This window comes from Ferrovum myxofaciens, from assembly GCF_013181415.1.
GTDB lineage: Bacteria > Pseudomonadota > Gammaproteobacteria > Burkholderiales > Ferrovaceae > Ferrovum > Ferrovum myxofaciens.
This window is the reverse complement of record NZ_CP053676.1, coordinates 687,269-802,611: the sequence shown is the minus strand read 5'-3', so window position 1 is coordinate 802,611 and position 115,343 is coordinate 687,269. Positions and strand designations below refer to the sequence as shown.

The window sequence follows — 115,343 nt, the reverse complement described above, 5'->3', positions numbered from 1 at the left end:
CTGGCGATTCTGGTGGGGGGGGGCGTCCCTTTGTTGTCTGCCTTGCAGGGCGCGGCCCAGGCTGTTCATAACCGAGCCCTGCGCCAGGCGCTGCTGGAGGCTCTGGAACGGGTTCGGGAAGGCAGTGGACTGGCCCGCGCCCTGGAGGTGAGCATGCTCTTTCCGCGCACGCTGATGCAACTGATTCAGGCGGGAGAACGGACGGGACGCCTGGATGATCTGCTGACCCAGGCTGCCCGTCACGAGGGACAGCAATTGGAACGTCGCCTGATGCTGCTGACGACGTTGCTGGAACCCGCCCTGATTCTGGTCATGGGGGGGTTGGTGGGCCTGATTGTGCTGGCTATTCTGATGCCCATCATGGATCTAAACCAAATGGTTCAGTAATTGCCGCGGTTTCTTTGATGAGCTTCTACTTGACCGGAGCGTAAGATCTCGCTAACCTACAAGGTTTCGGTTTTGAGTGAACAGGTCATGCAACTTAGTGGGGCAGAAATCACCATCCGTTGTCTGGAGGAAGAGGGCGTCGAGTATATTTTCGGATATCCCGGCGGAGCCGTATTATTTATCTACGATGCCTTGTTTCAGCAAGACAAGGTCAAGCACATTTTAGTACGGCATGAGCAGGCGGCGTTGCATGCCGCGGACGCCTATGCCCGGGCCACGGGTCGGCCGGGGGTGGCGCTGGTCACCAGTGGACCCGGGGTAACCAATGCGGTGACGGGCATCGCCACGGCGTACATGGATTCCATTCCCATGGTGGTCATTTCGGGTCAGGTCCCCACGGCAGCCATCGGTCTGGATGCCTTCCAGGAAGTGGATACGGTGGGAATTACACGTCCCTGCGTGAAACATAACTTTCTGGTGAAGCGGGTCGAGGACCTGGCAGAAACCATGAAGAAAGCCTTCTACGTGGCAACCACGGGACGTCCGGGGCCCGTCCTGGTGGATATTCCCAAGGATGTTTCGCAACAGGTGACCGAGTTCCTGTATCCGGCACAGGTCGAGATGCGTTCCTATAATCCGGGGGTCAAGGGGCATCCGGGGTTGATTCGTCAGGCCGTCCAGATGTTGCTCGAGGCCCGCCGTCCCATGGTATATGCGGGCGGGGGCGTGGTGTTGGGGGAAGCCAGTGAGTTTTTGACTCAATTGGTGCGCGAATTGGGGGTGCCCTGTACCAATACCTTGATGGGTCTGGGGTCTTATCCGGCCACCGATCCCCAGTTCGTGGGCATGCTGGGCATGCACGGGACCTATGAAGCCAATCTGGCCATGCATCATTGCGATGTGTTGCTGGCCGTGGGGGCCCGCTTTGACGACCGGGTTATCGGAAATACCCGCCACTTCTTCGTGGAGGGGCGACGCATCATTCATATCGATATCGATCCTTCTTCCATTTCCAAGCGGGTGCGGGTGGATGTCCCCATTGTGGGCGATGTGCGGGAAGTTCTGCAGGAGATGCTGAAACGGGTGGCAGAGACTCCGCAACGTCTCGATCCCGTCGCCCTGAAACAATGGTGGCATCAGATTGGAGAATGGCGTGCACGGGATTGTATGCATTATGAGCGCAGTGATACGCTCATCAAACCCCAGTTCGTGGTGGAAACCCTGTATCAGGTGACTCAGGGGGATGCCATCATCACTTCGGACGTGGGGCAGCATCAGATGTGGGCGGCCCAGTACTACAAGTTCGACAAGCCTCGCCGCTGGCTCAATTCCGGGGGGTTGGGAACCATGGGTTTTGGCTTGCCTGCAGCCATGGGCGCCCAACTGGCCTTTCCGGATCAGGTGGTGGCCTGCATTACCGGGGAAGCCAGCATCCAGATGTGTATTCAGGAATTATCCACCTGCAAGCAGTACCATTTGCCCGTTAAAATCATCAATTTGAATAATCGTTACCTGGGCATGGTACGACAATGGCAACAAATTTTACACGGCAATCGTTATTCCGAGTCCTACATGGATGCCTTGCCGGACTTTGTGAAATTGGCTGAAAGTTACGGGCATGTGGGTATTCGCATCGAGAACCCTGCCGACGTGGAAGGGGCTCTTCGTGAAGCCTTTGCGCTCAAAGACCGGGTGGTGTTTCTTGATTTCATGACCGATCCCACCGAAAATGTTTTTCCCATGGTCAAAGCCGGGCAGGGTCTCACCGAGATGCTGCTGGGTGCCGAAGACCTGTAACCGCTGAAAGGTTCCTCCATGCGCCATATCCTCTCACTTCTCCTGGAAAACGAAGCCGGTGCCCTGTCTCGGGTGGCTGGATTGTTTTCCGCGCGCGGCTATAACATCGAATCTCTGACGGTGGCCCCCACCGAAGATCCCACTCTTTCACGAATGACCATCGTGACCAATGGTTCGGCTGAAGTGATGGAACAAATCACAAAGCAACTCAACAAGTTGGTGGATGTGGTCAAGGTCTTTGATCTGAATGAGGGACGCCACATCGAACGGGAACTCATGCTGGTCAAGATGCGGGCCGAAGCTGGCGCGCGCGAGGAGATCAAACGCACAGCTGATATTTTTCGCGGACGTATCGTTGATGTGACCGACCAAACTTATACCATTGAGTTGACGGGGCCCCGTGATAAACTGGATGCCTTTCTCGAAGCCCTAGATCCCCTCATGATTCTGGAAACCGTGCGCACCGGAGCCTCCGGGATCGGGCGTGGGGACTGGATCATGCGGGTTTGAATTTGACAATTTTATACAGGAGAATTTGCCATGAATGTGTATTACGACAAGGATGCCGATCTTTCTCTAATCCAGAAGAGCAAAGTGACCATTATCGGTTACGGTTCCCAGGGACATGCCCATGCCAACAATCTCAAGGAGTCCGGGGTGGATGTGACCGTGGGGTTGCGCGCTGGCGGGGCCTCCTGGAAGAAGGCGGAAACTGCGGGTCTGAAGGTCAAGGAAGTGGCAGAGGCCGTGGCTGGAGCAGACCTGGTCATGATTCTGTTGCCCGATGAAAGCCAACCGGAAGTCTATCGTGACGCCATTGCGCCCAACCTGAAGGCGGGAGCTGCCTTGGCCTTTGCCCATGGCTTCAATATCCATTTCGGTCAGATCATGCCCCGTGCCGATGTGGACGTCGTCATGATCGCACCCAAGGGCCCCGGTCATTTGGTGCGTTCCACCTATATGCAGGGCGGGGGTGTGCCCAGTCTGATCGCCGTGCACCAGAATGCCAGCGGACGTGCCCGTGATCTGGCTCTGTCCTATGCCTCTGCCAATGGGGGCGGTCGTGCCGGGGTGATTGAAACCTCTTTCCGGGAAGAAACCGAAACCGATCTTTTCGGCGAACAGGCCGTATTGTGTGGTGGCGCAACGGCGCTGGTGCAGGCCGGCTTCGATACGCTGGTGGAAGCGGGTTATGCCCCTGAAATGGCGTATTTTGAATGTCTGCATGAACTCAAGTTGATCGTTGACCTGATGTATGAAGGCGGGATTTCCAACATGCGGTATTCCATCTCGAATACTGCAGAATATGGGGATTTGACCCGGGGGCCGCGCATCATCACGGAGGAAACCCGAGCCGAAATGAGACGTATTCTGAAGGAAATCCAGAACGGTCAGTTTGCCAAGGAATTTATTCTGGAAAATCGCGCCGGAGCTGCTTCCATGCACGCCATGCGTCGTCTCGGAGAAGAGCATCCCATTGAAAAAGTGGGCGCCAAACTGCGTGAAATGATGCCGTGGATTCGCAAGAACAAGTTGGTCGATCAAAGCAAGAACTAACTTGAATCCCAACTACCCGCATCCTTTGATTGCCCGCGAGGGGTGGCCGTACCTCGCGGGGATCGCCTTGGTGTCCCTGAGTGTGGAATGGGGACTGGGGTTTTTATGGGCCCTCCCATTCTGGGTCCTGACCCTCTTCGTCTTGCAGTTTTTTCGTGATCCCCCCCGTGGGGTACCGGTGGGAGAACGGTTGATTCTGGCCCCCGCTGACGGACGTATCGTAGCCATCGTGCCTGTATTGGATCCCTGGTTGCAATGCCCTGCGGTCAAGGTCAGTGTGTTCATGAATGTATTCAATGTGCATTCCAACCGCAGTCCGGTCCATGGCAAAGTGCGTCAGATCGAGTATCGTCCGGGACTATTCGTGAACGCGGATCTGGATAAGGCTTCCGAGGCCAATGAGCGCAATGCCGTGATTCTGGATACGCCCTACGGTGCCTTGACCTGCGTACAGGTGGCGGGCCTGATCGCTCGCCGTATCCTGTGCTATGTCAGCCCCGGCACTGAAGTGAGTGCTGGAGAACGGTATGGATTCATTCGGTTTGGTTCGCGGGTCGATGTCTATCTCCCCCCCGAGGTTCACATCCGGGTTGCCCTGGGGGATGTGGTCAAGGCCACGACCACGATCATGGCAGAATGGCCGGACCCAGAGGACAAGCCGTCATGAATGTCCCTCCGCCCGAAGAGCCCTCCGGGGTGACGGGGCCTGGCGCAACTCACCAGCGTCGGGGAATTTACCTGCTCCCCAACCTGTTTACCACGGCCTCGCTGTTTTCCGGTTTTTTTGCCATTGTTCAGGGGATGAACGGACATTTTGAATTGGCTGCCCAGGCCATTTTCATCGCCATGGTCCTGGATGGCCTGGATGGACGAGTGGCTCGCCTCACTCATACGCAGAGCGCTTTTGGAGCGGAATACGACAGTCTTTCGGATATGGTCTCCTTCGGTGCCGCCCCTTCTCTGGTCATGTACGACTGGGCGTTGCGCGGTATGGGTAAATTGGGCTGGCTGGCGGCTTTTGTCTACTGTGCCGGGGCTGCTCTACGGCTGGCCCGTTTCAATACCCAACTGGGGGTGGCAGACAAACGCTGGTTTACCGGCCTTCCCAGCCCTTCGGCGGCAGCTTTGCTGGCGGGTATGGTGTGGGTATTGCACTCCGACTACCAGTTGGAAGGGTCCCAGGTGGCCTGGGTAGCCTGGGTGATCACCTTGTTCGCCGGGTTGTCCATGGTTTCCAATATTCGTTTTTACAGTTTCAAGGATCTCAATTTGCGCCGCAGTGTTCCCTTTTGGGCCGCTTTGCTGATTTTGTTGCTGTTTGTCGTATTGAGTCTGGACCAGTCCCGCGTCCTCTGGGGGTTTTTCCTGATCTACGCCGTTTCCGGCTATGTCCTGTGGGCCACCCGTCAATGGCAAAAACGCCATTCCCGGCGGGGAGTCCCGGCAGAGACCACCAAAGATATCTCGTCCTCATGAAACCGGGTTGGCCACTCCTCAGAAAATGGTTGGGGCTGGGGATGCTGGGAATGTTTGTCGCGCAAAACATTTGGGCTGCCGGGGAAGCGGTCATTGCTGCCTCTCAACCCTTGGCTGCCGAGGCGGGTGCCTGGGCCCTGGAACGTGGCGGGGATGCCGTGGATGCCGCGGCGGCCATCCAGTTTGCCTTGAATGTGGTGGAACCCCAATCCTCAGGAATTGGTGGTGGGGCGTTTTTTTTGGTTTATCGGGCAGCCACCCATCAAGTTTACGCTCTGGATGCCCGTGAGGTTGCGCCACGGGCTGATACGCCGGATCAATTTGCGCACCTGGGTTATCTTGAGGCATCCACCAGCGGCATCGCAGTGGGGGTGCCCGGAACTCTGGCGGGTGTGGAAGCGCTACGCCATCGGTGGGGGCATCTGACTCTTGCCCAATCTTTGCAGCCTGCCATTGACTATGCCCAGAAAGGCATCATCATTACCCCCTATTTGGCCCATTCCCTGCAAAGTTCCCGGGCTGCGCTGCAACCAGAAGCCCGTACCTTGACCCAGGATACCCAAGGGCAGGTGCTTACCCTGGGTCAACGCTGGGTTCAACCGGAACTGGCTCATGCCCTGCGCCTCATTGCACGGGTGGGCCCCAAAGTGTTTTATGAAGGGGAAATCGCCCGTGCCATGGTCACTGCCCAGCGTCGGACGCGGGCAGGGCTGGCAGGTCAGGGGCGCATGTCCCTGGAGGATCTGGCGCATTATCAACCGGTATGGCGAAGGCCTTTGGAAGGGGCGTATCGAGGGTACCGGATTGTGACCATGCCGCCCCCTTCTTCGGGGGGAGTGGCTGTATTGCAGGCGTTGCAAACTCTGGCCCCTTTCAAATTGGGAATGCTTCCAGGATTAGGGGCGGGAGATCCGGATGAAATACATCTGACCATCGAAGCGCTGCGCCTGGCTATGGCGGATCGGGCGCGCTGGCTGGGAGATCCCGCCGCCACGTCAATTCCTCTCGAACATTTGCTCTCACCGCTTTATCTGACGCAGCAATCCCAGCGTCTGGAACGAAACAAGCGGATGGAGGAGGTGCTCCCGGGTACCTGGCCCGAGGGGACGAATACCACCCAGTTCACTGTGGTGGATCACGAGGGAAATGTGGTGAGCGTGACCAGTACCGTGGAAGCTCCCTGGGGCAGCGGGATTCTTGTTCCGGGGTATGGATTTTTTCTGAACAGTGAATTGACGGATTTTAACTTGAAACCCCAAGCCGGGGCCGGGGACCCCGGAGCCAACGATGTGCGCCCGCAGCGCAGACCCCGGAGCAGCATGGCCCCCACCTTGGTTTTCAAAGACAATCAGTGGGTAGCGGCTTATGGATCCCCAGGTGGCGTGAGCATCATCAGTACCGTGCTCGAAATGACCCAGGATTTGCTGGATGACGTATTAACCCCGGAAGCAGCCTTACGCCTGCCACGCTATGCGGTCATGGATGCACAGGGCCATACGCTGGTAGAAAAATCCCTTGCGCCGGCTGTCATCGATCAGTTGCGCGCCCGCGGGCATGACCTGACGGTAAGCGAAATACCTCTGGGTTCGGTGCAGTGGGTGGGTGAAAGCCCACAAACCCATGAACGTCAGGGCGCCGCCGATGCACGGCGGGATGGAACCGTGATTCGCCTGTTGCCGTGAGAACGGGAATAGGGAGTGGTCAAGGGAGAAAGGTTTTCGTATAATGATCGGTTCAGGTCAATATTTTAAGGCAAGGTAACCATGGACAACCCGCACGAACATCCCCTCGAACGTCGTTTGCAATTGGCATTACCCCTGGCCATCGTACGCACGTTGGCAGAACAGCGTCTCAAAAAATTAGCACGGACGGTGCGTATGCAAGGGTTTCGTCCCGGTAAGGTGCCTTATCGTCTGGTGGTCCAGCAGTATGGTGTCCAGGTTCAGGATGAAGTGCTGAACGAGATGGCTCAGGGCCGCTTTGGTGAGGCGGTCCGTTCTCAGGAATTGAGGGTGGCGGGCCCCGCCCGATTTGAGGCGATGCCAACGGAACAGGCCGATACCTTCGAATTCTCGGCTGTTTTTGAGGTCTATCCCGAAGTGGTGGTGGGGGAGTGGACCGGATATACCATTGAGAAACCGGTTGTTGTGGTGAGCGAAGAGGACATCGAGCGTACCCTTGATGTCTTGCGGCGCCAGCGGGTTCGGTATGAAGCCGTGGAGCGGGTTGCCCAGAAGGAAGATCGAGTTTTAATCGATTTTACCGGGACTCTGGAGGGCGTGGAATTTGCCGGTGGCAAGGGGCAGAATGTACCACTGATTCTGGGAAACGGACGTTTTCTGGCGGATTTTGAACAGGCCTTGCTGGGGATGAGCGCGGGGGAAGAGAAAACCTTTCCTCTGGTATTTCCTGCCGATTACCCCTCTGCTGAACTGGCCGGCAAAACGGTTTCCTTTCATACGCAGGTGCGTGAAGTGGCTGCCCCTGTTCTCCCTGAACTGGATGAGAATTTCTTGCGTTCCGTTGGGGTCACGGAAGGCGGCGTGACGGAGTTGCGTCAGGAATTACGTTTGAATCTTGAACGGGAAGTTCGTCAGAAGATAGGTACGTTGGTCAAGGAACAGGTCATGGAAATCCTGCTTCAGGTAGCCCCCATTCCCGTTCCGCAGGTGTTGGTATACAACGAAATTCAGCGCATGCGCCAGAATACCCAGGAAGAAATGCAGGAGCAGGCCCCCAAAAGACCGGTGCCTGAAATGCCCGATACCCTGTTTGAGGCTTCCGCCCGGCGACGTGTGACTTTGGGTCTGATTGTAGCCGAATTGGTCAAACGGGCTGAAATTTCTGCCGGTGCGCAACAGGTTCAAGAACTCATCGAGGAAATGGCTTCGGCCTATGAACGCCCCGAGGAAGTGGTGCAATGGTACACCCAGAATCCGGCCCAGCGCCAGCAAGTGGAAAACCTGGCACTGGAAGATGCGGTGGTGCGTTGGGTGTGCGAACAAGTCTCGGTCAAGGATGTGGTGCGTTCTTTTGAAGACATGACACGCTCGGTTCAAGCAGGTTGAGGAATTTTTTGAACCCTGGGAAGTCAAACTCCGAAATCCCGGGTGAAAACCCGTCATAACCAATCAAATGGGGGAATACATGGATATTCAAGGGCTGGGGTTGGTCCCCACCGTAGTAGAACAAAGTGGGCGCGGCGAACGGGCCTTCGATATTTTTTCCCGCCTTATGAAGGAACGGGTGATTTTTCTGGTGGGCCCGGTAAATGATGGGGTGGCTAACATTGTCGTGGCTCAGTTGTTGTTCCTGGAGTCTGAAAATCCGGACAAGGATATTCACCTGTACATCAATTCGCCCGGTGGGTCGGTTTCTGCGGGGTTGGCCATTTATGACACGATGCAGTTCATCAAGTCTGATGTCAGCACCACCTGTATGGGCATTGCAGCCAGCATGGGCGCTTTTCTTCTGGCGGCTGGGGCTCCGGGCAAACGTTATGCTTTGCCCAATTCCCGGGTGATGATTCATCAACCCTCCGGGGGAGCGCAGGGTCAGGCTTCCGACATTGAAATTCAGGCCAAGGAAATCCTGTACCTTCGCCATCGTCTGAACGAAATTTTGGCTCATCACACCGGAAAACAGGTGTCGGACTTGGAAAAGGATACGGATCGTGATAATTTTATGAATGCACAGGAAGCACTCGACTATGGTTTGGTGGATCGGGTGTTGAGTCGACGTGGAGAAATAGCGAGTTCTTGAACGAGTTGATAGGGATTCGGAGAGTGGGTAAAGAGAAATGAGCGATAAAAACGGCGTCGAAAAATTACTTTATTGTTCCTTCTGCGGCAAGAGCCAGCATGAAGTGCGCAAGTTGATTGCAGGTCCTTCGGTATTCATTTGTGATGAATGCATCGAATTGTGCAATGACATCATTCGTGAGGAAATTCAGGATGCCGATGCGCGCCAGGTGAAGGCGGATTTGCCGACTCCTCAGGAAATCGCCGATATACTGGATCAATACGTGATTCATCAGAAACGGGCCAAGAAAATTCTGGCGGTGGCGGTGTACAACCACTACAAACGCTTGCGCCATCAGGGCAAGGACAAAGAAATCGAGTTGTCCAAGAGCAACATCCTCCTGATTGGTCCGACGGGTTCCGGCAAGACCTTGCTGGCCCAGACACTGGCTCGATTGCTCAATGTTCCTTTCGTGATTGCGGATGCCACTACCCTGACGGAAGCGGGGTATGTGGGTGAGGATGTTGAAAACATCATCCAGAAACTGTTGCAGAAATGTGACTATGATGTGGACAAGGCGCAGCGAGGGATTGTGTATATCGATGAAATCGACAAGATTTCACGCAAGTCCGATAACCCCTCCATCACCCGTGACGTTTCCGGAGAAGGGGTGCAACAGGCCCTGCTCAAACTGATCGAAGGGACCACGGCTTCCGTGCCTCCTCAAGGCGGACGCAAGCATCCCAATCAGGAGTTTGTGCAGGTGGATACCACCAATATCCTGTTTATCTGTGGTGGTGCCTTTGGTGGGCTTGACAAGGTCGTTCGAAACCGATCGGATCGATCAGGTATCGGTTTTGGCGCGGAAGTGATGGGAAAGGATGATCGAGGGTTGACCCAGGCATTGTCAGAAGTGGAGCCGGAAGATCTGATCAAGTTTGGCCTGATTCCTGAATTTGTGGGGCGCTTGCCGGTGCTGGCAACTCTTGAGGAACTGGATGAGGAGGCTTTGATCCAGATTTTGACGGAACCGAAGAATGCACTGACGCGCCAGTTTCAGAAATTGTTTTCCATGGAGAACGTGGAACTGGAATTTCGTCCCGGCGCACTCCAGGCCATTGCACGCAAGGCCCTGCAACGCAAGACCGGAGCCCGCGGCCTGCGTTCCATCATTGAACATGCGCTGCTGGATACCATGTTTGAATTGCCGAACCGTCAGAATGTCAGTAAGGTGGTGGTGGATGAAAATTGCATCCTGTCGGAGGGTGCCCCCCTGCTGATCTATGCCGATACACAAAAAGTGGTGGGGGTTTAGGCCGTCCCTCTTGAAACCTCTGAGGATTTCCCCCATCTGTTGTTAGGTTCAACTTTCAGAGGTTATCTCTTATGAGTACAGTCACTCAGGAATCCGTGCAATTACCTCTGCTCCCTCTGCGGGATGTGGTTGTTTTTCCACATATGGTCATTCCTCTTTTCGTGGGTCGCCTCAAGTCCATTCGCGCTTTGGAGTTGGCCATGGAAGCGGGCAAGAATATTCTGTTGGTGGCGCAGAAATCCGCCTCCAACGATGATCCCGGAGTGGACGAATTGTATGACGTGGGGAGTATTGCCACGATCCTTCAATTACTGAAACTGCCCGATGGTACGGTCAAGGTTCTGGTGGAGGGCGTTCAACGGGTGACGGTGAGTGAGGTTACTGAACCCAATCAATCCCATTTTCTTGGGGTGGCAACACCCATCAAGGAATCTTCCAGCGAGCATTCGGAACTGGAAGCCCTGCGTCGAACCTTGCTGGGGCAGTTTGAGCAATTTGTCAAACTGAACAAGAAAATTCCTCAGGAAGTATTGAGTTCTTTTTCCAGTATCGAAGATGCGGGACGTCTGGCAGATACGGTGGCTACCCATGTTCCTTTGAAACTGGAACAAAAACAGGAGGTCCTGGCTCTTTTTGACGTGCGTAAACGTATCGAGCAATTGCTTTCACTGCTGGAAAGCGAAATCGATATTCTTCAGGTAGAAAAGCGCATCCGAGGGCGTGTCAAACGGCAGATGGAAAAAAGCCAGCGCGAATACTACCTCAATGAACAGGTCAAGGCCATCCAGAAGGAGTTGGGAGACAACGAAGATGGTGCGGATATTGAAGATCTGGAAAAAAAGATCCGTACGGCACACATGTCCAAGGAAGCTCAGACCAAGGCCGAATCAGAACTCAAGAAATTGCGTCTGATGTCGCCCATGTCCGCAGAAGCCACGGTGGTGCGTAACTACATAGATACCTTGGTGGCGCTGCCCTGGAAAAAGAAAACCCGGGTCAGTTCGGACCTGGCAAACTGTGAAAAGGTTCTGGATCAGGATCATTTCGGCCTGGATAAGGTCAAGGAACGGATCGTCGAATATCTGGCCGTTCAGGCACGGGTGGATAAAGTCAAAGCCCCTATCCTGTGTTTGGTGGGGCCACCGGGGGTGGGGAAAACTTCTCTGGGAAAATCCATCGCCCGTGCCACCAATCGCAAGTTTGTACGCATGGCCTTGGGCGGAGTACGGGACGAAGCGGAGATTCGCGGACACCGTCGGACCTATATCGGTGCCATGCCGGGGAAAATTCTGCAAAGTCTGACCAAGGTGGCAGTGCGCAATCCTTTGTTTCTTCTGGATGAAGTGGACAAGATGGGGCAGGATTACCGGGGCGATCCTTCCTCGGCTTTGCTCGAGGTTCTGGACCCGGAACAAAATCATACCTTTACCGATCACTATGTGGAAGTGGAGTACGATCTGTCGGATGTGATGTTTGTTGCGACAGCCAATACCCTGAACATTCCCTCTCCTCTGCTGGATCGTATGGAGGTGATTCGACTGTCGGGGTATACGGAAGATGAAAAGATCAATATTGCACGTCAATACCTCTTACCCAAACAATTGAAGGCCAATGGGTTGAAGGAAGATGAGATTTCGGTGGCGGAGGGTGCTTTGCGGGATATCGTCCAATACTACACACGGGAGGCAGGTGTGCGTGCCCTCGATCGTGAAATTGCGAAGATCTGCCGGAAGGTGGTCAAGTACCTGCTTTTGTCGAAGAAAACAGGGAAGGTGGCGGTGACTTCACGCAATCTGGAAAAATATTTGGGCGTTCGTCCCTACACCTTTGGGGTGGCAGAAAAAACCAATCAGGTGGGACAGGTGACAGGCTTGGCCTGGACGGAAGTGGGCGGTGAATTGTTGACCATCGAGGCGGCCCGGGTACCCGGAAAGGGGAAAATGACCACCACCGGGAAACTGGGAGAAGTCATGCAGGAGTCCATCCAGGCCGCGCTCAGCGTGGTGCGCAGTCGCGCTACACGCTTGGGCATCCATCCCGATTTTTATGAAAAATCAGATATTCATATCCACTTGCCTGAAGGCGCGACGCCCAAGGATGGACCGAGTGCGGGGACGGCCATTACCACTGCCATGGTGTCCGTGCTGACGGGCATACCGGTGCGGGCCGATGTGGCCATGACCGGTGAGATTACCTTGCGGGGTGAGGTGTTGGCCATCGGTGGTCTCAAGGAGAAATTGCTGGCCGCGCATCGGGGGGGGATTCGGACCGTTTTGATCCCCCAGGAAAACTGTAAGGATCTGGTGGAAATACCAGACAACATCAAGGGACGCCTGGAGTTACATCCCGTCCGTTGGATTGATCAGGTTCTGGCCCTGGCATTGGAACGAGAACCGGTGCCCTTGCCGGAGGCAGGTGCAGGAGAATCGATCCCCCCCGTTCCTGCGGCAGCGACGCCCTTGACGCCCCACGGGGAAGTCGTGGTCACCCCTGCGGGCATCACGCATTAATTTGTAACAACTCGCCGGAAAATGGTTGACAGAGGACGCGTTGCCCCTTATAAAGGGCGATGCGTCCTGTAGTGAAACATCCCGTGCAGGATGATGAGGGCTGTTGTTGTTCCTAACTAACAATAAGGGGTATTCCAGGTGAACAAAAGTGAACTGATCGAACAGATGGCTGAGGCGGCAGACATTTCCAAAGCGGCTGCAGGACGGGCTCTGGAGGGAGCCATCAGCGCTATTCAGTCGACGCTCAAAAAGGGCGGACAGGTTTCTCTGGTCGGGTTTGGGACGTTTCACGTGGGGAAACGGGCAGCGCGTACGGGACGTAATCCCAGTACAGGGGAAACCATTCAGATCGAAGCCGCAAAAGTTCCCAAATTCAGGGCTGGTAAAGTGCTCAAGGATAGTGTAAACTAGCGGTCTTTGGGTGCTTAGCTCAGTTGGTAGAGCGTCGCCCTTACAAGGCGAATGTCGGGGGTTCGAGCCCCTCAGCACCCACCAAGTACCGGGTCATTCGCCGGTCAAAAGTTAAGGAGTGGTAGTTCAGTTGGTTAGAATACCGGCCTGTCACGCCGGGGGTCGCGGGTTCGAGTCCCGTCCACTCCGCCAATAAAACAAGCGGGTCAGCAGAAAAACTGCTGACCCGTTTCCATTTCATTTGAGGTGGCCTCCATAGTCATGACGTGAAAACTGGATATTCGACCACCAGCGTGGTCGGGTATCTCAGTGTGTTGTGTGCCAATCCCGAAACACATCGATATCAATTCCATCCGGGTTGTTCAGTTGTCCCGGACCGTTTCCGGGGTGATCTGTAACCCCGTACTGCCAGATAATCTGTTTGGTCTGACGGTCGATCACTATGACCCGATGGCGGTAATCATCATTCAGGATGACATCCCCGTTGGGAAGTTCCTGAGCCAGAGAGGGATGATTGAGCATGCCCTCACCCTCCTTCACAGAGTAATCCCAGGTTACCTTGTGTCGTTTCGGATCAAAGAAAATCACCCGACCTGGTTTGCTGTAATCGGCCACAATGATTTGACCGTCGTGGGCGGGCATGGCATCCGATGGATAGTGCATTCCAAAAGCCCGGGTAGCCCAGACCACTTTTCCGTCACGGGTGACTTGAGAAATCCAGGCTCCTGTAATTTCGGTAATCAGGATATCGCCGTTATCCAGTTCGGTTACTCCATTGGGTAATCCCAGAAATCTTGGGGGGTCATGACGGCAATTGGCATTTCGGCTCCAAGCCTCGCCCTTGCGGCCGGGCTTTCCCCATTGAACCTTGATTTTCGAAGTGTCCCGGTCCAGAAACAGAATGCGGCAGTTTCGAATGTCGGCAACCAGAATGGTGCCATCTTTCATGACATGGGTATCATCCGGAAAATTCATGTATCCGTCAGCAACACCGGGAACATCTGGAACGCCGTAACTCCATGCCAGTTCACGCTTGTCGTAGTTGATCAGGTGAATATCCTGATTGTCCTCTTCACTAATGGCCAGCAAATGCCCATCGGGTGAGAAAAATACATCATCGTTGTCGTGGTAGATTTTCAGATTGGGTGAACCGAATTGCCACAGGATCTCCTTGTTGGGAGCCACTTCGATAAGCCGGTTGTTACGCCGATCAGCGATGACCACTGGATAGGGTAGTGGCTTGCCCCAAGAGGGGGTCGGGGCGCTCCGGCTACCGGTCACGGGAGGTGGGGTTCCCTCGGTGGGATCGGCGGCTAGGGTGGCAAGACTCAGGCAGGCCAGAACTCCAGCAACCAGGGTACTCCACAGGAGAGAAGTCTTGATGAACCTGTCAGATTGAATCGGTATGGGTCTGCCTGAACGGAAGGATTGCATGAAATGAGATCCTTTAAGCATGAATAGGTGATTGTTTCCATCGGGTCTTAGCGGGATGGATCCAAATTTTTCTTCGAACTGCCGGGGTTCCTGAAAGGGGCAGAATCGAGGGGAGAAAGTTTGCGAATGGCCTGCACGGAAGCTTCCACAATCCGCTTTACGCCTATTTCCCCCAGTTCCTCAGTGGCGGCACGGGGGTCGCCGCGAACCCCCTCTTGTTCGGATGGTTTTTTATTCCCGCCAAGTTGGTCCACACGCACCAGTTTGGGATCAATGGCCAGTGCCAGTGAAGTATCCAGAAGACCAGCATGAACCCCGATCTGGGCCTCGTTGAACCCTCTGGCCTTCAGATCTTCTGCAAAGGTCGTCTGACCTGCCTGGTAATACTCAGACAAAGCATAAACCCGACAGGAGGGGTCTGAGGCCCACTCTTGGTTCAACTGCCGGGCGGTTTTTCCGATGATTTTTTGATAACCTCCATGATCCCCCAGAAAAATGATCCGATGGAATCCGTGTTGTTTGAAACTGCGGGCGGCACCTTCCAGCAACGATTCAAAGGCGGAGACCGGAATGGAAATTGTACCGGGAAATCGCATGTGGGAAGTCGGTGGATGAATATCTCCTTCCGGGACATAAGCCACAACCGGTGCGACAATGGCATTGCCCAGTTCCCTGGCGATCATTCCTGCCAGTGCTTTGACGCGCACATTGTGTTTCCCCAAAACCATATGTGCTCCACTCTGTTCGGTTCCCCCAATAGGGATCAGTACGGTGGTGACACCCGCCAGCACACGCTCATGCAACTCGGGGGATGTCATTTCCTCGAGGTAGACCGTGGGCAGGGGTTCCTTTGCAGCCACGACCCGTGCAGACACTCCCCCGAACATCGTCAGGAGGATGAAAGGAGCAATGGCCTGCAGGGCTTTGGAATACATCATTGGAAAAAGATGTCAGCGTGACGGTATATCAATCCATTGTACAACTTAATGAGGAAAGATCGAGTTCTGGTTGAAAGATCGGAAAAAAAAGGTATCGGCGAAGCAGGAATCCGGCATCAGACAGTTTCATGGATGATTTTTCGTAACTGACGAACTGTCATACTTGTAACCTCATGTGTCTGGTTTGTTGTTGCGCTTCCTGTGTACAATGAGCAAGCGCAAACTCTTGGGAGATCCATGATGAACAAGAAAGTCATTGCCCTGTGCGTGCTCAGCGCCCTGGTTGTCCTGTCCGGCTGCTCAAGCACCAACAGCATGAAAGAAACCGCTGCGGATGAGGCTGCTGCCGTGAAAATTCATACGCAGGCTGCTGCAGATCAGCGGGCGGCTGAGCAGAAGCGTCTTGAAACCAATATTTCCAAAATTCCGGAGTGGGCGATACAGGCTCCACCCCCTGACGATAACGGCGTTTATGCCGTGGGTATTGGCGAGTCTGACAAGATCCGCCTGGCAATTCGCAAAGCCATGCTGGATGGTGAATACGGATTGGCCAAAAACTACAACCAACTTCTCTCCGGTTCGGAGCGACAGTATTCGCAGGCTAACAGCGGTGACTATAGCCAGTCTCAATACACCCAACTGATCGACAGCTTGGTCAGTCAAGTGCCCATTGTGGGCTTCGAGGTCATCCACCAGAATGTTCGCCCGGTGGATGGGGCATATACGGCCTATGTTCTGCTGAAATTACCCTACAATCAGGTGAATCGCGTCCTTCAGGAACGCGGGGCCAGCGCATCAAGCGAAGATATCAAGCACTCCTTCGATGAATTGTCCGGGCGGCTGAATAAATTGCAGAAACAGAATGCACAACAGGTCAGCCAACCTTCTCCGGGGATTCCTCCAGGAATCCCCTTCACCACCACCACCGTGATCGAGTCGCCGGTTCCCCCGCCTGCCCCCATTGTGAGCGAGGGACCGGGTCCGAATGATGCACCGCCTCCCCCTAACCCCGATCATGCGGGTAACTAATCTATTGATCGCGCTGCTGGGAGGAACCACCTTGAGCGTACAAGCCGGGTGGGAGTCGGCAACCCATGGGGTCATGGTCTCCGGGCGCATGGCTTTTCCGGGTTGTGCCCCGGTGCATTATCCGGACTCGCGCAAGCGTGCGATCATCGATGCACGGCGTAATATGGCTCGGGCAAAGAACCTGTCGGTGGGGGGAAGCGAACAGGTCAGTGGCGAAACTTACACCCGCACCGTTCACGAAGTTGCAGAAGGGGGCGTGCCTCCCGTGGAGATACTGGAAGAAAAAACCATTACAGGTCAGGAAGGGAGCCTGTATTGCGTACTGCTGAGGAAATGAATTTTGATCACCCCTCTGAAATTCAGGTCGACGGGGGCAGCAGTCATGCTCTTCCTGTGCGTGTTCTCCGCTGAAGCGGGAACCTGGACCCGCAATTATACTGTGCAGTACAACATGGGTGAGACGGACAGTCGCAGCAGGGCCCGGCAAAATGCCATGGATGAGATTCGTGCCCGGGCGCTGCGGGAAGTGGGCGCGTACATTGAAACCCGGACCACCCTGAAGAATGACGATCTTCAGGAGGAAACCAAGGTCATTACGGCATCCATGGTCAAAATCGTCGAAACCAGTGAGCATTTCTCGTTGCTGAAAGACGGACACGAGCAACTGTCGGTGACCGCACGGGTCACCGTGGACGAAAGTGAACTCAAGGCGCGCATCCTGGCAGCGCAGCATGATCGGGCTGAAAAACAGGTACTCTTGGACCAACTCACCGCACAAGAGCGCGAAAATGCCGTGCTGGAAGCACAGTTGGGGAGATCGAAGGGATCCTCGATGAACATTCCGCCCCCTCCGCCGGGATGGTGGACCGGGGAAAGAAGTCAAAAATCGAATGTTTCATCCCCCCCGCCTCCTCCCTAGTTTTCCCTCTGGCTTCTCTGAAGGAACGAGGCGAGGAGTTTAGTTGTTTTTGGACTATGAAACGGCTATAATCGCCCGTATTCAATGAGTTTTGGTGTCGGCCTGTTACGCCGGGAATCGCGGATTCGAGTCTCACACGCTCCGCCAAAACAACAAAGGCCGTTGAGAAATCAACGGTTTTTTTGTTTCGAGAGGTTCTCATGCTGGATGGTTTTCGTTCGTTGTCTCAAACCTGGGTTGCCAAGGTGGTGCTTGTTCTGATCACCGTGCCTTTTGCCTTGTTTGGTCTGGAATACTACCTGCGCCAAGGCGGTGGGGGGGGTGCGGTGCTGAAAGTGGATGGCGTGGCCATTTCGCAGTCAGAGTTCCGCGATGCCCTGCGCAATCAACAGCAACAGATGCAGAATGCAGGGGGAGTGGATTCCGCCTCTTTGAGTTCTCCGGCGCTGCGTTATGAAGCCATGAACGCGCTGGTCAATCGCCAGTTATTGCTCAAATATGCCGACGATCACCATCTGACCATTCCGGATCAATTATTGGTGGATGAAATTTCACGGGTGGACGTGTTTCAGGAAAACGGCAAGTTTTCTCAATCCCGTTATGAGCAAGTGCTCCGCGCTCAGGGGATGACGCCCGCTCAGTTCGAGAAGCGTTTGCGCGCTGACCTGAAATTGCAACTGGAACAGGAATCCCTGACTACTACGGCATGGGTGCCTGAGCAAAGCCTTGATGCCTTTCTCAAACTGGATGGACAGATCCGCGCCGTGTCCACCGCAACCCTGGATTCGGCCCAATTTTTGGGTAAGGTCAAGCTGGCCGCCGATGCGGTCAAGAAATACTATGAAGCGCACCCGAATGAATTCCGTATTTCCGAACAGGTTTCCATTCAATACCTGACCTTGGCAGCGGATCAATTAGCGGCGGCGGTGACGGTTCTACCCGAGGAATTACGCAAGGCATATGCGGATCCCGCCAACCAAAGTCGCTGGACCGGGCAGGAAATGCGCCGGGCACGTCATATTCTGCTCACCATCCCCAATGGAGCCAGTCCAGCCCAACGACAGTCGATCAAACAGCACGCGCAACAGTTACTGGTGCGTTTGCAGGCTCATCCTGAACAGTTTGCGGCGGTGGCCAAAGTTGAGTCCCAGGACCCGGGATCGGCAAGTCAGGGAGGGGATCTAGGGTTTTTTGCCCGGGGAACCATGACGCCTCCCTTCGAGAAAGCCGTGTTTGCCTTGAACAAGGGGGAATTTTCCGGACCCGTTGAAACAGACTTTGGTTATCATGTGATTCAGGTGACGGATATCCACGAAGCGAAGCATTTAAGTCTTGAGGAAGTTACGCCCCAACTGACTGCAGAGATTCGCCGCCAGAAGGCCAGCCAGAAATTTTCCGAGGAGGCCGATGCCTTTACTACCCTGGTTTATGAGCAATCCGGCAGTTTGCAGCCGGCTGCCGACAAATTTCACTTGACGGTGCAGACAGCCAGTGGGATCAGCAAAGACCAGAAAACAGGAATCTGGTCCAATCCAAAGTTGCAACAGGCATTATTTTCTTCAGCAGTGATCAGAGATCATCGCAATACGCCTGCCATCGAGGTGGCGCCGGGTCTGCTGGTGGCCGCCCGGGTCACCCAGGATCAAGCGGCGATGCTGAAACCCTTGGAACAGGTGGCTCCTTCCATCGAGCAACGGCTGGAGGAACAGCAGGCGGCGGTTTTGGCCCGTCAGGCGGGAGAAGAAAAACTCAAGGAATTACAGGCAGGCAGGACGGACCCTGCCCTGACCTGGTCAGGAGAGCGGCTTTTGACACGCCAGCAGGCCTATGCCGGCGGTTTGCCCTCCGCAGTGGTGACCCCTGCCTTCCGGGTGGATGAACGACATTTGCCCGGTTATGCGGGGGCGTCCACCCCCGAGGGCGGGTTTGTGCTGGTGCGGGTTACTCAGATTCAACCGGGACGTACCGATGAATCTGCCACGCGCAAAGAAGCTGAAACGGGTTTGACGCGCGCCTATGGAGATGGAGCCATGGAAGAATTCATGGCCGCTTTGCGTAAAAAGGCCACCATTCAGGTCGTGGACAAGAGCGTGCTGGAAGAGTCTCCCCAGCACTGACCTTCCGGAGACCTCCGGGTTTTCCCTATGATTCAGCCACCCATGCCGGGGACGGTACTGGAAAAACCGCCGTCCACATGAAGAATCTCTCCCGTTACACCGGAAGCCAGGGAACTGCACAGAAAAGCCGCCACATTTCCCACTTCCTCGATGGTGATATTGCGGCGCAGGGGGGAGGTTTGTTCCACATAGCCAAGAATCTTGCCGAAATCACCGATGCCGGCGGCGGCCAGGGTTTTGATGGGACCCGCAGAAATACCGTTGACCCGAATGCCCTCAGGCCCCAGACTTTGTGCCAGGTAACGGACATTGGCCTCGAGACTGGCCTTGGCCAGTCCCATGACATTGTAATTTTGTACGGAACGTTCGGCGCCCAAGTAGGACAGTGTCAGCAGAGCACCTTGACGACCGGCCATGAGGGGGGCACCGGCTTTGGCCAGGGCCGCGAAACTATAGGAACTGATGTCATGGGCAATACGAAAGTTTTCCCGGGTTACCGAATTCAGAAAAGTCCCGCTGAGGGCCTCACGAGGGGCAAAGGCAATGGAATGAACGATACCATCCAGTCCGTCCCAGCGTTGTCCCAGTGAATGAAAGAGAGCCTCGATTTGATCGTCTTGCGCTACGTCACAGGGATAGAGTTCAGTAACCCCCAATTCTGTGGCCAGTTTCTCCACTCGGCCGCGCACCGCATCGCCTTGATAGGTAAGGGCCAGTTGTGCCCCTTCCCTTTGCATGGCTTGGGCGATACCCCAAGCGATGGAACGATTGCTCAACAATCCGGTGATGAGTATGTTCTTGTTTGCCAAAAATCCCATGGGTTGGTCTCCTCTTGTCAGGGCACCATGATAAACCATTCCCTTCGGAAAGGCGCAGTGGGACGCGATAGAATGGGGGATGGGGTGAATGAAACCGGGCATAGGTCGGGGGGGAATGGGTTCTGCTGTGACGAAGAAGAGGAAAGGGCATGAAAGAGGGCGATGGATGAAGGTGATAAGCGCTTGGGTGCTGGGGCTGACCTTGGCCCTGTTGTGGATGTCCCCGCTGCAGGCCCGGGAAAAGGTTCTGCATGTGGCGTTTTCTGCCTCTGAAACGGGGTTTGATCCGGTCCAGACTTCCGACCTCAATACGGCCGCCGTCGAACAGCAACTGTTCGAATCGTTGCTGACCTATGATTATCTGGCACGACCTGCCAAACTGATTCCGCGTTTGGCAGCCGCCATGCCCAGCGTGAGCGGACAGGGGAGCATCTGGACCTTTACCCTGAAAAAAGGGGTGTATTTTTCCCCCGATCCCGTTTTCCGGGGCAAGAAGCGGGAGGTGACCGCGACCGATGTGGTCTATACCCTGATGCGTTTCATGGACCCAAAAAATCGTTCTCCCTACAAGTTTTTGCTGGAAGGAAAAATCGAAGGACTGGATGAGCGTGCGGCTCAGGCCCGAGTGACAGGGCATTTTGACTATGATACCCCCGTGGCGGGGTTGAGGGTACTGGATCCCTGGCATGTGCGCGTGCACCTGAAAACCACCGACTACGACTTTGGGCATGCCATGGCCCAGCCGGTCATGGGCATTGTGGCCCGGGAGGTAATCGAGGCGTATGCCGGGGACACGGCGTCCCATCCGGTGGGTACCGGACCCTATCGCCTGGGACAGTGGTTGCGCTCAGCGCGCATTGAATTGATTCGTAATCCCAACTACCGCTCTGAAATCTGGCATTTTTCTCCCGGAAAGGATCCGGTAAACCAACGTCTGGTGGCACAAATGGAAGGAAAAACGCTGCCCCAGATCGATCGGATCGATATTCAAATCATCGAGGAAGCCCAGTCGGCCTGGCTCAGTTTTGGTAAGGGAGAGTTGGACATTCTGGGGATTCCTGCCCAGTTTTCTCCCCTGGCCCTGAGTGGGGATCAATTGCGTCCGGAATGGGTTCGGCGCGGGATTCATTTGGACCGGATCGTGGAACCCGCCATTGCCTACTATTTCATCAATCAGCAGGACCCCTTGTTGGGGGGCATGGCCCCCGCCAAAATTGCCCTGCGGCGCGCCATTTTTCTGGCGATGAATGATGGAGAAATGATGCGGGTCATCGACAAGGGCCAAGCGATTCGGATGACTTACCCGATTCCGCCAGGCGTGGCGGGTGCCGATGCCCAGTATCAGAGTTTGTTGAATTATGACCCCGAACTGGCCAATCAACTGCTCGATGCCTATGGTTATCGACGGGGCAGGGATGGTTATCGTCTTCAGCCGGATGGAAAACCCCTGGAAGTTCAGTACACCACAGGGCTTTCTTCGCAGGATCGTGAATTGGATGAGGTGATGAAAAAATCCCTGGACCGCATCGGCCTGCGGTTTTCCAGCAATAAACTCAAGTTTCCGGACATCATCCGGGCAGAACGCCAATGCCAGGTTCAGTTTCGCTTGTCGGCCTGGATTGCCGATTACCCGGATGGAGACAATTTCATGCAACTCTGGTACGGACCGCATACCCATGAGAACAATGCCAGTTGCTATCAGGATCCGGAATGGGACCGGCTGTACGAGCAAACCCTCACCCTGCCCGATTCCCCCCGGCGAGATGCCTTGTACCATCGTTTGGCGCGCCGCCTGGAACTGTATGGGGTGACCAAGGTCAGTACGGCAGCCTTGCGCAATGTCCTGTCCCAGCCTTGGGTCCTGGGTTACCGGACGCATCCGATCTTGCCTTCGGTATGGAATTACCTGGATGTGGAGGAGAGGAATGACCGAACTCCTTGACGAGAAAAAAACATGAGTGGATTACTGTTTCTGGTTCGGCGCCTGGGACAGGCTCTGCTGACTTTGCTGGGGGTGATCCTGCTGGTCTTCGTCCTGTTCAATTGGGTGGGGGGAGACCCTGCCACGATCCTGGCGGGCAAAATGGCCAGCGCGCAGGATTTGGCCAACGTGCGTCACCAACTGGGCCTCGACCGCCCACTCTGGCAACAGTTTCTGGACTTTGTCGGGCAGGTTTTGCGCGGAGATTATGGGGAAAGTTGGGCCACCCATGAACCTGTCTCCGCCATTTTCCGCTCCCGGTTGGGACCTTCTCTGACGTTGCTGATTCCCATGCTGGTTCTGGAAACGCTGGTGGCCGTTGCCGTGGCCCTGCTGGTGGCGGCGTTGCGGGGGTCCTGGCTGGATCAGGGAGTGCGCATGGTGAGTACGGTGGCCATGTCCATCAGTTTATTGGTCTACATCATCGTAGGACAATACGTATTTGCATACCTGTGGGGATGGTTTCCAGTCAAGGGGTGGAGCGATTCCGTTCTGACCAATTTACGGGTCTACGCGCTTTTGCCTGTGTTGCTGGGCCTTTTTGTGAGTGTTGCGCCTTCGATCCGGCTCTATCGCTCCTTCATACTGGAAGAGATCGATCAGGATTTTGTGCGGACAGCGCGTGCCAAGGGATTGTCGGAAATGCGCATTCTTTTTGTGCATGTTCTGCGTAACGCGGCCATTCCCATCGTGACCAATGTTCTGATGGGATTGCCCGGATTGTTGACGGGCGCTTTTCTTCTGGAGCGGTTTTTTGCCATTCCTGGCATCGGACGGGAAATCATTCTGGCCGTGGAACGTAGCGATTTTCCCTTGATCAAGGCAATCACCGTGTATGTGGCCATGGCCACCCTGGCAGTCAATTTACTGGGCGATCTGTGTTACCGTTGGCTGGACCCCCGGGTACGTTTGGAGTAGGACGGAATGACGGTGCAAATTTATTCATCGATGCGTTCGGAGAATGCCTGGAGCCTCGCCCTGCGCCGCTTATGGCGTGACCCGGTGGGACGTATTTCCCTGGGGGTGGTGGTTTTTTATCTGGTGCTGGTGGGACTGGTGCTGATGGGTTGGCTGGGAACGCACTGGAATGACCCGGTGGCAGTCAATTATGCACCGCCGACGTGGTATGCCACTGCTGCGAATCGGGTGACCTTGCCGGCTGAAGAGGCCTGGGATCGTACCCAGGTCATTCCCCTGTATGGTTGGACCGATCCGCTGGAACCGATCTGGAGTGAGGCGCGGGCAGCCGCACAGCGGATCCAGCCCGAGCCTGTATCCTATCGCTTGACCCTGCCTTTGGGTGCGGATAAATGGGGGAGGGATGTGGGGCAAAAGGTGCTCAAGGGAACCCAGACCTCGGTTTGGGTGGGGCTGGTGGCGGCTTTTGTGGCCACCTTCATTGGAACCGTCCTGGGCGCTCTGGCGGGTTATTACGGGCGGGGCGTAGATGACCTGTTGAATGGTTTTTATGGGGTATTGACCTCCATTCCTTACCTGTTGCTGGTTTTTGCGGTGGCTGCCGTATTTCAGCAGAAGGGGGTGGGTACCCTCATCCTGATTCTTGGCCTGACGGGGTGGACGGGAGTTTTTCGCCTGGTTCGCGCCGAATATCTGAAGCATCGCACCCGAGAATACGTTCTGGCTGCTGGTGCCTTGGGCGCTTCCCACGGACGACGGGTGTGGGTACATATTCTGCCTAATGTCAGTCATGTGGTTTTGGTTCAGTTTTCCCAGAATCTGGTGGGGTTTATCAAATCGGAAGTGATTCTGAGTTTTCTGGGATTTGGCGTCCCAGTCAGTTCGGTGTCCTGGGGCAGCATGTTGAACGAGGCGCAGAATGAACTGATTCTGGGTAAATGGTGGCAGTTGGTGGTCACCACGGTGGCCATGGCTATTTTTGTCACCGCCTTGAGTTTATTGACCGATGCTCTGCGGGATGCGCTCGATCCGAGGTTGAACTCGTGAGGCCCCAGCCTTTGCTGGAGGTGCGCGACCTTGAGGTGGCGTTTCGACGTACTGGAGATAGTCCCCTGGTGGTGGTGCGTGGCGTGGATTTTACCGTTCCCCCCTGTTCCACGGTTGCCCTGGTGGGTGAGTCGGGAAGTGGAAAATCGGTGACTGCGCTCTCCATCCTGCGCCTTCTCCCGGAATCCCATGCCCACATCCATGAACGCAGTCGTATTTTATGGGAGGGGCGCAATCTTCTGGAGTTTTCGTCTCAGGCCATGGGGGCTTTGCGCCGGCGTTCCCTGGGGATGATCTTTCAGGATCCCCAAGGTGCGCTCAACCCGGTTTTTACCATCGGAATGCAGTTGGGAGAATCCGTGCGCCGCGCGGAAGGGATTGGGTCCGCACGGCAGGTACGTCAACGTTCCCTTGAACTTCTGGCGCAGGTGGGCATTGCAAATCCTGCGGCACGGCTGTCCGCCTATCCCCATCAACTGTCCGGGGGGCAGCAGCAACGGGTCATGATTGCCATGGCAATCAGTACCCATCCCCAGTTGCTGATTGCCGATGAACCGACTACGGCCCTGGATGTGACCGTGCAACGTCAGATCATGACCCTGTTACGGGAACTGCAACGGGAACTGTCCATGGCCATTCTGTTCATTACCCATGATCTGGCGCTGGTGGGAGAAATTGCCGAGGAGGTGGTGGTGATGCGCCAAGGGCGAGTGGTGGAGCAGGGGCGCTGTTCCGAGGTTCTGGTGGCCCCCCGCCATGGCTATACCCGTGCGTTGCTGACCTGTCGTCCTACTCTGGGCAATTTGCCTGCCCGTTTGCCCATGATCGACGACCAGGGGGATTTGACGCCTGCCCGGGCCTCTTCCGGTCCTCGCTCGTCGGGTCCGTTGCCAGTGGTGCTGGAAGTGGAGGGGGTCAGCAAGTCCTTCGTGGTGCAAGGAGCAGGCTGGCGACGTTCCCGTTTTCAAGCCCTGGAACCCCTTGGGTTCACTTTGCAGGCCGGGCGTACCCTGGGCGTGGTGGGTGAATCCGGTTCCGGAAAATCCACTCTGGCGCGGATGGTGGCGGGTATTCTGATTCCCGACACGGGACAGATTCATTTTCCCGGGAGGGGAGCCCCCGGCAGAAGCGGAAGGGCAACCCAGGTTCAAATGGTGTTTCAGAATCCCTTTGCTTCCCTCAACCCGCGTTTTACCGTTGCCCAGTTGCTGACTGAACCCCTCATGCTTCAGGGGGTGGGGACCGGTGCGCGCGAACGGGTGGAATTGGCGGTGCGCTGGTTGGAGCGCGTGGGTCTGAACGAACGGGCACTGAACCGTTACCCCCATGAATTCTCCGGTGGACAACGCCAACGGATTGCCATTGCGCGTTGCTTGACGGTGAATCCGCGCGTGCTGATCTGTGACGAATCCGTTTCCGCTCTGGATGTGTCAGTTCAGGCTCAGGTGTTGAATCTGTTACGGGATTTGCAGGACGAACTCAATCTCAGCCTGCTGTTCATTTCCCATGATCTCGCTGTGGTCCGGTTCATGGCGGATGAAATCCTGGTTTTGTACGCCGGGCAGGTCGTGGAACGGGGGAAAGCAGAAGAGGTTTACGCACGTCCACGACATCCCTATACCCAGCAGTTGCTCAAAGCCGTTCCTCAGGGCATTCCCCTCTCCGCTCAAGGAGAAGAATGAGGGGGGGAGGAAGTTGGGTGACGATCTCGTCCATGGGTTTTGTGAAGTGCAGGATGCGTTCGGGTGGTGGAAGTTTGCGTCGTGGTTTTGGCAGAGGAACCTCGGGCCGGTTTTGAATGGCCTTTGCCACGGAGAGCATGGGCCCGACTGGTTTTTTTATGGGCCTGTGGGTTGCGCGCAGGCGGATGCTTCGTGGGCGGCGTGGAGAGCTCGGCTTCCGGGGGGCTGGCAGGAAGATCGGGGGGAGGCGCAGGAAGACCGTTTTCTGCGGTTTTTGAAAAGGGAACCAGAATGACGCCGCCGCTGGCAATTCTACGGTTGGCCGCAATGCCGTTGATGCGTTTCAGTTCTTCGCCGCTCATTCCATATTCGTGGGCCACATGATCGATGGCTTCGCCCCTTTGCAACTGGCGGGTTTGCCAGGATACCAGGATGATATCCGGGTCATCCAGGCGGGCGATGAACGAATTGGCGGCGGATACAGGAACCAGAATCGTCGTGTTTTGATGGGAATCCAGTTGAATCAGAGGGCGGTTGAAACCGGGATTCAGCATCAGAAAGTCTTCCACGCTCAGTCCCGCCAGTTGAGCGGCTACTTTGGTATCGATTCGCTTGTGGGTGGTAATGGAAGAAAAGTAAGGTTCATCAGGAATGGGAGGAAGAATGAGACCATAATGTTCTGGAGACAGAACGATGGTTTTGGCGGCCAGAAGACGGGGGACGTAATTGCGGGTTTCATCGGACAAGTTGAGGTGGGCAAAGTCGGTGGGTAACTGGCGAGCCTGATTGTAGGCAATTTCGCGGCGAATTTTTCCTTCCCCGCAATTGTAGGCTGCCAGCGCCAGGTCCCAGGAGTGGAATTCGTCATACAGGCGTTGGAGATAATCCAGGGCACTGTAAGTGCTGGCGACCACATCCTTCTGACCGTCATACCACCAATCCTTGTGCAAGCCGAAGAGACGGGCCGTGGAGGGAATGAACTGCCAGATGCCCGAGGCTTGGCTGCGTGACAGGGCGTGGGGGTTATAGGCACTTTCCACCACAGGCAGCAGCGCAATCTCTGTGGGCATGCCCCGCCGTTGTACTTCACTGGCAATGAAATACAGATACATCCGGCTACGGTTGAGGGTCCGTTCCACATAATCCGGACGGGCGACAAACCAGGCAATATGTTTGGCCACTAACTGGTTGTCCCGGTCATCCGTCAAGTCGGGCAGAGCGAATCCGCTGCGGATCCGGTCCCAGACTTCCCCCGGAGGGGCCTGATCACTGGCTTGTGGAGGTAATTCAGGATCGGTGGGCAGGTCGAGGTCATCCATGTCGGAATTCTGCGGTGTGGCTTCCTCCATGAACGCAGGGGTGGGCGAAGGTGTGGTGGAAGGAAGTGGATCCTGGGCCCAGCCGGGACCCATCCAGAAGAACAGAGCCAGAAGTCCCAGAATTCTGATCAACACTGATTCTTCCAGGCACGTAGAACCGTGAAACGGGTCAAGGGGTCGGTGCCCACGGGATGGCCCAGGTAATGATCCAGTGCCGGGGTCAAGGCGATGTCGGTACTACGCAGGAAGGGATTGGCACGTCGCTCGCGGCCGATCTGGCTGGGCAGGGTGGGTTCTCCCTGTTCCCGTTGAGCCCGAGCCTCCCTCGCCCAGTTCTGGAGTTCCTGATTGTGCGGGTCTACCTTCAGGGCAAAATCCAGGTTACGTACCGTGTACTCATGGGCACAGTAGACGGCGGTTTTGTCGGGTAGGGCAGCCAGTTGAGCCAGGGAGTGAAACATCTGGGCAGGAGTCCCTTCAAAGATTCGGCCGCAGCCAGCGGCAAACAGGGTATCCCCGCAAAAGAGGCAATCCTGCCCCACATAGGCCACATGTCCCAGGGTATGTCCGGGAACTTCCAGTACGGTCAGGGTCAAACCCAGAGAGGTCAGGGTGATTTCGTTTCCTGCGCGAAGGGGATGGGTGGTGCCCGGGATGGATTCTTCTGCAGGGCCGTAAACCGTCAGGTTGGGGAAGAGGGTACACAATTCCACCACCCCGCCGCAATGATCGGCATGGTGATGGGTGAGAAGGATGCCCTCCAGTTCCAAGTGACTACTCCGAAGGGTGGTCAGGACGGGGGCGGCGTCTCCAGGGTCGACGATCCATGCTTTGCGGTTATTGTGGATCAACCACAGATAGTTGTCGGCGAAGGCAGAGATCGGAACAATAGAAAAAGATTTAGGCATTTTCCACAAAGAAGCAGATTTGGACTACAATTTTGTCATGGAACAGAGAAACCTGCACGCTTGGCTCGAAACACCCTTGGGACAGTATGTGCTCCAGATGGAGCAGGATATGCTGGATCAGGCGGTGGCGAACCTGTTTGGCTTCAATGCGCTGCAAATCAGTTGGCCCCATCTGGATGGATTGCGCACCAACCGGATTCCGCATCATATCTCTTTGAGCACACGTCTGGGGGGAACCATTCAGGCCGAACCCTGTGCCCTGCCTCTGGCTTCTCAGAGCCTGGATCTCGTGGTCATGCCCCATGCTCTGGAGTTTGCCGAACATCCCCATGCCCTGTTGCGGGAGGTGGATCGAGTCATGCGCCCTGAGGGGCGGTTGGTGGTCGTGGGCTTCAATCCACGAAGTCTGTGGGGCGTGCGCCAGTTGTTCACTCTGAATCGACGGGTCTCTCCCTGGTCGGGACATTTCATCAGCCTCTCCCGTCTCAAGGACTGGCTGGCCCTGCTGGGCTTCGAGATGGATGGGGGGCGATTTGGCGCCTATGCCCCCCCTTTCACCAGTGCTCGCTGGTTACACCGTTTCCGCTTCATGGAACTGGCGGGTGATCGCTGGTGGGGGGTAGGCGGCGGTATTTATCTGCTGCAGGCGGTCAAGCGAGTGCATGCCATGCGCCTGATCATGCCGCGCTGGCAACCTCAGAATGTGGTGGAACCTTCCTTGGCTGCTGCGGTGCGCAGCGCGGGGGTCCGTCGGCAGGGGGTGCAACCAGAGGCGCATGATAACGTGGTCCCTCTTCTGCCCCGTCCCAAGGCGGTGCCGGTATCGCCCCAATCATGAGTGTGGTTCGGATCTATACGGACGGGGCGTGCAGTGGCAACCCCGGACCGGGCGGGTGGGGCGTGTGGTTGCACAGTTCGGGAGGGGAGCGTGAACTTTGGGGGGGGGTGGCGCAAACCACCAATAACCGTATGGAATTGCAGGCTGTCATCGAAGGATTGACGGCCTTGACCCGACCCTGTGAAGTGGAACTGTATACCGATTCCCAATATGTCCAGAAAGGCATCCAGGAGTGGATTCATGCCTGGCGTCGCAATGGTTGGCTCACCTCTGCCCGCAAGCCGGTACGGAATGCTGATTTGTGGCAGATCCTCTGGGAGGCAACCCAGCGTCACCAGATTTCCTGGTACTGGGTCAAAGGTCATGCGGGAGATTTGGGCAACGAACGGGCCGATGCGCTGGCACGGCGCGGTCTGGAAGAAAAAGGGCGGGTATGCGCTGGGTGATGCTGGATACCGAGACCACCGGGTTGGACCCCCGTCAAGGCCATCGCCTGGTGGAAATCGGATTGGTGGAAATCCTCACCCGACGTCGTGCGCGCACCTGGCATCACTACCTCAACCCAAGACGGGAGAGTGATCCGGGCGCCTTGGAAAAGCATGGTCTGACGACGGATTTTTTGAAGGATAAACCTCCCTTCGGGTCGGTGGTGGAAAGTTTCATCGAATTTTTGTGTGATTCCCCCAAGGGAATGCCTCTGAACTGTTTGGTCATTCACAACGCCGCCTTCGATCTGGGTTTTCTCGATCATGAGTTGAGTCTGCTGGGAAGGCCTGCGTTGCTGGCTCATTTGCCAGAGGGCGTGTTGGTGGATTCCCTCAAGGTGGCACGGGAATTATTTCCGGGAAAACGTAACAGTCTGGATGCACTGTGCGAACGGTATGAAATCGATCATGCCCACCGTACCTTCCATGGTGCGCTCCTGGATGCCGAATTGCTGGGTGAGGTTTACCTGGCCATGACGCGGGGCCAGGAACATCTGTTGATGCCCGAAGAAACTTCTCCGGGTTCGATGCAGATGCCCGGCTACGTTGCCTCGGTTTCGGCCCATGGATTACGGGTACCCAAGGCCACCGAAGAGGAAATGGAAGCCCACCGTACTCAATTGGAACGAATTCACCAAGCCAGTGGTGGGCGAGTGCTATGGCGGCCTGAGATTGCTTAGGTGGAAAGGGTGGCCTGGAGCAACTGGCGGTAACGCTCCTGATCGGGCGGGGTTCCCTGGCGTTGGGATTCCCACAGGACCTGACCCAGACAGTCCAGAAGGCGGTGGCGTGCTTCATGTTCGTCACGGGTGGTTCGGCATAGGCGCTGAAAAATTGCGCTGATGCCCGGGGGGTGATCGATTCCCAACTGTTCTTCGAGGGCAAGATGCAAGGACAGGTGTAAAAATGGGTTCATGCCGCCCTCCTCCGGGCCCCAGGTACGTTCCAGGGTTTCTTGGGAAGTGGATTCGAGCAGCGGGTGAAATTCGGGGTGGTATTGAATGACTTCCGTAGCCAGCGCTTCCAGGGGGCTCAGCAGGCGTCCGTTGCGTTGTCCTTGCCAGGCTTCCATGAAAAATTTCCGGACTTCTTCACGGCTGGGTTCAAACATGGATTTTCCCCGTGTCACAAAGATCCTGAATCGGGCAGATGCCACAGCGCGGTGCCCGTGCCAGGCAGATGTGTCGGCCCTGCAGGATCAACCAGTGGTGGGCATGCTGCAGAAAAGGCGCAGGTACCGCGCGTAGCAGGGCCTGTTCCACCGCCAGAGGCGTGGTTCCGCGTGCCAGTCCGGTTCGATTGGCCACCCGAAAGACATGGGTATCCACGGCGATGGTGGGGTGACCGTAAAGGGTATTGAGGACGACATTGGCGGTTTTTCGACCTACGCCGGGCAAGGCCTCCAGTTCGACCTGGGTCTCTGGCACCTGACCCTCATGCTGATCAACGAGAATTTTAGCCATTTCAATGGCATGGCGTGATTTTGTACGGTACAGTCCCAAGGTTCGGATGGCTTCTTCAAAGGCTGCCAATCCCAGCGTCAGCAAGTCTTGCGGGGTCTGTAGGGTGGGAAACAAAGGCGCAGTGACCCGATTGACTCCCACGTCGGTGGATTGAGCCGACAGGAGAACTGCCAGGAGTAACTGAAAAGGGGTATGCCAGATCAGTTCGGTGGTGGGATGAGGATTGGCCTGCGCCAATCGTTCAAACAACTGTTGGCGTTGGGCGGGAGTCATGGAGCGGGGCGGCAGGCAAAAAGGTAATGCAGTTTTCTGGACAGGGGGGGAGGCAATTTTCACAACCGGTACACAGTGCGTGCAGGATGGTATGCATCCAGCGTGCGGCGCCCACGATGGCTTGCTCGGGACAGGCGCGCACACACTTGAAACAACCGATGCAGCGGGTTTCATCGATCAGCGCGATTTGCCGGCGGGTGGCCAGGGTGGGATTCATATCGGGCGGTCACTTTCCAGAATCTCGCGGATCAGGTCCGGGCCCCGATAGATCAGGCCGGTGTAGACCTGAATCAACTGGGCACCGGCGGTCAACATGGCCTGGGCCTGCGCTGCACTGGTGATGCCGCCGACGCCAATGATGGGCAGAGCCCCGTCCAGCGTGCGGGCCAGATGGGCGACCACGGCCAGGGATTTTTCATGGAGGGGCGCTCCGCTCAACCCCCCGGTTTCCTGTCCGTGGGGTAGGTGCAGGACGGGATCGCGGGTAATCGTGGTATTGGTGGCGATGACCGCATCCATATGTTCTTCCACCAGAATCTGGGCAATATCTGTCAGGGCTGCGGGGGTGAGGTCGGGGGCGATTTTGATGGCAATGGGCAAAGGACGTCCCAAGTCTTCCACCAACCGGAGTCGTTCTTCATGAAGTGCGCGCAGGAGCGGGGGCAGGGCCTCGGTTCCCTGGAGTTGACGCAGATTTTGAGTATTGGGTGAAGAAATATTGACCGTGACATAATCCGCGTGGGGGGCCACCGCAATGAGTGCGGATCGGTAATCCTCCACGGCCCGCTCCATGGGAGTATCGAAGTTTTTGCCGATATTGATGCCGAGGAGGGCGGAGGGTCGTCGTTGGCGGACCTGTTCCACCAGTGCGGCCACGCCATGGTTGTTGAATCCCAGGCGATTGATCAATCCTTCCACTGTGGGGAGGCGGAAGACACGGGGACGGGGGTTACCATTTTGTGGCCGTGGAGTGACCGTACCAACTTCAATGAACCCCACCCCGAGGGCAGCCAGTCCATGAATGAAGGTTCCGTTCTTGTCCAGGCCTGCGGCAATCCCCAGGGGGTTGGCAAAGGTCAGTCCCATGACGGTACGAGTGCGGGTGGAAACCAGATGTCCGGGCTGGACCAGACCGCACCGGGCAGCTTGGTCCAGAGCGGTCAGGGAGAGGGTGTGGGCAGTTTCCGGGTCGAGGCGAAACAGCAGGGAGCGAGCAATGGGATAGAGCATCAGTGGGAGTCAGCGGATTGTCGAGTCAAGGGATTCGAGTAGTTCAGGAAAAGAAATCCAGGCGCCGGAAAACCAGGCTTCGAGGGGCTGGAAACGGCTTTTGTAAGTCATTTTGGCACAGGAACGGATCCAGTAACCCAGGTAGAGCCAAGGAAGTCCTTGTGTCTGACATTCCTCGATTTGCCAGAGAATGTTATAGGTGCCGTAGGAAACTCCGGGCATGTCCGGTTCATAGAAGATGTAAACCGAAGAAAGTCCCTGGGTCAGTTCATCAATCAGGCTGACCATGCGCAGTTGTCCGGCTTCGCGAAACTCCACCAGGCGAGTAGGCAGGGAAGATTGTAGCAGGAATTGGCGATACTGATCTTCTCCGGTGCGGCCCTGAGTGATTTCTCGATGACGTGCATGCTGGTATCGGGTATAGAGCGAAAAATGCTCTGGTTCGAAATGCAAGGGCAGCGAACGTGCCTCCAGAGATCGATGCTGTTTCCAAACACGGCGCTGAATGCGCGATGGGGCAAAGTCCTGTACCCGAATCCGTACCGGAATGCAGGCGCGGCAGCGGTGACAGTGGGGGCGGTAGGTGAAGAGTCCGCTGCGACGAAAGCCATTTTCCACCAGGAGGCTGTACAGTTCCTGGTTGATCTGAGGACCGGGGGCCACCACCTGAGAACGTGCGTTCTGTCCCTCCAGATAACTGCAGGGATAACTGGCCGTGACATAGCACTGCACGGGTTGGATCGGAAGGTCATAAAGGTGTGTCATGGGGACACTCCAGGCGCGTCGTTCACGGGTTTGGGGGCGAAACGCAAGAAATCGGTGGCGTTCATGTCTCCTAGTATAATACGAGGTTCTGACTGTGCAAAATCATCGAGGATGGAGACGGTAAAACCATGAGGGAAAGAAGGGAATGAGGAGAGAGGAAAGGTGATCGGTTCCATGATGGAACGTCCGCTGCTGGTTTCTGCCTTACTGGAACACGCGGCTCGCTGGCATGGCAAAACCGCCGTGGTTTCCCAGCGCGCCCCCCAAGAGGGGGTGACCCTTGGTTGGGCGGACATCGATCAGCGTGCCCGTCGTCTGGCTCAGGCACTGATTCGTCTGGGCGTGCGTCCAGGCGATCGGGTGGGGACCCTGGGTTGGAATCATCATCGCCATCTGGAAGCCTACTATGCGATCCCAGGCATGGGGGCAATTTGTCATACCCTCAATCCCCGCTTGTTTCCGGACCAATTGGTCCAAATTCTGCATGATGCAGAGGACGTGGGGTTATTGGTGGATTCCGGGCTTCTTCCGTTGTTGCTAACCCTGGAAAACCTGGGTGTGCGTTTGCCCTGGGTCATAGTGATGGGAGAACCCGGAGAAGCACGGGCCCCCCTCCTGGGGACGTGGTTTGACTACGAAGTTCTGCTGGCGGAAGAAGACGGAGGTTTCAACTGGCCGGACTGGCCCGAGGATCAAGCCGCCGGTCTCTGTTTCACCTCTGGAACCACAGGACGACCCAAAGGAGTGGTGTATTCCCACCGCTCCACCGTACTTCATGCCATGAGTGTGGCCTTGCCCGACAGTCTCGGGTTTTCAGCTTGCGACTCGGTATTGCCGGTGGTTCCCTTATTCCATGCCAATGCCTGGGGATTTCCTCATGCTGCTGCGCTGGTGGGGGCCAAACTGGTGTTGCCAGGTCCCTGGCTGGATGGGGCAACCCTGTATGCTTTGCTGGAGCGCGAGGAGGTTACGATCAGCGCGGGTGTGCCCACGGTGTGGCGAGGTTTGATGTCTTTTCTGCAGGCGCAGGAGGTGAAACTGCATCATCTGCGTTTGCTCGGGGTGGGGGGGTCGGCTTGCCCTTCGATGTTGGTGCGTTATTTCGAACAGGAACAGAAGGTGACGGTGCGGCCAGGGTGGGGGATGACAGAAACCAGTCCGGTGGCAGCGCTCGCGAGCCCCAAACGGGCACAGGCGGAGTTGTCCGGCGAGGCGCGCTGGCACTGGTTGGAGAAATCGGGGCGTCCGCCCTTTGGCGTGGATATGCGACTGAGGGACAGTGAGGGACGGGAAGTGAACTGGGATGGAATAACCCCCGGTCACCTGGAGGTGCGCGGCCCGTGGATCTGCGAACATTATTGGAAAGAGGCGCGGGAGACGGAGCGAGCCTGGTTCCCCACCGGTGATGTGGCCACCCTGGATGAGGAAGGATTCTTGCAGATTACGGATCGGGTCAAGGATTTGATCAAGAGTGGAGGAGAATGGATCAGTTCGGTTCAGGTTGAACAGGCGGCTTTGCTTCATCCTGTCTTGCGTGAGGCGGCGGTGATCGGCGTTCCTGATCCGCATTGGGGGGAACGTCCTCTTTTGATCATGGTGCTGGAGGCAGGAAGGGTCGTGGAGAAAGAAGAATTACGGCAACATCTGGCGCGGCATGTGCCGCGCTGGAGTGTGCCCGATGGATTTCTGACGGTGGACAGTCTGCCCTATACCGCCACGGGCAAAGTGGACAAGGTGGCTTTGCGCCAACGCTATGGAGAGTATACGGGGGGTTGATGGGTTTTTGGTTCAGACACAAAAAAGACCAAGTTCAACCGAAAAAACGGAAGAAACCTGGCCTAAATGATTACGGGACGGTCAAGTCCCGTTCACGCACCTAAGCGTTTTGAATATTTGAAGCTTGTTTTCCCTTGGGTCCCTGGGTAACATCGAAGGAGACTTTCTGTCCTTCCTTCAGGGTTTTGAACCCGCCCATCTGGATGGCGGAGAAATGAGCGAAAAGATCTTCGCTTCCGTCATCGGGGGTGATGAAACCGTAACCTTTAGAATCGTTGAACCACTTAACTGTACCTGTTGCCATGTTTGCTTTCCTGTTGATGATTTGGGCCTTAAAACCCGGGTAAGGTTTGAGTTTCAAGGCCAGCAAACGGCAAAACCGGTGATGCAGACAACTTGGAACCAAACTCCAGTTGCACTTTTACGCGAGTTTGGGTCAGGTCGTCAAGGGGGGATCCGTTTTTTTTTTGAAAAAAGGGTGGTTTTGTGCAAAAAATGATCAGAAATGAACTTTTTGAGTAAGGGGGTTGCGAAAATTCTTGAAAAGTTTAGACTGAAACCATATCTTTGGAGACAAGGGGAAGAAGGGGGCGGAAAAGCGTCGAGTTTCCTCATGGTGGACTTGGGTGAGAGAGGAGCAGGATGAATCGGGAATTGACAACCGTGCTGGAAAGAAAAGAGATCCGGGTGAACCCGCCGCCGCTCTTTGATGTCCTGTTGCTGAATGATGATTATACCCCCATGGAATTTGTGGTGGACGTTCTCGGGCGGGTATTCGGTCTGGAGCAGGAGGCGGCAGTACGAGTCATGTTGCAGGTTCACACGGAGGGTCGTGGACTCTGTGGCACTTATCCACGGGATATTGCAGCAACGCGGGTGGCGCGCGTCGTCACCCTGGCACGAGCGGCACAACACCCTTTGCAATGTATCATGGAGGAACGGGGATCATGATTGCCCAAGAACTGGAAGTCAGTCTGCATATGGCCTTCGTGGACGCGCGTCAGAAGCGCCACGAATTCATTACGGTGGAGCACTTGTTATTGTCTCTGACGGAAAATACCGCCGCCTTGGAGGTGTTGCAGGCCTGTGGCGCTGATGTGGGGGGGCTACGCGAAAAGTTGAGCACGTTCATCCAGGAAAACAATCCCCAGACAGAGGGAACCGGAACGGTGGATACCCAGCCCACGCTGGGTTTTCAGCGGGTTATTCAGCGCGCCATTCTGCATGTTCAATCCTCAGGAAAAAAGGAAGTGACCGGTGCCAACGTGCTGGTGGCTATCTGTGGGGAAAAGGATTCTCATGCCGTGTTTTTCCTCAATCAGCAGGGTATTACCCGTCTGGACATGGTGAACTTCATGATTCACGGCGTGAGCAAGGTGAAAAATTCCGCCTCCCACCAGAAAGAAGATGCAACTGCCGAGGGGGAGAATGAAACGGGCGCTGGGCGGGAATTACAAAGTTTCACCGTGGATCTCAATGCGCAAGTGGTCGCGGGAAAAATCGACCCCCTCATTGGGCGAGATCGGGAAGTGGAACGGGTCGTTCAGATTTTGTGTCGCCGCCGCAAGAACAATCCCCTGCTGGTGGGAGAAGCGGGGGTGGGTAAAACAGCCATCGCCGAAGGACTGGCATCGCGCATCGTGAGTGGGGAAGTACCGGAAATTCTCAAGTCCTCTACGGTTTACAGTCTTGATATGGGGTCTCTGCTGGCGGGGACCAAATACCGGGGGGATTTTGAACAGCGTCTCAAAGCGGTGCTCAGAAAGTTGCAGGAGGACCCGTACAGTATCCTGTTTGTCGACGAGATACATACGCTGATTGGCGCTGGTGCCTCTTCAGGGGGTACTCTGGATGCTTCCAACTTGCTGAAACCTGCTCTTTCGAAGGGCAGTCTGCGCTGTATCGGGGCGACGACCTACACGGAGTTTCGCGGCGTTTTCGAGAAGGATCATGCCCTGGCCCGACGGTTCCAGAAGGTGGATGTGAATGAGCCTTCCGTGGAAGATACGGTGCAGATCCTGCGCGGGTTGAAGTCCCGTTTCGAGATCCACCATGGGGTTCGCTACACTGAAGCGGCCATTACCAGTGCGGCGGAACTGGCGGCCCGTTTTATCAACGATCGCCATTTACCGGACAAGGCCATCGATGTGATCGACGAAGCGGGGGCAGCGCAACGAATTCTGCCCAAGTCCCGGCAACGCAAGTGGATCGGCAAAACGGAAATCGAGGATATCGTCGCCAAGATTGCCCGTATTCCCGTGCACAATATCACCCACTCCGACCGCACTGCGCTCAAGACGTTGGACCGTGACCTGAAAGCGGTGGTCTTTGGCCAGGATCGGGCCATCGATGCCTTGAGTGCTGCCATCAAAATGTCGCGCAGCGGGTTGGGGAATCCCCAAAAACCCGTGGGTTCCTTTCTGTTTTCCGGACCGACGGGGGTGGGCAAGACGGAGGTGGCTCGTCAACTGGCCTATGTTCTGAAGGTGGAACTGATCCGTTTCGACATGTCTGAATACATGGAGCCCCATGCCGTCTCCCGTCTCATTGGCGCGCCACCGGGGTATGTGGGATTCGATCAGGGCGGGTTGCTGACGGAGGCCATCACTAAAACCCCGTATTCGGTCTTGTTGCTGGACGAAATTGAAAAAGCGCATCCCTCCATCACCAACATACTGCTTCAGGTGATGGACCACGGAACTTTGACGGACAATAACGGGCGCAAGGCGGATTTTCGGAATACCATCCTGATCATGACCACCAATGCGGGGGCCGAGGCCTTGACCCATGCCAGCATCGGTTTCATGAGTGCACAAACCCAGGGAAATCAGGGAGAGGAAGAAAAGGAAATCAAGCGCCTGTTTTCTCCCGAATTTCGCAATCGTCTGGATGCACGGATTTCCTTTGCGGCCCTGGACAGCGAGATCATTCTGCGGGTGGTGGACAAGTTCCTCATGCAACTCGAGTCCCAATTGCATGAAAAACGTGTGGAAGCCACCTTCACCGATCGCTTGCGGGCCTATTTGGCCCGTCAGGGCTTCGATCCCCTGATGGGCGCGCGTCCCATGGCTCGCTTGATACAGGACACGATCCGGCGTGCCTTGGCGGATGAATTGCTGTTCGGGCGTCTGGCGCAGGGAGGGAAAGTAGTGGTAGATCTGACCGAGGAAGACAAGATTCATCTCGAGTTCGAAGAAAACCTGGCGGAAAGCGTACATTGACATAAAACTTGCATTCTTCTGGGGTTCGGCCTCTATAATGGTTTCACCAATTCCAGTGGGGAGGCTTATGGACTCGTTTGTTGATGCTGAAGAACTCGTACGCATGGATGGGTGGTGGAGGGCAGCCAACTATCTGTCTGTGGGGCAGATCTATCTGAAGGATAATCCCCTGCTTGAACGTCCGCTCACGCTGGAGGACGTCAAACCCCGTCTGCTGGGGCACTGGGGAACGACGCCCGGACTCAATTTCATCTACGTTCACATGAATCGGGCCATTCCGGTGGAGCGGGGTGCGCTCTTGTGGCAACAGATGGTGGATCGGCTGACGACCCATCGAGCCTATGTGTGCGAGTTTGGTGAAGATCAAGCGGAAATTCAGGAATAGCGGTGTCCCCACTAACCCTTCTGGTTCTCAATAGCGGTTCCTCTTCCTTGCGTGCCTCCCTGTTTCAGGGGGGGGAAGGGGTTCGTCACTGGCATTTTTCCGGAACCACGGATCATGAAGGTCCGTTGCAATCTCTGCTGAAGGATCTGGAGGGCCAGCGTCTGGATGGCGTGGTTCATCGACTGGTGCATGGGGGGGCCATCACAGAGATGGCAAGGGTGATCGATGGGGTGGAGCGAAGTCGTCTCGAGACATTAGTGCCCCTGGCGCCGCTTCATCTGCCCGCCAACCTGAGGGGCGTGGACCTCTGCACGGCTCATTTTTCTGTACCCCAGATCGCCTGCTTTGATACGGCATTTCATGCCACCTTGCCTGCCCTGGCCATGCGTTTGCCCATTCCTTCCCGTTTCCATCTGCGCAAATTTGGTTTTCATGGCTTGAGTTATGCTCACCTGGCGCGGCGCCTGCCCGAGGTTCTGGGTTGGCAACGAGCCCAGGGAAGAATCATGGGGTTGCATCTCGGACAAGGCGCCAGCGCCTGTCTTCTGCATCACCTGACGTCCGTTGAAACCACCATGGGGTACAGTCCGGCAGGGGGATTGGTGATGGGAACACGCAGCGGAGATCTGGACCCTGGGGTCATCCTGGCATTGGGACTGGAGTTGACGTGGGACGAATTGACCCAGGTGGTTTACCATGAAATGGGTTTATGGGCCTTATCTGAAGGAATCAGTTCCGACATGAAAACCTTGTTGGCAGATGGACGGGAAGAGGCTCGTTTTGCCGTGGAATTTTTTTGCCGGCGGGTGGCGCAGAGCGTGGGCAGCATGGCCACCCTGCTGGGCGGTCTGGATGCGCTGGTTTTTACCGGTGGGATAGGAGAGCATGCCGGGGAAGTTCGATCGCTCATTGTACAGGCCTTGTCTTTTCTCGGGTTTGCACTGGACGAGGAAGCCAACCAGGAAAATGCGCGTTTCATTTCCACGGCGCAGAGTCGTCCCGTCCTGATCATTCCCGCCGACGAGGAAGACCTGATGCGTGAGGTGGCGACGCCACTCTTTCTGCCCCGGCTTTGAGGCAGAGCCCATGGGCAATCTCCAGGAAATTAGGAGCAAGATCGGGACCGTACGAAATTTGCAGAAGTTGACGCGGGCCATGGAAATGGTGGCACGCAGCAAGATTGGCAAGATCATGATGCGCATGGAGGCAGCCCGTCCCTTTGGCGAGAAAGTGCGTGTCATTGCTGCACATATGCACCATGCTCGCCTCGAATACCACTCACCCTATCTGGACCAGCGCCTGCCCATGAAACGAGTGGGACTGATTCTGGTGACCACCGACCGGGGCATGTGTGGTGGTTTGAATACCCGTTTGTTCCGTCAATTGGGAGAGCATTTGAGGGAATGGAGTCGGAGCGGGGTAGCACTGGAAGTATGTGTGATCGGAAATCAGGGGCTGAGTTTCATGGGCCGTCTGGGTTTGCCGGTGGTCGCGCAGGTGGTGGGACTGGGAGACACGCCCGAGATGGAAAGGTTGGTCGGCCCTGTGGACGTGGTCCTGAAGGAATTTCGGGAAGGTCGGATCGATGGTGTATTTCTGGCCTATTCGCATTTCGTCAACGTACTGGTTCAGCGCCCCGTGGTAGAAGTCTTGTTGCCGCTCTCGGGCGAGCGACTGGGTGCGCCCACGGAACCTTGGGATTACCTGTATGAACCGGATTCCGCTACGGTGGTGGATCGTATGCTGCGCCGCTACCTGGAAACCTTGATCTGGCTGGCGGTGGCGGAGAACATGGCCTCCGAGCAGGGTGCACGGATGATGGCCATGAAGGCAGCCAGTGACAATGCCCAGGAAGCCATGGAAGACCTTCAGCATCTCTACCACCGTTCTCGTCAGGAACAAATCACCCGTGAGTTGGTCGAGATCACCTCGGGGGCGACAGCCACGGGGGGAGTGGGATGAAGTTATTCCAGGTGGATATTGTCAGTCTGGAACGATTGGTTTTTTCGGGGCAGGCTTCCTTTGTGGTGGTCCCGGGGGAACAGGGCGATTTGGGCATTCTGCCGGGCCATGCTCCGCTCATGGCGGAATTGCGCCCGGGATGGGTGCGGGTGGATCAGGGAGATCCCGTGGCCGAGGAACATTTTTATGTTTCTGGTGGTGCGGTGGAGGTACAGCCGAAACGGGTGACCATCCTGCTGGATTTCGTCCTGGCAGCGCGGGAAGAACCGGGGCGGGAAGACCAGGAGAAGCAGCAGGGCCGGGAGAACCTGCTGCGGGCACGGGTATCGGCCCTCGAATATGCGCAAATGGAAGCGGCCCTCTACAAGGCCCTGAATGGCTTGCAGAGTGGGCAACATCCCCTGCGCAGCAGGAGAATCCGTGGAAGTGGGCGGTGATGACAGAAAAATCAGGTAAAATCCGGGTTTCTGTTCAACCTTTTACCTTCAGTCGAAACGGATCATGAAATCTTCCGCCCTGCGTACGCGTTTTCTGCAGTTCTTTGCCCGGCACGGGCATACCATCGTGCCTTCCAGTTCCCTGGTGCCCGCCCATGACCCGACCCTGCTCTTCACCAACTCGGGCATGGTCCAGTTCAAAGACGTCTTTCTCGGCAAGGAGCAGCGCCCCTACACCCGCGCCACCAGTAGTCAACGCAGCGTGCGCGCCGGGGGTAAGCACAACGACCTGGAGAATGTGGGGTATACGGCCCGCCATCATACCTTTTTCGAGATGTTGGGAAATTTCAGTTTTGGCGACTATTTCAAGCGCGCCGCCATCGGCTATGCCTGGCAATTTTTGACAGAGGAACTGGGGTTGCCCAAGGAGCGGTTGTGGGTGACGGTTTACCATGACGATGAAGAAGCCGCCGGGATCTGGCTCGATGAGATTGGCGTGGATCCGGCCCGTTTTACCCGCATTAACACGGCGGACAACTTCTGGCAGATGGGGGATACCGGCCCCTGTGGCCCCTGTAGCGAGATTTTTTATGACCATGGTCCTGATGTGGCGGGGGGGCCTCCAGGATCCGCCGAGGCCGATGGCGATCGGTACATCGAAATCTGGAATCTGGTGTTCATGCAGTTCAATCGCGATGAACAGGGAGTGTTGCATCCCTTGCCCCGTCCTTCGGTGGATACGGGAATGGGGCTGGAACGGATTGCGGCGATTTTGCAGGGCGTGCACAGCAACTATGAAATCGATCTGTTTCGTGACCTGATTGCGGCGGCCCAGCGTCATACAGGGGCACCGGACCCTACCAGCCAGTCCTTGCGTGTCATCGCTGATCATATTCGGGCCTGTGCTTTTCTGGTGGTGGATGGCATCGTTCCGGGCAATGAGGGACGAGGTTATGTGCTGCGCCGCATCATTCGGCGGGCTATTCGCCATGGTTATCGACTGGGGCAGAAACAACCCTTCTTCTACCGTTTGGTGGAGGATTTAGTGGCGGTGATGGGAGAAGCCTATCCCGAACTGGTGGCGGCACAAGAGCGGGTGAAGGCCGTGCTGCTGCAGGAAGAGGAACGTTTCGCCGAAACCCTCGAGCATGGGTTGGCGGTGCTGGATGAGGCCCTGCGTCTAAACGCCGAACATCTCTCTGGTGAGGTGATCTTTCGTTTGGCGGACACCTATGGGTTCCCCGTGGACCTGACTGCAGACATTGCACGTGAACGGGGTGCAACGCTGGATAGGGAAGGCTTTGAACGGGCCATGACGCAACAACGTGAACGGGCCCGCGCGGCCTCCCGCTTTACGGCACACAGTGGCGTGGATTATGACGGAGCCGTGACGACATTTGTGGGCTATGACACGCTTCAGGAATCGAGCGTGGTGCAGGCCCTCTATCACGAAGGAACTCCGGTGCCACGACTGGAGGCGGGTCAGGAAGGGACCGTGGTACTTGATCGTACCCCGTTCTATGCTGAATCCGGGGGCCAGGTGGGAGATCGGGGGCAGTTGGAGGGAGAGACCGGTTGTTTTGCAGTGGTCGACACTCAAAAAATCCAGGCCCAGGTTTTTGGTCATCAGGGTCGCATGCTCGAGGGGGCCTTCACCGTGGGTGCTCCTGTGCTGGGACGGGTCGACGAAACCGCGCGCCAGCAGGCTGCTCTCAACCATTCGGCCACCCATCTGCTGCATGCTGCCTTGCGTGCGGTGTTGGGCAGTCATGTGGCTCAGCGAGGCTCGCTGGTGGATGCCCAACGCACCCGATTCGACTTTTCCCATGGTGAATCTTTGAGCGCAGAACAGATGCAGGCGGTGGAAACGCTGGTTAACGACGAGATACGACGGAATGTGCCGGTTTCCATTCGGACCATGAACTATGATGAGGCTCTGCGGCAGGGGGCCATGGCACTGTTTGGCGAGAAATATGGCGCCGAGGTGCGGGTCATTGGCATGGGCGCATTTTCCACCGAACTGTGTGGGGGAACCCACGTCATCCGGACGGGGGATATCGGATTATTTCGCCTGGTGGCCCAGTCCGGCGTGGCGGCAGGGACCCGGCGGGTGGAGGGTGTGACGGGCGCAGCCGCCCTGATCTGGACTCAACAGGAACAGCGCCAACTGTACGATCTCGCTCAACGACTCCATGCCACGCCCCAGGAAGCCCCCAAACGTCTCCAGCAGTTGCTGGAGCAAGGGCAGGGGCGGGAACGGGAGTTGTCCCGTTTGAAGGCACAATTTGCAGCTCGGGCCGGGGTGGCCCTGCTCGATCAGGCGAAGGTTGTGGCGGGGGTGCGGGTTTTGGCTACCTCCTTGCCCGACACCGATGCTAAAGGGCTTCGCGAAGCCTGGGATGCCCTCAAGGGGCAAGCCGATTCCGCAGTGATTGCCCTGGCGACGGTGCAGGAAGGACGAGTGGCGGTGCTGGTGGGGGTGACTCCCGATCTGATTGCACGGGTGAAGGCTGGGGAACTGGTCAGCTACCTTGCCCAGCAGGTGGGTGGGAAGGGAGGCGGACGTCCCGACCTGGCCCAGGCCGGCGGGACCCGACCTGAGGCATTGTCGGTGGCCCTGGCTTCGGTTCTTCCCTGGGTCAGCGCCCGTCTGCAGGGGCTCTCAGAGTAATACCTCAAGGTTGTCGATGAGGCGAGTGCCCCCCAGACGGGCGGCACCCAACACCACCAGAGAACGATCCGCGGGGGAGGGTTCGCTCAGGTCCTGGGCACGGCGTACGGCCATATAATCCGTCGACCAGCAGGTGGAGTCGAGTTGGCCCCGTTTCAGACTTTCTTGCGGCGTTTTTCCCTGTTTCAAGGCTTCGGCCACGGCCTCGAGGGCCTGGTAGAGTTCGGGCGCGCGCTGCCGTTCTGCCTGGCTCAGATAACGGTTGCGCGAACTGAGCGCCAGACCATCGGGAGCCCGTACCGTTTCCGCCGCCAGGAGCGTGACGGGTAGAGCCAGTTGACGCACCATGGTGCGCAGAATCAGGGTTTGCTGATAATCCTTTTTGCCAAAGATGGCCACTTGAGGCTGAACCATATGGAACAGTTTCAGGACCACGGTGGCCACGCCCCGAAAATGTCCGGGACGGAAGGCTCCTTCCAGTTCGTTCTGAAGTGGGGAAGGGTCCACGGTGACACTTTGAGGTTCGGGATACATCTCGTTTTCCGAGGGAGCAAAGACCACAGAGCACCCCGCCTGTTTCAAACGGGCGCAGTCTTCCGCCAGGGAACGCGGATAGCGGGAGAAATCTTCCTGCGGACCGAACTGCAGGGGGTTGACAAAAATGCTGGTCACTACACAGGGGGCGTGGAGTTGGGCACGATGGACCAGATCCATATGGCCGTCATGGAGGTACCCCATGGTGGGTACCAGTGCAACCGTGGATTCCTGGGCGAGACGGTGACGCAGAGCGCTGAGAGTATGCAGAATATCCATGGAAAGTTCAGGGGTGGTTCACAGGGGCAAGGCCAGAGGGCCGGGACAGTTGGCCAGCAACTTGGCAATGGTTCCCTGTCCGGGAACCATGAGGGTTTCCGGGGCCACGTCGAGCCATGGCAGGAGTACGAAGGAACGTTGAGCGAGGCGTGGATGAGGGAGGGTCAGGCGCGCATTCTGACGACACTCCGTCCCATACATCAGGATATCCAGATCCAGGGTGCGCGGCCCGTTGGCAAACAGACGCACCCGTCCATGGGCCTGTTCCAGACTCAATAATTCAGCCAGCAATGCTTCAGGGTCGAGAGTCGTTTCAATGTGTGCAACGGCATTGATGAAATCCGGTTGATCCAGATGACCAAAGGGAGGGCTTCGGTACAGGTGTGAATGGGCAACCAGGCGAGTTTCCGGGAAAGCCTCCAGATGGTTGAGTGCCGAGGTAACCTGGTGGACCGGGTCAGCCAGATTGCTGCCCACACCGATGTAAGCGGTGATGGGTTCGAGGTGCTGGGCAGAAAGAGCGGCTGGGTTCATGGGGAACGACGACGACGGGACCGTGGTTTACGGGTCTCCTGTACCAGGAGAGAAGGGCGGGTGTCAGGGTCGGCTTCCAGGAAGGTCGTCCACCAAACGCCCAACTCGGGAGTTGTGTTGCCACTGGCCGCCCGTAGCAGCAGAAAATCGTACCCTGCCCGGAAACGAGGGTGTTCCAGCAGGCGGGAAGGCCGTTGACCGCTGCGTTGTTCAAAACGGGGTTGCAGGCCCCAAATTTCCTTCATAGTGCCATCGAAACGGTGTGGGATGGGCAAGGTCTTGCGCTGTTCATCGAGAACCGCTTCCATGGCTCCAAACAGGGCAGGATAAAGGGGTTCTCCCTGAGCCTGGCGGGTCTGCCAGAGGATCTGTACCGAAGGCCAGAACAGGGCGGCCAGGAGAAAGCCCGGAGAAACCGGTTTTTTATCCTGTAACCGTCCATCGGTATTATCCAGGGCAAGGGTGATGAAGTGCACATGGTCCGGGTTGGTCCACAGGCTATCGAGATGGGGCAAAAGGTGGGTATGCAACCCGAATTGGTGGAGCAATTCCAGACAGGACCGTGCCTGTCCAGACAAGAGCAACTTGAGTAATTCGTCAAACAGACGGGATTCGGGGATGGGGGCCAACAGATTGCCCAATTCCCGCAGAGGAGCGATCAGGGCTGCATCCAGGGTAAACCCCAACTTCGCGCTGAAGCGGATGGCGCGCAGCAGGCGTACCGGATCTTCGCGAAATCGGAGGACGGGGTCGCCGATCATGACCAGGCGGCGGGCGGCAATGTCCTTCGTTCCAGAGAAATAATCCAGCAAGGTATTGTGGACCGGATCATAGAACAACGCATTGGCCGTAAAGTCACGACGGGTGGCATCCTCTTCCAGACTACCAAAGACGTTATCCCGGGTCAGACGACCATGCTCATCGGTCTGGGAATGATGGTCATGGGGTGCATGACCCCGAAAGGTGGTGACTTCAACGATTTCATCGTGGCAGGGGACATGGATGATCTGGAAACGTCGTCCAATAATGCGCGAGCGGCGGATCAGGCGTCGGATCTGTTCGGGCGTGGCATTGGTGGCGACGTCGAAATCCTTGGGGGATTTCTGCAGGAGCAGGTCACGTACGGCACCGCCCACCACATAGGCCTGAAAACCGTTTTCCTGGAGGGTTTTGATCACGCGCAGGGCGCAGGGGCTGATGGCCTGGGGGCGCAAGGAGTGCTGGGAAGCGGTGAGCGCGTGCAATTTTGCACTATGGCGGTGAGGTTTTTGGCCAAAGACCTTGTTCAGAAAACGCCGGATCATGTCAGGATTTCCAATAGTAGACAGGCCAGCCCCGTTGTTGGGCCAGGTCAGAAAGAACGGGGTCGGGATTCACAACCACGGGTTCGCTGGCCCGTTCCAGCAAGGGGAGGTCATTCTGGGAGTCGCTGTAGAAGGCGGTTTCCGTAAAGTCCTGCCAGCGGTGCCCCAAGTTGGCCAACCATTCATCCACGCGCGTGATTTTGCCTTCCCGAAAACTGGGTATCCCCTGCACTTTACCGGTGAATTCACCGACTTCATTCTGAGCAGGCTCGGTGGCAATCAGATGTTCGATTCCGAACAGGGAGGCAATGGGACCCGTGACGAAACGATTGGTGGCGGTGACGATGGCCACCAACTGGGCCCGTGCTTTTTCCGCCCGGACGCGTTCGAGCGCTGCCGGGCTAACCAGCGGGAGGATACGTTCCGTCATGAAGCAACGGTGCCACTGATCCAGTTGAGCGCGGGAAAAGCGGGCCAGAGGTTCCAACTGGAAGGCCAGGAAGGCATCGATATCCAGCTTTCCTTCCTTGTAGTCGTCATAAAAGGCCTGGTTTTCGGCTGCATGGTGAACGGAGTCGAATACCCCCTGGGCGGCCAGAAATTGGCCCCATTCAAAATCGCTGTCACCGGACAGCAGGGTGTGGTCTAGATCAAAGAGGGCAAGGCGCATGAAGGTCGGTTCAAGAGTGAGGGGTTCCAAGGATTTCGCGCACCATCGGCAAGGTAATGGTGGCACGGTGGGTGGCCAGGGTCCAGTGATGAAATTCTTTCATGAGCGAAAAAAGATAGTCATTGCGGCGCGGACAATGGGTCAGCAGGTACTGGGCGACCGCCGGGGGAAGCGTAAGTCCCAGAGATTGGGCGTGGGTATGCAGGGCTGTAATTTTTTCTTCATCGTTCAATGGGGAAACCCTTAACACCAATCCCCAGGCCAGACGGGTTCTCAGGTCGGGAAAAAGGGGCAGGTGAGCCGGAGGGCAGGAACCGCTAACCAGCAGCCCCAATCCTTGATCTCGGCGCTCATTATACCGATGAAACAGGTCCAGAGCACCTTCCGAACCCAAAAGATGCACGTCATCTATGGCCAGGTGTGGGTTTTGATCGGGTTCGAAACGGGTATCCGGGGTGGTGCGCACGAATTCTTCAGGACGTACCAGAGCGCGCAGGAGATGGGTTTTTCCTGTGCCCGAATCTCCCCAGAGATAGATCTGACGTTCTCCTTCGCCCTGTTGCCAGCGTTGCAAGGCGCTCACCACTTCCCCGTTACTGCCTCTGACAAAATCGTCCAGGCACGGACGCGGATCGGGTGTCAGGTCAAGGATCTGTTGGCGCATCAGGCGTCAGTCTCTTTTGACCACCAGGTCAGGTGGAGATGTCCCAACAAGATGCGGGCAACGGCCGAGGCGGGCAGAGCGATAACGATGCCGAAAAAACCCAGCAGTTGGCCAAAGGACAGCAAGGCCAGGATGACCATGACAGGGTGTAATCCGATACGCTCCCCCACCAGGCGGGGTGTGATGAAGGATCCCTCCAGTACGTGGCCAGCGGCAAATACACCGCAGACGGGAAGCAGCAGGGAAGGGTCCTGAATCAGAGCCGTGAGAATTGCCAGGACAAACCCGATGAAGACGCCCACATAGGGAATAAAAACCAGCAATCCGGCGGTGATGCCCAAAGCCAGTCCCGAGGACAGTCCCGTGAAATGCAGGCCCAGGCCATAGAAGGTCGCCATGCAGGTCATGACCAGGATCTGTCCACGCAGGAACTGGCCCAGTACGACATCGATTTCATGGGCCAGTTGGCGCAGGGGGTCGGCACTGCGCGGGGGCAGTTTTTGAGCCAGAGCCTGAATCAGACGGTCCCAGTCCTTGAGCAGGTAGAAGGTGACGACGGGAATCAACAACAGGGTCAGGAACAGATGAATCAGCACCGATCCGCCGTGGCGGGCAGACAGGAGCAAGTTCTGGAGTGCATCACTGATCGATCCCAGGTGTTGTTGCAGTAGTTCGCGCCAGGTACTCAAACTGGTATTCCAGTCGACACCGAGGTTCCTGGGTAGATAAGGGATGAGGGCGGCTTGCCAGGCATCCGTCGTGTTGGGCAGGCGCGCGATCAGTTGCAGGAGATCACGGGCCAGGAGCGGAAAAAGCAAAACCAGAAATCCCAATCCCAGTCCCAGAAAACTGCCAACGACCACCAGGGCCGCCAAGGGGCGAGGAAACCAGGAGGTGCTCAGACGTCGGACCAGGGGGTGTCCGAGATAGGCCAGCAGGAGGCCCGCCACGAAGGGCGCCAAAATATCGGCCAGAGTGTAGATCAGCGCACCCAGCGCCAGCAGGGCAAGCCAAATTTCAGGGCGTTGAGTGAACCTGGGGCGTGACAGGGGCATTTGAGTTAAAATCTGCAAGTAAAAATAATTCGGAAGATCGGTCTGTGATTGGGTGATTTTAACAGGTCGGCATCCTTCTGGAATGTATCCGATCCTACTTTGGAGAATTTTTGTGACTGTTTCCAATCCATTCAATGCCGGACTATCCTATCAGAGTGCCGGTGTGGATATCGATGCAGGTGATGCCTTGGTGGAACGCATCAAGCCCTTTGCCCGACGTACCCTGCGCCCGGAGGTGGTGAGTGGAATCGGTGGTTTCGCGGCTTTGGTGGAAATTGGCCAGCGTTACAAGGAACCGGTTCTGGTTTCGGGCACCGATGGCGTGGGTACCAAATTGCGACTGGCCTTCGAGTTGAACCGCCATGAAGAGGTGGGCGTCGATTTGGTGGCCATGAGCGTCAACGATATCCTCGTGCAGGGGGCAGAACCCCTGTTTTTTCTGGATTACTTTGCCTGTGGTCGGCTTGATGTGGAACAGGCCGCCACCGTGATCGAAGGGATTGCGCGCGGTTGCGAGGAAGCCGGCTGTGCCCTGATCGGGGGAGAAACCGCAGAGATGCCCGATTCCTATCCGGCGGGGGAATATGATTTGGCGGGATTTGCCGTGGGCGTGGCGGAAAAATCTGCCTTGATCGATGGTTCCACTCTGCAGGCGGGAGATTGCGTCATCGGAGTGGCTTCAAGTGGGGCCCATTCCAACGGGTTTTCCCTGATCCGCAAAATCGTTTCCCGGAGCGGGGCAGATCTGAAGGCGCCTTTTCCCGGTGGGACCTATGGCGCCGCCACGCTGGCCGATGTATTGATGACCCCCACCCGCCTCTATGTCAAACCTGTTCTGGCCCTTATGAAACAAGTGACTCTCAAGGGTATGGCCCACATTACCGGGGGTGGACTGGTGGACAATCTGCCACGGGTGATCCCCGCAGGACTGGCTGCTCGCCTGGAGCGCGCGCGCTGGCCCCGCACTCCGCTGTTCGAGTGGCTGCAACGTAGCGGTGACGTGACCGAGGAAGAAATGTTGCGGGTATTCAACTGTGGGGTGGGGTTGGCCTTGGTGGTGGCCTCTCAGGACGAAAAAACCGTGCTGGAACATTTTCAAGCACGGGGTTGGGAAGCCTGGTCCATCGGCGAGATCGTGCCGCGTCCCGAGGCAGCACCAGCGACCTGGGTCGAGTGAAGACCATGAATGCCCAGCGCCGGATCGTCGTTCTGATCTCCGGGCGGGGATCCAATCTGGGCGCTTTGCTGGAGGCTCGACTACCGCTGCAGGTGGTGGCCGTCATCAGCCATAAGGCGGATGCGGCAGGATTGGGGCTGGCTCAGGAATGGGGTATCCCCACCCGGGTCATCTCCGCCGAGGCTTATGCCGAGCGAACAGACTTTGATCGAGCACTGCAGCAGGCCATTGATGGCTTTGCGCCTGATCTGGTGGTGCTGGCAGGTTTCATGCGTATTTTGACGCCGGAATTCGTGACCCACTATCAGGGACGTCTGCTCAACATCCATCCCTCTTTGTTGCCTGCTTTTCCGGGATTGCATACCCATCGTCGGGCCCTTGCGGAGGGAGTGGCGGTGCATGGGTGTACCGTTCATTTCGTCACGTCAGAACTGGATCGCGGACCCATCGTGGCCCAAGGGGTGGTGCCCGTATGGGCAGGGGATGACGAAGCAAGTTTGGCGGCACGGGTATTGTCCATGGAACACCGGTTGTTCCCCCATGTATTGCGGGCCTGGGTGGAAAGTCGCTGGGTTTTGGAGGCGAACGGCCAGGTCCGGTGGCGCGATGATTCACAAGAACAAAATTTACGCCTGCTCTGGGCTGGAGACTCTCAATGACAAAAAATCGTTCTCCCCTGCGTGGGTCAACCCGTCCCTCTCCCTCATCGCTGAAACCGAAGGAAGAGGTGGAAAACGGTGGGGTAAGAATTCCTCTCTTCGAGGCTCTGGTGGAAGTGCTGCGCATCTTGTTGGCGGGAACCCGTCCGGCGGATCGGGTGCTCCATGATTTTTTTCGCGATCAGTCCCAATTGGGTGGGCGGGATCGGGCTTGGGTCACGGAGCATTTTTACGCGTTGTTGCGCCATTGGGAATCCATCACGGTTCTGGCTCCGCCCACGGCTCCCCGTCGACTGGTGCTGGCCAGTTTGCAACGGGTCAATGGACTGAGCACCCGGGAATTGCAGGGATTGTGCCGGGGAGATGAGGAACGGGACTGGTTGGCGGCATTGGCGGCGCAACGTTTGCCCGATACCCCCTCGGTGCGGGCCCATCTGCCTGAATGGGTCGTGAGTGCGGTGCAGGAAGTTCTGCCGGAAGGCGAGTGGCAGGCACTTGGATGGGCGCTGCAAAAATCGGCGCCCCTGGATTTGCGCGTCAATCTGCTCAAGGCGGAGCGACCGGCTGTGTTGGCGGCATTGACGGCTGCGGGGATCGCTGCCGAGGCGACGCCTTTGTCCCCCTGGGGGGTGCGGGTGCAGGGACGTCCCCTGCTGAATCGATTACCCTTGTTCACGGAAGGCTGGGTAGAGATTCAGGATGAAGGCAGTCAACTGCTGGCTGCTTTGGTGGCCCCGCGTCGCCGTGACATGGTGGTGGATTTTTGTGCCGGTTCGGGAGGCAAGGCACTGCATCTGGCGGCTCTGATGCATAATCAGGGACGCCTTTATGCCTTCGATGTGGCCGCACGCCGTCTCGAACAACTCAAGCCACGGCTCAAACGTTCGGGTGTTTCCAATCTCATGCCGGTGGTGATTGCTCGTGAAACTGATGACCGGGTTCGACGTCTCACCGGCAAGATCGATCGGGTGCTGGTGGATGCCCCCTGCAGCGGAATGGGGACCTTGCGCCGTAATCCGGATCTGAAATTGCGTCAGACCCCTGAGGGATTGCCGGCGTTGCTCGACAAGCAGCGCCATATTCTGGAAGCCGCAGCTCAGTTGGTCAAACCTGGCGGGCGCCTGGTCTATGCCACCTGCAGTCTTTTGCCTGCAGAGAACCAGATCCAGGCCCAGGAATTCAGTGCACGGCACCCCGAATTCGTTCCGTTGGCAGCTTCTCAGGTCTTGGCAGAGCAAGGGATCATCGTGCCCGATCTGGAGGATCCCTGGTTACAACTCTGGCCCCAGCGTCATGGAACGGACGGTTTTTTTGCGGCTCTCTGGCAGCGTCAGGGGTAATGGATGGAACCGGCAGGGGATCCTTTTGCTGATTTGATCGAGTTTTTTCAGTCGCTGACCCAATATCGGCATATCTGGCAAGTACCTGTGCTGGGTGCGGCTCTTGCGGTGGGGTTTGGAGCTGCCCTGCTCCTGGGGAAACGCCTGGCTCATCAGACGGAAGTCGAAAAACTAAGCCGTCTCAAGGGGATTTTGTTCGCAGGAAGCAGCGCTGTGACCCTGATGCTGTTGCGTCACCATTTCGGTCAGGGACGTCCAGCCCCCTTGTTGCATATGGTGCTGGCCTTGGCTCTGGCTTTGACTGTGGCGCGCATGGGCGTGTATGTCCTGCACTACGGTGTGGGGTCCAAACGGCTGGTTTTTGTTCAGACCCTATTTCTGCGCCTGGTATGGGTAGTCTTTGCTCTGCATGTCACCGGGTTCCTCAACCCGGTGCGTGCATGGTTGGGGGAAGTAGACTTCACCATGGGCGGTACCCGGGTTTCACTCTGGCAGTTATTGCAGGGAACCCTGGCTATCAGTTTGTTGGGGGTGGGGGCCTTGTGGCTGGGTTCCTGGCTGGAACGACGCCTGGGCCGAGCTGAATCCCTGGATCCCCATGTGCGCGTCATCGTGACCAAATTGACCCGTGGTTTCCTGTTCTTTTTTGCGGTATTGCTGGCTTTTCCCCTAGTGGGGATCAATGCCACTTTTTTGTCGGTGCTGGGCGGTGCCCTGGGCGTAGGACTGGGACTTGCCCTGCAAAAGGTGGCGAGTAACTACGTGAGCGGATTCATTCTGCTCATGGATCGATCCGTGCGCATGGGCGATGTGATTACCGTGGAAGGACGGCAGGGCACGGTGATTCGTCTGGATGCACGTTGTATCACCCTGTCGGGTACGGATGGGACGGCGTTCATCGTGCCTAATGAAACCTTTTTGACCCAGACCATCATCAACCATTCGCGCATGGGGGTGGGAGTCTGCCATGGCCTGACCATCGAAGTGTTCTATGAAGCGGATTTGGTCATGGTACAGACCTTGATGGAAGGAGTCGCCCGCCGTCAAGGTCGTATCCTGACGGACCCGGCGCCCGGTGCGGTGGTGGGCAAGATGACGGGGCATGGGTTTGAAGTGACCCTGTATTACTGGATACCGGACCCTGGAAAGAGTGATTCGGGGTTGCGCTCTGCTCTGATGCAGGAAATTTGTCAGGGATTACGTACGGCAGGGATCAAGGTCCCCCTCAGAGACGGGGCGCAGGCAGTCTTGCCCTGACCTGTTATAATGGGCGTTTTGCCTGCAATTTTTCCCTCTTTGGAGGAGTGTACATGATTTATTCCGGTATTTTGGCCCTGTCCTGGGTGGGCGATGTGATCGTTGCCTTGGTGTTGACCCATATCACCATTGCCAGCGTCACCATTTTTCTGCATCGCCACCAGGCCCACCGTGCCCTAGAATTGGGCCGTGCCGCCAGTCATTTTTTTCGTTTCTGGCTGTGGTTGACCACGGGCATGGTGACCCAGCAATGGGCGGCTATTCACCGCAAACATCATGCCAAATGCGAAACTCCGGAAGATCCCCACAGTCCCCAGGTATTGGGATTGTCGCGGGTACTGTGGGGCGGGGTGTTCCTCTATGTCAAGGAAAGCCGCAATGCGGAAACCATGGTGCGTTTTGGGCACGGCACCCCCAATGACTGGCTGGAAAAACACCTTTACGCGGCCCATGAACGTTTGGGCGTAACCCTCATGGCGCTGGTGAACATGGCGTTGTTTGGTCTGGTACCGGGGCTATTGATCTGGTTGGTCCAGATGGTGTGGATTCCCTTCTGGGCGGCGGGTGTGGTGAATGGGGTGGGGCATTTCTGGGGATACCGAAATTTCAATTGCAAGGATGCCAGTACCAATATTTTCCCCTGGGGAATATTGATTGGTGGCGAAGAGTTGCACAATAATCATCATACTTTTGCGACCTCAGCCAAACTTTCTCACCGTTGGTATGAATTCGACATCGGCTGGATGTATATTCGCGTTCTGCAAGGCCTGGGACAGGCTCGTGTCAAGTCGGTGGCTCCCCAGGTGCAATTTGATCAAGCCAAGCGCGAGTGTGATCTGGCAACTCTCAACGCCATCATCCGTAACCGTTATGACGTCATGAGGCGTTATACCCGGGAACTGGCTACAACCTGTGCTCAGGAATTTCACCATCTCGGAGAATCCGCCAAATTGCCTTCCCTCTCCCGGCGTGAGGTCACCGCCATGATTGGCCGTTGGTTGCACCATCCAGATCATGAACTGCCCAAGGCCGAACGCCATACGTTGGCTCAAGTGATGGAAATCAGTCACCCGGTGGGCACGGTGGTTCAAATGCGCCGCGAGTTGGAACAGTTATGGACGCGCACCAATGCCAGCGCCGAACAGTTGCTGGAGCAACTGCGCGATTGGTGTCAGCGTGCCGAGGCCAGCGGAATTCAGGAATTAATGCGATTTTCGCGGACCTTGCGGGCCTATGCCTGAGTAGATTATTGATATTAGTTATAACAGTCCAACTTTATATTCTTTGTTTGAATAAAGAACGCTCGTTAGAATGGTCTTCATTCCGATGAAGTGGAGAAGAAGACGATCATGTACCAATATGATGAAATCGACCAGCGTCTGGTGGAGGAACGGGTGGCCCGTTTTAGGGATCAGACCCGGCGCTTTTTGGCAGGAGAGTTGTCTGAAGATGATTTTCGTCCCTTCCGTCTTCAGAATGGGTTGTATATTCAGCGGCATGCACCCATGTTACGCGTGGCCATTCCCTATGGTGTGCTGAGTGCTTCCCAGTTAAGGCGTCTGGCCTGGATCGCACGCACCCATGACCGGGGCGTGGGCCATTTCACTACCCGTCAAAATATTCAGTACAACTGGGTCAAATTGCCTGAAGTTCCCGATATTCTGGCTGCGTTGGCCGAAGTTCAGATGCATGCCACGCAAACCAGCGGCAATTGTGTGCGCAATACCACCACCGACCATTTTGCCGGGGTGGCAGCGGATGAATTAGTCGATCCGCGGGTTACTTGCGAGTTGATTCGTCAATGGTCCACCGGGCATCCGGAGTTTGCCTTCTTGCCGCGCAAGTTCAAGATTGCCGTCAATGGGGCGCGCGAAGACCGTGCGGCCACGGGGGTTCATGACATCGGGTTGCAGGCGGTGCAGGATGCAGCACAGGGTCTGGGGTATCGGGTGCAGGTGGGCGGCGGATTGGGACGGACCCCCATGGTGGGCGAGATCATCCGGGAGTTCTTGCCGGCCCGACATCTATTGACTTATCTCGATGCTATCCTGCGCGTGTACAACCGCTATGGGCGACGGGACAATAAATACAAGGCGCGGATCAAAATTCTCGTCAAAGCCATGACCGTGGAGCGTTTTCAGCGGGAAGTGGAAACGGAATGGCAGCACTGGAAGGAGGGTCCTGCCACTTTGGTGGATGAGGAAGTGGCACGGATCGAAGCGCGTCTCAAGAAACCGGCTTACCGGTCTCTCCCCGCCGGGATTCCGGCTGCGCTGGCTGCGCGCCTGCATCAGGACACGGACTTTTCCACCTGGTTTCGACAGAATCTTCATCCGCACAAAGTGCCAGGATATACCAATGTCACTCTGTCCCTGAAAAGCCCGGATCAGCCTCCAGGCGATGCCACTGCGGACCAGATGGACGTGATTTCAGACTGGTCAGAGCGCTTTGGTTTTGGTGAAATCCGGGTTAGTCATGAGCAGAACCTGATCTTGCCCGATGTGGCTCTGAGCGACTTGCCGGCACTGTATGATGCCTTGTGCCCCTGGGGACTGGCGACTCCCAATGCGGGGTTGCTCACCAACATCATCGCGTGCCCTGGGGGAGATTACTGTGCCTTGGCCAATGCCCGCTCTCTGCCACTGGCCAAGGCGCTGCAGGACAGGTTTTCCGATGCCGTCTGGGTGCGTGCCCTTGGTCTTCTGGATCTCAATATTTCAGGATGCATGAATTCCTGCGGACACCACCATGTGGGCCATATCGGTATTCTGGGCGTGGACAAGCATGGGCGTGAGTATTATCAGATTTCCATTGGTGGGGCGCAGGCACCGGCACGTCTGGGCAAGGTCATCGGCCCTTCACTCACCCCGGAAGAAGTACCCGATGCTCTCCAGGCCATGCTTGAGGTGTACCTGAAATTGCGGCTGAACCCCGCGGAAAAATTTACGGATACGGTGGAAAGAGTGGGGATTGTCCCTTTCCGTGATGCAGTCTATGCACCCAACCAGGAGGTGGCCTGTGCGTGAAGTCGTGGTGAATCGCCATATTGTGCCGGATACCTGGGTCCGGTTCAGTCCGGATCAGAGTGAGGAAGGGGGGGATCGGCTGTATCGTCTCGAGGAATGGCAGGAAGTACGGGCACAGGCCAGAGAAGGACGGGTCGGGTTGTGGGTGGAGACCGACCAGGACCCGGAGGCTTTGCGCCCCCATCTGGCGGAAGTGGCCCTGATTGCCATCCATATTGGCAGTTTTACCGATGGGCGGGGACATAGTCTGGGACGTTTATTGCGCGAGGTCTATGGCTATCAAGGCGAGATTCGGGCGGTGGGCGACGTGTTCCAGGATACGGTCAATGACCTGGAACGCTGCGGCTTCAACGGATTTTTACCCCGGCCGGGAGAAACGCCCGCCAATCTTCTGCGCGGTCTGGGACTGTTCAGCGAAGCCTATCAAATCTCGGTGGAACGACCGGAGCCCTTGTTTCGGCGGCGGTTGTCCCACGGTTCTGGAGGTTGACATGTCAATTTCTCGAATCGATCAGTTGGAACAAAATTTGCGTGCGTGGTTGTTGCGCACGCCAGTCCTGTCCTTGGCCAGCAGTCTGGGGGCCGAGGACATGGTGATCACCGACCTGATCTGTCGCAAAAATTTGCCAATCCGAATTTTTACCCTGGATACGGGGCGTTTGCCCGAGCCGACCTATCGCTTGTTGGACCGGATTTTCGAGCATTATGGACGGCGTATCGAAGTGTTCTGGCCTGCCCAGGAGGATGTGGAAGAATTGGTCAAGGAACAGGGCGTCAACGGGTTTTATCATAGCCTGGCAGCGCGTCGTGCCTGTTGCGGCGCGCGTAAAGTGAAGCCCTTGGCACGGGCCCTGTCTGGGCAGCAGGGCTGGATCACCGGGTTGAGGCGAGATCAGTCCCCCACCCGCAGCGATCTCGTCGCTGAAATCCGGGACGAAGGCCATGGATTGATGAAATACAGTCCCTTGCTGGACTGGAGTCAGGAAGAGGTCTGGGCAGTAGTGAAAGAATACCGGGTACCCTACAACGCATTGCATGACCAGCAGTATGCCAGCATCGGTTGTGCTCCCTGTACGCGCGCGATCCAGTCGGGGGAGGATGAACGGGCCGGACGCTGGTGGTGGGAATCTTCCCACAGCAAGGAATGTGGATTACATGTGGTCTCAGAAACGGCAACCCAGGAATGATGAAAGGAGAAAGCGGTTCCATGAAGTCAACCCAAGCAGCGACACTCACTTCCCTCACCTCGTCCGGCGCTGGCGCCTGGGCTCCCTGGGATCATCTCGACCGACTGGAGTCGGAAGCCATTCACATCCTGCGTGAAGTGGTAGCCCAATGCACCCGCCCGGTCCTGCTCTTCTCGGGCGGCAAGGATTCCATGGTGGTCCTGCATTTGGCACGGAAGGCTTTTTACCCACAGCGCCTTCCTTTTCCACTGATGCATGTGGATACCGGGCATAATTTTCCGGAGGTCATCGAGTTTCGCGATCAAGTGGTCAAAGATCTGGGGGTGAACCTGATCGTACGCTCGGTGGAAGAGTCCATTCGTCAGGGCCGCGCCCGGGTTCGTCTCGAGTCAGACAGCCGAAATGCCTTGCAGGCAGTGACGTTAGTGGATGCCATTCATGAGTTCGGATTCGATGCCTGTCTGGGTGGAGCCCGTCGGGATGAGGAAAAGGCCCGTGCCAAGGAAAGAATTTTTTCCTTTCGCGATGAATTCGGGGGCTGGGACCCAAAAAACCAGCGGCCCGAGTTATGGGACCTTTACAATGCCCATGTCCACCCCGGCGAAAACATGCGGGTTTTTCCCATCAGCAACTGGACCGAGGCCGATGTCTGGGAGTACATTGCCCGCGAAGGATTGGATCTGCCCTCCCTCTACTTTGCCCATCGCCGGGAAGTCGTGGCGCGCGGGGATCAGTGGATTCCCGTCACCCCCCTGACACCTCCCAGAGCGGGAGAACAGGTGGAAGAGCGCTGGGTACGTTTTCGTACGGTGGGGGATATGACCTGCACCTGTCCAGTCCCTTCCGAGGCCCGGACCCTGGCGGACATCTTGCGCGAGACAGCCACCAGTACCCTGACCGAACGAGGTGCGACTCGTACCGACGATCAAACCTCCGAAGCCTCCATGGAACTGCGTAAGAAACAAGGTTATTTCTGAAGAAAAAATATTTGGAATCCGTGATATGGAAAATAAACTGAAGAACTGTCAAGAGATTTTGCGGTTCATCACCTGCGGTTCTGTGGATGATGGAAAAAGTACCCTGATCGGACGTTTGTTACTCGACAGCCGGTCTGTACTGGCGGATCAATGGGCCGCCATCGAAGCTACTTCCACGCGCCGCGGTCAGTCCCAAGTGGATTTATCCCTGCTTACCGATGGACTGCAGGCCGAGCGAGAGCAAGGGATTACCATCGATGTGGCGTATCGCTACTTCAGTACGCCAGTGCGCCGTTTCATCATTGCAGATACCCCAGGTCATGCCCAGTACACGCGCAACATGGTGACGGGGGCAAGCACGGCGGATTTGGCGATTCTATTGCTGGATGCACGCAAGGGCGTGGTGGAACAAACCCGTCGGCATGCACAGATCGTACGCTTGCTGGGGATTCGCAAGGTGGTGATTGCCGTCAACAAGATGGATCTGGTGGCGTATGGACAAGAGGCTTTTGAACGGGTAAAGCAGGAGTTTCTGACTTTTGCAGAACCTCTGGCTTTTCGGGATATCGTTTTCATCCCCTTGAGTGCCTTGAATGGCGATGGCGTAGTGCTCCATGGGGAGTGCATGCCTTGGTATACCGGTCCAACATTGCTTGAATTGCTGGAGACGGTGGCGCTGGACGAAGAGGCTTTGAACTCAAGTTTCAGGTTTCCAATTCAGTTAGTTGCGAGACTTTCTGAAGAAAATGGTGAAGAACGTCGCGGTGCGCAGGGACGGGTGGAAAGTGGCACGGTGGCGGTGGGAGATGAGGTCATTCTTCTGCCTGCAGGTCGAAGGAGTCGTATTTCTGCCATCGAGACCTATGGAGGACGAATTTCCCAGGCGCGGGCAGGGCAGTCGGTTACCCTGGTGCTGGCCGATCAGATCGACATGTCGCGCGGGGATATGATTGCCAGTGTTGCGCATCCCCCCAAAATCGATAAAAACTTCGAAGCCCTGGTGTGCTGGTTTTCCCAGACACCTTACGATCCGGCACGCCGTCTTTTGATCCAGCAAACCACCCGTTGCATACAAGGCAAGATAGACACCCTCAGCGCTCGTCTGGATATTCAGACCTCTCAATTGATTCCCTCTCCGGCACAGGTAGGCATGAACGACCTGGTGCGTATGGGGTTCAAGGTTCAACAGCCCCTGGCTTTCGACCGTTATGAAGACAATCGCACGACGGGCAGTTTCATCCTCATCGATGCGTTGACCCATGACACGGTAGCGGCGGGCATGATCGTTTAAGGGGGCTTCCTGCGCACAGCAGGGCTTGAATCGAGTACCATGGCAGTTGTGTCATCACCGAGGAAGTTTGCCCATGAAAATCGTGTTATGTGGGGGGGTACTCGCCCTTCTGTTGTTGACGGCGTGCGAGGGTACCAAGACCAAGGAGTATTACCTGGATCATCCCGATGAGATTGTTTCCGATCTTTCTGAATGCCAAAAATCCGGTAAAAATACCTATAACTGTAATCAGGCGACCCTCGCCCAGTATCAATTGAAAACCAAGGCTCCACAGACACCATGAGCAAAAGCGTCGTCGACGCATCCCCTGAAGCAGTGACTGCCCAGGAAGACTGGGTTCTGGCGCGGGAAAAACGTATGCATGAGATCATCCTGAAAATTGCCAGTGATGGTCTCCATGTTCTGGATGCCAGAGGCAATTTGGTGACCATGAGTGACTCCTTTTGTGTTTCTTTGGGTTACGAACGTAGCGAGTTGTTGGGTAAACACATTTCTTTCTGGGATCCCTCCTTTCCGCCCGGAGTTTTTGAAGAGCGCATGGGTTCCTTGCGGGAAACGAATGACCAGACTTTCGAAAGTCAGTATCGACGCAAGAATGGTCAGTTCATCGATGTGGAAGTGCATGCGCGGGGGTTTCAGGTGGAGGGAGAGGGTTTGTTGTTCTGCTCCTCCCGTGACATTTCGGTGCGCAAGCAATCCGAATCCCTGATTCGGCTTCAAGCCGGTGCCCTGAACAATAGCGTCAATGCCATTGCCATTGCCGATGCTACCTTGCCCGATTTCCCCCTGGTGTATGTCAACCCTGCTTTTGAGCGGATTACGGGCTATTCCTCGGTGGAGGCCATCGGGCATAACTGTCGCTTTCTCCAACGGGAGGATCGCGCTCAACCGGAGTTGATGGCCGTGCGCATGGCCTTGATGAGCGGCGTTCCCGTCAAGGCTACGGTACGTAATTACCACAAGGATGGCCGCATGTTCTGGAATCGTTTCCAGATTGCACCCGTCCATGACAAAGAAGGGGTATTGACCCACTTTGTGGCCATCATCAATGATGTGACCGAACGCAAGTTATCCGATGATTACATTCGTCTGGTTTCACAGGTATTCCTGCATGCGGATGAAAGCATCTTTATTACTGACCCCGAGGGGCATATCATCGAGACCAACCCGGCCTTTACGCGAACTACTGGGTACAGTCGTGAGGAAGTGCTGGGACGAAACCCCGGGTTTCTGCAGTCCGGACGTCACGATCCGGATTTCTTTTCCAATTTATGGACCACGGTTCTGGAGCAGGGTCATTGGTCTGGAGAAATCTGGAATCGGCGCAAGAACGGCGAAATTTATCCAGATAAACTCACTTTGTCGGTGGTGCGCAATGAAGATGATACGATTCTCAGTATTGTCTGCGTGTCTTCCGATATCACGGTTCTCAAAGAGCAACAAAACGAATTGGAAATGATTGCGCTGCACGATGTTCTTACCGGACTGCCCAATCGTGCCCTGCTCAATGATCGGTTGACCATGGCTTTAGCCGATGCACGCCGTTTCGATAAAAAAATGGCCCTCTGTTTCATTGATCTGGATGGATTCAAACCCATTAATGACCGGTTTGGTCATGATAAGGGAGATCAGGTACTGATGGCAGTGGCCCAGCGCATGACTGCTACCCTGCGCGCCACGGATACCGTGGCGCGGTTGGGCGGTGACGAATTTGTGGTGGTGCTGTCCGAGGTCAGCAGCGAGCAGGAATTGATCGCCACCCTGCAACGGATCATGACCGCCATTGCCTTGCCCCATACCTTTGGGGATCAGGAGGTGGTGGTGTCTTCAAGTCTGGGGGTGACGGTTTACCCGGATGATGAGGTGGATGCCGAAACTCTTTTACGTCATGCCGATCAGGCCATGTATCGGGCCAAAGGGAAAGGTCGTAACTGTTTTCACTTCTTCGATGTGGTGGACGAGCGTAACGCACATTTGCGCACAGAAGGAAGAACCCGCATAGAGCAGGCTCTGGAGAGCAATGAACTTGAATTGTACTATCAACCCAAGGTCCATCTCGGTACTGGGCAGGTTTTGGGTGTAGAGGCACTGATTCGCTGGAATCATCCGCAGCAGGGCGTGCTGTTGCCCCGGGAATTTTTGCCCATAATAGAAAACACGGACGTTGAAACGCGTATTTCCGAGTGGGTCATTGAAACCGCTTTCAAACAACGGGAAGATTGGAAGGCCCTCGGATTGGATTTCGGGGTCAGTGTCAATCTGCCTGCCCGTCATTTGCATACCCCTGGATTTTCTGAATTCATTGGTCGGATGATGCAACGATATCCCACCGACCTGGTCCCTGATTTTGAACTCGAAGTCCTGGAGTCCGTGGCATTATGGGATATTCCCCAGGTCACCCAGGCCATGGAAGCCTGCCGTCAGCACGGGGTGAGTTTTGCCATCGATGATTTTGGAACGGGGTATGCTTCACTGGATTACCTTCGGCGCCTGCCCGTGAGCGTGATCAAGATAGATCAGAGTTTTGTCCAGGACATGCTGACCGATCGGGAGGATTTTGCGATCGTGGAGGTGGTGATCAACCTGGCTGAGGTATTTCGTAAGGAAGCCATTGCAGAGGGAGTGGAAACAGAAGAACAGGGATTGGCTTTGATCTTCCTTGGATGTACTCAGGCCCAGGGATTTGGCATTGCCCGACCCATGCCGGCACCTCAGGTGGCGGACTGGTGTCGGCAATACCAGCCGCCCCTGTCCTGGCAGAAGGCCAGCAAAAACCCACCGGCGCGGTTGAGTTCCCGGCCTGATAAAATCGACTGGTCCCAGTACACCCTGGGTTCTGAAAATTGATCAGTGCACTATTGTGAGTTGACAGCAGGAGACGCGACATCGCAATCCATGCATGCCATGGTTGCGCAACTTCAGGAAGTGTTCGTGCATTATAGATTTGATCGACTTATCCGTGGTTTCTGAGCCGTTGCTTGGGCAAATAGTACGTCATGGCAGAAGGGTGCTGGGCAGTGATACCCTATATGGTGAAATCCGGTGACCCCTCAAAGTTTTCGGAACGCGGTTATGCGCTTTTACTGGGAGGGCATGGGGAGGTTTAGTTCCGTGAAAAAGGTGACGATGATCGATCTGAACAAAAAGATGGATGTCGCGACAGCCTGCAGGGAAATCGTGAAGAACTGCCTGCAGCAATTGCAGGACAATACCGTGGGGTTCCTGGACGGCGAAGAAGATTGCGAATACCTGCGTCAGATGCGGGTAGGGATCAGACGCATGCGTTCGGCATTCAGCGTTTTTTCTCATGCTTTCGGCAATACTATCTTTTCCGACATCATTCGGGAATTGAGATGGTTGTCCGGGGAACTCGGACCGGCAAGAAACTGGGATGTTTTCGTTCTCGAAATGCTCCCTCCCGTGGTGAACGCCCTTTCGTCAAAATATGATTTCACGAAACTGATGCAGGCAAGCGAAATTCTGCGCAGGAAAAATCGGGAAAGAGCCGTCACGGCCACCGAGTCCCAGCGATTTAAGGTTCTGCTGCTCAAACTCGGAGCGGTTTTGAGCAGCGATACATGGCCGCAAAAGGACGCTTCACCGGTTGGCGACTTTGCAGATCTGATACTGGAAAAATGCTACCGCAATTTCGAAAAGAGCGGAAGAAGGGTCACCACCCTTGATGCAAAGAAATTGCACGCCCTTCGCATCGACGGGAAAAAATTGCGTTATGCCGCCGAATTTTTCTCGCCACTTTACTCCGCGCGTGCGGTACGCGCTTTCCTGTCTGCAATGAGCGGGCTCCAGGATGCGTTGGGCGCGGTCAACGATGCCGCTACGACAAACCATCTGCTGGAAGAATTGCCAAATGTTGACCCCGGTGCTTTCTGCCTTGTCAAGGGATGGATGGCCTGCGAATCCGTGCAGCGGATCAGTCGGCTTGGCCCTCAATGGGTGAAATTCAATACCATCGATCCATTCTGGAATTAATCAGTGCACGGTGCCCGTGATGCTTTCATCCGGGCCCGTCACCTCTCCCTCTTCTGCCGAGACGGGAGAAGCGTTCTCAAAAACCACGATGGTGGGACTTCTGGCGACCATGGATTTTTCTTCTTCAGAAAGGGAAGCATTCAGATTGGTCAGGACGGATTGGATCAATTTCAGTTGAAAAATGGTGAGTGCCTGAATGGTGGCCACCAAGACGGCTGGGGAGGTCTGGGCTGAAAAGGGAGAGGTTAGGTGTGACAGGATTTCGTCCAAGGGGGCGGCGGGTTCTTGAGAGCCGGCCTGCTGGCCGCTTTCTTCCAACGGATCGCATGCCGTCACCTGAGGTTCAGGAGCCTGGGGGGTGGCACTTATCTGGTGGGACTGACAGTAGGGGCAGGTGACATACCCACGCGCACGCTGGGCTGAAAAACTTTCTTCAGAAGCAAACCAGCCTTCAAAATCATGACCCAAAGCACATTTCAGCGAATAGAAGACCATACCACACACCCAGATAACGGACCTGCAATTCTAGCATAGATTTTACCTGTCTAGCCCCCCTCCATGCATCAATGAAGGGGAGGGTACGCAAATAGGATCTAGACGTAGGATACGGACCGGCGTTGCGTGAAACCGAACAAACCGATTCCGGCAAGCCCGGTCAAGAACAGGATAATGGTGGAAGGTTCTGGCACGGCGGAGGGTGTACCACCTCCTCCATTTGTTGTGGGAATGGTCAAAGCAGCGGTACTATCAAGGCCAAATCCCAGATACTTGGTAGAAGTATAGTTGTAATCTCCCACCAATCCCGTGCTGGCATAGTTGACATATTGCATATAGCCCGACTGGCTTCCGTGAGAAACGACGAATAACTGTCCATTTCCAACGGGGTCGACGTTTGCCAGTTGCCATCCAATATTGGTCCCAATTTTGTTAAGATAGTTAAGGTTCAATTGTGAGATGATCTTTCCAGATGTGGTGATCTGAGTAATTAGGTCATTCCCGGTTGCTATCAAGTCGCCGGAAAACGGGTCGTAGGCGAGGCCATACAAACCTGGTTGATTTGTGAGAATGGCTGTCGTTTTGCCGGTGAAAAGATTGAGTGTGCCAAAGTTCCCAATACTGTTGCTATAAAGTCCACCAGAGGTGTAATACATTGTATTATTTTTTGGGTCGAAGGCAAGGCTTGAGATGGCTGTATCGCTGCCGGTCAAGGATAGGACAGTACCTGATCCACCGAAGGGGTTGATCGGGAAAGAAGCCACGGGACCGGTGCTGCCAAAGGCCCCTCCGGTGGCCCACACTTTATTGTTGGGACCAACGGCCATATCGCTGTTATTCATATAACCGGGATCTGTGGCGGTCATGATGGCCCCGGTTGTCGGATTCACTTGATAGACGGGTGAAGGGAAAGCACCTCCTCCCGATTGTCCTCCTCCCACCAGCAACTGTCCGTTGGTGGGGTTCATCACAATGCCATTGGCAGTGGTACCAGATCCGGTGGCGGCGATGGGTGTCGAAGAATTCGAATAGGTAATGGCACCGGTCTGGGAGGAAACGGTGGCCGTTGTCTCGAAAATATTCCCGGTCGTATTCCCTTGATTTTCCATCGTGTAATACAAATTGTCGGTGATGGTCGATGCTTCACCGGTTACTGACCATGCTGACAGGGAAACCCCTGCCACTAAAACCAGAAACTTGCTCAATATCCGTTCCGACTTCATTTTTTCGGCTGCAACCACTCTTTCGGTTAGGGTTGTTTCGGTATTATGTGCGGTTTTAATCATTTTCCACTCCCTTTTGTCTGATAATTCTCAACCTATCGAAAATCCATGTGCCTGAGCAGTTTTGAACGAACCTGCCACTGGTTCTATAGAAGCACCTGTCAGAAAGTACCTTGATGCAAGATGGATTCATGTTAACGATGGATCTTGAGGGCGACAATCCCTCCAATTGGGGGGGTAAACAAACCTAAAAAGATGCCAATGGGCGCGTGTTTATGAGTTTGGATTGGGTCGTTCTGTTTTCAGATTTGATTCCCACCAATGGTGCAGAATTTCTGAAAGTGACACTTGCTTACCCACTTTGGTGCGGTAATATACCGTATACGTAAATTTACCGTACTTTATGAGGTCGATATGTCTGCTGTTGCTCGATTTGATTTAAAAATGGACGTGGAAGAAAAAGAGGTTATTTCACGCGCTGCTGCCTTGGTGGGCACCACGATGGGCGCATTTGTGCGCATGGGGCAGCCAAAGAAAAGGCTCATGAAGGATTTACGGCCTGTCGTGATAACCCGATGACTCTGTATTTACCGATTGGTGCATAATCAACGTCCTCCATACGCACCTCATCTGTCCTGCGATTTCTCTCGCCTAAGAAGGGGAATGCGTGGACACGTGTTCAAGCCGTTCGGCTAGCCACACCTTGATAATAGACTGTCGGGTAACACCGAGTCTTTCCGCTTCTCTATCCAGAGAATCAATCATCCATGAAGGAAAATCCACATTGACGCGCCTCGGATTCAGCAATACACGCCTTGCCTTGGACAAGTCCAGAGATGCTGTGATGTCAGCAGTACCATCATCAAACTGGCTGTCGAATGTCTCACTTTTCATACAATGTTACCTCCTCGACCCGCGATCGACGAACAGAAATAAGCCGAATACTTTTACCTCTGTAGGTGAGAACGGCGGACCAGTGCTTCCCATAGATAAGTCCGATTACCAGAAACCGTGGCTCATCTTCTGTTTTTGCCGGGATTTCCAATAACATTGGGTCATTCCATAGCAACTGCGCACCAACAAAATTGATTCCGTGTTTGACAAAATTCGCCTGACTTTTGGACTCGTCAAATTCAAAGGTGCGCATGATATGAAAATTATACCATTGTTGATTTCTGTTTTGGCGATCAGTGTGGTGCTTACTTCATAGCCGATGTTTGCGAATTATATGTGCAATCTGGAATCAAATTCGAACGGACGAAGTTGTGGCGGTCGTACTTCACCGAATACATTAGTGGCTGTGCAACTTCTCTTGTAGCCACACCTTGATAAGCGACTGATACGGCACATCGCGAGAATTCGCAGCAGCTTTAATGGAATCCAGAAGATGTTGGGGTAGTCGCAGCGAAATTGTTTTTGTTGTAGGCTTCAAATTAGGCAGTACAACCTTTTGAGCCTTCGTCCAATCCAGATAATCCGTTGAATCCTCTTTACTCCAAAAGACTTGCTCTTCTGCCTCATTAGAAAATTTCGGAATCGGTTTAAGTTGCTTGTTCATAAATCATGCGCTCCTTCTTGTGCATATTTCTGGCTGAAATCACCCGAATTTTCTCACTGGCATTACGTAGTGTGAAAGTAATATGCAATGTACGCCCCTCGTCTGTCTTGCCTAATGCGTGAAAGCGTGACTCGCCTTGACTGTGTTTTATATCAGCAAGCAGAAAAAGTGGTTCATTGAAAAATATTTGCTCCGCTTCCGCCATTGAAACACCGTGTTTTTCGTTTTTACGGGTGTTCCCTTCATCCCAGTCAAAACTGGATATTTTGGTCAGATCAATCATATTTGTATATTATGGAAATATACGATAAAAAGCAAGAGTCCCATAAGAGGTCAGAAAAATCGTTATTTTTTCAAGTTCAGAATGCACTTAGCCTTTCTTTTATAGGCGGCTTGAAATTTTCACTGTAGGTTTCCGTTTGGGGGTGGGAACCAAACCTGAAAACTGGAACCCTGTCTGAGGACGGATTTGACAAGTATTCGGGCACCCATGAGTTTTGCCAGACGGCGGACGATGGATAGCCCCAGACCCGCTCCCTGGCTCTGGTCGCCTTCGGAAGGCGTGACCTGATAGAATTCCCTGAAAATAAGTTCCTGTTCTGTGTCGCTGATGCCCTTCCCGGTATCCGTGACGTCGAGCAGGGCGTCCCCTTCCTGCATCAGTGAAGTCGTCACATGAATCTCTCCCTGTTCGGTGAACTTGATGGCATTGTCGATCAAGTTGCGCGTGATTCGTGCCACCGCCACTTTATCCCCGGAAATTTTGACAGGGGCCAGGGTTAGTCGAATTTCCAAACCTTTGGCAGAGGCGGCTGAATGAAATTCGGCGCAGATGTCAGCAACCATGGTGTCCAATGAAAACAGATTCTGTTGCGTCGGGTAATTTCCCTCAGAGATTTTTGACAGATCCAGCAGGTCCGTCAGCATTTTTTCCAAATCCCGGACAATGTGGTCGATATTTCTTCGGGTTTCCTGGAGTGTCCGGTCTGATGGATGGGAGACCAGTACGGCACCGTAAAGAGATAACGCGTGCAGGGGCTGGCGCAGATCATGGCTTACGGTTGCAATGATACGATCACGTTCTTGCCGGATCAGGACAGACCGATAGAGCAGTTGTTCACTTTCGCCCGCTACTCGGATCAGAAACAACCAATAGATGAGAGTCAGACCCAGAACGGCCCAATGTTTGTCAGGATGCAATACTGTCCACGGCAGGGTTGCGCCCAATAATACCAGGAACGAATACGCCGCCGTCATATATCTGGATGAAACGGCCACAGAGACTCCGGCGGCGGCAATGGAAAACAGGATGATCTCGATCAGCGCCTGGGAGACAAAGGAAAGATGGGGCAGGAAGAGAACGGCGGAGAGGCCGACACTGGCTCCCGCCAGAGCATCCAGGGCCATGAATACGGCATGGAGCCGGTTTGGCCTCAATTTTTCGACGCGCGGCAACACCCACCAGGCAAAGGTAGCGCGGAGCAGTTCCAAACCCAGTGTCAGAGCACTCCATAACAGAAAGGTTTGGAGAGGAACAGTGGGGTAGACGATCCAGCCCAATCCACCAACGAAAAATAACTGAACGAGGGGCATGTGCAGGAGCACCCTCGCATGAAGGGTCACAACCTCCCGTGTCATTTCGTGCTTGAGCGAGGACGGGTGGGATCGATCTGTCAAATGTTCATGATTTGGCTCGAAGCAGGATGACAGCCAATGGGACACCGTATGCATTTAGCGCGGGCGCAAGTAGAAAAGACTGGCTTTGGTGACGGCCTCGACTCGATTGTTTGCGCCAAGAATCCGAAACAGGTCGGAGATATGATCCTTGACCGTATACTCGGAGAGGGACAGTTCCCTGGCGATGGATTTTGTGGAAAAACCACGACTGAGGGCGTACAGAACTTCCCGTTGACGGGGGGTCAGATTGGGTATGCCGGAGGGCGCGGATGGTTTCACATCATTCTCTTCTTCATGGGGCAGAAAGATCTCTCCCTTCAGGACGCGCTGCAGGGCGTAAAGAAATTTTTCGGAGGTCAGGCTCTTGGGAATGTAACTTATGGCACCGGCTTGCATGCAGGCGCGCACCGTGGAGGAGTCCTCCGACCCTGAAACGATAACCACAGGCAGGTTAGGGGATTCAAGTTTGATCTTTTTTAAAACGGGGAGTCCACGTTCCTGTTTGAGATCTAGGTCAAGGAAACACATCGTTAAATCAGCGTGTTCCAGTAGCAGGGACAGTGCGCCCGCAAGGGTGCTTGCTTCAAGCAACTGCGCATCGGGATGGGTTGAGCACAGTAACAAGCGTAATCCATCCCGGAAAAGCGCATGATCATCCACCATGAGTACTTTCATGGACTTCTCATCATCCTGATTCATCATCACATTGCTGCCTACGCCCATTGTACCTTTCCTGCGTTGATTTTTTTCGTCGTTTGACAGAAACGCTTGGTATCACGGAGGATAAGCAAAAATTACGCCGAATTTACAACCCGTTGATATTTTATAATAAAATTTTTGTATGGGCGGATCATTGGTCGAAAATGTAATAAAATCTGACACTTTGGCAGGTCATGGTTCCTTGTCGTGTTTCTGCTGCAGTGCTTCCCAGCGCAGAAACGCCTGTTCCAGTTGGTGGGTCAGTTCGGCTTGCCGCTGACTGAGGCGCTTGACCTCGTCGGGCGAGTTGCGGTAGAGGGTTCCGTCCGCCAGGGTCTGGGCCAGTTCGGCCTCTTCTTTTTCCAGGTGGGCAATGGTGTCTGGAAGGGTTTCCAGTTCCTTCTGCTCCTTGTAGGACAACCGCCCGGCCTGGGCTTTGCGTGGTTTGATCGCCGAGGGTCGGTTCGTTCCGCCGGTTTCAGAGGCGGCACTGACAGGGGATTCTTTGTTTGCTTGAATTTTTTTTCGCTGGGCCAGGTAACGGATCCAGTCGCTGTAACCCCCGGCATTCTCCGTGACGATGCCCTGACCCTCAAGGACGATGACCTGGGTGACCACTGCATCCAGAAAGGCACGATCATGGCTGACCAGAAACAGGGTGCCGGGATACTCGATGAGCAGGGACTCCAGCAATTCCAGGGTTTCAATATCCAGGTCGTTGGTGGGTTCGTCCAGGACCAGCACATTGGACGGGCGGGCAAACAGGCGCGCCAGGAGTAGGCGATTGCGCTCCCCACCGGATAGCGAGGCCACTTTGGCCCGTGCCCGCTCGGGGGGGAATAAAAAATCGCCAAGATAACTGATGACATGTTTGCGCGTGCCGCCGATCTCGATAAAATCGGATCCCGGACTGATGGTTTCCACCAAGGTGGCCGAAAGGTCCAACTGTTCGCGCCATTGGTCGAAGTAGGCAATATTCAGGCGGGTGCCGCTGCGCACGGTTCCTTCGTCGGGGGTATGCAATCCCAGCAAGGTCCGCAGCAGAGTGGTTTTCCCCACACCGTTGGGCCCCATGATTCCGATTTTGTCGCCGCGCTGGATGCGGGTGGAAAACCCTTGCACAAGGATCTGGTTTTCGTAGCGCAACGTGACTTCCTGCAATTCGGCGATCAGTTCCCCGGAACGATCCCCGGAATCCACGGCCAGACGGACCGACCCGATTTGATCACGGCGCAGGGCACGTTCCCGGCGCAGTTCTTCCAGTCGTCGTACCCGTCCTTCATTGCGGGTACGACGTGCCTGGACCCCCTTGCGAATCCATACTTCCTCTTGACTGAGCAACTTGTCGAAACGACGCTGCTCGAGTGCCTCTGAGGCAAGTTGCTCGGCTTTGCGGCGCAGATAGTCGGCAAAGGAAATACCGAAGGTCGATAATTGACCTCGATCCAATTCCACCACGCGGGTGACGACCTGATCCAGAAAATGTCGGTCGTGGGTAATGAACAGTACGGCGCCGGGGAAATTTCTCAAGGCTCCTTCCAGTCGTTCGATGGCCGCCACATCCAGATGGTTGGTGGGTTCGTCCAGGATCAACAGATCCGGTTCGCTGACCAAGGCGCGGGCCAGAGCGACACGTTTTTTCCATCCCCCCGACAGTTGTCCGACCTGTCCCTCCGGCTCAAGTCCCATCTGGGACAGTTGTCGTTCCACCTGATAGGAGGCCACGGGCATTCCGCATTCTGTCAGCCCTTGGGCCACTGCATCAAAGATCGATGATTCGGGGTCCAGTTCGGGTTCTTGCGGAACATAGCCCATTCTGAGGCCAGGCTGGCGCCAGACCTTGCCCTCGTCCGGTGCGATAATTCCCAGTATGATGCGCAAAAGGGTGGATTTTCCGCCACCATTGCGGCCGATCAGTCCAATACGTTCGCCGGGATCGATTTGAAAGTCGATGTGATCGAGTAAAGGGTCCAGGCCGAAGGCCAAGGAGACAGCATCCAGAATGATGAGAGGCATGGGTAGTAATCAATAGATCTTCAAAGGAATGGGTAACAACGTGTGCAGGAGAGCATGGTAACGCAACCGGTGAGGAGCGCGGGATTTTTGTTTGCCGTTCACCGCAGTAGGGACTTTCACCTCGATTCCGTCAGGCGCAGCATCAGTGTCAGTGGATGTGACGGTGAGACATTAAATATGTAATTAAATCAGTTTATTATCTAATATTGCCCGCTAATTCTTTCGAGAGAATCACGACCTTTGGCAGATCGCGAACGGTTTTGACTGCTTCGACAAGGGTGTTCTTCTCGGCGGCTGTCAGCGATTTCAAATCGCCATCGCCAAAATAAACCAGCGCCTTCAAACTCTCGCTCGGTTGAAAGTTAGGGCCAAATATCGCGCGGGCAGCAGCAAGTCCATGTGGGAGGCTCACTCCTGCCTTCCACCATTGCCGCGACATCTCGATAGTCCTTGGCCTCTGCGCGCTGGAGAACGACCTTCATCTTGGTCGCCATCAGATCGTCGAATGACGCCACCTGCAATACGCCATCTTCGGTGAAGTCAGGTTCGCCAATTCGGCCAAAGCCAATCATGCCGAAGAATGAAATCTTGACATGGTCCCGCGCGGAATCACCGTAAGGCACCAAGAGGCTCCAGGTGTTGTCCTTGTCCTGAATCAGGGTCGATTGAGCCACAAATGGAAAAGTTGCTTTGATCGTTTCACGATCCAGGGGCTTTTCGGAGAAAAAGTTGAAATCAACGGATGGTCTATGCCCCAAACGCAAGGCGATGGCTGTGCCGCCGTACAAGACGAATCCCAGATTGGCAGCGGGACGAAGTTCCGGCCACAGTCGTTGCTGCGCGAGGGGCAGCATGTCTATCCGGGGTTTGAAGGTGCGACGACTCACTCAAACCGCCGCACAGGAAGGTCAGGAACGCGATCCACGCCGGAAAGGCCAAGGCGGTAATGCCAGTATGCCCATGAACGCTCATTGAACTGACCCGCCTCTGCATGTGTCAGGACTTCGCGCAACACATCATCACCGACTTGCGTGGCGAGCGTCTGAACATCCATATAGTCGCCAATATTCATCACTTGGGCGATCACCCGTTCTGGCATGGATACCGCATCTTCTGGCGTTTTCCACCAAACATACTTGCTGGCGAGAGGCTTCAAGGCTTCCTGATTGACGCGGATCACGGGATCCTCCTATCAACGATGCACTTCTACGATTTTAATGGACCGATTATACGCCCTTGTTCCCATCGCTAATGATAGTGCTGCTATTGGCAGACTGGCGGAGCATGCGGCAATCCCGCTAAAAACCGTCATTGTGAAAACCGAGGGCTCGGACTACCCAGGTCTCGCACGTAATGAATTTTTCTGCATGTCTGTTGTAAAAGAGGCTGATTTTGATGTGCCGGACTTCTGGCTTTCTGATGACGGTCTGCTGTTCGTGATGTCGCGGTTTGACCGGACGCCAGAGGGTATTGCGCTGGGCTTCGAAGACATGGCTGTCTTGACCGGACGACAAGGGATTGGAACTTCGACTTGAACACGGATGTGGTGCGACTGGCGGCATGAGCGAACTCGCAGAGCAGGCGGCGAACATACAGATTGCCTTTGCGAATCTGTCCGGATTTGCGTTTACCGGCCGACTCGTTGTTGCCTGGGCAAATGCCGACCCAGGAAGCTAGGCAATCCGCACTACCAAAGGCATTCATATCGCCGCCGATTTCGACCAACAGCATGGCGGCCCCGATCAGATCGACGCCAGGGATGGTTTGCAGCAGAGCCAATGTGTTTCGCTCAGATTCGGCACACCAGCGGCGGAGAAGAGCGGTATGCGTTCACCGGGCCAGAAAAACTCATGGATGATTTTCTGGCCGACATCGCCAGGGAAAGGAGCAACTTATGAAAACCGCCACCATTCGCATCAGGAAAGACTTGAACGCCGCTCTTGCGGATTTGCGAAGGAAATTTTTGAATACATGGGATTCCGGAAAATACCAGGGCGAATTTTTCGAATTCGAGTCACCAGCAGCCCTTTTTCGCGCCATCACACCAAAACGCTGGGAATTGATAGAGGCGCTGCAATCCCAGGGGGCCATGAGCATTCGAGCGCTCTCCAGGACGTTACATCGGGATGTGAAGCGTGTCCACGAGGATACCCACGCCTTGATCAGGGTCGGGTTGATCGAGAAAAATCCGGAAGGAAAAATCTTCGTTCCTTTCGAAGAGATCCGGGCCGACTTCGTCATCCATGCAGCAGCGTAACTGAAACGTACGCAATGGGATGGACGCCCCCACCCGCAGCGGCATTTTGTGCCAAAGTGGAGGTGTTATTTCACCACTTGAAGGAGGAAATCTCGATCGCTTGATCGAGAAGGCCAAAGGGATGGTGACGGTCAACAGCACCTCGGGGGGGTGCGTGCTCTGCAGTTGGGCTGCCCTGTGGCGGTTCTGGGGCAGGCGATCTACGACAGTCCTGGACTGACTGCCCAGAATGGGCTGGATGCTTTTTGGATGGCTCCGACCCGTCCGGATCCTGGGTGCATGTCTGCATTCATCCGTGCTTTGGTTGCCACCATCCAGATTCGTGGTGTGTTTTTTGATGAGCAGGGGCTGACGGTGGGGGTAGATGCGGCAGTAAGGCGCTTGTGGCTGGAGCGAGTGGGAGACGCTTTATTGGGAGACGGTCAGGAGTAAAAACCCGAGAGATGTGATCTCTCGGGTTGGAGTGTGCTGCACAGGAGGCACGAGTCATCCTGTATTTTTGGGTTGTTACTGCATGACGTGAACTTTCTTTTCTTCACGCACGGTGTAGCGGACTTCCACATGACGATTCTGGGCACGGCCTTCGGCGGTCTTGTTGGAAGCAACGGGATTTGCCATGCCATAACCCTTGGTATGGATACGATCCGCTGCCACGCCATTCCTGACCAGATAAGCCCTGACGGCATCGGCACGTCGTTGGGACAACTTCACGTTGTAAGCCTTGGGTCCGGTGCTGTCGGTATAACCGTCAACGTTGACATCGGCTTCAGGATACTTCTTGGAGAAGTCCACCACTTGCATCAACTTTTCGTCGGCGGTCTTGTTCAATACGGCCGAATTGAATTTGAAGTTGGCTCCATCGAGACTGACGGGTTTTTCTTCGGTGATGATGCGCCACCGTTCCTGCTGCGCAGGAGCGGGAGGAGCCACTACGGGTTCTGGAGCGGGGGCAACCATAGGTGCCGGTGCTGCGGCGGCAACATGGCGGGGTGCTTTGGCAGCGCCGAAGTAGTAGTTCACACCCATGGTATAGACGTTGTTGTTCATGGTGTTGGAGTTATTGGACACAGACATGGTGTTCCATTCGCCCGCCACACTCCAATGAGGGGCAAACAGATACTCGACCCCTAGTCCACCATTGGCTCCATTACCCGACAAGCCAGAGGCAGAACCAGTTCCGACCAGGTGACCATAGCCCAGTTTGGCATAAGGCATCAACTTGTCGGTTATCGGAATCCCGAACTTCAGGCCCAAGCCGTAGTCGTGACTGCCATAACCTTGGTTTCCGGAGAAATAACTGGAACGACCGGTGGTGTTGTAGCCATAACCTGCATCAATGCCCAGAACGGTGCGTCCTAAGGCCCAACCATAACCGGCCTCAAGCCCAAGAGCCGTACCATAGTTTTGATTGTTGGGGATTCCAGGGGGGGTTGCACCACCTGATAAGGCGGCGGCATTGCCCACGCCCATGTTGGAATCATTGACCCCAGCCTTGGCACCCACATAGGCACCGGTGAAGGGACCGTGGTAGCGAGTCAGGAAATTATCCACATCATCCATGGTATCCTTGGCCCCGTTCTCCACCGTGGTTCCGGCGGTTTCGACCCCGTTGACCACGGTGGTTCCGGCGGTTTCAACCCCATTGACTACAGTGGTTCCTGCCGATTTGACATCACTTTCGGTGGTGGACAATACGCCATCAGCAAAGGCCGAGGCAATGGGTAAGCCCATGAGGGCCAACACCAGCAATTTCTTTTCGAATTTCATAGGTACTCTCCATGATTTGATTATTGTGACGCTAAGACCACCGCCAGCAGACCAATGGTAACTGGTTTCTGGCTCATTGCCTCCCCGATGGGCGCTGCTTCAGACAGACCCAAATTCCGTCACAGTGTAAAGACTTCCTACCTGTGATGCCAGTGATATATGCCGATCTGTGCTTTTGAATAGGGGGGGTTGTTGTATATTTGCAACAGTCAAAGGGATAAATATCCCGTTAATTTTTTCCTACCTGGATTCATCCATTATCGACTCGAAGGACCACGGGCAAACATCGGGCAGTTCCATGTCAAGATTGGTTTCACTAAAGAAGGCGCGAACCGCATCCGCCCAAGGATCTGTCCACCAATCGGCATCTTCGATGGAAGCCTTGAGACTGGGGGTTTTCCTTAACCTTGATTCAATCGCAATACGTTGGGTCCGGATGGTTGAATCCCAACTTGCACCTCGCCTTTCTGGTTGATATTTCCACTTGAGCAGATGCGTTAACAAGAGCGCTATCCGGTGTGCAAGTTCCCTCTGCTCACTTTTACCCACGTCTTCCACCTCGTCTGAGATATGTTCTATATCCAGTTCAGAAAAGCGCCTGGCACGAAGCAAAGCAGACTGCTCATTGGACCAGGCAATGATGTCGGTATCGTAAGAGTGACCTGTCGTTAATGCCATCAATTCCCCCTCTCAAACTCTACGAAGTTTACCAACCCCTCCATATCAGTGTCAAAGCAGCCAATTACCTCAACCAAAATTCCAAGGTGTCAAAGTCGATGCTCCAAACATTGCTTTCTTGGATCCGGGGTCGGTTTCGTCCGCTATCGCGGCTTCCACCAGGGAATAGTTGATCATTTCCTGTTCCAGTCGGAGGTGGGTGCGGATCCGGTTATCCCTCAACTCGTCGTATAAGGCACCTTCGATTTTTGTGAGGTTTGGCAGGTCGTGGGTGATGGGGTCGGGTTCTGAACCCCATGAGGTTAGGTGTGCCATCAAGGTTGACCGGTCCATGAGCAACGATTTGGTATGAGGGAAGTGACGACGCAATTGATCCAGAATGGCGAATCCATGGGTATCGATGTCGCCCCAGTAATACAGGTCACAACGGTGCAACCATGTGGCCCGAGACAGTGCTTCCCAGCCGTAGCCGGCGCCGAAAATGACGATGGCTTCGGAGGCTTGGGGAAATGCCAGGAAATTCGTTTCGTTTTCGGTGATGAACACCCGGCGAAGTGGCGGGTTGAGGTGGGCGAAACTGTTAGCATCCAAGGTGATATCGGGACAAGGGGACCCCGAAATCCATCTGATCTGTGGGTCGAGCACACGCAGACGAATACGCGTCGGTTTGTCGAGAAAACCATAGCGTGGAGCAAATTGACGGATTCCGGTATGCTCTGCAGCAATTGCCGAGGCCGGCAAGACAAGTTCGAACCATTCGGCCAGAACGCTGCGATGGGCCTCGATGAATTTGCTATGGACCCCTGCAATATTTACTTGCCGCAGGTAGATGCCGGGGTGCGGGTGCTGTTGCATCCAGATCACCACCTCGAGCAGTTGAGGCCACACTTCAACCAGTTCGAGCGCTTGGAAGGGTCGTTTGGCCAACCATGCCAGAAGTGCTGCATGGGTTGAGCGGGTCAGGGATGCGAGTTCTTCGAAGCGGGCAGCTTCGGCACGCCGGCCGATCCAGAGAAGCGCGTCTTCCAGGCAATCCACCCAGATCGACTGGGGGAGTCGTTGCGTGCCCTGAACCCGATGATTGATTTCGCGCCACTCGATCCGAGTATGGGGGAGGGCAGTCAGACCCGCGATCCAGACACGCACAGCATCAAAACGCTCGGTGAGTTCTGCAGAAGTGGGAATTGTCAGGGCCAGTTTCAGCGGGAATCGGGATTCTCCCGTGATTTCTGAGCGCAGCAGGTCTCCCCGCTCCCAGAGACGAACTACCTGTTGCTTCAACTCGCGGGCCGTGGTCCAACTCATGCCGGTAGCGTTTGGGGCCGATGGGTGCGGTATTCCTCAATGGTCAGATTGCGCAATTTAGACGCTTGCCCCCCCTCGTTATGTACGAAACCAACATGAGCGATGAAAGGTTCGATGGTGTGGATTTTTTGGAGGGGGGTAACGATCAGGAGTTGCAGATTCAGTTGTTTGAACAACTTCAATCCATATTGGGCAGATTCGTCTGATCCTCGGCCAAAGGCTTCATCAATGACCACAAAACGGAAGGATCGGGACTTGACTTCGCCCCATTTCAGGCCAAATTGATAGGCCAGACTGGCTGCGAGTACAGTATAGGCCAGTTTCTCCTTCTGCCCCCCCGATTTTCCACCGGAGTCCGAGTAATGTTCGTACTCGATATCGTCGGCACGCCAGCGTTCTGAGGCGGCAAAGAGGAACCAGTTACGTACATCGGTGACCTTGGCAGTCCATTTTCTATCCTGATCGGCGAGTCCGTCGCGGCCCCGGAAGCGATCCACAATGATTTTTACCTGAAGAAACTTGGCTTCGGAATACTGGGCATCTTCCGAACCGGTGAGGGTTCCTTCCGTACAGGCCCGCAACTCTGACTGAAAATCCCGAATGTCCACATCTGGACTGGGTTGGGATTCCAGCACGATATAGCGCCCGGAATTGTAGTCAATTTGTGTCAGCGATTCGTTGATGCGCCCGATCCGTTCCTTGATCAGTTCCCGATCACGGTTCTGCCGGGCATTAAAATTGGCAATTTCATTGATCGTATTGGTGTTCAGCAGTTCCTTGAAGCGCGTCTCAAAGCGGGGCAGGTCATCCCGATTCAACCGATCGAGCAGATTTTGGTACTCGAAAGCGGCATCAATATTGGCGTCAAAATCCGCTGTTTCCAATTTGAACCACTCTTTGAACGCCATCATCTCCTGAATGATCTTGTCACGCAAATCTGACAGTTTCTTGGTTGTTCCATCGATGCGTCCTTGTAACCAACCACGAACTTGTTGCTCATGGTTATCACAGGACTCCACGGTGAGCAGATGTTGACCCAGGGCCTCGGTGCGCGTGTTTTCCAAGCGGGCGCTGAGCGCCGCATCAAGGGGTTTCTCCGTGATCTGAGCGGAGACCGCCTGCCTGTACAGATCCGTGTCCATGCGCTTTTGCTCGGTTTTGGAGCGTTTGTCCCGGGCGGTATCCAGATCTTTGCGGAGATTCTCCAGTCTCTGGTTTGCCTCACGATATTGGTCATTCAACTGCTTCAATTTATCGGATGACGATTCGAATTGTTTGAATTCATCTTCGAGCCGAGCCACTTCTGCGGCTTTGGTCGTCCAATCCAGTTCGTCGAATTCGGTGAATTCTTCTAGTCTGGATAATGCGATGAGGCGCGTCTGAACCTCTTTGCGTGCCCCCTGGACCTTACCGATCAGGTGACCCAGTTCGCCTAATTGTCGTTCGAGGCGGTGGAATTTATCCTCCAGAGCCGCGATCTTGGCACTGTTGGTCCAGCCCAACACATAGCGGCTACGATCTTCGATCCGATAGCGGTCATCTTTTTCATGGCGCCCTGTAGGATCCTTGATCTGTCCGGCTCGGGTCATGGCGCGGGTTTCGCGGCGAAACTGCTCCGGTGTGACACAGCATGCCACATCGAAGCGGTGGGTCAACTCGCGCTCCAGCCAGTCATAGAACGGAGAGTCCGGCTTGATCGAGAGTTTTCTGATCAAAGAATCCCGGTGCAACGTAGGGAAATCGAGGGATTTTTTCTGGGGACGCACATGAAAAAAGACCAGACGACCGCGCAGTTGGTTTGTGTCTACCCACTCAGCCACCGCCGGATAGCGTGCATCGGGTACCAGCAGAGACAGCCCGAAACTGCGCAAAAACCGCTCGGCCGCGCCTTCCCAGGCGCGCTCTTCTTCGCGTATTTGAATCAGTTCGCCAGCGAAGGGCATGTCCTCCTCCGGTATCCCCAATGCTGCACAGAGCGTTGTGCGGATTTGCACCTGGATGTTTTCGATATTGCTGCGGCGATGTTTCAGGCTGGAAATTTCTTCGCTGAGGGCTTGATACTCCTCCCTGCCTTTGCGGAAGGCAAAATCGTGTTCTCGTTCCTGATTTTCCAGAGCCGCTGATTGTTCCGCCACCGTTTCGGCATATACGGACAAACGGGCACGCTGATCCACAAAGCCATCCCCGTCGGAGGCGGGTACTTCACCCACTGCGGTGATCAGTTCTTCATAGCGATGCGCCTTCTGGCGACAACGATCCCTTTCTTCACCCTTGCGCTTGATCTCGGACGACAGTCTTTCCAAATGATCTCCACCATTGGCGGCAATCCCCCGCTTGATCTCATCGATGACAGCCCGTTGCTGATCCTGATGGTCGTCGAGTCGTTCAACCTGAGCATTGAGTTTTTCCCATTCTCCCTTGAGGTTGATCAGGCGTTTGTCGAGCAAGGCGAGTTTCAGACCTGCAAAATAGGTGTGCAGTCCTTCGCGGCCTTTCCGCCATTCCTCAATCTCGTTGGCCAGATTCGCATGCCGTTGACAGTCCGCCACCATGGGCGTGAGCAGTTCCACCTGCCGTTTGGCCTTGAGCACGGCTTCGTGGGCACGGTTCAAATCATCGAAGTGGGTAATCAGTGCCTGAATGTACGGCGCCACCTCGAAGGGTTCCAGCATGTGACTGCGAACGAAGTCAGTCAAGTTACCCACTGATTTCATCGATACCGTCTGATGGAACAGTTCCAGTGCCTGATCGTTGTTGATGCCAAAGCGGCGTCGAAACCAGGATCCGTACGGGGGAAAACTGTCCATGATTTCCGCGCCCAGATGACGCAATTTTTTGCGCAATGCGGAAATTTCAGTGCCAAAATGGGCGAAGTCGGTGGTGATGGTCAGGTCCCGTTCGGCTCCCAGGAAGAAGCGCGCTGGCTGTCCGGCGGCATCTTTCATCCAGAAAACTTGGGCCAAGGTTACGGTTTGGTCATAGCCGGCATTGTGAAACACGCCGAGAATCACTGAATAATTTTTATGATCGCGCAAGGATACTGGTCGAGCGGTGCCCGTAATTTCGTTGCGCTCCGATTTGTAGTGGCCCAATACGTATGAGCGCAGGGACCGCTCCTTGGTATCAGCGCCCGCTGCCTTGTTATAGGTTATGCGCTGGGCAGGGATCAGCAGGGTGGTGATGGCATCCACCAGGGTGGATTTCCCGGAGCCGATATCTCCCGTCAATAGCCCGTTCTTGCCCTCTAGGTTAAGCGTCCATACCTGGCCATCGAAGGTGCCCCAGTTGAATACTTCCAGTCGTTTCAGGCGAAAACCCGACAGGGTATCGTCGGCGACGAAGTCAAAACTCTGGGATCGGGTTTCATTCATCGCTAACCTCTCCGGCGGAGTCGATATTTTCCGTGAATTGTGTCTGGTAGGCGGCCAGACGGTCATTGAAGTCGGCCAGCCACTGAGCATCGACAAATGCCTTCAGGATTCGTTTTACCTCGTAACTTGTCGGGCCCGTAGTGGTGCCAGCGCCAACTTTCAGGCGCCGCAGGAACCCGAGATCGACAATTTTGTTGATGTGGGTTTCGATTTGGTCGACCAATTTCACCTCATTGCTCGCTGTAGGAAGAAACACCCGCACCAATTCGAGGATGTCTTCGCGGGTCAGTACCAACCGGGTGTCGCCCCCTCCGGCATCCGACTCCGCCAACTTCTTGCGCAGCAGAGCCAACAGCAGGCTGACGGGAAAGGACAGAGGGCGCCGCGCCACCAATCGGGGAAGTTTTGGGTTTCCTTCCTCATCTTCCGATTCGAGACGGCTTTTCAGGAAGGCATAGCCTTCGGCCTCGTCGAGTACCAAAGCCAAAGCCAGCACCGATACATAATCCCTGACCCTGGCCTGGAGAGAAAGCAACGCTCCCCATAGGCGTTCGTTATCATCGCGGTAGATCACGCCCTTGAGCAGACTGATGATCAGTACCGACAAATCAGGGGGGTCGATTTGACCGAGAGAAGGGGTCATGGCAAGAGTGTCATCGTCCATCGTCATCTCACAAAAATCATCCGAGGTAGATTTGCCGTCCGGTGTACGATGACCCCATCCTCAGCAGTTGTTTCCCAACCAACGAGGTCCCGCGTGGACTCATCCACCACGGCGGCGAAGGTTTGGCTACCCAATTGTACATACGCCACCAATTCCGCCAGCCCTTGTTCGAGCGGATACGCTTTGGCCAATTCGGCGAGAGTGATTTGGGCTCGCTCCTGCAATGCCTGAGTGATATTCCGGGCCAGTTGTACGGTATCCACTACCACCTGATCATAGAGCGCCGCCATATCCCCCTCCTCTGTGCCTGCGTGCAACTCGATGTCGGCGATCAGCGGTTTCAGCGTGGGGGTGAACAAGGGGCGCTCCATCGGCAATTCCAAAGAGGCGGCCGGAATGGCGAGGTTCATGATGTCTTTGGTTGGGGGGTGTTCCCGGAGCGCCAGCGCCTGGGCTTCGATACCATGAAGGATATCCATGATGCGGCGGTTCTCCAGCCATGCCTGATCGTCCAGAAAGCGTCGGAGTTGCTGAGAAAGTTGGGCCACCGTCCGTTGGGTATGTTCGCTGGCTTCCAGCCAGTCATAATGTACTCGCCGCGTGCGAGCATCCGGCTGGAGGTCAGCGACGGGCGCCAAAGAGAGCACGGTCGACAGCAATTCGGTCAATTCTTCTTGTCGCCGGCTGGACATCAGAAAATCCCAGAAGGCCCGGAAACTCTTGCCCTGATCGGAATCGGCGATGGCGTCTCGCTCGCCCATGATTTCTTCCAACAGGGCTCCCTTGGAGCCTTCCCAGAGGGCGATGCGCTCGCGCACCCGGCGGTCGAGCATGCGGAAGTTATGCTCGACCTCGCGAAAGTCAGTCAGCAGTTCTCGCGCCAACTGCATGAATTGCTGAAATCGATCCTTCAGTGCCGTGTCGTCCAGTATAGGCACATCCCCAGACAACACCCGTGCGATCTCGGCATCGATTTCCTCGCGGCGCTTGTGCAATTCGGTGATGCGCTTGGCCGGATCGATTTCGGAACCCGCGCTCATTTGCCGGAGCAGTTCGAACAGGGTCATCAAGCGCGATTCAGTGCCGACGAAACTACGCTCGGTGAGTGTCCCCAGCCAGGCAATGGCCTTCTCGGTGGCCGATGTCAGGTCAAATTGCGGTTCATCGGTTCCCTGGCGGTAGTATTTGCGCAGCCAACCTTTTTCGGTGCTGGCCCAGTCGTTCAGATAATCCATCCCGTTTTTGGGGAAGGCAGTGTCACCAAATCGCTGGCGCAAACCATAGAGTTCATCCTCCAGCGCCTCGGCCAAATCGGTGGCATTCATTCCGCGCACATTGGACGACACGAACACCCGATGTAAAAAACTGGCCACCAGGGGGGCATGATCCGAGCGCAGCAACTTCCAAGCCGGATGGTGGTTGCGCAGGGTGTCCAAAGTAGCATAGTCGAGGGCCATATGTTGATATTCTCTAATTTCGCGACATCCGAACCAGACTCCTGGTTGATCACGGTGCGCGCGTGTTCGATACCCAACGGGGCAAGCATCTTGTCACTTGATACAAAAAGATGCAACAGTATTATGCCATGTCCCACTTTCGCTCTTCGCCTGGTTGCAGGTTTGGGGAGGTTCTCTGAGTAGATCATGCACACATGTTATGGAGGTGAGATGGTGATAGAATGCGCAGGCGCGTCCCCGTAGTTAAATGGATATAACGGCCCCCTCCTAAACATCATTGGGCACCCGTCATCGAAAGAGGCTGGTGAATGCATTCAAAGTCGGTGAACCCCCTGTGCCTGGCACGAGGCAATACCGAGCAAAGTTCCAGAGTGCTGGAAAATGTGTAGAGACTTGACGGATGCGGCCTGTCATCCCGGTTCGGGATTAGGGTCAAGGTAAAGTCCAGCCCACGAACGAAAGGATTTTCGGCGGCGAAAGCCGAAGTGGGAAGAAGGGGCAATTACAGGTTCGATTCCCGTCGGGGGCGCCATTTCAAAAACCTTTGTTACGCAAAAATTCATTGAAATTCATTATTGTCTTGACATAGGGGTCCACTTCAGAATGACGGGTCTTTGAAGGAATCTGACGGGACGTTATTGTTTGTTCCGATTAAATACTAACGCCCGTTGGTGTTCGTATCAGCCATTTCTGCATCTATCACAGGAGATGAATCATGACCATTGCAGACGAACTTCAGGCCACCATCGAGCAGATGGTGCAACCTGGCAAGGGTATTCTCGCCGCCGACGAGAGCCATCTCACCATCGCCAAACGCTTTGCGGCGATCAAGGTTGAGTCTACTGAGGAGAATCGCCGCGTCTACCGCGCCCTGCTGTTTACTACCCCCGGAATTGAGGACTATATCAGCGGCGTGATCCAGTTTGAGGAGACCCTGGACCAGACCAGCGATGACGATATCCTTTTGCCTGAAGTTCTGGCGCGGCGAGGTATTGTTCCCGGTATCAAGGTGGACAAGGGCAAGGGTCCGCTGGCGCTGTCGCCCGGCGATCTCATTACCTATGGACTGGACGGTCTGGCGGAACGCTTGCAACACTGCAAAAGCCAGGGTGCGCGTTTTGCCAAGTGGCGCGATGTCTATCAGATCAGCGGACACAATCCCACGTCTCTTGCCATCAGCGCCAACGCCGAGATGCTGGCGCGCTATTCGGCAGTCTGCCAGGAACTAGGTATTGTGCCCATCGTCGAGCCGGAGGTGTTGATCGACGGTGATCATAGTCTGGCCCGTTGCGCCGAAGTAATCGAAGCGGTGCAAAAGGAAATATTTCATGCACTGCACCGCCATCATGTGGTACTGGAGCACATTATTTTGAAACCCAGTATGGTGTTGCCGGGTAAGGACCATTCCGTCAGGGCCAGTCCCGAAGAGATCGCAGCAGCGACCCTGCGGGTATTCAGGCGCACGGTACCGGCAGCGGTGCCTGGCATCAATTTTCTCTCCGGTGGACTGAGTCCGGAACAGGCGACGGCCAACCTTAATGCCATGAATGTCGGTGATGCGCCCTGGTTGCTTTCATTTTCCTATGGCCGCGCCCTGCAACAGCCGGTGTTGCAAGCTTGGCAGGGTAAGGCGGAGAACGTTGGCGCGGCCCAGCAGGCTCTGCTGAAACGGGCACGCTTGAATGGTGCTGCACAGCGGGGTGAGTATCAGGAAAGCATGGAAAATACGGCGTGAGTGGGGCGCATTGATTGGACTTTACGGGCGATATCCTGTGCTGATTTTGATTAGTGTTTTGCAGCGGTCGCAGCGCGAGCATCCCGATATGTCCTGAGTGCGCTAACGAACAGATACGTTCCGCAGAGGAGGGCATGCTCCTTAACCTGTGCACGGCAAAAGAGGTTCCTGTGCATGCTCACCATCCGAGAAATATTTGCTTCTTTAATTACAGAGGCTGAACTTTAGATATTCACGGGTTTTTCCAAATATCGAAGGTACCCATCTGCGCGATAAATATTTTCAAAAAATGCAAAAAACACTTGCTGATCATCGACGATACGCTGGTTCCTCGTTGCGCGAAGAAGGGGCCGGGGATCAGCGTCAAACACGATCACAGCCACAAGGCCAACCGGCCCACCTTTTTGAACAGCCAAGGTTGGGTTACACTGGCCCTGGTGGTGCGGGTCCGATTGGGTTCGGCGCTCAATTTATCGGATTTCCCGTACGCCATGCCTCACCTTGTGCGCACAGCGACAACCCGAAGTCGGGGAATTTCGTGATGCCTTTCCCCACTCAGGATCAACGATTGCAGTGCTGATGCGCGCAACCCCCTGTCCTCATTCGATGATAGCCAGGACGGGTTTGCCGCGTTCTCGATCTTGATAAAAAAGGAGCACTGAAAAATTAAGACAAACACGCTTTCTGCAGAACAGTTGCACAAGATGGACGCCTACTGGCGTGCCGCCAACTACCTGTCGGTCGGCCAGATTTTCTTGTGCGACAATCCGCTACTGAAACGTCCGCTGACAATTACGGATATAAAGAAAATGCTGCTGGGCCACTGGGGCACAACGCCGGGGCAGAACTTCATCTACGCGCATTTGAATCGGGTCATCAAGAAGTACGACCTCGACATGATCTACGTTGCCGGCCCCGGGCACGGAGGTCCGGCGGTGGTGGGCAACACCTATCTCGAGGGTACTTACAGCGAAGTCTATCCCGACATCAGTCAGGATGAGGCCGGACTGCAGAAGTTGTTTTTGCAATTTTCGTTTCCCGGCGGCATACCCAGTCACGCCTCACCGGAGTGTCCCGGCTCGATTCATGAAGGCGGCGAGCTAGGCTATTCGTTAAGCCATTCGTTCGGCGCTGTATTCGATAATCCCGATCTGATCGTCGCCTGTGTCGTCGGCGATGGAGAGGCGGAAACAGGACCGCTGGCTACCGCGTGGCATTCCAATAAATTTCTCGATGCGGCTACCGACGGCGCGGTGCTGCCGATATTGCACCTCAATGGCTACAAGATTTCCAACCCGACCATACTCGCCCGAATCGAACATGAGGAACTGGAACAGTTGCTGCGTGGCTATGGCTGGATGCCGATCTTTGTCGAGGGGTACGACCCTACGCTGATGCATGAGGTGATGGCCACAGCACTCGACACAGCAGTGGAACAGATCAAAAAAATCCAGCACGACGCTCGCGCGCTCGGCGACCTCACCCGTCCGCGCTGGCCGATGATCGTGCTCAAATCGCCCAAGGGTTGGACCGGCCCCAAGGTCGTCGACGGCCTGCAGATTGAGGGTGCCTTCCGTGCGCACCAGGTACCGCTGCACCCGCACAAACATCCCGAACACTTAAAACTGCTGGAAGACTGGATGAAGAGTTACCGGCCTGAGGAACTTTTCGACAAGCAGGGACGCCTGAAAACGGAACTGGCCGAACTTGTACCTTTGGGCTGTCGCCGCATGGGCGCTAACCCGCACGCCAATGGTGGCATCCTGCTGCGCGATCTGCGTATGCCGGATTTTCGCGACTATGCGGTCAGCGTGCCTGAGCCTGGCGCGCCGGGCATCGGCGACACGCATGTGCTTGGCCCATTCCTGCGCGATATTACCAAGCTGAACGATGAGCAGCACAATTTCCGTGTGTTTGGTCCCGACGAAACACTTTCCAACGGCTTGGAAGCATTGTTTGACGTGACCGAACGCCAGTGGGATGCTGCGACTCTGCCGAATGACGAATGTCTTGCACCGAGCGGTCGTGTGATGGAAATGCTCAGCGAACACCAGTGTGAAGGCTGGCTCGAGGGCTATCTGCTTACCGGGCGACACGGGCTGTTCAACTGCTACGAAGCCTTCATCCACATCATCGACTCGATGTTCAACCAGCACGCAAAATGGCTGAAAGTCACCGCGCACATACCGTGGCGCAGAAAAATTGCATCGCTGAATTATTTACTTGCCTCGCATGTATGGCGCCAGGATCACAACGGCTTCACCCATCAGGATCCCGGCTTTATCGACCATGTGGTGAACAAGAAGGCAGAAGTGGTGCGCGTGTATTTTCCACCCGATGCAAACTGCCTGCTATCGGTGATGGACCACTGTCTGCGCAGCCGTCATTACGTCAACGTGGTGGTTGCGGGTAAACATCCGGCGCCGCAGTGGCTGAGCATGGACGAAGCAGTCAAGCACTGCACCGAGGGTATCGGCATCTGGCAATGGGCCAGTAACGATCAGGCGGTGTCACCCGACGTGGTGATGGCCTGCTGCGGCGATGTGCCCACGCTGGAAATACTTGCTGCCGTTTCTATCATGCGTGAGCATCTGCCCGAACTGAAAATCCGCGTGGTCAATATCGTTGACCTGATGAAACTGCAACCACCCAGCGAGCACCCGCACGGCTTGAGTGATATGGATTTTGACGAGCTCTTCACCAAAGACAAGCCGGTGATCTTTGCCTACCACGCCTACCCGTGGTTGATCCACCGCCTGACCTACCGTCGCATCAACCACAACAACTTCCACGTGCGCGGCTACAAGGAAGAGGGCACTATCACCACGCCCTTCGACATGACGGTGCTGAACGACCTGGACCGCTTCCACCTGGTAATGGACTCCATCGACCGCCTGCCACAGACCGGCGACAAGGGTATGGACCTGAAACAGCAACTCAAGGACAAGTTGATCGAGCACAAGCAGTACATCGACAAGAATGGTCAGGACATGCCCGAGATTCGTAACTGGCGCTGGAGTGCTGGGCGGGCCGCTGATAATTCAAGGGATATGAGGCAGATACTGACAGAGCAGCGTGTTGGACTCAGCAGTCAGGATGCGAAATGACTTGTATCTGTCCCGTCATCACTCTCTCGCCGCGCGACTATGATGCCGTTCTGTTCGATCTGGATGGGGTGCTGACGAAAAGCGCGAGCGTGCATGCCTCGGCTTGGAAAAAGCTCTTCGACGAGTTTCTCAAGCAGCGCGCCACCAAGGCAGGGGAGGCGTTCGTGCCCTTTGATATCGATACCGATTACCCGCGCTACGTCGATGGCAAGCCGCGTTACGACGGCGTGGCAGATTTTCTTGTATCGCGCGGGATCGAATTGCCCTTGGGCACAGCCGAAGATGGCCCCGAGGTGCAAAGCGTGCACGCGCTGGGGAATCTGAAAGACCGTTATTTCCTGCAATACCTGGAGCATGAGGGCATCGAGCCTTATGCGGCGGCAATCGCGCTGGTGCGCAAACTCCGCGCGCAGGAAATCAAGACCGCCGTGGTGTCCTCCAGCAACAACTGCGCGGCGGTGCTCGAGGCAGCGGGTATCGCGCAGCTGTTCGATGCGCGCGTCGACGGGATGGACGTGACGCGCCTCAAACTCGAAGGCAAGCCGGCGCCGGATGCTTTTCTGGAGGCGGCGCGCCCCGTCTCGGGATCGAGCCTGCGCGCGCTGTCGTTGTGGAGGACGCGATCGTCGGCGTAAAGGCCGGGTGCGCCGGCCGTTTCGGCTGTGTCATCGGCGTCGATCGCCGTGACCAGACGCAGGCGATGCGAGATGCCGGTGCTGATGTCGTGGTGACCGATCTGGGCCAGATTCAGTTGGCAGTGGAGCCGTCTTCAGCGTGGTCGCTGGTGTTTGAGGACTTTGATCCGGCGCAGGAGGGTATCCGTGAAGCCTTGTGCGCACTGGGGAACGGCTATTTCGCGACGCGCGGGGCCACCGCCGGAGCGCAGGCCGATGACATTCACTATCCCGGCACCTACCTCGCCGGTGGCTACAACCGCTTGCGCACCGACATCGCCGGTCGCAGCGTCGAGAACGAGGATCTGGTGAATTTCCCCAACTGGCTTGCGCTCAAATTTCGCATCGGCGGGGACGACTGGTTCGACGTGCGCAGCGTCAAGATCCTGTCTTATCGCCAGGAACTCGATCTGCGTAGCGGCATGCTGTTGCGCAGCCTCAGCTTCGAGGACGGCCAGGGGCGGCGCAGCACGTTGTGCGAACGACGCCTGGTGTCGATGGGCGATATGCACCTGGGCGCGCTGGAGTTGGCGCTGACAGCAGACAACTGGTCGGCAGGCGTCACCGTGCGCTCGGCGATCGACGCCCGCGTCACCAACGACGGTGCGAAACTGTACCGCAAGTTCAATAATAAGCATTTGGAGTCGCTCGCAGGCGAGGTCGTCGGCGAAGACGGTGTGTGCCTGCTGGTGCGCACCTGCCAGTCGCATATCAGCGTCGCGCAGGCGGTGCGAACGCGGTCGTTCCTTGACGGGAAACTGCTCGAAGTCCGGCGCCGGGTCATCGAAGAACCAGGGTACATCGGCCAGGAACTCAAAGTCGACCTGAAGCAAGGCGAGACGCTGCTGATCGAGAAGCTGGCGTCCATTTACACCTCGCGTGATCACGCCATTTCAGAGTGCGGACTGGAGGCGCGCAAGGCGATCGCGCGCGCGGGACGCTTCGAGGCCGTGCTGGCGGAGCATGTGCTCGCCTGGAAGCACCTGTGGCGCCGCTTCGATGTGCATATCCAGCCGACCGATCAGGGGTTTAAGTCGAACGTCCCGATGCTGCTGCGGCTGAACATGTTTCATCTGCTGCAAGCTGTATCGCCCAACTCCATCGGCCTCGATATCGGTGTGCCCGCGCGGGGCTGGACCGGAGAAGCGTATCAGGGCCACATATTCTGGGACGAACTGTTCATTTTTCCGTTTTTCAACTATCGAATGCCCGAAATCACCCGATCGCTGCTGATGTACCGCTATCGGCGCTTGGGCGAGGCGCGTGCGGCGGCGGCGACGGCTGGCTACAAGGGCGCGATGTTCCCTTGGCAGAGCGCAAGCAATGGCGAGGAGGAGACCCAGGCGTTCAACCTGAACCCGCGCTCGCAGCGCTGGGTGCGCGACAACTCCTATCTGCAGCGTCATGTAGGCAGCGCCATCGCACAGAATGTCTGGCAGTACTTCCAGGTCACGCGCGATGTTGAGTTTTTGCATGCCTACGGCGCGGAACTGATCCTGGATATCGCTCGTTTCTGGTCAAGTATCGCCAGCTTCGATGACGCGCGCGGGCGCTACGAGATTCGTGGCGTGATGGGCCCCGACGAGTTTCACGACGGCTATCCGGATGCAACAACGCCTGGCCTCAACAACAACGCCTATACCAACATCATGGCCGTGTGGGTGCTGTGCCGGGCGCTGGAGGTGCTCGAGCTGCTGTCAGAGGTGCGTCGCGCCGAGCTCGCGGCGCGGCTGGGCCTGTCGGCGGAGGAGTTAGCGCGCTGGGATGACATCAGCCGAAAGATGTTCGTGCCGTTGCACGACGAGGGGATCATCAGCCAGTTCGAGGGCTACGAAACATTGCGCGAGCTAGACTGGGAAGGCTACCGGACCCGGTACGGAAATATTCAACGCCTTGATCTTATTCTCGAGGGGGAGAACGACAGCACCAACCAATACAAGCTATCGAAACAGCCCGACGTGCTGATGTTGTTCTACCTGTTTTCCGCCGATGCACTCGGCGAACTGTTCGAACGTCTGGGCTATGCGTTCGAATACGAGACCATTCCGCGCAACATCGCCTACTATGCCGACCGCTCGTCCAAAGGCTCGACGCTGTCTCAGGCGGTGTTGGGCTGGGTGCTGGCACGTTCCGACCGGCAGCGCGCAATGGATTTCTTCGTGCAATCACTGCAAAGCGACGTGAACGATGTCCAGCAGGGCACTACTGCGGAGGGCGTGCATCTCGGCGCGATGGCGGGGTCGATTGATTTAATGCAACGTGTGTCGACGGGTATTGAAGCCAGAGGCGATGTTCTGCACTTCGCTCCGGAATTGCCGCAGGAGTTGGAGCGCCTCGACCTGAGCATCCGCTACCGCGGGCATTCACTCGATTTGCGGCTCACGCGCGACGCGCTCAGGGTTCGTGGACGCGATGATGCGGCGCCGCCGATTTCCCTATGCGTTGAAGATAATATCTACGAATTTGTCAGCGGTACAACCCGCGTGTTTCGATTGAGCGGCGAGGCAAAGGGGAGGTTTAGGTGATAGTTTCGACGTTGGACCAATAGTTTTGACCTTCCAAGACATGTATGGTACGGTGATGATGCCTCCAAATAAAGAAATCGGCCTGCCGCGCCAGAAAACTTGCAGGAGAAGATCCCCATGATTTACGCCGCACCCGGTGCCGCAGGTGCCAAAGTCCAGTTCAAGGCCAAATACGACAACTTTATCGGTGGCAAGTGGGTCACCCCCGTCAAGGGCCAGTACTTTGACGTGATTACTCCGATCAACGGCAAGATCTACACTCAGGTCGCCCGCTCCGGCGCTGAAGACATCGAACTGGCACTTGACGCTGCACATTCCGCTGCGGACAAGTGGGGCAAGACCGCTCCGGCCATGCGTGCCCGCATTCTGTTGAAAATCGCCGACTGTATGGAAGCCAACCTTGAACTACTGGCCTACGTCGAGACGGTGGACAATGGTAAGCCTATCCGGGAGACACTGAATGCCGACATTCCGCTCGCCCTTGATCACTTCCGTTATTTCGCTGGCTGTGTTCGCGCCCAGGAAGGTACGTTGAGCGACATCGACGAAAACACGGTGGCCTATCACTATCATGAGCCGCTGGGTGTGGTTGGTCAGATCATTCCCTGGAATTTTCCGATTCTGATGGCCGCATGGAAATTGGCTCCCGCCCTTGGCGCAGGCAATTGTGTGGTGCTGAAGCCAGCTGAGTCGACGCCGATCAGCATCCTGATCCTGGCTGAATTGATTGCCGACATTGTGCCCCCCGGTGTTCTCAATATCGTCAACGGCTACGGCCGCGAAGCTGGCATGCCACTGGCCACCAGCAAGCGCATTGCCAAGATTGCCTTTACCGGTTCCACTTCTACCGGCCGCGTCATCGCCCAGGCTGCTGCCAACAACCTGATCCCTGCGACGCTGGAACTCGGCGGCAAGTCGCCCAATATTTTCTTCGCTGACGTGATGGACAAGGACGATAACTTCCTCGACAAGGCGATCGAAGGTTTGGTGCTGTTCGCCTTCAATCAGGGTGAGGTTTGCACCTGTCCGTCCCGCGCACTGATCCAGGAATCGATCTACGACAAGTTCATGGAACGCTGTCTGGTTCGCGTCAAGAGCATCAAACAGGGTAATCCCCTGGATACCGATACCATGATCGGTGCCCAGGCATCAAAGGAACAACTGACCAGAATTCTGACCTACCTTGACCTTGGCAAGCAGGAAGGTGCACAAGTGCTGGCCGGTGGTGCGCAAGCCAGCGTTGGTGGCGACCTTGACGGCGGTTATTACGTCCAGCCAACCTTGTTCAAGGGACACAACAAGATGCGCATCTTCCAGGAAGAAATCTTTGGCCCAGTGCTGGCGGTGACGACCTTCAAGGACGAATCTGATGCCCTGGCGATGGCCAATGACACGCTCTACGGCCTCGGCGCCGGCGTCTGGAGCCGTAACGGAAACGTTGCCTACCGCATGGGTCGCGCCATCAAGGCTGGACGCGTATGGACCAACTGCTACCATGCCTACCCGGCCCATGCTGCCTTCGGAGGCTATAAGGAATCCGGCATCGGGCGTGAAACGCACAAGATCATGCTTGACCATTACCAGCAAACCAAGAACCTGCTGGTCAGTTACGCCGAGCGGAAACTGAGTTTCTTCTGATCTTTGAGTGGAATGATCGTGCTTGTCATGGATACGATGTAACTTTCTAGGGGGGGAATGCCAGTGATCAGAACTGAAAAATTCTTTACCATAGGCATTGCCACTCCGGCAGACCAGTTCGGGAGGGTACTTGCTGCAGTGGCCGCGCGTGCATCGAACCGGATGAAGTACCATGAATGAAACAGCACCCTTGTCGCCTCGCTTTGCCATGATTCTCGAGCGGGCACGCCATCATCCTTCTTTGCCGGTAGCGGTAGTGGATGCGCAGGAGGCGCATGTACTGGCCGGGGTGTTGGAAGCCAGCGATTATGGTTTGATCGAACCGGTGCTACTGGGCCCGCAGGCCCAGATCGAAGCCGTGTGCCGACGACTGGGTTGCCCCGTCGATCGTTTTCCAATCCTCAATAGGGCATCGGCTACAGAAGCGGCCGAAGCGGGCGTGCAGTTGGTGCTGGAAGGTAAGGCGGCAGCCCTGGTGAAGGGCTGGATACACACCGATGAGTTGATGCGCCCAGTGTTGCGTCAACTGCGCACGGCGCGGCGCGTCAGCCATGTCTTCGTGGCTGATTTGCCCAGTTACCACAAACTTCTATTCATCACAGACGCTGCCATCAATATAGTGCCGGATCTTGCCACCAAGGCGGCGATCCTGCAAAACGCCATCGACCTGGTGCGCATCCTGGGTGTGGACAGGCCGAAAGTAGCGGCGCTGTCGGCGGTAGAGTTGGTCAAACCGAGCATTCCCTCTTCTCTGGACGCCGCCTGTCTTAGCAAGATGGCCCAGCGCGGCCAGATTACCCATGCCGAGGTGGACGGTCCACTGGCCTTCGACAACGCTATTTCGTGCGATGCAGCCAAGATCAAACAGATCAACAGCACGGTGGCCGGCGAGGCAGATATCTTGCTGGCACCAGACCTGGATGCCGGCAATATCCTTGCCAAAGGTATGGAATACCTCGCCGGAGCGACTCTGGCAGGTATCGTGATCGGTGCCAGAGTGCCGCTGATGCTTACTTCCCGTTCTGATCCGCCCGCCGCCCGCCTGATCTCCGCCGCCATTGCCGTGTTGTTGCACCAGCATTGGGACGGTGATGGCGTATCAGTCATGGCTATACCCACTCCAGGAGATGAACCATGACATTCAGGTGTTCAGGGGATTTTCTGGTTGATACAAGGGGCAAAACATGAACAAGGTCTCATACATCCGCTGGTTCAACGAAATTGGCATTGACGATGTGCCGCTGGTCGGCGGCAAGAATGCCTCGCTGGGAGAAATGTACCAGAATCTGACGGCTGAAGGCGTGCGGGTTCCCAACGGGTTTGCCGTCACGGCGGAGGCATATTGTTATGTGCTTGAATACAATAACGCCTGGCAGCCATTGCATGCGGCGTTGGACGGACTGGATCCCGACAACATCAGGGATTTGCAGGCGCGTGGCGAAAAGGCCAGAGCGATTGTATACGGCTGCCAGTTGCCTGATGATTTGCAGGCGGCAATTTTGCAAGGGTATGCCCAACTCAAGCGCGAGTATGGCGAAACAATTTCATTGGCGGTGCGTTCCTCTGCAACGGCCGAGGATTCCCCGGAGGCCTCTTTTGCCGGGCAGAATGACACCTACCTCAATATCGCGAGCGACGATGCCCTTCTGGATGGTTACAAACGCTGCCTGGCTTCCAACTTTACCGACCGTTCCATCCACTACAAATACGACAACCACTTTGACTACTACAAGGTCTATATCTCCGTCGTGGTCATGAAAATGGTGCGCAGTGATATCGGGGCCAGTGGTGTGATGTTTTCGCTGGACACGGAAACGGGTTTCAAGGACGTTGTCTTCATCAATGCTGCCCCAGGACTCGGCGAAAATGTCGTTCAGGGCACCATCGACCCGGACAGTTTCTATGCGCACAAGCCCAGTTTTGTCATGGGTTATCGCGCTGTCCTGAAACGCCGTTTGGGCAGCAAAGAAAAAAAGATGATTTTTACCAACACACTCAATACTGGCAATATCGCGGTGGAATACACCAAGAATATTGACACCAGCAGCGAAGAAAGAAGCCACTATTGCATTACCGATTCGGATGTCATGGTATTGACCGACTATGCCATCAAGGTTGAAAACCACTATTCCAACAAAGCCGGTTCATACAAGCCCATGGACATGGAGTGGGCAAAAGACGGGTTGGATGGTCAATTGTATATGGTGCAGGCGCGACCGGAAACAGTGTCATCACAAAGGAAAGGCAACATCCTCGAGATTTATCATCTCAAGGAAAGGTCTGCGGTTCTTCTTCGAGGAAGGGCTGTCGGCACCAAGATTGGTGCAGGGAAGGCGCGCATCATCAACGACGTCAAACATCTGGAGGATTTTCAACCGGGGGAAGTGCTGGTTGCTGATACCACGACACCGGATTGGGAACCTGTGATGAAGATCGCCGCCGCGATCGTGACGAGCCGGGGTGGCCGTACCTGTCATGCTGCCATTGTGTCACGGGAACTTGGCATTCCAGCCATCGTGGGAACCGAAAACACGAATGAGGTAATCAAAAACGGTCAGGCGATCACGATCAGTTGCGCCGAAGGTGAAACTGGAACTGTTTATGACGGCATACTGGGTTTTGATATTCAGCAAACTGATCTAAGCCAGTTGGGACACCCCAAAACCAAGATCATGATGAATTTGGGTAATCCGGATCAGGCATTCAGTCTTGCCTCCTTGCCTCTGGATGGCATCGGGCTGGCACGCATGGAATTCATTATCAATGAATACATCAAGGTGCACCCAATGGCACTGAAACATCCGGAGAAGTTGGATTCAGCAACCTGCGAGAAAATCGCCGCCCTCAGTACCGCTTATGAAAGCCCGGTGGATTTTTTCGTCAAGACCCTTGCTGAAGGTGTCGCCACGATTGCGGCAGCGGTGTATCCAAAACCCTGTGTGGTGCGTATGAGCGATTTCAAGAGCAACGAGTACGCCACCTTGTTGGGCGGGATATTTTTTGAGCCGGAGGAGGGGAATCCGATGATCGGTTTTCGCGGCGCTTCCCGTTATACCCACCCCGCCTACGCCGAGGGATTTGCGCTGGAATGCGCGGCGATGAAACGGGTGCGTGACGAGATGGGACTGACCAACGTCAAGTTGATGATTCCTTTTTGTCGTCGCGTACAAGAGGGCGAAAAGGTGCTGGAAGCGATGGCCATGCACGGCCTCAAGCGTGGCGATAACGGACTGGAGGTTTATGTCATGTGCGAAATACCCAATAACGTCATCCTGATCGACGCTTTCGCAAAACTGTTTGACGGTTTCTCCATCGGTTCCAATGATCTGACTCAGTTGACTCTGGGTGTGGACCGCGATTCCGAGATCGTTGCCTTCGATTTCGATGAACGTGATGCCGGCGTGAAAGAGATGATTCGCATGGCGGTGGAAGGTGCAAAACGCAATGGCCGCCATTCCGGTTTGTGTGGACAGGCACCGTCGGACTATCCCGAGATGGCGGAATATCTGGTGGAACTCGGCATCGACTCCATGAGCCTCAATCCGGATACGATACTCACCACCACTCGGCTTGTGCTGGAGGTAGAACAACGTTTGTCAGGCAATTCCAAATAATGAAACTGGTCTGCCTTGGAGAAAAATCATGAACATTTTTCTGCCGGTTGCTTCGAAATTCAACCACTGGCGGGTCGGCAGATCATCGTCAACTCCAGGTTCATCAAGTTCAACCTGCTGCTCCCGGCGAGGAGAGATTCGTTGAAATTGAAAGGGTGGGGACATCTAAAGTGAACCGACCATGAATTCCACGGGCGGAACGGGGGGCACTGAAAAGTTGAATGTAATTGTTGCGAGTGCTTGTTCACAATCCAGGCACTTGCTGGATGTCCTGTATACGCTACAACAAAAACTTCTTCATCTCTCTGACCAGACCGTGCGCGCAGTTTCCGAACATCTTGGTCTGCCGGTCAGCCAGGTCGAATCTGTGGTCGAGTTCTATTCATTTCTATCCAAATCACCCCGTGGAAAATACACCATCCTGTTCAGCAATTGCACCAGTTGCGGGTTCATGCGGGGTGGCGAGAATCTGCTGCACTTGCTCTGTGATCGCCTGCATATGGTTGCTGGTAAGACGCGTGCCGATGGTTTGATCAGCATAGATGAAACATCCTGCATCGGCATGTGTGATCATGGTGCTGCCTTGCTGGTTAACGGAATGCCGATCACCGGTCTGGATTCCAGGAAGATCATGCGTGTGGCTGAACTGGTTGAAATGGAAACAGCGCTTTCGGACTGGCCCGCCGAATGGTTTTGTGTTGAGGACAATATCCGCCGTGCGGAGGTGTTGCTCAAGAATGATTTTGCTGCGGGTGCGGGTATTCGTGCGGCGTTGGTCCGTGGCTTTGATGCCACACTGTCTGAAATCATCCAGTCAGGGCTACGCGGACGGGGTGGCGCAGGATTCAGTACCGGCATCAAATGGAAACTTTGCCGCGAGGCCCAGGGAACTGCGCATTACGTGCTTTGCAATGCCGATGAAGGGGAACCTGGCACATTCAAGGATCGTGTGCTGTTGCATAGCCACGCCGATGCGGTGTTCGAAGGAATGACCCTATGTGCTGCCGTGATCGGTGCAAAACAGGGATTTCTCTATTTGCGCGGCGAATATCGCTATCTGCTGCCGCAATTGCAAGCCATACTGACGCATAGGCGGCAATTGGGTTTGCTGGGTAACCATATTCTTGGCCAGCGCAGGTTCGATTTTGACATCGAGATCGTCGTTGGGGCAGGTGCTTACATTTGCGGTGAAGAATCCGCGTTGATCGAATCACTGGAAGGAAGGCGTGGTGTGCCGCGCAATCGTCCGCCTTTTCCGGTGACGCACGGTTATCTCGGTCAGCCCACCGTTGTCAATAATGTCGAAACATTTGCCGCTGCCGCTCAGATTTCTTTGCACAGCAGCGCATGGTTCAGGGCAGCGGGCACGGAAAAATCGACGGGCAGCAAAATTCTGAGTGTGAGTGGCGACTGTTCAGTTCCCGGAATTTACGAATATTCCTTCGGTGTGAGCATCCGGCAAGTACTGGACGATTGCGGTGCGGGAGATGTTCAGGCAGTACAGGTCGGTGGTCCTTCCGGAACGCTGATCGGCAGCGCGCAATTCGAACGCAAACTGGGCTTCGAGGATTTGCCCACTGGCGGCTCATTCATGGTGTTCGGCCAGGAGCGCGACCTGCTGGCGATCCTGGTGAACTTCGCCCATTTTTTTGCCCATGAAAGCTGTGGCTTCTGTACGCCTTGCCGGGTGGGCACGACGCTACTCAAAAACGGACTCGACAAGATCGCCGGTGGTCATGGCACGCAGTATGACGTGGATGAAATGAAACGTTTGGTCACCCTGATCAAACGCAGTTCGCATTGCGGATTGGGGCAGACGGCTGCAAATTCCGTCTTGGACTGTTTACATCATTTTCCGCATCTGTTCGAGCAGCGTTTGGCGCACAATGATTATGAACCCTGCTTCGATCTGGACGCGGCGCTGGAAGAGGCACGACAACTCACGCATCGCAATGATGCGACCGCCCATCTTGAGATAGCGGGAGGATGACATGGGCGCCGAAGAAAACCGGTATGCGTTCAACTCGAATACCTTTGATATGGATGGCGTCGAGATCCCGTTCAAAGACGGGCAGACCATCATGGATGCGGCACTTGCCGCCGGTATCTATATACCCCATTTGTGTCATCACCCCGGACTTACGCCGCACGGCAGTTGCAAGTTGTGCATGGTCGATATCGGTAATAAGTGCATGTCGTCCTGCACCACACCCGCCGTGGCCGGTCAACAGGTCAGCAACAATACGCCTGTTCTGAATGAGGCGCGCAAAACCATCACGCAACTGTTATTCATCGAAGGCAATCATCTGTGTCCATCCTGCGAAAAGACCGGTAACTGCACGCTACAGGCAATGGCCTATTTTCTGGGTATGCTGGATGGACATTTCCCACAGTTCTTTCAGCGCCGCGAAGTGGATGCCTCGCATTTGACCGTGATGCTGGATCGCGACCGCTGCATACTCTGCGAGTTGTGCGTGCGCGCCAGCCGTGAAGTGGACGGCAAAAACGTGTTCGCCATCGCCGGGCGCGGCGTCACTGCGCATCTGGTTGTGAATTCGCCCAGCGGAAAGTTGGCCGACAGTGATCTTGAAACCAGCGACATGGCTGCACACATTTGTCCGGTTGGTGCGATCCTGATCAAGGAGCACGGCTATGAAATACCGATTGGGCGGCGTACCTTCGACCTGCATCAAGTCGGAGAAATCGGTCTTGAAAAAGTGATCCAGGCCAAGGCGAGGCATACTAATGAGTAAGTTCAGGATCGCCACGACTTCGCTCGCCGGTTGTTTTGGCTGCCATATGTCCTTTCTCGACATGGATGAACGGCTGGTGGAATTTCTTGAGCATGTGGAGTTCGATCGCTCGCCGCTGAACGACATCAAGCATTGCGGACCTTGCGACATCGGTATGGTAGAGGGCGGATTGTGCAATGGGGACAATGTGCATGTACTGCGTGAGTTTCGCGCCAATTGCAGGGTATTGATCGCAGTCGGTGCCTGTGCCATCAATGGTGGCGTCCCGGCGATGCGCAACCATTTCGATCTGCGTGCATGCCTCGAAGAGTCCTATCTGAACGGGATCGGCGTGGAGAACCCGCAGATTCCCGATGATGCGGAACTGCCGCTGCTGCTCGACAAAGTGCATCCCATTCATGAAGTGGTGCGGGTGGATTACTACCTGCCGGGTTGCCCGCCGTCACCAGAGGAGTTTATGAGCGTACTCGGCGATCTGCTGGAAGGTCGGGAACCTGTGCTTCCAAAAAGATTGCTGCATTACGATTAAAGATATCCCGCCATGAAAGAGAATGCGACAGTTCCATCCGGCAAAATCCACCAGCCCAGCCTGAGGCGCGTCGCCATCGATCCCATCTCGCGGGTCGAAGGGCACGGCAAGATCACGCTGATGCTCGATGCGGCGAATCACATCCATGAAGCGCGCCTGCACATCGTGGAATTCCGTGGTTTCGAAAAATTCATTCAGGGGCGTCCCTACTGGGAAATACCATTCTTAGTGCAACGCCTGTGCGGAATCTGCCCGGTAAGTCATCAATTGGCTGCAGCCAAGGCGGTGGATCAGTTGGTGGGCGTCGAGCGTCTCATGCCCACGGCAGAAAAACTGCGTCGTTTGCTGCATTTCGGTCAGATCCTGCAATCACACGCACTGCATTTTTTTCACCTGTCGTCGCCCGATCTGCTGTTCGGATTCGGCAGCGATCCGGCGAAACGCAACATCGTTGGCGTGCTGGACAAATATCCGGAACTCGGGCTGAAAGGTGTGAAGTTGCGCAAGTATGGACAGCAAATCATCGCAGCGATTGCCGGCAAGCGTATTCATGGTACGGCTACTGTGCCGGGCGGCATGAACAAGCCGCTTACCCTTGCCGAGCGCGACACCCTGCTGGTCGGTATCGATGACATTCTGATATGGTGCCAGGATGCGGTGGCGCTGAACGAGCAGATACATACCGCACACCCCGAGCACCACGGCTACGCTGCTATCCGTAGCAACTTCCTGAGCATGATCGGCAGCAGCGGAGAATTGGAACTCTATCACGGTGGATTGCGCGCAAGTTTTCCAAGCGGTGCGAATATTTTCGATCAGTTCGATTATCGAGGGTATCAGCAGATCATACGGGAAGAAGTGCGGTCATGGAGTTACATGAAGTTCCCATATCTGGTTGAGTTGGGCAAGCAACAGGGTTGGTATCGCGTCGGCCCGCTGGCGCGGGTGAACAACTGTGATTTTATTTCCACCCCTTTGGCAGAAGCATCGCGCAAGCGTTTCAAGGAATTTGGTCATGGCGGTTTCGTGCATGACACGCTCGCCTATCACTGGGCGCGCATGATTGAAGCCTTGCATTGCGCCGAATCCATCAACCAGTTGCTGCGTGATCCGGAAATTACCGGCACTGATCTGGTAGCGGAAATGGGGGAAAAACGCAGCACTGGTATCGGTGTGATCGAGGCGCCGCGTGGTACGCTGTTCCATCACTATCAGATCGACGAACAGGGGTTGATAGAAAAGGCTAACCTGATCGTTTCGACCACAGGCAACAATCAGGCGATGAATGAATCGGTGCGTTCAGTTGCTAATCAATACCTCGAGGGTCACGAGATCACCGAAGGTTTGCTCAACCATCTGGAAGTCGCCGTGCGCGCCTATGACCCCTGTTTATCCTGCGCCACTCACGCGCTGGGCAAGATGCCGTTGCAGGTTGAATTGCTCGACGCGGAGGGTGTGTTGCTGGACTGGATGACCAAGGGCGGCAATGGCTCGATCGAAGGAATGTTCTGAACGCCATGATTAACATGCTGATTTTCGGATATGGCAATCCCGGGCGCGGAGACGATGCGCTTGGTCCTGAGTTGATTGGGCGAATCGCGAAATTACGGCTTGCCCATGTCGAGTGCCAGAATGACATGCAATTGCAGGTCGAGCATGTTACCGATCTGGCCGAGTGCGGGCAGGTATTGTTCATCGATGCCGATATTTCTTGTGCTGAGCCCTTCGACTTTTCTGAAATTGGCGCGGTGAAGGATGACAGTTACACCAGCCATGCGATGACCCCCACCGCCCTGTTGTACGCTTACCGACAGGTGTATCGAAAACAGGCGCCCCCTGCGTTTTTGCTGCGCATTCGAGGCTACGATTTTGAATTGGGCGAAAAATTAACCGAGAAGGCCTCTACCAATCTGGATGAGGCAATGAAGTTGGTGACCCAATTATGCACGACATCAGGCTGTCAGTCTGGCGGGGCTATTTGGTAATAGCATGGCAAAGAAGTAAGATTGGAACAACGAGGCCAAAAGAGGGGTCGGATATGTTTGAACTACGTATACATGGTCGAGGAGGTCAGGGCGTCGTGACGGCGGCAGAAATATTTTCGATTTCGGCCTTTGTCGAGGGACGCAATGCCCAAGCCTTTCCCAGTTTCGGTTCGGAGCGTATGGGTGCGCCGGTGGTGTCATTTTGTCGCATTGCAGACCGGGAGATTCGTCTGCGCGAACCGGTCATGGAACCGGATGCCCTCATCATCCAGGATATTACGCTGCTGCATCAGGTTGATGTATTTGACGGGCTGAAGAAGGATGGATATATCCTGCTCAACACGGGTCGCAGTTTCGAAGAGCTGGGATTAAGTGAACTGGCTGGCAGCAGTTCACCCGAACGGCTATGTACGTTATCGGCTACTGAAATCGCACTTAAGCATATCGGCCGTCCGATACCCAATGTGCCATTGATCGCTGGTTTTGCCGCACTCTCCGGGTTGGTACGCCTGGAGTCGGTGATCAAGGCCATTTCCGAAAAATTTTCCGGCAAGGTTGCGGATGGCAACATCGCCGCAGCTACTGAAGCCTACAACCGGATCAAAGCCCGTGCCTTGGAGGTTACCACAGATGCTTAAGCAAATCGAAGGTTCCCGCGCCGTAGCCGAAACTATTGCCATGTGCCGCCCCGAGGTGGTCTGTGCCTATCCCATCACGCCCCAGACACACATTGTCGAGGCGCTCGGGGAAATGGTAAAGAGCGGCAAATTGACCGGATGCGAGTTCATCAATGTGGAGAGTGAATTTGCCGCGATGTCGGTCTCGATCGGTGCATCCGCCACCGGTGCGCGCGCCTATACGGCCACCGCCAGCCAGGGCGTGCTATTCATGTCGGAGGCGATCTACAACGCATCCGGTCTCGGTCTGCCCATTGTGATGACAGTGGCAAACCGTGCCATCGGGGCACCGATCAATATTTTGAACGACTATTCTGATGCTATGTCACAGCGCGATTCCGGGTGGATGCAGTGGTTTGCAGAGACCAATCAGGAGGCGCTGGACCTGCACATTCAAGCTTTCAGACTGGCTGAGGAATTATCTCTACCGGTGATGGTGTGCATGGATGGTTTCATACTCACCCATGCCTACGAACAGGTGGACCTGCCGACGCAGCAACAGGTTGATGCCTATTTGCCGTCTTACGAACCTCGTCAGTCGCTGGATCCGCGTGAACCGGTTTCCATTGGTGCGATGGTCGGGCCGGAAGCTTTCATGGAAGTGCGCTACCTGGCTCATGCCAAGCATATGCAGGCACTGGAGCGTATTCCGCAACTGGCAGCCGAATTCAAACAGGTATTTGGGCGCGATACTGGTGGCCTAATGCACACCTATCGTGCCGAGGATGCCGAGACCATCGTGGTGTCGATGGGCTCGGTTTTGGGTACCATCAAGGATACCGTCGACGAGATGCGCGATGACGGTCACCAAATCGGCGTATTGGGGATCACCAGTTTTCGCCCCTTTCCACTGCACTCGGTGCGCGCTGCGTTGCACAAGGCTCGACGTGTGGTGGTGCTGGAAAAGAGTTTGGCAGTGGGCATCGGTGGGATACTCTCCACCGACGTACGCATAGCCATGTCCGGGCTGAACGTGCCGAACTACACTGTGGTGGCCGGGTTGGGTGGTCGTGCGATCACGCGCAAGTCCTTGCACAATTTGTTCCGCAAAGTGGAACAGGGCTTGTTGGAACCGCTGACCTTTCTGGACCTGGATTGGAATGTGGTCAATAAGCAGTTGGCGCGGGAACGCAGTGTGCGCCGTTCCGGACCTGTGGCGGAAAATATTCTGCGCGATATCGGCACCGTTGCATCCAAAATCCCATGAGGAGATAACATGCCATTCCAACCTGTCAAATTTTACCAGACCGGTACTTTCACCGTCGGCAACCGCTTGCTGAAACCCGAAGACCGTAGCGTCCAGTCGCATCGGAATCGTAGCAACGCCATCAACTCGGGACACCGTGCCTGCCAGGGATGCGGGGAGGCTTTGGGCGCGCGCTATGCACTGGATGCGGCCATGGAGGCAACCAACTCGCAACTGATCGCGGCGAATGCCACTGGCTGTCTGGAAGTATTTACCACTCCCTATCCCGAAACATCATGGCAATTGCCTTGGATGCATTCCTTGTTTGGCAACACCGCAGCGGTGGCCACCGGCATTGCGGCAGCCTTGAAGGTCAAAGGGCGCAACGAAATTCGGGTGGTCGCGCAGGGTGGTGACGGTGGCACCACCGACATTGGATTTGGTTGCTTGTCTGGCATGTTTGAACGCAACGATGATGTGTTGTATATCTGCTACGACAATGAGGCATACATGAATACCGGTGTGCAACGTTCGTCTGCCACGCCTCCCGCAGCACGCACTGCAACCACGATGCCCGTGGGGCCGAATCCCGGCAATGTTTTCGGGCAGGGCAAGTTTGTTCCCGCGATCGCGATGGCGCACGAGATACCTTATGTAGCGACAGCTACAGTAGCCGATCTGCATGACCTCGAAGCCAAAGTGAAACGCGCAATGGAATTTCGCGGCGCGCGCTACATCCACATCCTCGTACCGTGTCCCCTGGGTTGGGGTATAGCTTCGCACGACACCATTCGCATCGCGCGACTGGCGCATGAAACCGGCTTGTTTCCGATATTTGAATCCGAGTATGGCTTGCAAGTCAGCACGTTGCCGATACGCAAGCAATTACCTGTCGAGGAATACCTGAAACCACAAAAACGCTTTGCCCATTTGTTCGGTACCAAACCCGAACTGGATGTCATCGCGCGCATACAGGAGCGCGCCGATCGCAACATCCGCAAATACGGGTTGGTGCAACAACAGGAGATATCATGATGGATAAACCATTTGCCATCACTCTGGATCCCGGTTCCTCGCTGGCCAATCACACTGGATCATGGCGCACCATGAAACCGGTTTATTTGGATCGGTTGCCTCCGTGCAACGCGGGGTGTCCCGCAGGAGAAAATATCCAGGGCTGGTTGTTTCATGCCGAATCGGGAGACTATGAACAAGCTTGGCGTGTGCTGACCTTGGACAATCCGCTGCCAGCGATCATGGGGCGAGTTTGTTATCACCCTTGCGAAGATGTATGCAATCGCGGTCATCTGGACAGTGCAGTCGGCATCAATTCGGTCGAACGCTTTCTCGGCGATGAAGCGATCAGGCACGGCTGGAAATTCCATAAGCCCGCCGCAACATCCGGCAAGAAAGTGCTGGTAGTGGGTGCTGGCCCATCCGGACTGTCTGCTGCCTACCATCTTGCGCGTCTCGGACACAGCGTGGAAATACACGAAGCTGGTCCGCTGTCCGGCGGCATGATGCGCTTTGGTATCCCAAAATATCGTCTGCCTCGCCAAGTGCTGGATGCCGAGGTAGCGCGTATACTCGATTTCGGTGTGATGCTCAAACTCAATACCAAAGTGATGAATATCGAGGACAGCATGCGCGCAGGTAATTTTGACGCGGCATTTCTCGCGGTTGGCGCACACATTGGCAAGCGTGCTTTCATTCCGGTAGGCGACGCGGCACATATCATGGATGCGGTTTCCGTGTTGCGCAGCATGGAAGGTGAGGACAAACCGATGCTGGGCCGCCGTGTGGTGGTTTATGGTGGAGGCAATACTGCAATCGATGTGGCACGCACCGCCAAGCGCTTGGGAGCGACTGAAACCATTATCGTCTATCGCCGTACCCGCGAGAAGATGCCTGCGCACGATTTCGAGGTGGAAGAAGCGCTGCAGGAAGGCGTGATGATCAAATGGCTTTCCACGATTATATCTGTGGGCGAGCATAACCTTGCCATTGAGAAAATGGTGCTGGACGAAAAAGGTTATCCGCAACCTACGGGAGAATTCGAAACCATGGAGGCGGATTCTCTGGTGCTGGCGCTCGGGCAGGATGTCGATCTGTCTCTACTGCAAAGTGTGGCTGGCCTAGAGATTAAGGATGGCACAGTTCAGATCGGCAGCAACATGATGACCGGGCATCCGGGAATTTTCGCTGGAGGCGACATGGTGCCATCGGAGCGCACCGTGACAACGGGGGTCGGGCATGGAAAAAAGGCCGCGCGTCACATTGACGCCTGGTTGCGCGACAGAACTTACGTGCCCGCTGCCAAACACGAGCCGGTGATTTTCAATATGCTCAACCCATGGTATTACTCCGATGCCCCTAAAATCATGCGCCCGGTGCTGGATGCTATACGCCGCCAGTCCGGTTTCGAGGAAGTGCAGGGCGGTCTAAACGAGAACAATGCCTTGTTCGAGGCGCGTCGCTGCCTATCCTGCGGCAACTGTTTCGAGTGCGATAACTGCTATGGTGTATGTCCCGACAATGCGGTGATCAAGCTGGGTCACGGCAAGCGTTTTCAGATCAACTATGACTATTGCAAGGGCTGCGGAATCTGTGTTGCCGAGTGCCCTTGCGGGGCGATCAAAATGGTTCCGGAGGATGCTCAATGATCTTCTTCGGACACCAGAGTTTGGTTCGACAATCCTGGCTCTCATGGCCGTCATCGGTGCGGGTTATGTTGGCTTTAAATGCGCGGAGACACGGAATTGAGATGAGAATCGCAGACGAAGAAGATCAGGTGTTAGTGATTGATGAGCAGATTATTCGGGTTTTTCAGTAAGTGGCTCGCAAACAGTACTTCCTGGGAAGAGTTTTTGGAATTCCGGTGGGCTTGGATTCATCCTGGTTTTTAATTTTTGGCCTGCTCACATGGATGCTGGCAGATGATTATTACCCCGCCGAATTTTTCAATTGGTCACCGGTAATGTATTGGGTCATGGCGGGAGTGACTGCCTTGTTCTATTTTGCGAGCATTCTTCTGCACGAAATCGGACATTCTGTCGTGGCCCTGTGGTACAAAATTCAGGTACGCAGCATCACGCTGTTCATGTTTGGCGGGGTCGCCCAGATAGAGGGAGAGTCACCCAATGCAGGCGCGGAGTTTTTGATAGCCGTCGCAGGCCCATTAGTGAGTTTTTTCCTGGCTTTCGTATGCAATGAACTTCTGCGCGTGTTTTCAGACAACCCCCCCTTGCTTGCCCTGTTCAAATATCTGGCCTACATCAATCTGGCCCTGGGGCTATTCAATCTCATTCCAGGATACCCTCTTGATGGTGGACGGGTATTTCGAGCCATGGTTTGGGCCATAACGGGAGATCTGCCACGGGCTACCTTCATTGCCGCAAAAGTTGGACAGGGATTTGCTTTTGTTTTCATATTGATTGGTTTCTGGAAAATATTCTCCGGAGACATTCCGGGAGGTTTGTGGATTATCTTCCTGGGCTGGTTTCTCAAGAACGCGGCGACAACCCATATTCCCTCATCTTAGGGCAGGTAGCCTTGTGCCCAAAAGTGCCGGTCAAGCGCTTTTCTGATTGCGGGAACTGGAAAATTGATCGACAATATATCATTAAAAAGTTCAGCCATTCATGATCAGGCTATAGATGTTCGGACAAGTTCAAAGCAAACCAATTCAAGGGAATTTAATGGGCTCAATGATCAGTTATAAAAGACCAGATGGTCAGACTGCCAGTGCTTATCTGGTCAAACCCAAGGGGTCTGAAAATGCCCCGGCAATCGTAGTTATTCAGGAGTGGTGGGGTCTGAATGATCAAATCAAATCTGTTGCTGATAGATTGGCAGGGGCAGGTTACCAAGCGTTAGTGCCTGATTTATATCGCGGCAAATTGGCTTTGGAAGAAAATGAAGCCAATCATTTAATGAATGGGCTTGATTTTGCTGATGCGGCCAGTCAGGATGTTCGCGGCGCGGTTCAATATTTGAAGAGTCTTGGAATCCAAAAAGTCGGCATCACTGGATTTTGTATGGGGGGGGCGTTAACTCTTCTTTCAAGTGTTTTTGTGCCGGAGTTGGATGCTGCGGTAATTTGGTATGGCTATCCACCCTTGGAATATGTTGATGCCACCAAGATTAGCGTACCCATCATGGGGCACTGGGCTACCCTTGACGATGTATTCACTATAGGTGGGGTTGATGCGTTAGAGAAAAAATTAACGGATTCTTCAGTCCCCTTTGAGTTTTTCCGCTACAACGCAAAGCATGCCTTTGCCAATGAAGAGGCTGACTCCAAAAATCTCGCCTATTTAAAGCACGATGCAAAATCTGCAGAACTTGCTTGGATAAGAACTATGGAGTTTTTGAAAAAGCATCTTTAAGAAGAATTTTCAACCGAGTTTGTGGTATCAGTAATTATTTGAAATTATTAGACCATTTTTATTTTTTGGAGGTCTTTGGACTGCTTGATGGTGCCCGGAGCCGGAATCGAACCGGCACAGCCGCAATGGCCGAGGGATTTTAAGTCCCTTGTGTCTACCAGTTTCACCATCCGGGCGACGCCGTATTCTAACAGATTACAGCGCGGAACTTGCGTGTGGCTGCGGCGCTGGATGACTTGACCCAGTGGCCAGAGAACAGGACCCTTTTTTATCCAGGTGGTCATAATGAGTCTAAATCCGGTTTTTGGACAATCTTCGGTTTCTCCACATCTTTCCCGTCTGGTGTTGGGTATGGGCTGTTTCTGGGGGGCAGAAAAGCGTCTGGCTTCGCTTCCGGGCGTGGTGCATACCGAGGTGGGATATGCGGGAGGAGAAACCGCCAATCCAACCTATCAAATGGTACTGAGGGAAGCCATCGAAGGAAAGAATCGGGTCCATGCCGAGGTGGTGGAAGTGGATTACGATTCCCGGATCATTTCCACTCGCCAGATTCTGATGGATTTTTTCGAGAATCATGACCCGACTCAGGGAAATCGCCAAGGAAACGATGAGGGTCCCAACTATCGGAGTGTCGTTTTTTACACCCATCCCGATCAACGAAATGAAGCGTTGTCCGTGATGAAAATCTATCAGTCCGCCCTGACTGCCGCAGGATATCCTGCCATGACAACCGAATTAGCTCCTTTAGAGCATTTTTACCGGGCGGAAGAATACCATCAACGCTATCTTCAGAAACATCCTGAGGGTTATTGTGGGTTGGGTGGAACCGGTGTGGTTTTTCCTGCCCAGCAACCGGAGAAATCACTGAGTCACTCAGTTCCTCTTCTCGATGGAAAATCCCTGGCAGCGACTCAATTGGTCGTCTTTGAGGGGGTAGATTGCGATTACTGTCGGCAGTTCGAGGCTCAGGTACTAAAACATTGGAAATCTGCCGTTCCAGTGACGCGGACTCCTTCTGCTCAAGCACCCGTGGGTTGGCATCTCAAAAGTGCCGTGTGGGCCAGTCCCACCAGCGTATTGTTCCAGAATGGCGAGGAAATCAGTCGTTTTACGGGATTCAATGGGGATCAACACGCATTCTGGAATTGGTTGGGCCATTGGACATTAACCCAAGAGCAACAGGCCATTGCCTTCAAAGGAGAAACAGAACCTGCATTTACAGGGTCATTCCTTGACAACCATGTTTCGGGTACCTATGTGGATCCTGTCACCGGTCAACCTTTGTTCCGGAGCGATGCCAAGTTTGGAAGCCATTCCGGATGGCCCAGTTTTTTTGCTCCAGTGTCCGGTGCCCTGATCATGCGTGAGGATGATAGCCATGGCATGCATCGTATCGAGGTGTTGAGTGCCAGTTCCGGGATTCACCTCGGTCATGTTTTTGACGATGGCCCCCCTCCCACAGGCAAGCGCTACTGCATCAACAGTGCGGTACTACGTTTCGTTCCTGATTAGTTTCTGGACCAGAGGATCCTTCTCTTGGTGAAAGAAGGACGCCCGTCATGCTGATAGCCGCCATTTCCATAAGTCGGACAGGGAAAGAAACTTGATCCGTGGACTGAAACGAACCCAGAATGGGGAGCAGGGGCAGAAAATGTTCCGGAGTGGGGACGGCCAGGTATCCTTCTGCAGGCCACCGATCCCATTCAAGTAAAGATTCATGGTCGTGCTTTCTGATGCATTCCACGACCCAGTCATCAAAACTTTTGGCCCAGGCGTGGGGAGGGGACATCTCTTCCCATAGTGCGGCCCCAAGATGATGAACAATATTGCCGCTTCCCAGCAGAAGAACCCCTTCTTTGCGCAAAGGGGCCAATCGTTTGCCCAGTTCGTAATGGAAGCCTGGAGACTGGCTCAGATCGAGTGCCACTTGAATCACGGGGATATCTGCATCTGGATATAGATGCAGAAGAAGAGACCAGGCCCCATGATCCAGTCCCCATTCGTGATCTGTGTGGACAGGCCAGGGGGATAAAAGAGTGCAGACTCGGTGGGCCAGTTGCGGACTGCCCGGACAGGGATATTGAATCTGATAGAGGGCGCGTGGGAAACCCCCGAAATCATGAATCGTACGGGGACGAGCCATGGCGGTGACGGCACAATGTTTGAGGCCCCAATGGGCAGAAAAGACCACAATCCCTTGTGGGCGGGGTAATTGACTGCCCAAAGTACACCATTGGTCGGTGACGGGATCGTGACCCAGGGCATGCATGGGATTGCCATGACCAAGAAAGAGAGCAGGATGCGTTAACTCAGTAGTTGGCATGATGTATCCTCCGTGAAAATAGCATGGAACAAAACTTTGAGTTGCATAATTCTTTTGACTGTATATAATTACAGTTACTTGCTTTGAACGGAGTGCTTCCCATGCAGGAACTTACACCACGTCAACAGGAAATTCTTCTTTGGATACGCCAGTATATGGTGGATCATGGTATTCCGCCAACACGCCTTGCGCTCTGTGCCGCCATGGGGTTTCGTTCACCCAATGCGGCGGAGTCGCATTTGCGGGCACTGGAACGTAAAGGGGCGATCGAACTGGTTCAGGGAGTTTCACGGGGGATCCGTTTGGTAGAAGGACCCAAGGAAGCCAGCGGGTTACCGCTCATCGGCAAGGTGGCGGCAGGACAACCCATACTGGCTCTTGCACATATCGAATCCTATGAGCCAATTGCGCCAGAGTTATTTCAGCCTGTGGCGCATTACCTGCTGCGCGTGCAGGGAGAAAGTATGCGCAATGCAGGTATTTTGGAAGGGGATCTGGTTGCGGTACATCATACCCTCATTGCCCAGAATGGACAGATCGTGGTAGCGCGATTAGAGGATGAAGTGACGATAAAAAGATTTTATCGTCAGGGCGAGCGGGTGGAATTGCGCCCGGAAAACCCTGACTATCCGGTCATTGAAGTGAACCTGAAAAAACATGCTCTGCATATCGAGGGAGTGATGGTTGGATTAATCCGTGCCTAGAGCGTACCGTTGATCAAGGAGAGAAATATCGTGTGGACCGTACTGGAAAACTTAGGATACCGTGCGAAACATGAACCCCGCGCGGAAAGTCGGGCAAGGGAAAAACATGTGAGGTTCCTGGAGGAATCAGGCGGTTTGCACCTGCTGCCAACGACGGGCAGTGTGACGGACCTGGAATCCTGCGTTTCTTTGATACAACGGTGTCTGGCACGGCATCAATGGGTTTTTTTGGTGGATTCTCCCTTCGATGAAGATATCCTGTTGCGTTTCTATCCTGTGTTGTCTGACAAGCGCGTGGTCAATATCCCCGTCAAGTCCTATGAAGCCAAACATTGGGCCCTGCTACAGGCGCTAAACCATCCTTTGGCCGGCGCTCTTTTATTTTGGCATTCTTTCCTGGATTCTTATGAAGAACAGAAATTGGACGGATTAGCGCAGAAAACCCAATGTTTTTGTGGGCAATTCGTTTCTGATGATCTGCCGCGGGCTTTACCCTCCCTGCCTTCGACGGGCCACCTCCATTCCCTGATGGGACCAATCCGGTCACCGACGCGGCAAAAACGCCCGTGAGTTTCCTCTGGTTGAAAGAGCCCTTACTCCAACTCTTGATTGCTCTCGGAATTTTGATGGGTTTTTTTCACCCTACCGCCTGGGCGGGAGCGGTGCATCGCATACACCTTCCGACGCTAGAGGTTCTGGGTGGACTGATGCTTCTGACGCAAGGAATTGAACAGAGCCGGATTTTGCCAAAGTTAGGGCGACATTTGCTGGATCGGGTTCATAGTGAACGATCCTTGGCACGGTGGTTGACCTGGGCTTCCATAATCCTTTCTACTTTTTTGACCAACGATATCGCACTTTTCGTTGTGGTTCCGCTTACCTTGGCTTTGCGACAACTGGCGCCAGTTTCCTGGCGTCGACTGATCATCTTCGAGGCATTGGGGGTCAATGTGGGATCCCTGTTGTCTCCCATCGGTAATCCCCAGAATATCTATCTCTGGCAATTAAGTCACTTATCCTTCCCGGGTTTTATTGAAATGATGGCTCCCTGGGGATTGGTTCTGCTGGCCGGACTGGCACTTCTGGTGGAGTTGGGCAGTTCACGACGCCCCATTGTCCTTCATCTCGAGGACCATGCTATTACCGTATTACGGGGGCTTTTTTGGATTAGTCTGGGACTTTATCTTCCTTTTCTGGGCTTGGTGGAAACCGGGCATTCCACTTGGGCATTAGCGCTGGCGCTCGGATTAGGGATTTTTCGTCCGCTCTTGTTGCGTTTCCTCGATTGGGGTTTGTTGGTGACATTTACGTTATTCTTCATCGATGTTGGGTTTCTGAGTTCTTTTTTCAATCCGCATCAATTGCCGGGCCTAGGTCAGGGTAAATCTCATATCATCCTGTTTTTATGGGGAATTTTATTGTCACAAGTGATGAGTAATGTACCTGCAACCCTTTTTATGGCACCAGAGACAGACTCTCTCAAATCCTTGGCCTATGGGGTTAATGCGGGAGGGTTCGGACTATTTGTCGGTTCCATGGCCAATCTGATCGCCTTGCGGATGGCAAGGGATCGTCAAATTTGGCGCGAATTTCATGTCCTGTCTTTCCCTTTTCTTTTGTTTGCTGTGGTGACAGGCATTCTGTTCCTTTGACATCCTCCCCGCCTTGAACGACGGGGCTTTTCGCGCAGGTCGGTAACGAGTCAAAAGACGAAGTGGTTGGTACCTTCATTCATGCTCATCCAGGCCCAAAAATTTTACCCAGATCTCGAAGGTCAGTACCCTTCCCGCATACTCGGCAGTGGCTTCCGGGAAATGGGCGACATGAACGGCGGTCAAAGCCGCCTTGTCCAGGATCCGGTTTCCACTCGTGATCAGCACACTTGCGCCAGAGGCCATACCATCCTTGTAATCAAAAGTTACCTTGGTTTGCCCAGACAAATGGGCAGCCCGCGCTGCCATGGGGAAAACCACGGCATTTTGCACCGCTGAGCGTACCTTGTCGGCAAAAGTGATGGAAATATCTGCAGGACGCAGATGTTGAGGCCGTACGGGAGTTGCCTCAGCCACTTTTTGGGGAGGGGTCACAGGTGCCGGAATCACGGGGGTGGGAACCACGGGGGGCGGCGCGGGCGCCGGGGTGGGCGTAGGAACCGGCGTGGGTTCCTGATGCGCCACCGTACGATGGACCACCGGCTTGGGAGGCGGTGGCTTGGGCGTGGGGGGGGGTGGCACCGTCTTGGGCGCTTCCGGAGCCTGGGTCAGTTGAATCAGGGTGACCGGAGGCTTTACCACCTTGTCCACTTCGTGATGGAGACCGTATAAGAAAGTCAGTATCATCAGGCCTTCGAGAAGAGAGGCCAGGATGAAGGCACGCAGAAGGTTCATCATCGGTTCTCCTTCTGGCGGGCAGCCAGACCGATCTGGGTAATCCCGGCCTGACGACAGGCATCCATCACCTTCATCATGGACTGGAGCGAGGTGGTTTTTTCGCCTGCAATGGTTACCACCACCTTGTCCGGATCCCCTTGTGCCTTGAGTCGCACCGTCAGAGCCTCGGCCGTCAACTTCTGACCCTCCACGGTAATATCCCCCTCGTCATCCACATTCACCAGCACCTTGGGGGGCTCCAGAGCCGTGGTGGTGGAACTCTTGGGCATTTTGGATGCTACACCGGTGGAGGGAATCATGTGTAACGTGATCATGATGAAAAACACCAACAGAAAAAACATGATGTCGATCATCGGGATGATCTCGATCCGGGCACGTTTCGTTTCAAAGTAATTCATAGCCATCACTCACCCTCCCTTCAAGCCACAGAGCGGGTGCGAACACCGGCCAACACTTTTTTCTGTTCTTCGTAGGACTCATGGTAATGGGGATAGAGACGATTGAGCAACATCATCTTGAGGGTTTCCATCTGGTGCATGATCACCCGTACCCGATTGTTCAACCCGTTCAAGGCCACCAATCCGAGGATGGCGATGAACAATCCACAGGCCGTGGCCAGCAGGGCTTCCGCCACGCCGCCGGTGACCTTGGTGGGTGAGTTAGACACGTCTCCCAGCACCTGAAAGGCATTGAACATGCCGATGATGGTTCCGAGCAGGCCCATCAGGGGGGCCAGGGTCACGATGGTGTCCAGCACCCACAGGAAGCGGTCCACATGGGGCGCTTCGCGCATGACGGATTCTTCCAGTTTGTCGGAAATACGGTCAAAATCATGCTCCAGGTTATGATGAAGCGCTGCTTCCAGGACCTTGGCGTGGGGCAAATCCGGATGCTGGACCACCAGGGCCTCGAAGGCTTCCTTCGATACCTTGTGCACCCCGGTCACTTCCTTGATCAGTTGGGTCCCCTGAGTCAGGACCCGCCACAGATACCAACCCCGTTCGATGATGACCGTCAGGGCCACCAGCAACAACAGAGCCATCAAATAGAGCATGCCGCCTGAACTTTGGGCTGCGGCTTGAATTCCTTGCATCGTCATGGTGTTGGCTCCTTATTATATGCTTGCACTGAAGTTGAGACTGAACATCCGTCCCGGCAGGGTCCAGAACAAGGCGTTTCCCCCTTGGGTTGCACCTGCGTAGGCAATCGTGTCTGTCCGGTTGAAGAGGTCATCCAGTTGGAATTCCATTTTTGCGTTCTTGGCCCAACCCAGGGAGCCCAGGTCATACCCTGCTGCCAGGTTGACCGTGGTGTAACTGCCGAAGTGTGTATCATTTCCGTTGATATCTGTTCCGCCCCAGCGCGACCCAATTTCCTTGGCTATGACAGACGCATTGGCTTTGTCGCGCCCATAGAGCATTCCCAGGGCCGCAGTGTTGGAAGGGGCGTTGAAAATCGGGAGAGCACTGGTGTAACTATTTCTTGAATAGTTGCCGTAGGCATTGAATCCTGAGCCAAGGTTATAGGTGGCTTCTCCTTCCACCCCCTGGTAATGTACTGCTCCAATATTCTGGATGGTAACCAGATTTCCTACTCCGCTTTGCTGTGACTGGTTATTGTTGGTGATGTAATAGACATCTGCGGAAGCCGTTAATTTGCTGCTCTTGAAAACCGTCCCTAACTGGTAATTCATGGTTTTTTCTGGGGCGAGGTACGACAGACCGGCCGAGGTGTTGGGTTGGATCGGCTGGTTCGGATTGTAGAACGATCCAAATAGCATGGGCGCCACGAACCCCTCCGCCGCTTGCCCATAGGCAGACCAGTTATCCGAAACATAGTAGTGTGCGTCCAGAGAGGGCAGCAGAGCCGCCCAGGTATGGGAGTAGGCAAAGGCACCCCCCACCGTGGTGTCAAAGGCTGAATTGTAGGTCCGGTTGAAATTGTTGAACTTCAGCCCCGAGGTAAAGGACCACTTGCTGGTGGGGCGCCAGACATATTCCATATAGGGCTGAATGGTGTTCATGGAACTGGTTTCCGCCTGATTGCCCCCATTGGCACTGCCCGGTATATTGACAATGGAACCGGTACCTCCGGTGGAAAGATCTACGTTATTGATCCATGACTGGCGCACCTGACGTTCAATCCACAGGCCGAAATTCAGGTCATCGTTCCCCATGGACCGGATTGCTCGCAG

General features: G+C 55.3%; 110 protein-coding genes, 3 tRNA genes and 3 pseudogenes (2 of these 116 running past the window's edge). 74 read left to right on the top strand and 42 right to left on the bottom strand.

Annotated features, from left to right (window positions below):
- The 14 genes from gspF to HO274_RS03855 form a co-directional block, all read left to right on the top strand.
- On the top strand, nt 1–387 hold the 3' portion of the coding sequence (gene gspF, locus HO274_RS03920) for a type II secretion system inner membrane protein GspF (RefSeq protein ID WP_031596597.1). It extends 825 nt beyond the left edge of the window; only the last 387 of its 1,212 coding nucleotides appear in the window; its start codon lies beyond the left edge, outside the window; its stop codon occupies nt 385–387.
- 72 nt (nt 388–459) lie between these two features.
- Entirely contained in the window at nt 460–2,184 is a 1,725-nt protein-coding gene (locus tag HO274_RS03915) for an acetolactate synthase 3 catalytic subunit (protein WP_264753746.1), read from the top strand.
- A gap of 18 nt (nt 2,185–2,202) precedes the next feature.
- Nucleotides 2,203–2,694 carry an acetolactate synthase small subunit gene (ilvN, locus tag HO274_RS03910; RefSeq protein ID WP_031596595.1) on the top strand — a complete coding sequence of 164 codons (492 nt, stop codon included), beginning with the start codon at nt 2,203–2,205 and terminating at the stop codon, nt 2,692–2,694.
- Between the two features lie 30 nt (nt 2,695–2,724).
- A complete protein-coding gene (gene ilvC, locus HO274_RS03905; protein WP_273121614.1) occupies nt 2,725–3,741 on the top strand; it encodes a ketol-acid reductoisomerase in 1,017 nt (338 codons plus the stop codon).
- 1 nt (nt 3,742) lies between these two features.
- Nucleotides 3,743–4,408, top strand: a complete 666-nt coding sequence (locus HO274_RS03900; RefSeq protein ID WP_031596592.1) for a phosphatidylserine decarboxylase — start codon at nt 3,743–3,745, stop codon at nt 4,406–4,408.
- Nucleotides 4,405–5,217 (top strand): CDP-diacylglycerol--serine O-phosphatidyltransferase, encoded by an 813-nt coding sequence (pssA, locus tag HO274_RS03895; protein WP_051862120.1) that lies wholly within the window; start codon nt 4,405–4,407, stop codon nt 5,215–5,217. Before HO274_RS03900 ends, pssA begins: the two co-directional genes overlap by 4 nt.
- Entirely contained in the window at nt 5,214–6,899 is a 1,686-nt protein-coding gene (gene ggt, locus HO274_RS03890; RefSeq protein WP_062187989.1) for a gamma-glutamyltransferase, read from the top strand. Before pssA ends, ggt begins: the two co-directional genes overlap by 4 nt.
- Nucleotides 6,900–6,980: 81 nt before the next feature.
- Nucleotides 6,981–8,285: a trigger factor gene (gene tig, locus HO274_RS03885; protein ID WP_062187986.1), complete on the top strand. Its 1,305-nt coding sequence runs from the start codon at nt 6,981–6,983 to the stop codon at nt 8,283–8,285.
- 79 nt (nt 8,286–8,364) lie between these two features.
- Entirely contained in the window at nt 8,365–8,979 is a 615-nt protein-coding gene (gene clpP / locus HO274_RS03880) for an ATP-dependent Clp endopeptidase proteolytic subunit ClpP (protein WP_197456393.1), read from the top strand.
- Nucleotides 8,980–9,016: 37 nt separating this feature from the next.
- Complete coding sequence (gene clpX / locus HO274_RS03875) at nt 9,017–10,273, top strand: ATP-dependent Clp protease ATP-binding subunit ClpX (RefSeq protein ID WP_031596587.1); 1,257 nt, start codon at nt 9,017–9,019, stop codon at nt 10,271–10,273.
- A gap of 71 nt (nt 10,274–10,344) precedes the next feature.
- On the top strand, nt 10,345–12,783 hold the full coding sequence (gene lon / locus HO274_RS03870; protein ID WP_035417195.1) for an endopeptidase La: 2,439 nt from the start codon (nt 10,345–10,347) through the stop codon (nt 12,781–12,783).
- Between the two features lie 138 nt (nt 12,784–12,921).
- Nucleotides 12,922–13,194: an HU family DNA-binding protein gene (locus HO274_RS03865; RefSeq protein WP_062187982.1), complete on the top strand. Its 273-nt coding sequence runs from the start codon at nt 12,922–12,924 to the stop codon at nt 13,192–13,194.
- An 8-nt stretch (nt 13,195–13,202) separates the two neighbouring features.
- Nucleotides 13,203–13,278 (top strand) — tRNA-Val (locus HO274_RS03860).
- Between the two features lie 31 nt (nt 13,279–13,309).
- Nucleotides 13,310–13,386, top strand: a tRNA-Asp gene (locus HO274_RS03855).
- Between the two features lie 114 nt (nt 13,387–13,500).
- Here HO274_RS03855 and HO274_RS03850 read toward each other — a convergent pair.
- Together HO274_RS03850 and HO274_RS03845 are read right to left on the bottom strand one after the other, a co-directional pair.
- Nucleotides 13,501–14,628 carry an outer membrane protein assembly factor BamB family protein gene (locus HO274_RS03850; RefSeq protein WP_051862118.1) on the bottom strand — a complete coding sequence of 376 codons (1,128 nt, stop codon included), beginning with the start codon at nt 14,626–14,628 and terminating at the stop codon, nt 13,501–13,503.
- 47 nt (nt 14,629–14,675) lie between these two features.
- Nucleotides 14,676–15,566: a creatininase family protein gene (locus HO274_RS03845; protein ID WP_273121609.1), complete on the bottom strand. Its 891-nt coding sequence runs from the start codon at nt 15,564–15,566 to the stop codon at nt 14,676–14,678.
- Nucleotides 15,567–15,803: 237 nt separating this feature from the next.
- On the opposite strand from HO274_RS03845, the gene HO274_RS03840 reads away from it, so the two are divergent.
- The 4 genes from HO274_RS03840 (at nt 15,804) to HO274_RS03825 (ending at nt 19,631) form a co-directional block, all read left to right on the top strand.
- Nucleotides 15,804–16,595, top strand: coding sequence for an LPP20 family lipoprotein (locus HO274_RS03840; RefSeq protein WP_031596578.1), 792 nt, complete (start codon nt 15,804–15,806; stop codon nt 16,593–16,595).
- The gene (locus HO274_RS03835; RefSeq protein ID WP_273121606.1) at nt 16,582–16,932 is read left to right on the top strand and encodes a hypothetical protein; all 351 of its coding nucleotides are present in this window, start codon (nt 16,582–16,584) and stop codon (nt 16,930–16,932) included. Before HO274_RS03840 ends, HO274_RS03835 begins: the two co-directional genes overlap by 14 nt.
- A 3-nt stretch (nt 16,933–16,935) precedes the next feature.
- Nucleotides 16,936–17,514 (top strand): hypothetical protein, encoded by a 579-nt coding sequence (locus HO274_RS03830; protein ID WP_031596575.1) that lies wholly within the window; start codon nt 16,936–16,938, stop codon nt 17,512–17,514.
- Nucleotides 17,515–17,714: 200 nt separating this feature from the next.
- Nucleotides 17,715–19,631 (top strand): SurA N-terminal domain-containing protein, encoded by a 1,917-nt coding sequence (locus HO274_RS03825; RefSeq protein ID WP_273121603.1) that lies wholly within the window; start codon nt 17,715–17,717, stop codon nt 19,629–19,631.
- A gap of 32 nt (nt 19,632–19,663) precedes the next feature.
- On the opposite strand, the gene HO274_RS03820 is transcribed toward HO274_RS03825, so the two are convergent.
- On the bottom strand, nt 19,664–20,449 hold the full coding sequence (locus HO274_RS03820) for an enoyl-ACP reductase FabI (protein WP_031595137.1): 786 nt from the start codon (nt 20,447–20,449) through the stop codon (nt 19,664–19,666).
- Between the two features lie 166 nt (nt 20,450–20,615).
- Here HO274_RS03820 and HO274_RS03815 point away from each other — a divergent pair, with 166 nt between their 5' ends.
- The 4 genes from HO274_RS03815 to HO274_RS03800 are packed head-to-tail and all read left to right on the top strand — an operon-like array spanning nt 20,616 to nt 26,077.
- Nucleotides 20,616–22,391, top strand: coding sequence for an ABC transporter substrate-binding protein (locus HO274_RS03815; protein ID WP_273121601.1), 1,776 nt, complete (start codon nt 20,616–20,618; stop codon nt 22,389–22,391).
- A 12-nt stretch (nt 22,392–22,403) separates the two neighbouring features.
- Complete coding sequence (locus HO274_RS03810; protein WP_031595141.1) at nt 22,404–23,348, top strand: ABC transporter permease; 945 nt, start codon at nt 22,404–22,406, stop codon at nt 23,346–23,348.
- Nucleotides 23,349–23,354: 6 nt separating this feature from the next.
- Nucleotides 23,355–24,395: an ABC transporter permease gene (locus HO274_RS03805; RefSeq protein WP_051861758.1), complete on the top strand. Its 1,041-nt coding sequence runs from the start codon at nt 23,355–23,357 to the stop codon at nt 24,393–24,395.
- Nucleotides 24,392–26,077, top strand: coding sequence for an ABC transporter ATP-binding protein (locus tag HO274_RS03800; RefSeq protein ID WP_062187971.1), 1,686 nt, complete (start codon nt 24,392–24,394; stop codon nt 26,075–26,077). Before HO274_RS03805 ends, HO274_RS03800 begins: the two co-directional genes overlap by 4 nt.
- Here the strand turns inward: HO274_RS03800 and HO274_RS03795 are convergent.
- Entirely contained in the window at nt 26,062–27,531 is a 1,470-nt protein-coding gene (locus HO274_RS03795) for a transglycosylase SLT domain-containing protein (protein WP_062187969.1), read from the bottom strand. The genes HO274_RS03800 and HO274_RS03795 overlap by 16 nt on opposite strands.
- A complete protein-coding gene (gene gloB, locus HO274_RS03790; protein ID WP_411463578.1) occupies nt 27,525–28,313 on the bottom strand; it encodes a hydroxyacylglutathione hydrolase in 789 nt (262 codons plus the stop codon). The genes HO274_RS03795 and gloB overlap by 7 nt, the downstream gene beginning before the upstream one ends.
- Nucleotides 28,314–28,341: 28 nt before the next feature.
- Here gloB and HO274_RS03785 point away from each other — a divergent pair, with 28 nt between their 5' ends.
- The 3 genes from HO274_RS03785 to dnaQ are packed head-to-tail and all read left to right on the top strand — an operon-like array spanning nt 28,342 to nt 30,307.
- The gene (locus HO274_RS03785) at nt 28,342–29,142 is read left to right on the top strand and encodes a class I SAM-dependent methyltransferase (protein WP_082783174.1); all 801 of its coding nucleotides are present in this window, start codon (nt 28,342–28,344) and stop codon (nt 29,140–29,142) included.
- Nucleotides 29,139–29,588, top strand: coding sequence for a ribonuclease HI (gene rnhA / locus HO274_RS03780; RefSeq protein WP_031595152.1), 450 nt, complete (start codon nt 29,139–29,141; stop codon nt 29,586–29,588). The genes HO274_RS03785 and rnhA overlap by 4 nt, the downstream gene beginning before the upstream one ends.
- Nucleotides 29,576–30,307, top strand: coding sequence for a DNA polymerase III subunit epsilon (gene dnaQ / locus HO274_RS03775; protein WP_031595154.1), 732 nt, complete (start codon nt 29,576–29,578; stop codon nt 30,305–30,307). Before rnhA ends, dnaQ begins: the two co-directional genes overlap by 13 nt.
- Here dnaQ and HO274_RS03770 read toward each other — a convergent pair.
- From HO274_RS03770 to HO274_RS03750, 5 genes are read right to left on the bottom strand one after another with little or no spacing between them, the layout of a single operon-like run.
- The gene (locus tag HO274_RS03770; protein ID WP_031595156.1) at nt 30,304–30,738 is read right to left on the bottom strand and encodes a DUF1841 family protein; all 435 of its coding nucleotides are present in this window, start codon (nt 30,736–30,738) and stop codon (nt 30,304–30,306) included. The genes dnaQ and HO274_RS03770 overlap by 4 nt on opposite strands.
- Entirely contained in the window at nt 30,731–31,363 is a 633-nt protein-coding gene (nth, locus tag HO274_RS03765) for an endonuclease III (RefSeq protein ID WP_031595158.1), read from the bottom strand. Before nth ends, HO274_RS03770 begins: the two co-directional genes overlap by 8 nt.
- A complete protein-coding gene (locus HO274_RS03760) occupies nt 31,332–31,580 on the bottom strand; it encodes an RnfABCDGE type electron transport complex subunit B (RefSeq protein ID WP_031595160.1) in 249 nt (82 codons plus the stop codon). Before HO274_RS03760 ends, nth begins: the two co-directional genes overlap by 32 nt.
- Complete coding sequence (locus HO274_RS03755; RefSeq protein ID WP_273121593.1) at nt 31,577–32,593, bottom strand: quinone-dependent dihydroorotate dehydrogenase; 1,017 nt, start codon at nt 32,591–32,593, stop codon at nt 31,577–31,579. The genes HO274_RS03760 and HO274_RS03755 overlap by 4 nt, the downstream gene beginning before the upstream one ends.
- A 9-nt stretch (nt 32,594–32,602) precedes the next feature.
- The gene (locus HO274_RS03750) at nt 32,603–33,358 is read right to left on the bottom strand and encodes an arginyltransferase (RefSeq protein WP_273121590.1); all 756 of its coding nucleotides are present in this window, start codon (nt 33,356–33,358) and stop codon (nt 32,603–32,605) included.
- A gap of 162 nt (nt 33,359–33,520) precedes the next feature.
- Between HO274_RS03750 and HO274_RS03745 the strand changes: the two genes are divergently transcribed.
- Entirely contained in the window at nt 33,521–35,134 is a 1,614-nt protein-coding gene (locus tag HO274_RS03745; protein ID WP_273121589.1) for a long-chain fatty acid--CoA ligase, read from the top strand.
- 100 nt (nt 35,135–35,234) lie between these two features.
- On the opposite strand, the gene HO274_RS03740 is transcribed toward HO274_RS03745, so the two are convergent.
- Nucleotides 35,235–35,438 carry a cold-shock protein gene (locus tag HO274_RS03740; protein ID WP_031595167.1) on the bottom strand — a complete coding sequence of 68 codons (204 nt, stop codon included), beginning with the start codon at nt 35,436–35,438 and terminating at the stop codon, nt 35,235–35,237.
- Here HO274_RS03740 and HO274_RS03735 point away from each other — a divergent pair.
- From HO274_RS03735 to alaS, 8 genes and pseudogenes are all read left to right on the top strand, one after another.
- Nucleotides 35,349–35,633 carry a hypothetical protein gene (locus HO274_RS03735; protein WP_273122340.1) on the top strand — a complete coding sequence of 95 codons (285 nt, stop codon included), beginning with the start codon at nt 35,349–35,351 and terminating at the stop codon, nt 35,631–35,633. The two genes, HO274_RS03740 and HO274_RS03735, sit on opposite strands and share 90 nt — an antisense overlap.
- A 143-nt stretch (nt 35,634–35,776) precedes the next feature.
- A complete protein-coding gene (gene clpS / locus HO274_RS03730) occupies nt 35,777–36,085 on the top strand; it encodes an ATP-dependent Clp protease adapter ClpS (RefSeq protein WP_031595169.1) in 309 nt (102 codons plus the stop codon).
- Entirely contained in the window at nt 36,082–38,355 is a 2,274-nt protein-coding gene (clpA, locus tag HO274_RS03725) for an ATP-dependent Clp protease ATP-binding subunit ClpA (protein ID WP_031595171.1), read from the top strand. The genes clpS and clpA overlap by 4 nt, the downstream gene beginning before the upstream one ends.
- A gap of 67 nt (nt 38,356–38,422) precedes the next feature.
- Nucleotides 38,423–38,632, top strand: a pseudogene (locus HO274_RS03720) (phosphoketolase family protein); the annotation flags it as partial.
- Between the two features lie 110 nt (nt 38,633–38,742).
- Nucleotides 38,743–39,816: an acetate/propionate family kinase gene (locus HO274_RS03715; protein ID WP_035416905.1), complete on the top strand. Its 1,074-nt coding sequence runs from the start codon at nt 38,743–38,745 to the stop codon at nt 39,814–39,816.
- A 10-nt stretch (nt 39,817–39,826) separates the two neighbouring features.
- Complete coding sequence (gene atpG / locus HO274_RS03710; protein ID WP_031595176.1) at nt 39,827–40,702, top strand: ATP synthase F1 subunit gamma; 876 nt, start codon at nt 39,827–39,829, stop codon at nt 40,700–40,702.
- Complete coding sequence (gene atpC, locus HO274_RS03705; protein ID WP_062188199.1) at nt 40,699–41,139, top strand: ATP synthase F1 subunit epsilon; 441 nt, start codon at nt 40,699–40,701, stop codon at nt 41,137–41,139. The genes atpG and atpC overlap by 4 nt, the downstream gene beginning before the upstream one ends.
- 64 nt (nt 41,140–41,203) lie before the next feature.
- The gene (gene alaS / locus HO274_RS03700; RefSeq protein WP_031595179.1) at nt 41,204–43,810 is read left to right on the top strand and encodes an alanine--tRNA ligase; all 2,607 of its coding nucleotides are present in this window, start codon (nt 41,204–41,206) and stop codon (nt 43,808–43,810) included.
- Here the strand turns inward: alaS and panC are convergent.
- Genes panC through HO274_RS03670 form a run of 6 tightly spaced genes read right to left on the bottom strand, consistent with a single transcriptional unit; the run spans nt 43,802 to nt 48,850 of the window.
- Nucleotides 43,802–44,623: a pantoate--beta-alanine ligase gene (gene panC, locus HO274_RS03695; protein ID WP_062188200.1), complete on the bottom strand. Its 822-nt coding sequence runs from the start codon at nt 44,621–44,623 to the stop codon at nt 43,802–43,804. The two genes, alaS and panC, sit on opposite strands and share 9 nt — an antisense overlap.
- Before the next feature lie 18 nt (nt 44,624–44,641).
- A complete protein-coding gene (folK, locus tag HO274_RS03690) occupies nt 44,642–45,157 on the bottom strand; it encodes a 2-amino-4-hydroxy-6-hydroxymethyldihydropteridine diphosphokinase (protein WP_051861763.1) in 516 nt (171 codons plus the stop codon).
- The gene (pcnB, locus tag HO274_RS03685; protein WP_031595182.1) at nt 45,154–46,461 is read right to left on the bottom strand and encodes a polynucleotide adenylyltransferase PcnB; all 1,308 of its coding nucleotides are present in this window, start codon (nt 46,459–46,461) and stop codon (nt 45,154–45,156) included. The genes folK and pcnB overlap by 4 nt, the downstream gene beginning before the upstream one ends.
- 1 nt (nt 46,462) lies before the next feature.
- Nucleotides 46,463–47,161 carry a histidinol-phosphatase gene (locus HO274_RS03680; protein ID WP_200874294.1) on the bottom strand — a complete coding sequence of 233 codons (699 nt, stop codon included), beginning with the start codon at nt 47,159–47,161 and terminating at the stop codon, nt 46,463–46,465.
- Nucleotides 47,142–47,795 carry an HdaA/DnaA family protein gene (locus tag HO274_RS03675; protein WP_031595184.1) on the bottom strand — a complete coding sequence of 218 codons (654 nt, stop codon included), beginning with the start codon at nt 47,793–47,795 and terminating at the stop codon, nt 47,142–47,144. The genes HO274_RS03680 and HO274_RS03675 overlap by 20 nt, the downstream gene beginning before the upstream one ends.
- Complete coding sequence (locus HO274_RS03670; RefSeq protein ID WP_051861765.1) at nt 47,795–48,850, bottom strand: AI-2E family transporter; 1,056 nt, start codon at nt 48,848–48,850, stop codon at nt 47,795–47,797. Before HO274_RS03670 ends, HO274_RS03675 begins: the two co-directional genes overlap by 1 nt.
- A gap of 112 nt (nt 48,851–48,962) precedes the next feature.
- Between HO274_RS03670 and purM the strand changes: the two genes are divergently transcribed.
- The 13 genes from purM to HO274_RS03605 all read left to right on the top strand — a co-directional run bounded on the left by purM (nt 48,963) and on the right by HO274_RS03605 (nt 63,754).
- Nucleotides 48,963–50,027, top strand: a complete 1,065-nt coding sequence (purM, locus tag HO274_RS03665; protein WP_273121578.1) for a phosphoribosylformylglycinamidine cyclo-ligase — start codon at nt 48,963–48,965, stop codon at nt 50,025–50,027.
- A 5-nt stretch (nt 50,028–50,032) separates the two neighbouring features.
- The gene (gene purN, locus HO274_RS03660) at nt 50,033–50,686 is read left to right on the top strand and encodes a phosphoribosylglycinamide formyltransferase (protein WP_051861768.1); all 654 of its coding nucleotides are present in this window, start codon (nt 50,033–50,035) and stop codon (nt 50,684–50,686) included.
- Entirely contained in the window at nt 50,683–52,026 is a 1,344-nt protein-coding gene (locus HO274_RS03655; RefSeq protein WP_273121577.1) for an RsmB/NOP family class I SAM-dependent RNA methyltransferase, read from the top strand. The genes purN and HO274_RS03655 overlap by 4 nt, the downstream gene beginning before the upstream one ends.
- A gap of 3 nt (nt 52,027–52,029) precedes the next feature.
- A complete protein-coding gene (locus HO274_RS03650; protein WP_031595189.1) occupies nt 52,030–53,283 on the top strand; it encodes a mechanosensitive ion channel family protein in 1,254 nt (417 codons plus the stop codon).
- A 56-nt stretch (nt 53,284–53,339) separates the two neighbouring features.
- On the top strand, nt 53,340–54,524 hold the full coding sequence (locus HO274_RS03645) for a DesA family fatty acid desaturase (RefSeq protein ID WP_031595190.1): 1,185 nt from the start codon (nt 53,340–53,342) through the stop codon (nt 54,522–54,524).
- 108 nt (nt 54,525–54,632) lie between these two features.
- A complete protein-coding gene (locus HO274_RS03640; RefSeq protein WP_031595192.1) occupies nt 54,633–56,309 on the top strand; it encodes a nitrite/sulfite reductase in 1,677 nt (558 codons plus the stop codon).
- Nucleotides 56,302–56,799 (top strand): DUF934 domain-containing protein, encoded by a 498-nt coding sequence (locus HO274_RS03635; RefSeq protein WP_035416907.1) that lies wholly within the window; start codon nt 56,302–56,304, stop codon nt 56,797–56,799. The genes HO274_RS03640 and HO274_RS03635 overlap by 8 nt, the downstream gene beginning before the upstream one ends.
- Nucleotide 56,800: 1 nt before the next feature.
- On the top strand, nt 56,801–57,496 hold the full coding sequence (locus tag HO274_RS03630) for a phosphoadenylyl-sulfate reductase (protein ID WP_273121574.1): 696 nt from the start codon (nt 56,801–56,803) through the stop codon (nt 57,494–57,496).
- A gap of 20 nt (nt 57,497–57,516) precedes the next feature.
- Nucleotides 57,517–58,473: a sulfate adenylyltransferase subunit CysD gene (gene cysD, locus HO274_RS03625; RefSeq protein WP_035416915.1), complete on the top strand. Its 957-nt coding sequence runs from the start codon at nt 57,517–57,519 to the stop codon at nt 58,471–58,473.
- Nucleotides 58,474–58,498: 25 nt separating this feature from the next.
- On the top strand, nt 58,499–59,764 hold the full coding sequence (locus HO274_RS03620) for a sulfate adenylyltransferase subunit 1 (protein ID WP_062188189.1): 1,266 nt from the start codon (nt 58,499–58,501) through the stop codon (nt 59,762–59,764).
- A gap of 73 nt (nt 59,765–59,837) precedes the next feature.
- The gene (locus HO274_RS03615; RefSeq protein WP_051861775.1) at nt 59,838–60,047 is read left to right on the top strand and encodes an EexN family lipoprotein; all 210 of its coding nucleotides are present in this window, start codon (nt 59,838–59,840) and stop codon (nt 60,045–60,047) included.
- Complete coding sequence (locus HO274_RS03610) at nt 60,044–62,611, top strand: sensor domain-containing protein (RefSeq protein ID WP_273121571.1); 2,568 nt, start codon at nt 60,044–60,046, stop codon at nt 62,609–62,611. Before HO274_RS03615 ends, HO274_RS03610 begins: the two co-directional genes overlap by 4 nt.
- 264 nt (nt 62,612–62,875) lie before the next feature.
- Complete coding sequence (locus HO274_RS03605) at nt 62,876–63,754, top strand: CHAD domain-containing protein (RefSeq protein WP_197456444.1); 879 nt, start codon at nt 62,876–62,878, stop codon at nt 63,752–63,754.
- On the opposite strand, the gene HO274_RS03600 is transcribed toward HO274_RS03605, so the two are convergent.
- Together HO274_RS03600 and HO274_RS03595 are read right to left on the bottom strand one after the other, a co-directional pair.
- Complete coding sequence (locus tag HO274_RS03600) at nt 63,755–64,249, bottom strand: DUF1178 family protein (protein ID WP_062188186.1); 495 nt, start codon at nt 64,247–64,249, stop codon at nt 63,755–63,757.
- A 98-nt stretch (nt 64,250–64,347) separates the two neighbouring features.
- Entirely contained in the window at nt 64,348–65,535 is a 1,188-nt protein-coding gene (locus HO274_RS03595) for a PEP-CTERM sorting domain-containing protein (protein WP_273121567.1), read from the bottom strand.
- Between the two features lie 351 nt (nt 65,536–65,886).
- Between HO274_RS03595 and HO274_RS03590 the strand changes: the two genes are divergently transcribed.
- Nucleotides 65,887–66,051, top strand: a complete 165-nt coding sequence (locus tag HO274_RS03590; RefSeq protein WP_273121565.1) for a type II toxin -antitoxin system TacA 1-like antitoxin — start codon at nt 65,887–65,889, stop codon at nt 66,049–66,051.
- Between the two features lie 72 nt (nt 66,052–66,123).
- Here the strand turns inward: HO274_RS03590 and brnA (HO274_RS03585) are convergent, their stop codons facing one another.
- From brnA (HO274_RS03585) to HO274_RS03540, 10 genes are all read right to left on the bottom strand, one after another.
- A complete protein-coding gene (gene brnA / locus HO274_RS03585; protein WP_273121563.1) occupies nt 66,124–66,366 on the bottom strand; it encodes a type II toxin-antitoxin system BrnA family antitoxin in 243 nt (80 codons plus the stop codon).
- The gene (locus HO274_RS03580; protein ID WP_273121561.1) at nt 66,356–66,619 is read right to left on the bottom strand and encodes a BrnT family toxin; all 264 of its coding nucleotides are present in this window, start codon (nt 66,617–66,619) and stop codon (nt 66,356–66,358) included. The genes brnA (HO274_RS03585) and HO274_RS03580 overlap by 11 nt, the downstream gene beginning before the upstream one ends.
- A gap of 144 nt (nt 66,620–66,763) precedes the next feature.
- A complete protein-coding gene (brnA, locus tag HO274_RS03575) occupies nt 66,764–67,030 on the bottom strand; it encodes a type II toxin-antitoxin system BrnA family antitoxin (protein WP_031595211.1) in 267 nt (88 codons plus the stop codon).
- A complete protein-coding gene (locus tag HO274_RS03570; protein WP_273121559.1) occupies nt 67,014–67,313 on the bottom strand; it encodes a BrnT family toxin in 300 nt (99 codons plus the stop codon). Before HO274_RS03570 ends, brnA (HO274_RS03575) begins: the two co-directional genes overlap by 17 nt.
- Before the next feature lie 119 nt (nt 67,314–67,432).
- Nucleotides 67,433–68,623 (bottom strand): sensor histidine kinase, encoded by a 1,191-nt coding sequence (locus HO274_RS03565; RefSeq protein ID WP_273121557.1) that lies wholly within the window; start codon nt 68,621–68,623, stop codon nt 67,433–67,435.
- A gap of 138 nt (nt 68,624–68,761) precedes the next feature.
- The gene (locus tag HO274_RS03560; protein WP_273121555.1) at nt 68,762–69,382 is read right to left on the bottom strand and encodes a response regulator; all 621 of its coding nucleotides are present in this window, start codon (nt 69,380–69,382) and stop codon (nt 68,762–68,764) included.
- 216 nt (nt 69,383–69,598) lie between these two features.
- Nucleotides 69,599–71,422: an ATP-binding cassette domain-containing protein gene (locus HO274_RS03555; protein ID WP_273121553.1), complete on the bottom strand. Its 1,824-nt coding sequence runs from the start codon at nt 71,420–71,422 to the stop codon at nt 69,599–69,601.
- Between the two features lie 196 nt (nt 71,423–71,618).
- Nucleotides 71,619–71,765 carry a hypothetical protein gene (locus tag HO274_RS03550; RefSeq protein ID WP_273121551.1) on the bottom strand — a complete coding sequence of 49 codons (147 nt, stop codon included), beginning with the start codon at nt 71,763–71,765 and terminating at the stop codon, nt 71,619–71,621.
- A 19-nt stretch (nt 71,766–71,784) separates the two neighbouring features.
- Nucleotides 71,785–72,309: a nucleotidyl transferase AbiEii/AbiGii toxin family protein gene (locus HO274_RS03545; protein ID WP_273121549.1), complete on the bottom strand. Its 525-nt coding sequence runs from the start codon at nt 72,307–72,309 to the stop codon at nt 71,785–71,787.
- The gene (locus tag HO274_RS03540) at nt 72,306–72,602 is read right to left on the bottom strand and encodes a hypothetical protein (protein WP_273121547.1); all 297 of its coding nucleotides are present in this window, start codon (nt 72,600–72,602) and stop codon (nt 72,306–72,308) included. Before HO274_RS03540 ends, HO274_RS03545 begins: the two co-directional genes overlap by 4 nt.
- A gap of 37 nt (nt 72,603–72,639) precedes the next feature.
- On the opposite strand from HO274_RS03540, the gene HO274_RS03535 reads away from it, so the two are divergent.
- A complete protein-coding gene (locus HO274_RS03535; protein WP_273121545.1) occupies nt 72,640–72,957 on the top strand; it encodes a HipA domain-containing protein in 318 nt (105 codons plus the stop codon).
- Here the strand turns inward: HO274_RS03535 and HO274_RS03530 are convergent.
- A pseudogene (locus tag HO274_RS03530) lies at nt 72,926–73,213 on the bottom strand (transposase); the annotation flags it as partial. The gene HO274_RS03535 and the pseudogene HO274_RS03530 overlap by 32 nt on opposite strands.
- A gap of 103 nt (nt 73,214–73,316) precedes the next feature.
- Here HO274_RS03530 and HO274_RS03525 point away from each other — a divergent pair.
- Together HO274_RS03525 and HO274_RS03520 are read left to right on the top strand one after the other, a co-directional pair.
- Complete coding sequence (locus tag HO274_RS03525) at nt 73,317–73,679, top strand: HVO_A0114 family putative DNA-binding protein (protein ID WP_273121544.1); 363 nt, start codon at nt 73,317–73,319, stop codon at nt 73,677–73,679.
- Nucleotides 73,680–73,829: 150 nt separating this feature from the next.
- The gene (locus HO274_RS03520; RefSeq protein ID WP_273121542.1) at nt 73,830–74,111 is read left to right on the top strand and encodes a capsular polysaccharide export protein, LipB/KpsS family; all 282 of its coding nucleotides are present in this window, start codon (nt 73,830–73,832) and stop codon (nt 74,109–74,111) included.
- Nucleotides 74,112–74,186: 75 nt separating this feature from the next.
- On the opposite strand, the gene HO274_RS03515 is transcribed toward HO274_RS03520, so the two are convergent.
- From HO274_RS03515 to HO274_RS03490, 6 genes are all read right to left on the bottom strand, one after another.
- A complete protein-coding gene (locus HO274_RS03515; protein ID WP_273121540.1) occupies nt 74,187–75,446 on the bottom strand; it encodes an OmpA family protein in 1,260 nt (419 codons plus the stop codon).
- A gap of 240 nt (nt 75,447–75,686) precedes the next feature.
- Nucleotides 75,687–76,124 carry a DUF29 domain-containing protein gene (locus HO274_RS03510; RefSeq protein ID WP_273121538.1) on the bottom strand — a complete coding sequence of 146 codons (438 nt, stop codon included), beginning with the start codon at nt 76,122–76,124 and terminating at the stop codon, nt 75,687–75,689.
- Nucleotides 76,125–76,193: 69 nt separating this feature from the next.
- A complete protein-coding gene (locus HO274_RS03505) occupies nt 76,194–77,429 on the bottom strand; it encodes a DUF3322 domain-containing protein (RefSeq protein WP_273121537.1) in 1,236 nt (411 codons plus the stop codon).
- Nucleotides 77,426–80,800, bottom strand: a complete 3,375-nt coding sequence (locus HO274_RS03500; protein ID WP_273121536.1) for an ATP-binding protein — start codon at nt 80,798–80,800, stop codon at nt 77,426–77,428. The genes HO274_RS03505 and HO274_RS03500 overlap by 4 nt, the downstream gene beginning before the upstream one ends.
- On the bottom strand, nt 80,793–81,464 hold the full coding sequence (locus tag HO274_RS03495; RefSeq protein WP_273121535.1) for a DUF4194 domain-containing protein: 672 nt from the start codon (nt 81,462–81,464) through the stop codon (nt 80,793–80,795). The genes HO274_RS03500 and HO274_RS03495 overlap by 8 nt, the downstream gene beginning before the upstream one ends.
- A 2-nt stretch (nt 81,465–81,466) precedes the next feature.
- Complete coding sequence (locus HO274_RS03490; protein ID WP_031598561.1) at nt 81,467–82,921, bottom strand: DUF3375 domain-containing protein; 1,455 nt, start codon at nt 82,919–82,921, stop codon at nt 81,467–81,469.
- A 715-nt stretch (nt 82,922–83,636) separates the two neighbouring features.
- Between HO274_RS03490 and HO274_RS03485 the strand changes: the two genes are divergently transcribed.
- The 19 genes and pseudogenes from HO274_RS03485 to HO274_RS03395 all read left to right on the top strand — a co-directional run bounded on the left by HO274_RS03485 (nt 83,637) and on the right by HO274_RS03395 (nt 107,732).
- Nucleotides 83,637–84,656, top strand: a complete 1,020-nt coding sequence (locus HO274_RS03485) for a class I fructose-bisphosphate aldolase (protein WP_273121531.1) — start codon at nt 83,637–83,639, stop codon at nt 84,654–84,656.
- A gap of 305 nt (nt 84,657–84,961) precedes the next feature.
- A pseudogene (locus HO274_RS03480) lies at nt 84,962–85,129 on the top strand (IS701 family transposase); the annotation flags it as partial.
- Between the two features lie 192 nt (nt 85,130–85,321).
- Nucleotides 85,322–87,763, top strand: coding sequence for a phosphoketolase family protein (locus HO274_RS03475; RefSeq protein WP_273122263.1), 2,442 nt, complete (start codon nt 85,322–85,324; stop codon nt 87,761–87,763).
- A complete protein-coding gene (locus HO274_RS03470; RefSeq protein WP_273121528.1) occupies nt 87,760–88,398 on the top strand; it encodes an HAD family hydrolase in 639 nt (212 codons plus the stop codon). The genes HO274_RS03475 and HO274_RS03470 overlap by 4 nt, the downstream gene beginning before the upstream one ends.
- Nucleotides 88,374–90,962, top strand: a complete 2,589-nt coding sequence (locus HO274_RS03465) for a glycoside hydrolase family 65 protein (protein WP_273121526.1) — start codon at nt 88,374–88,376, stop codon at nt 90,960–90,962. The genes HO274_RS03470 and HO274_RS03465 overlap by 25 nt, the downstream gene beginning before the upstream one ends.
- Nucleotides 90,963–91,079: 117 nt before the next feature.
- Nucleotides 91,080–92,600 (top strand): acetaldehyde dehydrogenase ExaC, encoded by a 1,521-nt coding sequence (gene exaC, locus HO274_RS03460; RefSeq protein ID WP_273121524.1) that lies wholly within the window; start codon nt 91,080–91,082, stop codon nt 92,598–92,600.
- 172 nt (nt 92,601–92,772) lie between these two features.
- On the top strand, nt 92,773–93,738 hold the full coding sequence (locus HO274_RS03455) for a bifunctional enoyl-CoA hydratase/phosphate acetyltransferase (protein ID WP_273121521.1): 966 nt from the start codon (nt 92,773–92,775) through the stop codon (nt 93,736–93,738).
- A gap of 46 nt (nt 93,739–93,784) precedes the next feature.
- Nucleotides 93,785–96,214 carry a phosphoenolpyruvate synthase gene (gene ppsA / locus HO274_RS03450; protein ID WP_273121520.1) on the top strand — a complete coding sequence of 810 codons (2,430 nt, stop codon included), beginning with the start codon at nt 93,785–93,787 and terminating at the stop codon, nt 96,212–96,214.
- Nucleotides 96,215–96,395: 181 nt separating this feature from the next.
- A complete protein-coding gene (locus tag HO274_RS03445) occupies nt 96,396–98,204 on the top strand; it encodes an NADH-ubiquinone oxidoreductase-F iron-sulfur binding region domain-containing protein (RefSeq protein ID WP_273121518.1) in 1,809 nt (602 codons plus the stop codon).
- A 1-nt stretch (nt 98,205) separates the two neighbouring features.
- Complete coding sequence (locus HO274_RS03440) at nt 98,206–98,967, top strand: 2Fe-2S iron-sulfur cluster-binding protein (protein WP_273121515.1); 762 nt, start codon at nt 98,206–98,208, stop codon at nt 98,965–98,967.
- Nucleotides 98,960–99,496 (top strand): NADH-quinone oxidoreductase subunit B family protein, encoded by a 537-nt coding sequence (locus tag HO274_RS03435; protein ID WP_273121513.1) that lies wholly within the window; start codon nt 98,960–98,962, stop codon nt 99,494–99,496. Before HO274_RS03440 ends, HO274_RS03435 begins: the two co-directional genes overlap by 8 nt.
- A 12-nt stretch (nt 99,497–99,508) precedes the next feature.
- Nucleotides 99,509–101,008 (top strand): Ni/Fe hydrogenase subunit alpha, encoded by a 1,500-nt coding sequence (locus HO274_RS03430; RefSeq protein WP_273121511.1) that lies wholly within the window; start codon nt 99,509–99,511, stop codon nt 101,006–101,008.
- Nucleotides 101,009–101,013: 5 nt separating this feature from the next.
- Nucleotides 101,014–101,481 carry a hydrogenase maturation protease gene (locus HO274_RS03425; RefSeq protein WP_273121509.1) on the top strand — a complete coding sequence of 156 codons (468 nt, stop codon included), beginning with the start codon at nt 101,014–101,016 and terminating at the stop codon, nt 101,479–101,481.
- A 53-nt stretch (nt 101,482–101,534) separates the two neighbouring features.
- Nucleotides 101,535–102,119 carry a 2-oxoacid:acceptor oxidoreductase family protein gene (locus HO274_RS03420; protein WP_273121508.1) on the top strand — a complete coding sequence of 195 codons (585 nt, stop codon included), beginning with the start codon at nt 101,535–101,537 and terminating at the stop codon, nt 102,117–102,119.
- Nucleotides 102,112–103,365 (top strand): hypothetical protein, encoded by a 1,254-nt coding sequence (gene porA / locus HO274_RS03415; protein ID WP_273121506.1) that lies wholly within the window; start codon nt 102,112–102,114, stop codon nt 103,363–103,365. Before HO274_RS03420 ends, porA begins: the two co-directional genes overlap by 8 nt.
- Nucleotides 103,366–103,374: 9 nt before the next feature.
- Nucleotides 103,375–104,379, top strand: coding sequence for a thiamine pyrophosphate-dependent enzyme (locus HO274_RS03410; RefSeq protein ID WP_273121505.1), 1,005 nt, complete (start codon nt 103,375–103,377; stop codon nt 104,377–104,379).
- Nucleotides 104,379–106,007 carry an NAD(P)-binding protein gene (locus HO274_RS03405; protein ID WP_420537388.1) on the top strand — a complete coding sequence of 543 codons (1,629 nt, stop codon included), beginning with the start codon at nt 104,379–104,381 and terminating at the stop codon, nt 106,005–106,007. Before HO274_RS03410 ends, HO274_RS03405 begins: the two co-directional genes overlap by 1 nt.
- 170 nt (nt 106,008–106,177) lie before the next feature.
- Complete coding sequence (locus tag HO274_RS03400; protein ID WP_051862640.1) at nt 106,178–106,885, top strand: site-2 protease family protein; 708 nt, start codon at nt 106,178–106,180, stop codon at nt 106,883–106,885.
- Between the two features lie 115 nt (nt 106,886–107,000).
- The gene (locus tag HO274_RS03395; protein ID WP_197456517.1) at nt 107,001–107,732 is read left to right on the top strand and encodes a dienelactone hydrolase family protein; all 732 of its coding nucleotides are present in this window, start codon (nt 107,001–107,003) and stop codon (nt 107,730–107,732) included.
- A gap of 88 nt (nt 107,733–107,820) precedes the next feature.
- On the opposite strand, the gene HO274_RS03390 is transcribed toward HO274_RS03395, so the two are convergent.
- Nucleotides 107,821–107,908: transfer RNA gene (locus tag HO274_RS03390), tRNA-Leu, on the bottom strand.
- 109 nt (nt 107,909–108,017) lie between these two features.
- Between HO274_RS03390 and msrA the strand changes: the two genes are divergently transcribed.
- Entirely contained in the window at nt 108,018–109,244 is a 1,227-nt protein-coding gene (gene msrA, locus HO274_RS03385; protein ID WP_273121502.1) for a peptide-methionine (S)-S-oxide reductase MsrA, read from the top strand.
- Here the strand turns inward: msrA and ygiD are convergent.
- The gene (ygiD, locus tag HO274_RS03380) at nt 109,210–110,055 is read right to left on the bottom strand and encodes a 4,5-DOPA-extradiol-dioxygenase (protein WP_082783443.1); all 846 of its coding nucleotides are present in this window, start codon (nt 110,053–110,055) and stop codon (nt 109,210–109,212) included. The genes msrA and ygiD overlap by 35 nt on opposite strands.
- Nucleotides 110,056–110,156: 101 nt before the next feature.
- On the opposite strand from ygiD, the gene lexA reads away from it, so the two are divergent.
- The 3 genes from lexA to HO274_RS03365 all read left to right on the top strand — a co-directional run bounded on the left by lexA (nt 110,157) and on the right by HO274_RS03365 (nt 112,411).
- Nucleotides 110,157–110,759: a transcriptional repressor LexA gene (gene lexA, locus HO274_RS03375; RefSeq protein ID WP_031598593.1), complete on the top strand. Its 603-nt coding sequence runs from the start codon at nt 110,157–110,159 to the stop codon at nt 110,757–110,759.
- 108 nt (nt 110,760–110,867) lie between these two features.
- Nucleotides 110,868–111,329: a hypothetical protein gene (locus tag HO274_RS03370; protein WP_150112471.1), complete on the top strand. Its 462-nt coding sequence runs from the start codon at nt 110,868–110,870 to the stop codon at nt 111,327–111,329.
- Nucleotides 111,326–112,411, top strand: coding sequence for an SLC13 family permease (locus tag HO274_RS03365; protein WP_273121499.1), 1,086 nt, complete (start codon nt 111,326–111,328; stop codon nt 112,409–112,411). The genes HO274_RS03370 and HO274_RS03365 overlap by 4 nt, the downstream gene beginning before the upstream one ends.
- A 75-nt stretch (nt 112,412–112,486) precedes the next feature.
- Here the strand turns inward: HO274_RS03365 and HO274_RS03360 are convergent, their stop codons facing one another.
- The 4 genes in view from HO274_RS03360 to HO274_RS03345 are tightly spaced (at most 20 nt apart) and all read right to left on the bottom strand, a layout consistent with a single transcriptional unit that may run on beyond the window.
- Nucleotides 112,487–113,149 (bottom strand): energy transducer TonB, encoded by a 663-nt coding sequence (locus HO274_RS03360; protein ID WP_273121497.1) that lies wholly within the window; start codon nt 113,147–113,149, stop codon nt 112,487–112,489.
- Complete coding sequence (locus HO274_RS03355; RefSeq protein WP_420537387.1) at nt 113,146–113,547, bottom strand: ExbD/TolR family protein; 402 nt, start codon at nt 113,545–113,547, stop codon at nt 113,146–113,148. Before HO274_RS03355 ends, HO274_RS03360 begins: the two co-directional genes overlap by 4 nt.
- Nucleotides 113,548–113,567: 20 nt before the next feature.
- Entirely contained in the window at nt 113,568–114,248 is a 681-nt protein-coding gene (locus tag HO274_RS03350) for a MotA/TolQ/ExbB proton channel family protein (protein WP_273121493.1), read from the bottom strand.
- A 15-nt stretch (nt 114,249–114,263) separates the two neighbouring features.
- On the bottom strand, nt 114,264–115,343 hold the final stretch of the coding sequence (locus tag HO274_RS03345; protein ID WP_273121491.1) for a TonB-dependent receptor. Its footprint extends 1,146 nt past the window's final position; only the last 1,080 of its 2,226 coding nucleotides appear in the window; its start codon lies beyond the right edge, outside the window; it ends in the stop codon at nt 114,264–114,266.

Excerpts from the sequence above, each read along its gene's own strand:
- ilvN (WP_031596595.1), top strand. The coding sequence starts at position 2,203 with ATGCGCCATATCCTCTCACTTCTCCTGGAAAACGAAGCCGGTGCCCTG.
- ilvC (WP_273121614.1), top strand. The coding sequence starts at position 2,725 with ATGAATGTGTATTACGACAAGGATGCCGATCTTTCTCTAATCCAGAAG.
- pssA (WP_051862120.1), top strand. The coding sequence starts at position 4,405 with ATGAATGTCCCTCCGCCCGAAGAGCCCTCCGGGGTGACGGGGCCTGGC.
- ggt (WP_062187989.1), top strand. The coding sequence starts at position 5,214 with ATGAAACCGGGTTGGCCACTCCTCAGAAAATGGTTGGGGCTGGGGATG.
- tig (WP_062187986.1), top strand. The coding sequence starts at position 6,981 with ATGGACAACCCGCACGAACATCCCCTCGAACGTCGTTTGCAATTGGCA.
- clpP (WP_197456393.1), top strand. The coding sequence starts at position 8,365 with ATGGATATTCAAGGGCTGGGGTTGGTCCCCACCGTAGTAGAACAAAGT.
- clpX (WP_031596587.1), top strand. The coding sequence starts at position 9,017 with ATGAGCGATAAAAACGGCGTCGAAAAATTACTTTATTGTTCCTTCTGC.
- lon (WP_035417195.1), top strand. The coding sequence starts at position 10,345 with ATGAGTACAGTCACTCAGGAATCCGTGCAATTACCTCTGCTCCCTCTG.
- HO274_RS03850 (WP_051862118.1), bottom strand. The coding sequence starts at position 14,628 with ATGCAATCCTTCCGTTCAGGCAGACCCATACCGATTCAATCTGACAGG.
- HO274_RS03845 (WP_273121609.1), bottom strand. The coding sequence starts at position 15,566 with ATGATGTATTCCAAAGCCCTGCAGGCCATTGCTCCTTTCATCCTCCTG.
- HO274_RS03840 (WP_031596578.1), top strand. The coding sequence starts at position 15,804 with ATGATGAACAAGAAAGTCATTGCCCTGTGCGTGCTCAGCGCCCTGGTT.
- HO274_RS03835 (WP_273121606.1), top strand. The coding sequence starts at position 16,582 with ATGCGGGTAACTAATCTATTGATCGCGCTGCTGGGAGGAACCACCTTG.
- HO274_RS03825 (WP_273121603.1), top strand. The coding sequence starts at position 17,715 with ATGCTGGATGGTTTTCGTTCGTTGTCTCAAACCTGGGTTGCCAAGGTG.
- HO274_RS03820 (WP_031595137.1), bottom strand. The coding sequence starts at position 20,449 with ATGGGATTTTTGGCAAACAAGAACATACTCATCACCGGATTGTTGAGC.
- HO274_RS03815 (WP_273121601.1), top strand. The coding sequence starts at position 20,616 with ATGAAGGTGATAAGCGCTTGGGTGCTGGGGCTGACCTTGGCCCTGTTG.
- HO274_RS03810 (WP_031595141.1), top strand. The coding sequence starts at position 22,404 with ATGAGTGGATTACTGTTTCTGGTTCGGCGCCTGGGACAGGCTCTGCTG.
- HO274_RS03805 (WP_051861758.1), top strand. The coding sequence starts at position 23,355 with ATGACGGTGCAAATTTATTCATCGATGCGTTCGGAGAATGCCTGGAGC.
- HO274_RS03785 (WP_082783174.1), top strand. The coding sequence starts at position 28,342 with ATGGAACAGAGAAACCTGCACGCTTGGCTCGAAACACCCTTGGGACAG.
- rnhA (WP_031595152.1), top strand. The coding sequence starts at position 29,139 with ATGAGTGTGGTTCGGATCTATACGGACGGGGCGTGCAGTGGCAACCCC.
- dnaQ (WP_031595154.1), top strand. The coding sequence starts at position 29,576 with ATGCGCTGGGTGATGCTGGATACCGAGACCACCGGGTTGGACCCCCGT.
- HO274_RS03770 (WP_031595156.1), bottom strand. The coding sequence starts at position 30,738 with ATGTTTGAACCCAGCCGTGAAGAAGTCCGGAAATTTTTCATGGAAGCC.
- nth (WP_031595158.1), bottom strand. The coding sequence starts at position 31,363 with ATGACTCCCGCCCAACGCCAACAGTTGTTTGAACGATTGGCGCAGGCC.
- HO274_RS03760 (WP_031595160.1), bottom strand. The coding sequence starts at position 31,580 with ATGAATCCCACCCTGGCCACCCGCCGGCAAATCGCGCTGATCGATGAA.
- HO274_RS03755 (WP_273121593.1), bottom strand. The coding sequence starts at position 32,593 with ATGCTCTATCCCATTGCTCGCTCCCTGCTGTTTCGCCTCGACCCGGAA.
- HO274_RS03750 (WP_273121590.1), bottom strand. The coding sequence starts at position 33,358 with ATGACACACCTTTATGACCTTCCGATCCAACCCGTGCAGTGCTATGTC.
- HO274_RS03735 (WP_273122340.1), top strand. The coding sequence starts at position 35,349 with ATGAGCGAAAAGATCTTCGCTTCCGTCATCGGGGGTGATGAAACCGTA.
- HO274_RS03740 (WP_031595167.1), bottom strand. The coding sequence starts at position 35,438 with ATGGCAACAGGTACAGTTAAGTGGTTCAACGATTCTAAAGGTTACGGT.
- clpS (WP_031595169.1), top strand. The coding sequence starts at position 35,777 with ATGAATCGGGAATTGACAACCGTGCTGGAAAGAAAAGAGATCCGGGTG.
- clpA (WP_031595171.1), top strand. The coding sequence starts at position 36,082 with ATGATTGCCCAAGAACTGGAAGTCAGTCTGCATATGGCCTTCGTGGAC.
- atpG (WP_031595176.1), top strand. The coding sequence starts at position 39,827 with ATGGGCAATCTCCAGGAAATTAGGAGCAAGATCGGGACCGTACGAAAT.
- atpC (WP_062188199.1), top strand. The coding sequence starts at position 40,699 with ATGAAGTTATTCCAGGTGGATATTGTCAGTCTGGAACGATTGGTTTTT.
- alaS (WP_031595179.1), top strand. The coding sequence starts at position 41,204 with ATGAAATCTTCCGCCCTGCGTACGCGTTTTCTGCAGTTCTTTGCCCGG.
- panC (WP_062188200.1), bottom strand. The coding sequence starts at position 44,623 with ATGGATATTCTGCATACTCTCAGCGCTCTGCGTCACCGTCTCGCCCAG.
- folK (WP_051861763.1), bottom strand. The coding sequence starts at position 45,157 with ATGAACCCAGCCGCTCTTTCTGCCCAGCACCTCGAACCCATCACCGCT.
- pcnB (WP_031595182.1), bottom strand. The coding sequence starts at position 46,461 with ATGATCCGGCGTTTTCTGAACAAGGTCTTTGGCCAAAAACCTCACCGC.
- HO274_RS03675 (WP_031595184.1), bottom strand. The coding sequence starts at position 47,795 with ATGCGCCAACAGATCCTTGACCTGACACCCGATCCGCGTCCGTGCCTG.
- HO274_RS03670 (WP_051861765.1), bottom strand. The coding sequence starts at position 48,850 with ATGCCCCTGTCACGCCCCAGGTTCACTCAACGCCCTGAAATTTGGCTT.
- purN (WP_051861768.1), top strand. The coding sequence starts at position 50,033 with ATGAATGCCCAGCGCCGGATCGTCGTTCTGATCTCCGGGCGGGGATCC.
- HO274_RS03655 (WP_273121577.1), top strand. The coding sequence starts at position 50,683 with ATGACAAAAAATCGTTCTCCCCTGCGTGGGTCAACCCGTCCCTCTCCC.
- HO274_RS03650 (WP_031595189.1), top strand. The coding sequence starts at position 52,030 with ATGGAACCGGCAGGGGATCCTTTTGCTGATTTGATCGAGTTTTTTCAG.
- HO274_RS03640 (WP_031595192.1), top strand. The coding sequence starts at position 54,633 with ATGTACCAATATGATGAAATCGACCAGCGTCTGGTGGAGGAACGGGTG.
- HO274_RS03630 (WP_273121574.1), top strand. The coding sequence starts at position 56,801 with ATGTCAATTTCTCGAATCGATCAGTTGGAACAAAATTTGCGTGCGTGG.
- cysD (WP_035416915.1), top strand. The coding sequence starts at position 57,517 with ATGAAGTCAACCCAAGCAGCGACACTCACTTCCCTCACCTCGTCCGGC.
- HO274_RS03620 (WP_062188189.1), top strand. The coding sequence starts at position 58,499 with ATGGAAAATAAACTGAAGAACTGTCAAGAGATTTTGCGGTTCATCACC.
- HO274_RS03615 (WP_051861775.1), top strand. The coding sequence starts at position 59,838 with ATGAAAATCGTGTTATGTGGGGGGGTACTCGCCCTTCTGTTGTTGACG.
- HO274_RS03610 (WP_273121571.1), top strand. The coding sequence starts at position 60,044 with ATGAGCAAAAGCGTCGTCGACGCATCCCCTGAAGCAGTGACTGCCCAG.
- HO274_RS03600 (WP_062188186.1), bottom strand. The coding sequence starts at position 64,249 with ATGGTCTTCTATTCGCTGAAATGTGCTTTGGGTCATGATTTTGAAGGC.
- HO274_RS03595 (WP_273121567.1), bottom strand. The coding sequence starts at position 65,535 with ATGATTAAAACCGCACATAATACCGAAACAACCCTAACCGAAAGAGTG.
- HO274_RS03590 (WP_273121565.1), top strand. The coding sequence starts at position 65,887 with ATGTCTGCTGTTGCTCGATTTGATTTAAAAATGGACGTGGAAGAAAAA.
- brnA (WP_273121563.1), bottom strand. The coding sequence starts at position 66,366 with ATGAAAAGTGAGACATTCGACAGCCAGTTTGATGATGGTACTGCTGAC.
- HO274_RS03580 (WP_273121561.1), bottom strand. The coding sequence starts at position 66,619 with ATGCGCACCTTTGAATTTGACGAGTCCAAAAGTCAGGCGAATTTTGTC.
- brnA (WP_031595211.1), bottom strand. The coding sequence starts at position 67,030 with ATGAACAAGCAACTTAAACCGATTCCGAAATTTTCTAATGAGGCAGAA.
- HO274_RS03570 (WP_273121559.1), bottom strand. The coding sequence starts at position 67,313 with ATGATTGATCTGACCAAAATATCCAGTTTTGACTGGGATGAAGGGAAC.
- HO274_RS03565 (WP_273121557.1), bottom strand. The coding sequence starts at position 68,623 with ATGCCCCTCGTTCAGTTATTTTTCGTTGGTGGATTGGGCTGGATCGTC.
- HO274_RS03560 (WP_273121555.1), bottom strand. The coding sequence starts at position 69,382 with ATGAAAGTACTCATGGTGGATGATCATGCGCTTTTCCGGGATGGATTA.
- HO274_RS03555 (WP_273121553.1), bottom strand. The coding sequence starts at position 71,422 with ATGCCTCTCATCATTCTGGATGCTGTCTCCTTGGCCTTCGGCCTGGAC.
- HO274_RS03535 (WP_273121545.1), top strand. The coding sequence starts at position 72,640 with ATGGACCGATTATACGCCCTTGTTCCCATCGCTAATGATAGTGCTGCT.
- HO274_RS03525 (WP_273121544.1), top strand. The coding sequence starts at position 73,317 with ATGAAAACCGCCACCATTCGCATCAGGAAAGACTTGAACGCCGCTCTT.
- HO274_RS03515 (WP_273121540.1), bottom strand. The coding sequence starts at position 75,446 with ATGAAATTCGAAAAGAAATTGCTGGTGTTGGCCCTCATGGGCTTACCC.
- HO274_RS03510 (WP_273121538.1), bottom strand. The coding sequence starts at position 76,124 with ATGGCATTAACGACAGGTCACTCTTACGATACCGACATCATTGCCTGG.
- HO274_RS03505 (WP_273121537.1), bottom strand. The coding sequence starts at position 77,429 with ATGAGTTGGACCACGGCCCGCGAGTTGAAGCAACAGGTAGTTCGTCTC.
- HO274_RS03500 (WP_273121536.1), bottom strand. The coding sequence starts at position 80,800 with ATGAATGAAACCCGATCCCAGAGTTTTGACTTCGTCGCCGACGATACC.
- HO274_RS03495 (WP_273121535.1), bottom strand. The coding sequence starts at position 81,464 with ATGGACGATGACACTCTTGCCATGACCCCTTCTCTCGGTCAAATCGAC.
- HO274_RS03490 (WP_031598561.1), bottom strand. The coding sequence starts at position 82,921 with ATGGCCCTCGACTATGCTACTTTGGACACCCTGCGCAACCACCATCCG.
- HO274_RS03485 (WP_273121531.1), top strand. The coding sequence starts at position 83,637 with ATGACCATTGCAGACGAACTTCAGGCCACCATCGAGCAGATGGTGCAA.
- HO274_RS03470 (WP_273121528.1), top strand. The coding sequence starts at position 87,760 with ATGACTTGTATCTGTCCCGTCATCACTCTCTCGCCGCGCGACTATGAT.
- exaC (WP_273121524.1), top strand. The coding sequence starts at position 91,080 with ATGATTTACGCCGCACCCGGTGCCGCAGGTGCCAAAGTCCAGTTCAAG.
- HO274_RS03455 (WP_273121521.1), top strand. The coding sequence starts at position 92,773 with ATGAATGAAACAGCACCCTTGTCGCCTCGCTTTGCCATGATTCTCGAG.
- ppsA (WP_273121520.1), top strand. The coding sequence starts at position 93,785 with ATGAACAAGGTCTCATACATCCGCTGGTTCAACGAAATTGGCATTGAC.
- HO274_RS03445 (WP_273121518.1), top strand. The coding sequence starts at position 96,396 with ATGAATTCCACGGGCGGAACGGGGGGCACTGAAAAGTTGAATGTAATT.
- HO274_RS03440 (WP_273121515.1), top strand. The coding sequence starts at position 98,206 with ATGGGCGCCGAAGAAAACCGGTATGCGTTCAACTCGAATACCTTTGAT.
- HO274_RS03435 (WP_273121513.1), top strand. The coding sequence starts at position 98,960 with ATGAGTAAGTTCAGGATCGCCACGACTTCGCTCGCCGGTTGTTTTGGC.
- HO274_RS03430 (WP_273121511.1), top strand. The coding sequence starts at position 99,509 with ATGAAAGAGAATGCGACAGTTCCATCCGGCAAAATCCACCAGCCCAGC.
- HO274_RS03425 (WP_273121509.1), top strand. The coding sequence starts at position 101,014 with ATGATTAACATGCTGATTTTCGGATATGGCAATCCCGGGCGCGGAGAC.
- HO274_RS03420 (WP_273121508.1), top strand. The coding sequence starts at position 101,535 with ATGTTTGAACTACGTATACATGGTCGAGGAGGTCAGGGCGTCGTGACG.
- porA (WP_273121506.1), top strand. The coding sequence starts at position 102,112 with ATGCTTAAGCAAATCGAAGGTTCCCGCGCCGTAGCCGAAACTATTGCC.
- HO274_RS03410 (WP_273121505.1), top strand. The coding sequence starts at position 103,375 with ATGCCATTCCAACCTGTCAAATTTTACCAGACCGGTACTTTCACCGTC.
- HO274_RS03405 (WP_420537388.1), top strand. The coding sequence starts at position 104,379 with ATGGATAAACCATTTGCCATCACTCTGGATCCCGGTTCCTCGCTGGCC.
- HO274_RS03395 (WP_197456517.1), top strand. The coding sequence starts at position 107,001 with ATGTTCGGACAAGTTCAAAGCAAACCAATTCAAGGGAATTTAATGGGC.
- msrA (WP_273121502.1), top strand. The coding sequence starts at position 108,018 with ATGAGTCTAAATCCGGTTTTTGGACAATCTTCGGTTTCTCCACATCTT.
- ygiD (WP_082783443.1), bottom strand. The coding sequence starts at position 110,055 with ATGCCAACTACTGAGTTAACGCATCCTGCTCTCTTTCTTGGTCATGGC.
- lexA (WP_031598593.1), top strand. The coding sequence starts at position 110,157 with ATGCAGGAACTTACACCACGTCAACAGGAAATTCTTCTTTGGATACGC.
- HO274_RS03360 (WP_273121497.1), bottom strand. The coding sequence starts at position 113,149 with ATGATGAACCTTCTGCGTGCCTTCATCCTGGCCTCTCTTCTCGAAGGC.
- HO274_RS03355 (WP_420537387.1), bottom strand. The coding sequence starts at position 113,547 with ATGAATTACTTTGAAACGAAACGTGCCCGGATCGAGATCATCCCGATG.
- HO274_RS03350 (WP_273121493.1), bottom strand. The coding sequence starts at position 114,248 with ATGACGATGCAAGGAATTCAAGCCGCAGCCCAAAGTTCAGGCGGCATG.